84 protein-coding genes, 1 tRNA gene and 1 riboswitch are annotated in these 90,164 nt (G+C 67.3%); of the genes, 45 read left to right on the top strand and 40 right to left on the bottom strand.

Features of this window, described 5'->3' with window-relative positions:
- Positions 1 to 158: 158 nt before the first annotated feature.
- Together ZRA01_RS07005 and ZRA01_RS07000 are read left to right on the top strand one after the other, a co-directional pair.
- Positions 159 to 1,964, top strand: coding sequence for a putative bifunctional diguanylate cyclase/phosphodiesterase (locus ZRA01_RS07005; RefSeq protein ID WP_141350665.1), 1,806 nt, complete (start codon positions 159 to 161; stop codon positions 1,962 to 1,964).
- A gap of 20 nt (positions 1,965 to 1,984) precedes the next feature.
- Entirely contained in the window at positions 1,985 to 2,431 is a 447-nt protein-coding gene (locus tag ZRA01_RS07000) for a bacteriohemerythrin (RefSeq protein WP_141350663.1), read from the top strand.
- Between the two features lies 1 nt (position 2,432).
- Here ZRA01_RS07000 and ZRA01_RS06995 read toward each other — a convergent pair whose 3' ends face one another.
- Positions 2,433 to 3,026, bottom strand: coding sequence for a CHRD domain-containing protein (locus ZRA01_RS06995; protein WP_141350661.1), 594 nt, complete (start codon positions 3,024 to 3,026; stop codon positions 2,433 to 2,435).
- Positions 3,027 to 3,299: 273 nt separating this feature from the next.
- Between ZRA01_RS06995 and ZRA01_RS06990 the strand changes: the two genes are divergently transcribed.
- The 3 genes from ZRA01_RS06990 to ZRA01_RS06980 all read left to right on the top strand — a co-directional run bounded on the left by ZRA01_RS06990 (position 3,300) and on the right by ZRA01_RS06980 (position 5,393).
- On the top strand, positions 3,300 to 3,671 hold the full coding sequence (locus ZRA01_RS06990; RefSeq protein WP_246093369.1) for an amine oxidase: 372 nt from the start codon (positions 3,300 to 3,302) through the stop codon (positions 3,669 to 3,671).
- Positions 3,672 to 3,906: 235 nt separating this feature from the next.
- The gene (locus ZRA01_RS06985; RefSeq protein WP_141350657.1) at positions 3,907 to 4,905 is read left to right on the top strand and encodes a cytochrome-c peroxidase; all 999 of its coding nucleotides are present in this window, start codon (positions 3,907 to 3,909) and stop codon (positions 4,903 to 4,905) included.
- Positions 4,906 to 5,147: 242 nt separating this feature from the next.
- Entirely contained in the window at positions 5,148 to 5,393 is a 246-nt protein-coding gene (locus ZRA01_RS06980; protein ID WP_141350655.1) for a hypothetical protein, read from the top strand.
- Positions 5,394 to 5,604: 211 nt separating this feature from the next.
- Here the strand turns inward: ZRA01_RS06980 and ZRA01_RS06975 are convergent, their stop codons facing one another.
- The 5 genes from ZRA01_RS06975 to ZRA01_RS06955 all read right to left on the bottom strand — a co-directional run bounded on the left by ZRA01_RS06975 (position 5,605) and on the right by ZRA01_RS06955 (position 14,111).
- On the bottom strand, positions 5,605 to 6,843 hold the full coding sequence (locus tag ZRA01_RS06975; protein ID WP_141350653.1) for an MFS transporter: 1,239 nt from the start codon (positions 6,841 to 6,843) through the stop codon (positions 5,605 to 5,607).
- Positions 6,844 to 6,975: 132 nt separating this feature from the next.
- Positions 6,976 to 7,941 carry an NAD(P)H-dependent flavin oxidoreductase gene (locus ZRA01_RS06970; RefSeq protein ID WP_141350651.1) on the bottom strand — a complete coding sequence of 322 codons (966 nt, stop codon included), beginning with the start codon at positions 7,939 to 7,941 and terminating at the stop codon, positions 6,976 to 6,978.
- 72 nt (positions 7,942 to 8,013) lie between these two features.
- Entirely contained in the window at positions 8,014 to 10,179 is a 2,166-nt protein-coding gene (locus ZRA01_RS06965) for an AsmA family protein (protein WP_141350649.1), read from the bottom strand.
- A 33-nt stretch (positions 10,180 to 10,212) separates the two neighbouring features.
- On the bottom strand, positions 10,213 to 12,528 hold the full coding sequence (locus ZRA01_RS06960; protein ID WP_141350647.1) for a CHASE2 domain-containing protein: 2,316 nt from the start codon (positions 12,526 to 12,528) through the stop codon (positions 10,213 to 10,215).
- A 5-nt stretch (positions 12,529 to 12,533) separates the two neighbouring features.
- Complete coding sequence (locus ZRA01_RS06955) at positions 12,534 to 14,111, bottom strand: FecR family protein (RefSeq protein ID WP_141350645.1); 1,578 nt, start codon at positions 14,109 to 14,111, stop codon at positions 12,534 to 12,536.
- A gap of 225 nt (positions 14,112 to 14,336) precedes the next feature.
- On the opposite strand from ZRA01_RS06955, the gene mscL reads away from it, so the two are divergent.
- Entirely contained in the window at positions 14,337 to 14,756 is a 420-nt protein-coding gene (gene mscL / locus ZRA01_RS06950) for a large conductance mechanosensitive channel protein MscL (RefSeq protein ID WP_141350643.1), read from the top strand.
- A gap of 43 nt (positions 14,757 to 14,799) precedes the next feature.
- Here the strand turns inward: mscL and ZRA01_RS06945 are convergent, their stop codons facing one another.
- The 4 genes from ZRA01_RS06945 to pyrE all read right to left on the bottom strand — a co-directional run bounded on the left by ZRA01_RS06945 (position 14,800) and on the right by pyrE (position 18,011).
- Complete coding sequence (locus ZRA01_RS06945; protein WP_218028668.1) at positions 14,800 to 15,528, bottom strand: response regulator transcription factor; 729 nt, start codon at positions 15,526 to 15,528, stop codon at positions 14,800 to 14,802.
- A 74-nt stretch (positions 15,529 to 15,602) separates the two neighbouring features.
- The gene (locus tag ZRA01_RS06940; RefSeq protein WP_141350676.1) at positions 15,603 to 16,244 is read right to left on the bottom strand and encodes an MBL fold metallo-hydrolase; all 642 of its coding nucleotides are present in this window, start codon (positions 16,242 to 16,244) and stop codon (positions 15,603 to 15,605) included.
- Positions 16,245 to 16,726: 482 nt separating this feature from the next.
- Positions 16,727 to 17,359: a hypothetical protein gene (locus ZRA01_RS06935; RefSeq protein ID WP_141350641.1), complete on the bottom strand. Its 633-nt coding sequence runs from the start codon at positions 17,357 to 17,359 to the stop codon at positions 16,727 to 16,729.
- Positions 17,360 to 17,363: 4 nt separating this feature from the next.
- On the bottom strand, positions 17,364 to 18,011 hold the full coding sequence (gene pyrE, locus ZRA01_RS06930) for an orotate phosphoribosyltransferase (protein ID WP_141350639.1): 648 nt from the start codon (positions 18,009 to 18,011) through the stop codon (positions 17,364 to 17,366).
- A gap of 33 nt (positions 18,012 to 18,044) precedes the next feature.
- Between pyrE and ZRA01_RS06925 the strand changes: the two genes are divergently transcribed.
- The 5 genes from ZRA01_RS06925 (at position 18,045) to ZRA01_RS06905 (ending at position 20,626) form a co-directional block, all read left to right on the top strand.
- The gene (locus ZRA01_RS06925) at positions 18,045 to 18,833 is read left to right on the top strand and encodes an exodeoxyribonuclease III (RefSeq protein ID WP_141350637.1); all 789 of its coding nucleotides are present in this window, start codon (positions 18,045 to 18,047) and stop codon (positions 18,831 to 18,833) included.
- A gap of 237 nt (positions 18,834 to 19,070) precedes the next feature.
- Positions 19,071 to 19,379, top strand: coding sequence for an ElaB/YgaM/YqjD family protein (locus tag ZRA01_RS06920; protein ID WP_174851597.1), 309 nt, complete (start codon positions 19,071 to 19,073; stop codon positions 19,377 to 19,379).
- Between the two features lie 7 nt (positions 19,380 to 19,386).
- Positions 19,387 to 19,770: a phage holin family protein gene (locus tag ZRA01_RS06915; protein ID WP_141350635.1), complete on the top strand. Its 384-nt coding sequence runs from the start codon at positions 19,387 to 19,389 to the stop codon at positions 19,768 to 19,770.
- Entirely contained in the window at positions 19,767 to 20,051 is a 285-nt protein-coding gene (locus tag ZRA01_RS06910) for a YqjK-like family protein (protein WP_141350633.1), read from the top strand. Before ZRA01_RS06915 ends, ZRA01_RS06910 begins: the two co-directional genes overlap by 4 nt.
- A 17-nt stretch (positions 20,052 to 20,068) precedes the next feature.
- Positions 20,069 to 20,626 (top strand): hypoxanthine-guanine phosphoribosyltransferase, encoded by a 558-nt coding sequence (locus ZRA01_RS06905; protein ID WP_141350631.1) that lies wholly within the window; start codon positions 20,069 to 20,071, stop codon positions 20,624 to 20,626.
- A 161-nt stretch (positions 20,627 to 20,787) separates the two neighbouring features.
- Here ZRA01_RS06905 and ZRA01_RS06900 read toward each other — a convergent pair whose 3' ends face one another.
- From ZRA01_RS06900 to ZRA01_RS06875, 6 genes are all read right to left on the bottom strand, one after another.
- Positions 20,788 to 22,095 carry a cobyrinic acid a,c-diamide synthase CobB gene (locus tag ZRA01_RS06900; RefSeq protein WP_141350629.1) on the bottom strand — a complete coding sequence of 436 codons (1,308 nt, stop codon included), beginning with the start codon at positions 22,093 to 22,095 and terminating at the stop codon, positions 20,788 to 20,790.
- Entirely contained in the window at positions 22,092 to 22,883 is a 792-nt protein-coding gene (cobA, locus tag ZRA01_RS06895) for a uroporphyrinogen-III C-methyltransferase (protein ID WP_141350627.1), read from the bottom strand. The genes ZRA01_RS06900 and cobA overlap by 4 nt, the downstream gene beginning before the upstream one ends.
- Before the next feature lie 19 nt (positions 22,884 to 22,902).
- Positions 22,903 to 24,714, bottom strand: a complete 1,812-nt coding sequence (locus tag ZRA01_RS06890; protein ID WP_141350625.1) for an SAM-dependent methyltransferase — start codon at positions 24,712 to 24,714, stop codon at positions 22,903 to 22,905.
- Between the two features lie 173 nt (positions 24,715 to 24,887).
- Complete coding sequence (locus tag ZRA01_RS06885; protein WP_141350623.1) at positions 24,888 to 28,766, bottom strand: DUF3683 domain-containing protein; 3,879 nt, start codon at positions 28,764 to 28,766, stop codon at positions 24,888 to 24,890.
- A gap of 222 nt (positions 28,767 to 28,988) precedes the next feature.
- Positions 28,989 to 30,137 (bottom strand): SGNH/GDSL hydrolase family protein, encoded by a 1,149-nt coding sequence (locus ZRA01_RS06880; RefSeq protein ID WP_141350621.1) that lies wholly within the window; start codon positions 30,135 to 30,137, stop codon positions 28,989 to 28,991.
- 289 nt (positions 30,138 to 30,426) lie between these two features.
- Positions 30,427 to 30,783: a RidA family protein gene (locus ZRA01_RS06875; protein WP_141350619.1), complete on the bottom strand. Its 357-nt coding sequence runs from the start codon at positions 30,781 to 30,783 to the stop codon at positions 30,427 to 30,429.
- A gap of 61 nt (positions 30,784 to 30,844) precedes the next feature.
- Between ZRA01_RS06875 and ilvA the strand changes: the two genes are divergently transcribed.
- The gene (ilvA, locus tag ZRA01_RS06870; RefSeq protein WP_141350617.1) at positions 30,845 to 32,398 is read left to right on the top strand and encodes a threonine ammonia-lyase, biosynthetic; all 1,554 of its coding nucleotides are present in this window, start codon (positions 30,845 to 30,847) and stop codon (positions 32,396 to 32,398) included.
- Positions 32,399 to 32,430: 32 nt separating this feature from the next.
- Here ilvA and ZRA01_RS06865 read toward each other — a convergent pair whose 3' ends face one another.
- Positions 32,431 to 33,573 carry an acyltransferase family protein gene (locus ZRA01_RS06865; protein ID WP_170182915.1) on the bottom strand — a complete coding sequence of 381 codons (1,143 nt, stop codon included), beginning with the start codon at positions 33,571 to 33,573 and terminating at the stop codon, positions 32,431 to 32,433.
- Positions 33,574 to 33,830: 257 nt separating this feature from the next.
- Here ZRA01_RS06865 and ZRA01_RS06860 point away from each other — a divergent pair, with 257 nt between their 5' ends.
- Positions 33,831 to 35,195: a sigma-54-dependent transcriptional regulator gene (locus ZRA01_RS06860; protein ID WP_141350613.1), complete on the top strand. Its 1,365-nt coding sequence runs from the start codon at positions 33,831 to 33,833 to the stop codon at positions 35,193 to 35,195.
- Positions 35,180 to 37,303, top strand: coding sequence for a cache domain-containing protein (locus tag ZRA01_RS06855; RefSeq protein WP_141350611.1), 2,124 nt, complete (start codon positions 35,180 to 35,182; stop codon positions 37,301 to 37,303). The genes ZRA01_RS06860 and ZRA01_RS06855 overlap by 16 nt, the downstream gene beginning before the upstream one ends.
- A gap of 18 nt (positions 37,304 to 37,321) precedes the next feature.
- On the opposite strand, the gene ZRA01_RS06850 is transcribed toward ZRA01_RS06855, so the two are convergent.
- Complete coding sequence (locus tag ZRA01_RS06850) at positions 37,322 to 38,986, bottom strand: ABC1 kinase family protein (protein ID WP_141350609.1); 1,665 nt, start codon at positions 38,984 to 38,986, stop codon at positions 37,322 to 37,324.
- Positions 38,987 to 39,443: 457 nt separating this feature from the next.
- Here ZRA01_RS06850 and ZRA01_RS20985 point away from each other — a divergent pair, with 457 nt between their 5' ends.
- Positions 39,444 to 40,025 carry a PEP-CTERM sorting domain-containing protein gene (locus ZRA01_RS20985; RefSeq protein WP_141350607.1) on the top strand — a complete coding sequence of 194 codons (582 nt, stop codon included), beginning with the start codon at positions 39,444 to 39,446 and terminating at the stop codon, positions 40,023 to 40,025.
- A gap of 130 nt (positions 40,026 to 40,155) precedes the next feature.
- Here ZRA01_RS20985 and ZRA01_RS06840 read toward each other — a convergent pair whose 3' ends face one another.
- The 5 genes from ZRA01_RS06840 to ZRA01_RS06820 all read right to left on the bottom strand — a co-directional run bounded on the left by ZRA01_RS06840 (position 40,156) and on the right by ZRA01_RS06820 (position 44,321).
- Complete coding sequence (locus ZRA01_RS06840; RefSeq protein WP_141350605.1) at positions 40,156 to 40,584, bottom strand: hypothetical protein; 429 nt, start codon at positions 40,582 to 40,584, stop codon at positions 40,156 to 40,158.
- Positions 40,585 to 40,717: 133 nt separating this feature from the next.
- Positions 40,718 to 40,806, bottom strand: a riboswitch (cyclic di-GMP riboswitch).
- Between the two features lie 120 nt (positions 40,807 to 40,926).
- Positions 40,927 to 41,706, bottom strand: coding sequence for a phosphonate ABC transporter, permease protein PhnE (gene phnE, locus ZRA01_RS06835; RefSeq protein ID WP_141350603.1), 780 nt, complete (start codon positions 41,704 to 41,706; stop codon positions 40,927 to 40,929).
- Positions 41,703 to 42,524 carry a PhnE/PtxC family ABC transporter permease gene (locus ZRA01_RS06830; RefSeq protein ID WP_141350600.1) on the bottom strand — a complete coding sequence of 274 codons (822 nt, stop codon included), beginning with the start codon at positions 42,522 to 42,524 and terminating at the stop codon, positions 41,703 to 41,705. Before ZRA01_RS06830 ends, phnE begins: the two co-directional genes overlap by 4 nt.
- Positions 42,521 to 43,351 (bottom strand): phosphonate ABC transporter ATP-binding protein, encoded by an 831-nt coding sequence (locus ZRA01_RS06825; RefSeq protein WP_141350598.1) that lies wholly within the window; start codon positions 43,349 to 43,351, stop codon positions 42,521 to 42,523. Before ZRA01_RS06825 ends, ZRA01_RS06830 begins: the two co-directional genes overlap by 4 nt.
- A gap of 76 nt (positions 43,352 to 43,427) precedes the next feature.
- Positions 43,428 to 44,321: a putative selenate ABC transporter substrate-binding protein gene (locus tag ZRA01_RS06820; RefSeq protein ID WP_141350595.1), complete on the bottom strand. Its 894-nt coding sequence runs from the start codon at positions 44,319 to 44,321 to the stop codon at positions 43,428 to 43,430.
- A gap of 342 nt (positions 44,322 to 44,663) precedes the next feature.
- On the opposite strand from ZRA01_RS06820, the gene fdnG reads away from it, so the two are divergent.
- The 9 genes from fdnG (at position 44,664) to ZRA01_RS06775 (ending at position 54,706) form a co-directional block, all read left to right on the top strand.
- Complete coding sequence (fdnG, locus tag ZRA01_RS06815; RefSeq protein ID WP_141350591.1) at positions 44,664 to 47,735, top strand: formate dehydrogenase-N subunit alpha; 3,072 nt, start codon at positions 44,664 to 44,666, stop codon at positions 47,733 to 47,735.
- A gap of 10 nt (positions 47,736 to 47,745) precedes the next feature.
- Positions 47,746 to 48,642, top strand: a complete 897-nt coding sequence (fdxH, locus tag ZRA01_RS06810; protein WP_141350588.1) for a formate dehydrogenase subunit beta — start codon at positions 47,746 to 47,748, stop codon at positions 48,640 to 48,642.
- Positions 48,639 to 49,265 (top strand): formate dehydrogenase subunit gamma, encoded by a 627-nt coding sequence (locus tag ZRA01_RS06805; RefSeq protein ID WP_141350585.1) that lies wholly within the window; start codon positions 48,639 to 48,641, stop codon positions 49,263 to 49,265. The genes fdxH and ZRA01_RS06805 overlap by 4 nt, the downstream gene beginning before the upstream one ends.
- Before the next feature lie 63 nt (positions 49,266 to 49,328).
- Positions 49,329 to 50,258, top strand: coding sequence for a formate dehydrogenase accessory protein FdhE (gene fdhE / locus ZRA01_RS06800; RefSeq protein WP_141350582.1), 930 nt, complete (start codon positions 49,329 to 49,331; stop codon positions 50,256 to 50,258).
- Positions 50,259 to 50,309: 51 nt separating this feature from the next.
- Positions 50,310 to 51,752, top strand: coding sequence for an L-seryl-tRNA(Sec) selenium transferase (selA, locus tag ZRA01_RS06795; RefSeq protein ID WP_170182914.1), 1,443 nt, complete (start codon positions 50,310 to 50,312; stop codon positions 51,750 to 51,752).
- The gene (gene selB / locus ZRA01_RS06790; RefSeq protein WP_141350579.1) at positions 51,746 to 53,680 is read left to right on the top strand and encodes a selenocysteine-specific translation elongation factor; all 1,935 of its coding nucleotides are present in this window, start codon (positions 51,746 to 51,748) and stop codon (positions 53,678 to 53,680) included. Before selA ends, selB begins: the two co-directional genes overlap by 7 nt.
- 12 nt (positions 53,681 to 53,692) lie before the next feature.
- A tRNA-Sec gene (locus ZRA01_RS06785) sits at positions 53,693 to 53,789 on the top strand.
- A gap of 49 nt (positions 53,790 to 53,838) precedes the next feature.
- Positions 53,839 to 54,315, top strand: a complete 477-nt coding sequence (locus ZRA01_RS06780) for a glycine cleavage system protein H (RefSeq protein ID WP_141350576.1) — start codon at positions 53,839 to 53,841, stop codon at positions 54,313 to 54,315.
- Entirely contained in the window at positions 54,305 to 54,706 is a 402-nt protein-coding gene (locus ZRA01_RS06775; protein WP_218028667.1) for a DsrE family protein, read from the top strand. Before ZRA01_RS06780 ends, ZRA01_RS06775 begins: the two co-directional genes overlap by 11 nt.
- A gap of 61 nt (positions 54,707 to 54,767) precedes the next feature.
- Here the strand turns inward: ZRA01_RS06775 and ZRA01_RS06770 are convergent, their stop codons facing one another.
- The 7 genes from ZRA01_RS06770 to ZRA01_RS06740 all read right to left on the bottom strand — a co-directional run bounded on the left by ZRA01_RS06770 (position 54,768) and on the right by ZRA01_RS06740 (position 63,695).
- Positions 54,768 to 56,096, bottom strand: a complete 1,329-nt coding sequence (locus ZRA01_RS06770; protein WP_141350573.1) for an NYN domain-containing protein — start codon at positions 56,094 to 56,096, stop codon at positions 54,768 to 54,770.
- A gap of 42 nt (positions 56,097 to 56,138) precedes the next feature.
- Complete coding sequence (locus tag ZRA01_RS06765) at positions 56,139 to 56,477, bottom strand: zinc ribbon domain-containing protein YjdM (RefSeq protein ID WP_141350570.1); 339 nt, start codon at positions 56,475 to 56,477, stop codon at positions 56,139 to 56,141.
- Positions 56,478 to 56,561: 84 nt separating this feature from the next.
- On the bottom strand, positions 56,562 to 57,470 hold the full coding sequence (locus ZRA01_RS06760; protein ID WP_141350567.1) for a DMT family transporter: 909 nt from the start codon (positions 57,468 to 57,470) through the stop codon (positions 56,562 to 56,564).
- Between the two features lie 36 nt (positions 57,471 to 57,506).
- Positions 57,507 to 60,158, bottom strand: a complete 2,652-nt coding sequence (locus tag ZRA01_RS06755) for an ankyrin repeat domain-containing protein (protein ID WP_141350564.1) — start codon at positions 60,156 to 60,158, stop codon at positions 57,507 to 57,509.
- An 18-nt stretch (positions 60,159 to 60,176) separates the two neighbouring features.
- Positions 60,177 to 61,112 carry an AEC family transporter gene (locus tag ZRA01_RS06750; protein ID WP_141350561.1) on the bottom strand — a complete coding sequence of 312 codons (936 nt, stop codon included), beginning with the start codon at positions 61,110 to 61,112 and terminating at the stop codon, positions 60,177 to 60,179.
- Positions 61,113 to 61,203: 91 nt separating this feature from the next.
- On the bottom strand, positions 61,204 to 63,003 hold the full coding sequence (tfpB, locus tag ZRA01_RS06745; RefSeq protein WP_141350558.1) for a type IV pilus assembly ATPase TfpB: 1,800 nt from the start codon (positions 63,001 to 63,003) through the stop codon (positions 61,204 to 61,206).
- A 110-nt stretch (positions 63,004 to 63,113) separates the two neighbouring features.
- Positions 63,114 to 63,695, bottom strand: a complete 582-nt coding sequence (locus ZRA01_RS06740) for a hypothetical protein (RefSeq protein ID WP_141350555.1) — start codon at positions 63,693 to 63,695, stop codon at positions 63,114 to 63,116.
- A gap of 150 nt (positions 63,696 to 63,845) precedes the next feature.
- Between ZRA01_RS06740 and ZRA01_RS06735 the strand changes: the two genes are divergently transcribed.
- Both ZRA01_RS06735 and ZRA01_RS06730 read left to right on the top strand, forming a co-directional pair.
- The gene (locus ZRA01_RS06735; RefSeq protein ID WP_141350552.1) at positions 63,846 to 64,118 is read left to right on the top strand and encodes a ComEA family DNA-binding protein; all 273 of its coding nucleotides are present in this window, start codon (positions 63,846 to 63,848) and stop codon (positions 64,116 to 64,118) included.
- A gap of 170 nt (positions 64,119 to 64,288) precedes the next feature.
- Complete coding sequence (locus ZRA01_RS06730) at positions 64,289 to 64,528, top strand: hypothetical protein (RefSeq protein ID WP_141350549.1); 240 nt, start codon at positions 64,289 to 64,291, stop codon at positions 64,526 to 64,528.
- A 299-nt stretch (positions 64,529 to 64,827) separates the two neighbouring features.
- Here ZRA01_RS06730 and ZRA01_RS06725 read toward each other — a convergent pair whose 3' ends face one another.
- The 3 genes from ZRA01_RS06725 to ZRA01_RS06715 all read right to left on the bottom strand — a co-directional run bounded on the left by ZRA01_RS06725 (position 64,828) and on the right by ZRA01_RS06715 (position 67,121).
- Positions 64,828 to 65,961, bottom strand: a complete 1,134-nt coding sequence (locus tag ZRA01_RS06725) for a pyridoxal-phosphate-dependent aminotransferase family protein (RefSeq protein ID WP_141350546.1) — start codon at positions 65,959 to 65,961, stop codon at positions 64,828 to 64,830.
- A gap of 39 nt (positions 65,962 to 66,000) precedes the next feature.
- On the bottom strand, positions 66,001 to 66,474 hold the full coding sequence (locus tag ZRA01_RS06720; protein WP_141350543.1) for an SRPBCC family protein: 474 nt from the start codon (positions 66,472 to 66,474) through the stop codon (positions 66,001 to 66,003).
- A gap of 377 nt (positions 66,475 to 66,851) precedes the next feature.
- Entirely contained in the window at positions 66,852 to 67,121 is a 270-nt protein-coding gene (locus ZRA01_RS06715; RefSeq protein ID WP_141350540.1) for a hypothetical protein, read from the bottom strand.
- A 248-nt stretch (positions 67,122 to 67,369) separates the two neighbouring features.
- Between ZRA01_RS06715 and earP the strand changes: the two genes are divergently transcribed.
- The 7 genes from earP to ZRA01_RS06680 all read left to right on the top strand — a co-directional run bounded on the left by earP (position 67,370) and on the right by ZRA01_RS06680 (position 72,883).
- Positions 67,370 to 68,581, top strand: a complete 1,212-nt coding sequence (earP, locus tag ZRA01_RS06710; RefSeq protein WP_371859286.1) for an elongation factor P maturation arginine rhamnosyltransferase EarP — start codon at positions 67,370 to 67,372, stop codon at positions 68,579 to 68,581.
- Positions 68,582 to 68,639: 58 nt separating this feature from the next.
- Positions 68,640 to 69,200, top strand: coding sequence for an elongation factor P (gene efp / locus ZRA01_RS06705; RefSeq protein ID WP_141350537.1), 561 nt, complete (start codon positions 68,640 to 68,642; stop codon positions 69,198 to 69,200).
- Positions 69,201 to 69,419: 219 nt separating this feature from the next.
- On the top strand, positions 69,420 to 69,815 hold the full coding sequence (locus ZRA01_RS06700) for a hypothetical protein (protein WP_141350534.1): 396 nt from the start codon (positions 69,420 to 69,422) through the stop codon (positions 69,813 to 69,815).
- Between the two features lie 70 nt (positions 69,816 to 69,885).
- On the top strand, positions 69,886 to 70,428 hold the full coding sequence (locus ZRA01_RS06695) for a YaeQ family protein (protein ID WP_141350532.1): 543 nt from the start codon (positions 69,886 to 69,888) through the stop codon (positions 70,426 to 70,428).
- Positions 70,429 to 70,707: 279 nt separating this feature from the next.
- Positions 70,708 to 71,301 (top strand): DUF8082 domain-containing protein, encoded by a 594-nt coding sequence (locus ZRA01_RS06690; RefSeq protein WP_141350529.1) that lies wholly within the window; start codon positions 70,708 to 70,710, stop codon positions 71,299 to 71,301.
- Positions 71,302 to 71,312: 11 nt separating this feature from the next.
- Complete coding sequence (locus ZRA01_RS06685; RefSeq protein ID WP_141350526.1) at positions 71,313 to 72,281, top strand: Tll0287-like domain-containing protein; 969 nt, start codon at positions 71,313 to 71,315, stop codon at positions 72,279 to 72,281.
- 8 nt (positions 72,282 to 72,289) lie between these two features.
- A complete protein-coding gene (locus ZRA01_RS06680) occupies positions 72,290 to 72,883 on the top strand; it encodes a hypothetical protein (RefSeq protein ID WP_141350524.1) in 594 nt (197 codons plus the stop codon).
- Between the two features lie 7 nt (positions 72,884 to 72,890).
- Here the strand turns inward: ZRA01_RS06680 and ZRA01_RS06675 are convergent, their stop codons facing one another.
- From ZRA01_RS06675 to ZRA01_RS06650, 6 genes are read right to left on the bottom strand one after another with little or no spacing between them, the layout of a single operon-like run.
- Positions 72,891 to 74,768: an MFS transporter gene (locus ZRA01_RS06675; RefSeq protein WP_141350521.1), complete on the bottom strand. Its 1,878-nt coding sequence runs from the start codon at positions 74,766 to 74,768 to the stop codon at positions 72,891 to 72,893.
- Positions 74,765 to 75,094, bottom strand: a complete 330-nt coding sequence (locus ZRA01_RS06670; RefSeq protein ID WP_141350519.1) for a hypothetical protein — start codon at positions 75,092 to 75,094, stop codon at positions 74,765 to 74,767. The genes ZRA01_RS06675 and ZRA01_RS06670 overlap by 4 nt, the downstream gene beginning before the upstream one ends.
- Positions 75,091 to 75,630, bottom strand: a complete 540-nt coding sequence (gene rrtA, locus ZRA01_RS06665; RefSeq protein WP_141350516.1) for a rhombosortase — start codon at positions 75,628 to 75,630, stop codon at positions 75,091 to 75,093. Before rrtA ends, ZRA01_RS06670 begins: the two co-directional genes overlap by 4 nt.
- Positions 75,620 to 76,447: a rhombotarget lipoprotein gene (rhlP, locus tag ZRA01_RS06660; RefSeq protein WP_141350514.1), complete on the bottom strand. Its 828-nt coding sequence runs from the start codon at positions 76,445 to 76,447 to the stop codon at positions 75,620 to 75,622. Before rhlP ends, rrtA begins: the two co-directional genes overlap by 11 nt.
- 15 nt (positions 76,448 to 76,462) lie before the next feature.
- On the bottom strand, positions 76,463 to 78,604 hold the full coding sequence (gene aas / locus ZRA01_RS06655; RefSeq protein ID WP_307724341.1) for a bifunctional acyl-ACP--phospholipid O-acyltransferase/long-chain-fatty-acid--ACP ligase: 2,142 nt from the start codon (positions 78,602 to 78,604) through the stop codon (positions 76,463 to 76,465).
- Between the two features lie 19 nt (positions 78,605 to 78,623).
- Complete coding sequence (locus ZRA01_RS06650; protein WP_246093335.1) at positions 78,624 to 78,971, bottom strand: ArsR/SmtB family transcription factor; 348 nt, start codon at positions 78,969 to 78,971, stop codon at positions 78,624 to 78,626.
- Between the two features lie 124 nt (positions 78,972 to 79,095).
- On the opposite strand from ZRA01_RS06650, the gene ZRA01_RS06645 reads away from it, so the two are divergent.
- The 9 genes from ZRA01_RS06645 (at position 79,096) to ZRA01_RS06605 (ending at position 85,961) form a co-directional block, all read left to right on the top strand.
- Positions 79,096 to 79,437 carry an ATP synthase subunit I gene (locus ZRA01_RS06645; protein WP_141350508.1) on the top strand — a complete coding sequence of 114 codons (342 nt, stop codon included), beginning with the start codon at positions 79,096 to 79,098 and terminating at the stop codon, positions 79,435 to 79,437.
- Between the two features lie 2 nt (positions 79,438 to 79,439).
- Positions 79,440 to 80,273, top strand: a complete 834-nt coding sequence (atpB, locus tag ZRA01_RS06640) for a F0F1 ATP synthase subunit A (protein WP_141350506.1) — start codon at positions 79,440 to 79,442, stop codon at positions 80,271 to 80,273.
- Positions 80,274 to 80,335: 62 nt separating this feature from the next.
- A complete protein-coding gene (gene atpE / locus ZRA01_RS06635; RefSeq protein WP_079434620.1) occupies positions 80,336 to 80,581 on the top strand; it encodes a F0F1 ATP synthase subunit C in 246 nt (81 codons plus the stop codon).
- Between the two features lie 35 nt (positions 80,582 to 80,616).
- On the top strand, positions 80,617 to 81,090 hold the full coding sequence (locus ZRA01_RS06630) for a F0F1 ATP synthase subunit B (RefSeq protein ID WP_141350503.1): 474 nt from the start codon (positions 80,617 to 80,619) through the stop codon (positions 81,088 to 81,090).
- A 3-nt stretch (positions 81,091 to 81,093) separates the two neighbouring features.
- The gene (locus ZRA01_RS06625; protein ID WP_141350500.1) at positions 81,094 to 81,630 is read left to right on the top strand and encodes a F0F1 ATP synthase subunit delta; all 537 of its coding nucleotides are present in this window, start codon (positions 81,094 to 81,096) and stop codon (positions 81,628 to 81,630) included.
- Positions 81,631 to 81,641: 11 nt separating this feature from the next.
- Positions 81,642 to 83,180 carry a F0F1 ATP synthase subunit alpha gene (atpA, locus tag ZRA01_RS06620; RefSeq protein ID WP_141350498.1) on the top strand — a complete coding sequence of 513 codons (1,539 nt, stop codon included), beginning with the start codon at positions 81,642 to 81,644 and terminating at the stop codon, positions 83,178 to 83,180.
- 21 nt (positions 83,181 to 83,201) lie between these two features.
- A complete protein-coding gene (gene atpG / locus ZRA01_RS06615; RefSeq protein WP_141350495.1) occupies positions 83,202 to 84,071 on the top strand; it encodes a F0F1 ATP synthase subunit gamma in 870 nt (289 codons plus the stop codon).
- A gap of 27 nt (positions 84,072 to 84,098) precedes the next feature.
- On the top strand, positions 84,099 to 85,475 hold the full coding sequence (gene atpD, locus ZRA01_RS06610) for a F0F1 ATP synthase subunit beta (protein WP_141350492.1): 1,377 nt from the start codon (positions 84,099 to 84,101) through the stop codon (positions 85,473 to 85,475).
- Positions 85,476 to 85,535: 60 nt separating this feature from the next.
- Positions 85,536 to 85,961, top strand: a complete 426-nt coding sequence (locus ZRA01_RS06605) for a F0F1 ATP synthase subunit epsilon (RefSeq protein ID WP_141350490.1) — start codon at positions 85,536 to 85,538, stop codon at positions 85,959 to 85,961.
- Between the two features lie 176 nt (positions 85,962 to 86,137).
- On the opposite strand, the gene ZRA01_RS06600 is transcribed toward ZRA01_RS06605, so the two are convergent.
- Positions 86,138 to 86,947, bottom strand: coding sequence for an SIR2 family NAD-dependent protein deacylase (locus tag ZRA01_RS06600; RefSeq protein WP_141350487.1), 810 nt, complete (start codon positions 86,945 to 86,947; stop codon positions 86,138 to 86,140).
- 141 nt (positions 86,948 to 87,088) lie between these two features.
- Between ZRA01_RS06600 and ZRA01_RS06595 the strand changes: the two genes are divergently transcribed.
- From ZRA01_RS06595 to ZRA01_RS06585, 3 genes are all read left to right on the top strand, one after another.
- Positions 87,089 to 87,937, top strand: coding sequence for a class II glutamine amidotransferase (locus ZRA01_RS06595; protein ID WP_141350484.1), 849 nt, complete (start codon positions 87,089 to 87,091; stop codon positions 87,935 to 87,937).
- Positions 87,938 to 88,034: 97 nt separating this feature from the next.
- Positions 88,035 to 88,478, top strand: coding sequence for an HIT family protein (locus ZRA01_RS06590; protein ID WP_141350481.1), 444 nt, complete (start codon positions 88,035 to 88,037; stop codon positions 88,476 to 88,478).
- 17 nt (positions 88,479 to 88,495) lie between these two features.
- Complete coding sequence (locus ZRA01_RS06585) at positions 88,496 to 90,133, top strand: cyclic-di-GMP receptor FimW-related protein (RefSeq protein WP_141350478.1); 1,638 nt, start codon at positions 88,496 to 88,498, stop codon at positions 90,131 to 90,133.
- Positions 90,134 to 90,164 lie beyond the last annotated feature (31 nt).

Genomic DNA, 90,164 nt, shown 5'->3' with positions numbered 1-90,164 from the left:
CTAAGGGACGAAAGCGCGTGTCGATGCGGTTCTCGAGCTTGCAGAAAGGCCGGCAGCAACCATCTCGGGGTTAAATCCGGCTGGCAGCCAGACCGCCGCACCCTTCAGCCGGTGCCTTTGGCAGCCGTTACAAGAGAACATCACTTTCCTACCCAGTCATGCGTGACGTCCCCCACGGCAAGGAGCGCAGCAACGTGGCCAGCCCCAATCCCCTTTCCCGCATGGACCCGGAGCGGATGTGCCAGCGGATCAGCTCCGTTCTGGTGGCCCTCGAAGAAGGCCTTCAGCTGTGGGATGACGCGGGTTGCCTGATCTACGCCAACCCGGCCAGCCACGCCCAGTTTCCCACGCCTGAGGCCCTCGGCGCCGGCCGGCACTGGACAGTCCTGGCCCGCGACTGCCGCACCGAATCCGGAGGCCCCTGCCCGATCGACGACTTTCCGGTGGCCCGCGCCCTGCGCGGCGAACGCCACGCCACGCCACTGCTGATGCAGATCACCCAGGCCGACGGCCAGTTGAGCTGGCTGCGCCTCGCCGCCCACCCCCTTCCCGCGTCCAGCGGCAGCCCCGACAGCGTCGTGAGCGTCTCCGTGGACGTCACCCAGCTCGTCGAACAGGAGCTCCGCCTCAAGCAGCAGGCCCACTTCGACACCCTCACCGGCCTCCCCAATCGCGCCCTGTTCTCCGACCGCATCGAGCGCGTCCTGGCCCACGCCCGCCGTCACGGCGGCCGGCTTGCGGTGTGCCTCCTCGATCTGGACGGCTTCAAGGCCGTCAATGACACCCTCGGCCACCAGGCCGGTGACCTGCTGCTGCGCAAGGTCGCCCGGCGTCTCAAGGACACCCTGCGCACCGAAGACACCGCTGCGCGCATCGGCGGCGACGAGTTCGCCCTGCTGATCGGTGATCTGAACACCAGTGGCCAATGCGAGTACGCACTCAAGCGCGTCCTGGACGCCCTGGCCGCGCCCTACTCCATCGACGACCAGGAGGTGCGCATCACCGCCAGCATCGGCGCAACCCTCTTCCCCGGCGACGCGGTGGATCCGGATCAACTGCTGCGCCACGCCGACCAGGCGATGTACGCAGCAAAGCTGGCCGGGAAGAACCGCTTCAGTCTCTTCGACCCGACCCACGAATCCCGCGTGCGGGCCAACTTCGGCCTGGTCCGCAAGATCGAGGACGCCCTCGCCCGCGGCCAGTTCATCCTCCACTACCAGCCCAAGGTGGATTGCCTGAACGGCCGCGTCGTCGGCCTCGAGGCGCTCATCCGCTGGCAACACCCCGTGCTCGGGCTGCGCATGCCCGGCGAGTTCCTGCCCCTGATCGAACACGAGGACGTCATCATCGGCATCGGCAACTGGGTCATCGCCGAAGCGCTCCGCCAGCAAGCCAGGCTGCGCGCCGCCGGCCACGACCTGAGCATCAGCGTGAACATCGCCGCACGGCAGCTGCTGAAAGGGCAATTCGCCGAGCAGCTCGACGCCATCCTCGCCGGCCATGCCGATGCCGACCCCGGGCGCTTCGAAATCGAGATCCTCGAGACCGCCGCCCTCGAAGACGTCGTGGCCGTGAGCCAGCTGATCGCCGAGTTCCAGGGGCGTGGTGTCCGTTTCGCCCTCGATGACTTCGGCACCGGCTACTCGTCGCTGGTCCACCTGAAACACCTGGGCGCCGACGTGCTGAAGATCGACCAGACCTTCGTGCGCGACATGCTCGACGACCCGGGCGACCTGGCCATCGTGCAGGGCGTCATCGGCCTGGCCGATGCCTTCCACCGGGACGTGGTGGCCGAAGGCGTGGAGGACCTGGCCCACATACGCTCGCTACTCGAATCAGGCTGTCACGTGATGCAGGGCTATGGCATCTCCCGCCCGCTGCCCACCGAACACCTGGACCTGTGGCTCGAGAGCTTCGAGCCCGACCCGGCCTGGCAGCGCGTCAACGCCGCTCCGCTCCACTGAGGCCTGCCGGAGCCGCCACCATGGAAAACCCCGCCCCCCTCGTCTGGAACGACAGCCTGATCACCGGCGTGGCCGAGATCGACGAACAGCATCACATTCTTGTTCACATCCTCAACGAAGCCGGCGAGAAGCTCAGCCGCGGCGCCAACCTCGACGACTACGAGGCCATCACCCACGAGCTCCTAAGCTACGCCCTCTACCACTTCGAAACCGAGGAGGCGCTGATGCAGGAATACGGCTACGCGCAGGACGAGGCCCCCGACGCCCACCGGCACGAGGCCGAACACCGAAGCTTCACCCAGCAGGTGCTTGCCGTGCGCGAACAGCTCAAGGCCGGCATCCTGACGCCGCCGGACAGCCTGATGGCCTTCCTCAACGACTGGCTGCTGCGCCACATCATGCTCACCGACAAACGCCTGGCCGCCTTCATCCTGGCGCGGCGCTGCAAGGCGCCGGGCTCCTCCTGAATCAAGGCCGGCGGCTGCTCGCCAAGGCCGCCACGGCAGCCATGCCGAGCAGCGCCGGGACGGCCGGCTCGGGCACGTCCCGGCTCAGGAAACCACGGATCTCGCCACCCGGGAACTGCGCGGTGTGGATGTTCAGATAGGCCCGCTCTGAATCCAGCCCGGCCAGCAGCGCCGCCTCCGCCGACGCCGGGCTGCCGCCGTTGGCGGTGATGAAGGCCAGGTTCCAGCTCGTCGCCGCGCTGAGATCGAACGTGAAATCATAGGCGCCGGCCGTCACCCCCAGCGGAAAGCCGACGAAGTTCGGCACCTGCGTCGCCACACCGGCGGTGCCTGCCTCGGGCGTGGCCGTGCAGCAATGGATATGCGCCGCGGTGGTGTTTCCCAGCAAGCCCGAGAAGCTCGTCTCCAGTCGCATGGTGTGGGCCGTGGTGTCCAGCCAGAGGGTCGCCCAGCCCGTCCCGGGTGAGGCGTTGGGCGGCGCCTCGACGGCACCGCCCAGCGCGGTCGAATAGCTGATGACTTCTGCCCCTGCTCCCGAGGCCGCCAGCAAGGCCGCCACGGCAACCGCGCGGCGAAAGCTTCCGATGTGATTCATGGTTTTCTCCTGGTCTGCGCCACCCGCCCCATTTCCCTCGACACCACCCGGCCACGAAAGAAAACGCGAGTCATTCTTGTTTTTAGCACGTCAGGGCGCACTGCCAAGTTGACCTCTCCGTCAAGCGAGCGCGTCCACCGGTCCGGTTACAAACCAACATGGGCTTACATCTCCCTTGCCAACCCGCCGCCACGGGGCTGCGTTGTTCGGTGCAAGGGCCGGCAATCATGCCTCCCGAAACGAACAAACCCCGCCCTCTCAAGGAGAATGCAAATGCTGAACAAGATCATCGCCCTCGCCATCGCCGCCGGTTTCGCGTCCGCCTCCTTCGCCCAGGCCCCCGCTGCCGCGCCCATCGCCGCGCCTGCGATCAAGCCGGCCGCCGCCGCCAGCGCCGCGGTCGAGAAGAAGGTTGAGGCGGTGAAAGCCGACGCCATGAAGGCAGCCGAGCCGGCCAAGGTCGCCGAAACCGTGAAGCCTGCCGATGCCGCCAAGCCCGCCGAAGCCGTGAAGGCCGAACCCGCCAAGCTCGACAAGAAGCCGGCGGCCAAGGCCAAGAAGGTCAAGAAAGCCGCCAAACCGGCAGCCCAAGCTGGCGTGAAGCCGGCTGACGCGAAGCCGGCCGAGGCACCTGCCGCCAAGTAAGCCGCCAGACGCAAACCACGCCAGCGGGGCGTGTTCCGGGACACCGGGGCATGCCCCGCTGGCCGTTTACACCTGTGCAGTCATGAAAAATCGTATCGCCGAAAATTTTCCATGATATATGTCAAGATGACAAAAGATTTTTGGATATCTAATAAAGCTATGCCTATAGAGAACAAGTGAAAATCTTTATATGTATATTTATGGCATTTATTAACCTGTCAATGGATGCGACGCGATGAAGATCACTCCCCTTGCAATTGCGATTACCGCCCTCACCGGCAGCCTGAACGCCTGGGCCGCTAAGCCCGCAGCCGAACCCATCAGCCCGATCCAGCCCGCGGTGATCACCAACCCCAAGCTGGTCGAACTGGGCAAGAAGCTCTACTTCGATCCGCGCCTCTCCAAGTCGGGCGCCATCTCCTGCAACTCCTGCCACAACCTGTCGATGGGCGGCACCGACAACCTCAAGACCTCCATCGGCCACAACTGGCAGAAAGGCCCGATCAACTCGCCGACGGTGCTCAACTCCCGCTTCGCCCTCGCCCAGTTCTGGGACGGCCGCGCCAAGGATCTGAAAGAGCAGGCCGGCGGCCCGATCGCCAATCCGGGTGAAATGGCCTTCACCCACGAACTCGCCGTGGACGTGCTGAAGTCCATTCCCCAGTACGTCGCCGAGTTCAAGAGCGCGTTCGGCACCGATGCAGTCGACATCGGCCGGATCACCACCGCCATCGCCGCCTTCGAGGAAACCCTCGTCACCCCCGACTCCCGCTTCGACAAGTGGCTGAAGGGCGACAAGAAGGCCCTCAACGAGAAGGAACTCGCCGGCTACGCGCTCTTCAAGAACAGCGGCTGCGTGGCCTGCCACAACGGCCCGGCCGTCGGCGGCACCTCCTTCCAGAAGATGGGCGTGGTCGAACCGTACAAGGCCACCAGCCCCGCCGAAGGCCGCTCCGCGGTCACCGGCAAGGACGCCGACCGCTTCAACTTCAAGGTCCCGACCCTGCGCAACGTGGAACTCACCTACCCGTACTTCCACGACGGCGAAGCCGCCACCCTCGAAAAGGCCGTCGACGTCATGGGCCGCCTGCAACTCGGCAAGCAGTTCACCACCGACGAGAACGCCAGCATCGTGGCCTTCCTGAAGACACTCACCGGCAAGCAGCCCAATTTCAAGCTGCCCACCCTGCCGCCGTCGTCCAACGCCACACCGCAGCCGAAGCCCTTCGAGTAAGCACCCTCCACAGCGTGCCGGGCCACGCCTGGCGCGTCGCCCGGGGAAGGCGGCCGCAGCGTGGCCTTCCCTCGTCCGCGATACGCATTCTCGACTCTCGTCCAGGCGCACTCCCCGCAGGCGCCTCCGGCGAGGGTCGGCAGCACTTTTTGCTTGCTGACCTTTATTGAGAACTTTTCTCGTTTACAAGTCACCTGGAACGGTTTAAATTGAGATCGATTCTCATTTAAAAGGGTGACCAAATGAACCACCTCACCAGGCCCCGGCTCCTCTCCACGGCCCCTGCCAACCTGTGGGCCGGTGCCTTGAGCCAGCTCCTCAGCTTCAACGAAACCGGCTGCCCCCACTCGGCCCGCCGCGCCGCCGGCCTCCTCTCCCGCCTTGCCGACGACCCTCGGGTTGACCGGGAGATCGCCGAACTCTGCGAACGTGCGATCCAGCGCCTCGACCTGACCGGCCAGCACGCACGGGAGCTGCCTCGCCCCTGAACGCGAGCCGGACCGCGCGCGCAAGCCCTACTGCCAGCGAGACCGTCGAACCCCGTCTACTCGCCCACCTCCAAAGGGAAGACGCGGCGCTCAAGATTGGCCTGCGGAGTGGACTCGCCGCCCTGCCCCGCCAGCTCGCCGGGCGCCGGCATACCAATGTGAAGTTCTGCCGTGACGATGGCCCAGGTGAGCCCCGGCGAGCGGCGCTTGATCAGCCGTCCTGCCAGGGCTTGTAGCGCCCGGCGCGGGCCAGCGGCACGAAGCTCGCCACCTGCGCCGCCAGCAGGATCATGAACGCCACCCGCAGCGACTGCGCCCCGTCCATGCCACTTGCGCGCAGCACGTCGAGCAGCCCGCCCAGCCCCCACTGCACCGCGAAGGCGCCGACGAAGGCCATCAGGTTGATGCAGGTCGTCACCCGCCCCGACAGCTTCATCGGAAACAAGCCGGCCACCACCCCGTACATCTGCGCCCCGGTGGCCGACACATAGCCGAGCACGCACCACAGCAGCAGGGTCGGGCCGACCTCGACGAGAATCAGCCCCAGCACCACCATGCTCAAAAAGAGGCCCACCTGCATCATGTGCAGCGGCGTGAAGCCGCGCCGGGCCAGCGGCGTCGCCCACGCCCCGATGGACAGCTGGCCGGCCAGCATGCCGATGTTGAGCCAGAACAGGTGATCCGCCGCCAGCGCACGGCTGTAGCCATTCACCTCCATCAGCCAGGGCACCGCCCACAGGCCCTGGAGCGCCATGAAGCCGCCGGTGAAGAAGGCCGACTGCCCCGAAAACCCCCAGAACTCCCGCGCCACCAGCACCTCCCGCACGCCGCGCAGGGCTTCCTGCAGGGTTTCGCTTCCGTGGGAGCCTTCCTTGTCCGGCATCGAGAAGAAGATCAGCGCCGCGCTGCCCACGCTCAGTGCCGCCACCGCCCAGAAGGCCCCGCGCCAGCCGATGAAGGGCAGCAGCGCCTCCAGCGGCGCCGACGCCGTCACCGCCCCGAGCGCGCCGCAGGACATGATGTAACCGGTCATCGAAGCCAGCTTCTCCCGCGGGAACCACAGGGTGAAACCTTTCAGCCCACCCATCAGACATGCCGACACCCCCAGGCCGATCAGGCCGCGAGCGCTCGCCAGGGTCGGCAGGCCGTCGCCGGTGGCAAACAGCACCGCCCCCAGCCCGGTGATCAGTAGCAGCACCGCCTCCACCCGCCGAGGGCCGAAACGGTCGAGGGCGATCCCCACCGGAATCTGGGCCAGCCCGAAGGCAAAGAAATAGGTGCTGGTGAGCAAACCCAGGTCGGCAGCGCTCAGGCCCAGCTCGCCGGTGAGGTCCGGCGAGATCACCGCATTCACGGTACGCAGCAGGTATGAAAGGTAATACCCCAGCGCGAAGGGCAGGAAGATCCGGCCGGCGAGAAAGGCGGAAGACGGAGAAGAAGGCGAACTCATGGGCTGGCCGGGGCGCAGTTTGGCAGACCGGGAGTGTAACGGCCGGCTCTCTCCGCGTCTTTTAGCGTCAACCCGCAGGCGCCGGCGCTGCACAGCCGGGCGCCTGCGAGAGCACGGGCCGCAGCTGCCGGATCAGAGCGCCGGGCTTGGCGGAAGCGCGCAGGCGGCCTGGTATTCCGCCGCCAGCCGGTCGCACAGCTCGCGCGCCGAGGGCACGTCGTGGATCGTCGCCACCCCGTGGCCGGCGCTCCACATATCGCGCCAGGCCTTCGCCTCGTCGGTCAGCGGCTTCAACTTGCCCTTGCCGACGCCCTGCACCAGCTCCTCGCGGCGGTAGCCGGCCTTCTCGAGGCTGGGCCACAGAAAGTTGGCGTTGGTGCCCGACACCGCGTCGGTATACACAATGTCCGCGGCGCCCGCGCTCACCAGCATCTGCTTGTAGGCGTCCTGGGCGATCGATTCGCGGGTGGCGATGAAGCGGGTGCCCATGTAGGCCAGGTCGGCCCCTAGCACCTCGGCCGCCCGCACCGCGTAGCCGTCCGAGATCGAGCCGCCGAGCACCAGCATGCCGCTCCAGAACTCGCGGATCTCGCGCACCAGGCTGAAGGCGCTCTGGGTGCCCGCATGGCCGCCGGCGCCGCCGGAGACGGCGATGATCCCATCCACACCTGCCGCGATCGCCTTCTTCGCGTGATAGGCGTGGACCACATCGGAAAACACCAGGCCGCCGTAGGCATGCACCGCCTTCACCACCTCGCCCGGATGGCCGAGGCTGGTGATCACGAAGGGCACCCGATGCTTGCAGATGAGCTCGAGATCCGGCGCCACCCGCGGGTTGGAGGCGTGCAGGATCAGATTGACGCCATACGGGGCGACGCGCGCCGCCGGGTCGGCCGTGCGCGCTGCTGCCAGGGCCCCATCAATCTCACCCAGCCAGGCGTCGAACTCCTCCGGCGTGCGGGCATTGAGGGCCGGGAACGTGCCGGCCACCCCGGCTCGGCAGGTCTCGGTGACGAGGGCCGGGCCGGACACGAGGAACATCGGCGCGGCGATGGCGGGCACCCTCAGGGTGCCGCGAAAAGCGCTGGCAAGGGTCATGCTGTCTCCTGGATTTATCGGTATCGGTGCTGCGCGGGCAATCTACCATGGCCTCCCGAGAGCAGGCGCCGTCTACTCGCCGCCCTCGGCGGAGGGCTCGGGCGCCGCGGCGGGCTTGGTCGCCGGCTTCGCCACCGGCTTGGCGGCCGGCTTGGGTGCCGGGCGCGGCTGCACGGGCAGCACCGGGCGCGCCGGAGCCGGGCTGGTCGCAAGCTGCGCGCCCGGCTCCAGGCGCCATTCGGCCTGCCCGAACGGGCCGCGCACCCGCACCGGCAGCGCCACCCCGCGCAGGCCGGCCAGCAGCGCGGCGTCCGTCCCCGCTGGCGGCACCAGCAGGCTCACCCGCGACAGCAGGTCGAGGCGCCGGCCGGCCAGGTCGACGCTGCCACCACCGGCAATCGCAAACGGGCCGCCCTGGGCCTTCAGATCGGTGCTGCGGGCGACGCCCCGCTCGATCGTGAAGCTGGCGGTGAGCTCGCCGAGGGCGCTCGTCTCACCGCCCCCCGGGCGCCGGGCGGCCGCCTGGCGGGCCTGGATCGCCGGCCGCCACTCTTTAAGCGCAGCCAGCAGGTCAAAGCCCTGCAGCGTGCCGCCGCGCAGACGCACCCGGGCCAGCCCGGCCATGTCTGCCCGCAGTTGCCCGCGGGTGGCCCCGGCGGAGGACAGGTCGACAAAGATGTTGGTCGTGCCGGCAAACGGCGCCGTACCGAACAGGTCGCGGCCGAGGGCCGCCGCATCGGCGTTCTGCAGATAGGCCCGCCAGACCACCTTGTTGCCGTCGGCGGCGAGGCTCAGGCTACCCTCAAATGCTCCGCCGTAGAGGGTCGCGGTCTGGCCGGTGGAAACCAGACGGCCATCATGCACGGCCAACGGCACCCGCAGCTTGTCCAGCTTCAGGCCGCCGGCCTTCAGGCTCCCGAAGCGGATCACCCCATCGATGTCGAGGCCACGCAGGCCCGACAGATCCACCGGGGCCGCATCGTCCGCGGCGGCGGCCTCGCCCTTGCGGTTCTTCTGGGCCTTGCCGTTCGCCATCTGGCGGTCGAGATCGAAACTCTCCACGTCCACATCGACGCCGAGCGCCAGCGGAGCCAGCCGCGGCACGCTCCAGCTGCCCTGCAGGTGGCCCAGCTCGTGGGTCAGCTCGATCTTGCCGACGCCGCTGCCCCGCGCAAAATCGATACGCCCGTCGCCACGCACGGCAATCTTGCGGACCGGGCTGGCGGCCTCCGGCGTGAGGGCGAGCTCGCCGCTGTGGCCGCTGAGGTCCAGCTGCCGGCCTTCTTCACGCCAGCTGGCGCCACCCGCGACGCTGCCGGCGAGGCGGCCGAAGGGTGTCCGCCAGTCCAGCTCGGTGCTCAGCCGCTGGGCGGCCCACACGCCAGCGCCCGCCTTCAGGCCCGCCAGGCGAGCACGGAGCTGCTGGCCCGCCTGCTTGAACGTGACTTCAGCAGAGTCAGCCAGCAGCCCCTCGGCCGTGAAAGTCAGGCGCGGGATGCTGGCGCCGAGCTCGGCATCCGGCTGCCCGGCAAGCTGGCCCCGGAGCACCACACGCACGCCATCCAGCTGCGCAGGCTTGCCCTCCGGGCCGAGGCGGTAGGACGCTTCGAGGGTGAACCGGGCATCCGTGCCCGGGCTGGCCTGGGTCAGCCGCCCGCTCAGTTCGGCGTAGCCTTCGGCCAGGGCCGCGAGGCGGCCGCTGGTCAGCTCGAACTCGCTCAGGGCCAGCGCGCGGCCGGTGGCCTCGTCGTTCCAGGTGAGCGCGCCGTTGCGCACCGCCAGGCTCGCCGCCGCAAATGCCAGCGGTTCGACGCCCTTGCCGTTGTCAGCGGCGGGCGGGTCCAGCAGATCTGCGACGTTGAGCTTGCCGTCCCGGTCTCGCAGCAAGGCCACGCGCAGGCCATCGAGCTCGACCCGGTCGACCACCACCCGGTGGGTCAGCAGGGGCATCAGGCGCACGCCGAGGGCGGCACGTTCGAAAGCCAGGAGCTCGCCCTCGCCCGCCCGCCCCGACAGGCTGCCGCGGGGCACGTGCAGCATCAGCCGCGGGAACATCGAGAGCTCCAGCGGCCCCTCCAGGCGCAGGCTGCGCTGGTGGCGTTGCTTGGCAAAATGGCTCAGCTCGGCCGCCAGCCGGGCACCGTCGAAGGTGGCGTAAAGAAACAGCGCCCCCGCGGCGACCACCGTGCACAGGCCACCGAGCGCAAACGCAAGATACCGCAGATATTTGAAATACATGTCCGGGAATGCCGCGACTCCAAGGCCGCGATCTTACCCCACGGCGCGCAGGGGCAGGCGCAGCGCGAAGGTGCAGCCCTTGCCGGGCTCACTGTCGACAACCACCGTGCCACCGTGACGCTCGGCCACGGTCTTGACAATGAGCAGGCCGAGGCCGACGCCGCTGGGCTGGTCGCGCCCCTCGTCGACGATCCGCGAGAAGCGCCGGAACAGGCGCGACAGCGCCTCGGCCGGGATGCCGGCGCCCTGGTCGCGCACGCGGATGACCCAGTCCGGCCCCTCGGCCGACAGGCTCAGGAAGACGCTGCTGTTGGCCGCGCCATACTTGATGGCGTTGGTCAGCAGGTTGATCACCGCTCGGCGCAGCAGCGAGAAGTCGCCCCGCACGATGGCCTCCTCCTGCTCGGCGTCGCGGGTATCCACCTGGATCCGGATGCCGCGGGCCTGGGCCTGGGGCCACACCTCGTCGGCCGCCGAATCGACCAGGCCGGCCAGGTCGAGCTCGACGAAATCCTTGGGGTCGGAGCCTTCGGCCCGCACCAGGCGGAACAGGCCGTCGGCCAGATCGAGGGCCGAGCGGGCGTAGCGGGCGATCCGCGGGATCTGCTCGACCTGCGCCGCCGGCTCGCCCCGATAGCCCTCGATGAGGGTCAGGATGGAGGCCAGCGGGGCGCGCAGGTCGTGGGACAGGAAGTGCATGGTGTCCTCGCGGCTGCGCTGGGCCTCGTGCATCAGCGTCACGTCGGCCAGGCCGATGACGCGCCCGGAGCGCGCCGCGGCATCGCCGATGAGTTCGGACACCGACACCAGCAAGTGGCGCTTCTTGTCGGGTGACAGCTCGAACTGGCGCGCGCCCTTCGAGCCGCCGAGATCGGGCAGGCCTTCCCGCATCGGCACGTAAGCCGGCCACGGCAAGGCGTGGAGGGCCGCCAGCAGGGCATCACTCCTGAAGGCCTGCAGCAGGTGGCGGGCGCGCTCGTTGTGGAGGATGACCCGGTTGGTCTGGTCGATCACGACGATGCCGATGGGCAGGTGTTCGAGGGTGTCGGCAATGAAGCGGCGCACGTCCCGCTGGTGCTGGGCCACCCGGCGCACGATGCGGATGCGCGCCTCGAGCCCGTCGACGACGGCCTGCTCCTGCTCGCCCGGGCCGTGGCCCGGCGGAGTGCCTTCACGCTCTAGGGCGATCAGCTCGGCGTCCAGGTAACGCTGGGCAAACTCCAGCCGACGCCAGCTCCACAAAGGATAGGCGAGCATGCAGCCGAGCACCGCCGGCGCCGGCCCGAACCACCAGCCGCCGAGATGCAGGCCGACGCCCGACAGCACGATCGCCAGCGCACCGAGCGCGAAGGGCGCGATGAAGCCGGTGCGGGCCTCGGCGTACAGGAGGATCAGCATCAGCGTCAGGACCATCGTCACGGCCAGCGCGGCGGACACCCACGACGGCAGCAGCCCCACCGTCGAGCCGCGGCGCAGCGCATCGAAGATGTTGGCCTGCACCTCGACCCCGGCCATCGGGCGCGACAGGCCGGAGGTGGGCGTCAGCACCGACTCGGCCAGGCCGGCGGCGGTGGCGCCGACGACGAGGATCTTGCCGCGCAACGCATCGGCCGAAACCTTGCCGTTCAGCACGGCCTGGTAGGAATAGTGCGTGTAGGAGCCCGGCGTGCCCGAAAACGGAATGCGTAGCCAGTTGGTACGCATCCACTGGCTGCGGTCGCCGGCGTCATCCACCGGCGCCGGCACCGGCGCATAGGCGCGCTGCAGTGCGGGCACCACCAGCCTCAAGAGGGCGAGGGCCAGCTGCGGATGCCGGGCGGCGCCGAAGCCCTCCCACAGATACACGCTGCGCGCCACGCCGTCGGGGTCGAACTCGACGTGATCATGGCCGATGGCCGCGGCCGCGTCGGCAAAGATCGGCAGCGGGCGGGTCTCGCCCGTCAGGGCCGCGCCGGTGGTGGCCTGGACCACCGGCAGCACGACCTGCCCGTAGCGGCGCATCGCCTCGGCGAGCAGCTGGTCGGCCTCGGGGTCGTCACGGCTGGGCGTGTCGAGGATCAGGTCCATCATCATCGCCCGCGCGCCGGCCTCCCGGGCCCGGTCCACGAGCGCCGCGTGGGTGCGCCGGGACCACGGCCAGCGGCCGAGGCTGGCCAGGCTCGCGTCGTCGATGGCGATGATCACCACGTCGCTGCTCGGCGGCCGCATGAAGGCCGACAGGGTGCTGTCGTAGATGCTCTGGTCGATGCGCCACAGCCAGCCCTCCAGCGCGGCCAGCACCACGATCACCATGCACATCACGGTGACCGCGAACCACTCGAAGGTTGGACGGCGCAGCAGCGGGCTCACGGATCTCACGGGCCAGGCGCGGCCGGAGCCGAGAGGCGCCAGGGCAGCACATAATGGTGTGCCAGCGTGTGCACCGCCGACCACGGGCTGGCGACACCGTCAGGATCGATGGCACGCACACGCAGCGCATACACGCCGGCATCCGGCGCAGGGATCGTCAGCGCCGGCTCACCGATGCGCTGGGCGATGAGGATGTCGCCGAACGCCGCATCGCGGGCCAGCTGGAACTCGTAGATCCGGCCACCCGGCTCGGCCGGCCAGGCGAAACGCAGGCGCTTGTTGTAAACATTCAAGGCCACCGGCCCCGGCGCCCGCCGCACGGCGAGGGGCTGGACGTCGCCCCACGGGCCCCGCTGGCCCTCACCGCGCAGGGTGGCGACCCGCCACCAATAAGCCCCCGGCGGCAGCCCGGTATCGACGGCTGGCGCCGGGCTGTCCCACTCGCCGGCGAGATCCTTGAAGGCTGCGTCCCGGCTCACCTGCAGGCGATAGCCGGCCGCCGCGGGCACCTGCTCCCAGCTCAGGGTGGCGGCACGCGGCGGTGCGGCGCGGGGCGGCTCCGGGCGGGCCCGCAGCGCAAACGCACGGGCCGCGTCATAGCCTTCCAGCCCCGCGTCATCGATGGCCCGCACACGCAGCCAGTAGTCGCCATCGGCCAGCCCGGTGAAGCGCGCCGGCGACGCATCGAACACGCCGTCCATCACCACGTCGTTGAAAGCCTCGTCGCGGGCAAGCTGGGCCCGGTAACGCACCGCCCCCTTCACCGCGGCGAAGGGAAACTGCATGGCGACCCGCTCCATCACCGACGGCATGGCGTCGAGCTGCGGGGCCCGCAGCAGCGCACGCGGCGCCGGGATGGCTGCCCCGGCCCTGGCGACGGCCCCGAACCCCGCCGGCAAGGCCGTCGCCGGCCCCGCGCCGGGTGGGCTCATGCGCACCTCGCCGCCGGTCACCTCGGCCTGGGCCGTGCCGGCAGAAGTGTCCGAGCCGACCCGGAAAGCGGTGCCACGCACGCCCACCACCGCCGTCGGCGTCCGAACCTGATAGCGGGCCGCCGGGCCGCGCTGAGACGTGACGGTGGTCTCGACGCGGCCCCGCTCAAGATAAACCCGGGTGTCCTGGCCCTCGAAACCCCGGAAGCCCTGCACCTTGTCGAGGCGCGCAAGGCTGCCCGGCTGCACAGTGAGGCGCGAATCGTCGGGCATCAGCAAGGTCACGAAAGCCTCGTCACCAGTACGCAGGCGGGAACCACCCGGCAGGGTTTCGTCCACGGCCAGCCGCCGCCCGTCCACCGTCACGTCGCCCTGCACGGCCAGCACGCGGGCGCTACGCGGCTCGACCTGCAGCCAGGCTTCAGGAATCCGCAATTGCGATCCAACAGGCATGCGCGCCGGATTGCTGATGTGATTGCGGGACTGCAAACCCTTCCAACCGAAAGGGGCGGTCAGAAAGCGCTTCTCGAGCCCGATCAGGGTATCACCGGCACGGGTCGAATAAATGACTTCGACATCGGACGCGCCCGCACCAGCAGCCGCCGTCAGGACGACGATGCCGCTCAGCACACGAAAGAGGGTACGGGTCACGGAGATAACCTTTGGTCTGATCGGGGCAACTATATTAGTTTGGGACTTGGGTTGAGGTGCAAAACTTCGCAAACTCGCCCATCGGAACGGGCCACCGTGCTAAATACGCCGCCTAATTCCGTAATTCCCACCTTATGATGGGTATGCAGCTCCTGCGAGCGTATGCCAGATATTTCGCCAGAGCGTTCTTGCAACCTTCCCATTACCTTTGAAAAGGAGTCACCCATGAGCTTTATCCAGGAATTCAAGGAGTTCGCCATGAAAGGCAATGTCGTCGACCTGGCAGTCGGCGTCATCATCGGCGGTGCATTCCAGAAAATCGTCGACTCCCTCGTCAAGGATCTGCTGATGCCGGTTCTCGGCAAGCTGCTCGGCGGGGTGGATTTCAAGCACCTCTACATCAATCTCGGCGACAAGACCTTCGAGACAATGGAAGCCGCCGAAAAAGCCGGTGCGCCGCTGTTCAAATATGGCGTGTTCATCAATTCGATCATTGATTTCGTGATCGTCGCGATGGCCATCTTCGTGGCAATCAAGGCGATGAACAAACTCAAGCGCAATGAGCCGGCACCGGCACCGGAAGCCCCGGTCGATCCGGAAGACATCAAGCTGCTGCGGGAAATCCGCGACGCCCTGAAGAAATAAGGCGCAATGACCAGGGGCTCCCGATTCCGGGAACCCCTGTAGGTCAGCCCTGAGAGACGACCTCGGTGCCGAGGGTCGTTACCTCGGCGGGGTCGATCTTTTCGAGGCGATAGCCAAAGTTGTAGGTCGGGGTCAGCCGGAAACCGTTTTCCGGGCGCAGGTTGAGCTTGCTGCGGACACGGCTGATGTGGGTATCCACCGTCCGCGTTGCGAGGTCGGGGTTACGCCCCCAGACCGCCTCCAGCAGATGCCCACGGGACAGCAGCCGGCCCAGGTTACGGAACAGGAAGGCCGCCAGTTCGAATTCCTTGTCGGTCATCTCGACCACCGCGCCATCAATGCTCAGCACCTTGCGGGCAAGGTCGAATTGATAGGGCGCCACCACCAGGGTCTGGTTGGCATTACGAGGCTGCGAGCGGCGCATCACCGCCTCGATGCGCGACAGCAGCTCGATGCGGCGGGGCGGTTTGATCAGATAATCGTCGGCCCCGGCGCTGAAAGCATTGGCGATATCCTCCTCTGCATCGCGGGAGGTGATGAAGATTGCCGGTGTGTCGTTGCCGCGCTCCACGCGCAGCCAGCGCAGCACCTGCTCGCCGGTGAGGTCCGGCAGGACCCAGTCAACCAGGAACAGATCGAAGCTCTCACGGCTCGCCACCCGCATGAGCTCGCGGGCCAGTCCGAAGCCGTGCACATCGTGCCCGGCTTCCCTCAGCCAGCCCGTCAGAACTTCCATTTGGGCCGGATCGTCTTCGAGAATAGCGAATCGCACGCTGACCTACCTTTTTTTTCGAGAAATTAAGTACGCCAATTCACGACCTCCCATGCGCTCGTAATTGCCGGGCGTCATGCGAAGTCCCCCACGTAGGGATTGCTTTCACGTTCCTCGCCGAAATTCGACATAGGCCCGTGGCCGGGAATAAAGGAAACATCCTTGCCCAGCGGCCAGAGCTTATGACGAATCGAATTCACGAGCGCGGCATGGTTGCCCCGCGGGAAATCGGTGCGACCAATCGAACCGGCAAAAAGCACGTCCCCCACCACCGCCAGGCGCGCGGCAGCGCTGAAAAAAACGACATGTCCGGGCGTATGGCCAGGACAATGCAATACATCCAGACTCTCCTCCCCGATGCTCACCACGTCCCCATCGACCAGCCAGCGGTCGGGGGTGAAAGTTTCCACCTGCGGGAAACCGAACATCTTGCTCTGCTGGGGCAACGCCTCGATCCAGAAGCTGTCCTCCCGCTCGGGGCCCTCGATCGGCAGCGACAGACGGCGCGCCAGCTCTGCCGTGCCTCCGGCGTGATCGATGTGCCCGTGGGTCAACAGGATCTTGTCGACGCTCACCCCCAGCTGCGTGACGCCAGCGAGGATCCGGTCGACGTCGCCGCCCGGGTCCACCACGGCGGCCTTCAGCGTCGCATCGCACCACAGCACGGAGCAGTTCTGTTCGAAGGGGGTGACAGGAATGATCTTGTATCGAAGCATGATTTTCAAAAATGTGCGCAGGCGCCCGGAGAGTCGCCAACACGATCCGGCAACACCTCGTTCAATTCAGGGCACTGATGCATTGCGTAAGCCAAAGTTTAGCACGCACCAAATCGGTGGCCATTAAACCTATCGCCCCACGACCCGCGGCGCCCCCCCAGCGACACTCATGTTTTCATTCCAGATCGATTCGCCCCAATGCAAATGTCAGAATTGCTTGCGCGACCGTCCAGATTGCAAAAAGACGTCCCCTTCGAAAACCCTGATCTGCAAGGGCGGCGAGCGATTGATGCCAAGAATACTAACGTCACCTTTTTTAATTGAATGATTTGTTACCACCACCTTCGGAGCACCGCCGGAGGCCTCCTGCAAGAACCGGACATGGATTAGCCGCCGCGGCGAAACCGGGAGAAAGCAAGGGAGGAGATGGCGCCGCAACAGCCGCGCCGGGAAGACCTGACGACGCGCCTGATGCCCAAGACTCAGCGCTGCGCGCCGGCGCCGGGATGGGTCTCGGTGAGCATGATGTAACGGGCGCGATCCTGCGCGTAGCGGGTCCGGATCGCCTCTATGTCGCGACGCTTCGATTCGACGAGCAGACTCTGGGCGTTCAGCTCACCGTCGGACTCGCGCAGGGAGGCCGCCAGCGCCGGGGGCATCTCGCGCTTCTGGTAGAACTCGGCCTCGCGGTTGAGGCCTTCGCGCTTCTTGAGCATCAGGGCCCGTCGGGCTTCGGCCTGCTTGAGCTCGAGCGCCACCGCCTCGATCGCCCGGTCGCGGCGGGTTTCGATGTCGGCGAGGCTCGAATAGGTCTCGAGGAGGGATTGATTACGGCGGTTTTCGGCTCGCCGGTTGGCGATCTCGGCCCGCCGCGCCCGCTCTTCAGCCTCTCGGCGGGCCAGCTGTTCGGGCGTCAGCGGAGCCTCGACGAGACGCCGCACCGTGCCCTGTGGGCTCACCTCGCGGTAGCCCTTGCCATAGCACTGGAGCGGCAACACGTCGCCGCAGACCTGGTGGCCGTTGTCGGTGCAGCAGAATACGGTGCCCTTGGGCGACGTCTGAGCGCCCACCGGCAGAGCCATCCACAGCACACAGAACAAGGCACCGCGTCGCATCGGCTCAAGCGTCCCCGGACACGCCGTAAGTTTCGCGGTAACGCTGGACGGCGTCCAGGTTGGCAGCGAGGGCGGGGCTGTCATGGAGGAAGGCGATGAGGTCCTTCAGGGTCGCCACCGCCAGCACGGGGATGCCGTAGGTCTGGCCGACTTCCTGGACGGCGGACAGGCTGCCCGTGCCGCGCTCCATGCGATCGAGGGCGATCACCACCGCCGACGGCGTGGCGCCATGGGCGCGGATGATCTCGACGGATTCCCGCACCGACGTCCCGGCGGAGATCACGTCGTCGAGGATCGCCACCCGGCCAGCCAGCGGGGCGCCCACCAGGGTGCCACCCTCGCCGTGGTCCTTGGCTTCCTTGCGGTTGAAGCAGAAAGGCAGGTTGTGGCCATGCTCGGCCAGGCGCATCGCGGTGCCAGCCACCAGGGGAATGCCCTTGTACGCCGGCCCGAACAGCATGTCGCAGGGCAGATCGGCGGCCAGCAGGGTGCGCGCATAAAAGTCGCACAGGCGGCCAAACGAAGCGCCGTCGTTGAACAGGCCCGCATTGAAAAAATACGGAGACAGTCGCCCAGCCTTGGTGACGAACTCCCCGAAACGCAGCACACCCTTGTCGCAGGCGAGCTCGATGAAATCGCGGCTAAAATTCACGTTATTCCTAAAATCCGGACCGAGTTACACAAAATGTTACGCGTCGTCACTGCCAACCTCAACGGAATCCGCTCCGCGAGCGTGAAAGGCTTCCTGTCCTGGCTCAACAATCAGGATGCCGATGTGGTCTGCGTTCAAGAGCTCAAGGCTCAGCTCCCAGACCTTACTTCAGAGATGCAAAAACCAGGCGAGTTCAGCGGGTACTTTCACTGCGCCGCGAAAAAAGGCTACAGCGGCGTCGGAATCTATACCAGAAACACTCCTGACGCCGTCATCGAGGGCATCGGCGACGCCGAGTTCGACGCCGAAGGCCGCTACCTGCAGGCCGACTTCGGCGACCTGTCGGTGATCTCCCTCTACCTGCCGTCAGGCTCCAGCTCCGAGGAGCGCCAGGCCGCCAAATTTCGCTTCATGGACCTCTTCCTGCCCCGCATGGCCGCACTGCGCGCCAGCGGCCGCCACGTGATCGTGTGCGGCGACTGGAACATCGCCCACCGGGAGGCCGACCTCAAGAACTGGAAATCCAACCAGAAAAACTCCGGCTTCCTGCCCGAAGAACGCAACTGGCTCACCCGCCTCTTCGACGAACAGGGCTGGGTGGATACCTACCGCCGGCTCCATCCCGACGCCACCGACGCCTGCTACACCTGGTGGTCGAACCGCGGCCAGGCCTGGGCCAAGAACGTCGGCTGGCGCCTCGACTACCAGATCGCCACCCCCGAACTCGGCGCCCGCGCCGTCCGCAGCGCCGTTTACAAAGACCAGCGCTTCAGCGACCACGCACCCCTCACGGTCGATTACGACCACCCCCACCGGCGCTGAACACGGCACGCAACCCAAAATGGGTTTCAATGATAGTCGGGCGAGCGCAGATTTGAAAGAACTGAGTGCGCCGCCGGCTGTCCACGCAACTTGGGCCTGGCTGCCTTCCCGCCCGGCATCAATTGCCTTCGGGCACGATTGGGATTAGCCTAGGCCTCAAGACATGTGGGAGCGCCCGGCACGCCCCGCGATGGTTTCAGCGCATTCCGACTACCCGCTCATCACCTGGAGAACACCATGAACGACTCCCAAGTTACGAAAGACAAGCTCGTTTCCGACTTCAAGGCCGTCGTCGCCGACACCGAAGAGCTGCTGAAGCTCACCGCCGGCCAAGCCGGTGACAAGGTCGCCGACGTGCGGGTGCGCCTCACCGACAAGCTGACCTCGGCCAAGTACAAGCTGCAGGATCTCGAAGCCGCTGTCGTCCAGAAGACCAAGGCCGCCGCCCGCGCCACCGACGACTACGTCCACGACAACCCCTGGAAGTCCGTTGGCGTCGCCGCCGGTGTCGGCTTCCTGCTGGGCCTGCTGGTCAACCGCCGCTAAGCGCCGCATGAGCGACCCCGCGCCCACGCGCCTCGGCGAGTCCCTGCGGGGGCTCGCCGATTCCGGTCTGGCCACGCTCCAGACGCGGCTCGAGCTGTTCTCCGTCGAGCTCAAGGAAGAAAAGCTGCGGGCCGGCAGCTTCCTCTTCGATACCGTGCTCGCCGCGCTCTTCGTCGGTTTCGGCATCGTTTTCCTGCTGATCTTCCTCACCGTGCTGTTCTGGGACAGCCACCGCCTGCTCGCCCTGGGCCTCGCCACCACCGTGCTGCTGGCCGCCGGCGTATGGGCCGGCACCCGGGCTGCGACCCGCCTGCGCGCAGGCTCGCGCCTCTTTGCCGCCAGCCTGGCCGAGATCGCCCAGGACCGCGAAACCCTGCGCCCCAAGGAATGAGCCCTGAACTCGTCGAGCTGGCCCTGCGCAAGCAGCGCCTGCAGCTGCGCAGCGCCGAGGAGCGTGAAGCCCTTGTCGAACACGCGCGCGCCTTCGCGCCGGTCTTCAGCGGAATCGACCGTATCGCCGACAGCGTGCGCTGGGCGCGGAGCAACGCCCCCATCCTGTCCGGCGTCGCCATCTTCGTGCTCGTCGCCCGCCCCCGCGCAGCCCTGCGCTGGGCGCGCCGCGGCTGGGTCGGGTGGCAGCTGTTCCGGCGTGTCCAGAAGCTGGTTTCCTGACCTCCATCGCCACACCCATGACTGTCGACCTCGACGAAATCCGCCGGGCCCGTGAAGAGGCCGACTGCCTGTGCAGTGCCGAGGATGTTGACCAGGCCCTGGGCCGCCTCGCCTCCGACATCACCGCCAGGCTGCACGACAAAAACCCGCTGATCTACGTCGTCATGAACGGCGGCCTGGTGCTGGCCGGGCGGCTGCTGCCACGCCTGCCCTTTGCCCTGGAGCTGGCCTACCTGCACGCCACCCGTTACGGCCATGCCCTCGAAGGCACCCTGCTCGACTGGCGCGTGCGCCCCACCCAGGATCTGCGCGGGCGCACCGTGCTGGTGCTCGACGACATCCTCGACGAGGGCCACACCCTCGCCGCCATCATCGACTACCTGAAGGGCGAAGGCGCCCGCGAAGTTTTCTCCGCGGTGCTAGTGCACAAGGTGCACGAGCGCAAGGCCTACCCAGGCATGCGCGCCGACTTCACCGGGCTCGACGTGGCCGACCGCTTCCTGTTCGGCGGCGGCATGGACTACAAGGGCTACTGGCGCAACGCCCCGGGCATCTACGCCCTCAAGGGGCACTGAGGGCCCAAGGGCCGGGCTTGGCTCAGCCCACCCCAACGAGGGTCAATGAAACTTTGGGGGGGGACTGTGTTGCCACGCGAGTCTTCCAGGGCCCTGCCTGCCTCGTCGTGCACGGAGACACATGGGTGCGTTACGAGATGCCGACACCCACCCCATGTTTCTCAAGCGCCGCAGGCCACCGCGCCGCGGAAAAGCGCCGCCACCGCCGCCGGGTTCGACGGAAAGTAAAAATGCACGTATGAAGCAGTCGTCCCGCCCAGCCGGTACACCGCTTCGCCCTCCCGCCCGGTGAGCGAGGTGGCCCGGGCCAGGGGCTGCAGCGGTGTCTCGCTCTTCGAGTAATGAAAGGTGTGCCCGGCGAGCCGGCCTTCCGGCAGCTCCACCGCCTGGGTGCCAAGCGCCGCCAGCCGCGCCTGCATGCGGGTGTGGCCGGGCAGCAGCGCTGCGCCGGGGTGGCACGCGCCTTCCTTGTCGGTCAGCGTCTCGAAGAGGCTCATCATCCCGCCACACTCGGCAAGCAGCGGCTTGCCGGCCGCCGCGTGGGCGCGCAGGCCCGCCAGCCAGCGCGGGTTGGTGGCCAGCCGGGCGGCGTGGAGCTCCGGGTAGCCGCCCGGCAGCCACAGCGCGTCGCAGGCCGGCAGCGGCTCGTCGGCCAGGGGCGAGAAGAAGCTCAGCTCGGCGCCGAGGGCCTGCAGCACATCCAGGTTGGCCGGATAGATGAAGCCGAAGGCCGCATCCCGGGCGATGGCGACCCTCCGGCCTGCCAGCCGCGCCTCGAAGGGCGGCTGCGGCACGGCCGGGAAATCCACCGGAGCCGGGAGGTCGGCCGCCCCGGTACGGGCGAGGTGATCGGCCAGCCGGTCGAGCCGCTCGTCCAGGTCGGCGATCTCGGCCGCCTGCAGGATGCCGAGATGACGCTCGGGCAGCGCCGCCGCCTCGTCCCGGGGCAGCGCGCCGTACCAGGCCATGCCGGGAGAAAGGCTGTCCTGCAGCAGCCGGGCGTGGCCCTCACTGCCCACGTGGTTGGCGAGCACCCCGGAAAACGGCAGGTCGGGCTGCCAGGTGGCCAGGCCATGCACGAGGGCGCCGAAGGTCTGGGCCATCGCCTTGGCGTCGATCACCGCCATCACCGGAATGCCGAACCGGCGGGCGATGTCGGCGCCCGAGGGCTTGCCGTCGAAGAGCCCCATCACCCCTTCGACGAGGATCAGATCGGCCTCGCCCGCGGCCTGATGCAGCCGCCAGGCGGCATCGGCCTCGCCGCACATGCCCAGATCGAGGTTGTACACCGGCGCCCCGCTGGCCACCGCGTGGATCTGCGGATCGAGGAAATCCGGCCCGCACTTGAACACCCGCACCCGACGCCCCTGGCGACGATGCAGCCGGGCCAGCGCCGCGGTGACAGTCGTCTTGCCCTGCCCCGAGGCCGGCGCCGCGACGAACAGCGCCGGGCACGCCACCGCGCTCACGACGGCTGCTCCGGCTGGAACCAGGCCAGGCGCTCCTGCAGCCCCACCACCTCGCCGACGATGGTCAGCGCCGGGGGGACGATGCCGGCCTCCTGCACCGCCTGGGCCAGATGCCCGAGGTCGGAGCTGACGACCTTCTGCCCGCGGGTCGTGCCCCGCCGCACCACCGCCGCCGGCGTGGTGGCCGGCAGACCGTGGGCCACCAGCTGCTCGCAGATCGCCGGCAGCTGGGTGACGCCCATGTAGAAAACGACGGTCTGGCGCGGGCGCGCAAGCATCTCCCAGTCGAGGTCGACGGTGCCGTCCTTCAGGTGGCCGGTGACGAAGATGCAGGCCTGGGCGAAGTCGCGGTGGGTCAGGGGAATCCCCGCGTAGGCGCTGATGCCCGAGGCGGCAGTGATGCCGGGCACCACCTCGAAGGGCACCCCGGCCTGCACCAGCTCCTCCACCTCCTCGCCGCCGCGCCCGAAGATGTACGGGTCGCCGCCCTTCAGGCGCACCACCTTGCGCCCCTGCCGGGCCAGGCTGACCAGCAGCTGGTTGATCTCGCCCTGAGGCAGTGCATGGTGGGCGGCTTTCTTGCCCACGTAGATGCGCTCGACGCCTTCCGGAACGCAATCGAGGACTTCCTTGCTCACCAGGTTGTCGAAGACCAGCACATCGGCCGCAGCCAGCAAACGCAGGGCGCGCACGGTGAGCAGCTCTGCGTCGCCCGGGCCTGCGCCCACCAGGTAAACCCAGCCCGGGCGGGCCGGGGAACGTTCGGGGGGAGATTTCGAATCGGGCATGTCAGTGTTCCCAACCAGTTCAGGTTTCGAGCGGCTTGCGCCACAGGGCGAGGCGCACCGGCGCGGCCGGCGCAAAACGCAGGCGGCCGGCCACCGTCTCGCCGCTGGCGAGGGCGAGCTCCTGCCAGGCCTCGGCCGGCACTTCGGCGGCAAAGGCGAGCAGGTCGGCGCGGGCGTTGTCGTCCTCGGCGGTTGCCACCAGGCGCCCACCCGGCGCCAGGCGGGCCCAGGCCGCAGCCAGCCACTCGGACAGGCCCACCCCGCCGCGCACGAAGACGGCCTCCGGGGCCGGCCACTCACGGCAGCGCAGCGGCGACGCGGCGGGGATCGCCGCAAGGTTCTCGCCAATGCCAGCGCGGGGCATCGTGATGCCCAGCAGGCTGGGGTCGACGCCCACCGCGCGCAGGCGTGCCGTCGGCACCGCCCGTGCCCATTCCAGGGCCAGGCTGGCCTCGCCGTCGGAGATCGCCCAGCCGGTTTCCCAGGCCGCGGGTTGCAGCCAGGCCAGCGCCAGCAGGCGCGCCGCCAGCGGCAGCGCAGCGTGGGCCGCGTCGCCCAGGCTCTCCGGGGCGATGCCCGGCAGCTCGGCAAACAGGCCCGCCGACGGGCCGGTGGCGACAATCAACACCGCCCGCGGCTCGAAGCTCTCACGCAGCTCGGCCAGCTCGGTGGCCAGCCAGGCCCGGGCCTGCAGCTCGCCGCCGGCAAACTCGCAGACCCATACGCGGGCGCCGGCAAAGCCGGAGTCCACCAGCAGCCGCGCCACCGCGACGGGCGCAGCGGCATCGGCCAGCGGTACCGCGAACAGGCGATGGGCGCGCAGCTGCCCACGCAGGGCGGCCAGCGGCGAGCGCCGCAGGTCCACCACCGAGACGACGTCCGGCGACAGGCCGAGCGCCGCGCAGGCGGCCTGCACTCGGCCGACGCCGGGCAGCACGCGCACCTGGCCGGGCCCGAGCTCGGCCAGCAACTCGGCTGCCGGGCCGTCACCAGCGGCGTCGCCGACCACCACCAGCACACTGCCGGCGTGGCCGATGCGGCGCAGGTCGAGATGAACGGATTCGGGCGCGCACAGGGCCTGGGGCAGCGCCAGCCCAAGAGCGGCAAGCCGGTCGAGAGCGTCGGCGCTGCCGAGCACGATCTGCGCGCCCTTCAGCACGGCGAGCGCCTCGGCGGAGAGCGCCGGGGGCGTGTCGAGGCCGAGGCTGACCACCGTGAGGGGCGCCAGCGGCGCGGGTTCGACGGATACCTCGGCGGCCTCGACCAGCTCGGCCGGGGCCGCGACGGGTTCGGCGGCCGGCGCTGCGGTGGCGTCGGGCTCGACTTCTGCAAGCGCGGGCGCAGCCGGCGGCGTCTCGTCGAGCGAGGTGGTTTCGGCGGCGGCAGGCCCGGCGCTCCCGGCACGCTCGGTGCGGCCGCGCCGACGCTTGCGCTTGCGCCGGGACGCCGGCAGCACAGCCTCTGCGCTTGCGACCACGGCCGGAGCGGCCTCTTCGGACACCACCGGGCTGGGCTCGGGGGCAAGCAATGCAGGCGCTTCGGGCGCGGGAGCCGGCGTGACGGCGGCTTCGGGGGCGGGCGGCGCATCGAAGAGGTCAGCCGTCACCGGGCTGGCCACCGTTTCGGGCGCGGGCACCGCCTCGGCCGGCTTGGCCTTGGGCTTGCGCGGGGCACGCTTGGGCTTGGGTGTGGCGGGCACGGCTTCGACGGCGGCGGGCTCTGCCGGATCGGCCTTCTTGCGGGATGCCCGCGCCGGCGCCTTACGGCGGGCCGGCTTGGGGGTTTCGTCCGGGGCGTCCGTCAGCAGAACGGGATTCTGGTCTTCACTCATCGTCGGACGCCCGTGCCAGCGGACGCGTCGAAAAACAGGGCTCGCAGAATAGCACGAAGCCTTTTCCAGCCGCCTCAGCGCGCGAGCAGGCCGGCACGAAAGGCCGACACAGGCCGGATGTGACGAGGCCCGCTTGCGCGGGCCCCGGACATTGGCAGCAGCGTGGATGCGCCTTACAGCAGCACGCGCTCGATGCCGCCGCTGTTGGCCTTGGCCACGTAGTCGACCATCCAGTTCTCGCCGAGGATGTGCTTGGCCATCTCGACCACAATGTAGTCGGCATCGACCCCGCCGGCGTCGCCGCTGTAGCGGGACAGGCCCTGCAGGCAGCTCGGGCAGGAGGTGAGGATCTTGACCGGCGTGGCGGCGTCGGCGCCGCGCAGCTTCTCGGCGCCCTTCTCGATCTCCTCCTGCTTGCGGAAGCGCACTTGGGTGGAGATGTCGGGGCGCGACACCGCCAGGGTGCCGGATTCGCCGCAGCAGCGGTCGGAGAGGTCGACCCGCGTGCCCATCAGCTCGTTGGCCACCTTGATGCCCGAATGAACCTTCATCGGGGTGTGGCAGGGCTCGTGGTACATGTAGCGGGTGCCGGTGATGCCCTCGAGCTTGAGGCCCTTCTCCATCAGGTATTCGTGGATGTCGAGCAGCCGGCAGCCGGGGAAGATCTTCTCGAACTGGTACTTCTGCAGCTGATCCATGCAGGTGCCGCAGGAGACGATCACTGTCTTGATGTCGAGATAGTTGAGCGTGTTGGCGACCCGGTGGAAGAGCACCCGGTTGTCGGTGGTGATCTTCTGGCCGGCGTCTTCCTCGCCAGCGGCGGTCTGCGGGTAGCCGCAGCACAGGTAGCCCGGCGGCAGCACGGTGGTGGCGCCGACCTGGTAGAGCATGGCCTGGGTGGCCAGGCCGACCTGGCTGAACAGGCGCTCCGAGCCGCAGCCCGGGAAGTAGAAAACCGCCTCGGATTCGTCGCGCTTGACCTGCGGGTTGCGGATCACCGGGACGACGGTGTCGTCCTCGATGTCGAGCAGCGCGCGGGAGGTGCGCGCCGGCAGCCCGGCCGGCATCGGCTTGTTGATGAAGTGGATCACCTGGGCCTTGATCGGCGCCTTGCCAAGGGTTGCCGGCGGGTGCTGGACCTGGTCCTGGATCAACCCTAGGCTCTTGCCGATGCGGTGGCCGAGGCGCTGGGCCTTGTAACCCCAGCCGATCATGCCGGCCCGGATCAGCTTGATGGTGGCCGGGTCCTTGGCGGTGAGGAAGGCCATCGCCGCGGCCTTGCCCGGGTTGAAGGATTTCTTGCCCTGCTCGCGCAGCAAGTTGCGCATCTTGATCGACACGTCGCCGAAGTCGATGTCGACCGGGCAGGGCTTCTCGCACTTGTGGCACACCGTGCAGTGGTCGGCCACGTCCTCGAACTCGGCCCAGTGGGCCAGCGACACGCCGCGGCGGGTCTGCTCCTCATAAAGGAAGGCCTCGATCAGCAGCGAGGTGCTGAGGATCTTGTTGCGCGGGCTGTACAGCAGGTTGGCGCGCGGCACGTGGGTCGAGCACACCGGCTTGCACTTGCCGCAGCGCAGGCAGTCCTTGATGTCGTGGGAGATCTCGCCGATGGCGGTCTGCTCCATGATCAGCGACTCGTGGCCCATCAGGTTGAAGCTGGGGGTGTAGGCGTTGTCGAGGTTGCCGCCCTTCATCAGCTTGCCGCGGTTGAAGCGGCCTTCCGGGTCTACCTTTTGCTTGTAGGCCCAGTAGTTGGCCATCTCGGCGTCGGTGAGATAGTCGAGCTTGGTGATGCCGATGCCGTGCTCGCCGGAGATCACGCCGTCTAGCGAGCGCGCCAGCGCCATGATGCGATCGACCGCGTGGTTGGCGGTCTGCAGCATCTCGTAGTTGTCGGAGTTGACCGGGATGTTGGTGTGCACGTTGCCGTCGCCGGCGTGCATGTGCAGGGCCACGAAGACGCGGCCGCGCAGCACCTGCTTGTGCAGCTTTTTAAGCTCGTCGCGCACCGGGCCGAACAGCTGGCCGTCGAAGATCTTGTCGAGGCGGGCCTTGAGTTCGGTCTTCCAGGAGGTGCGGACGGAGTAGTCTTGCAGGCGGTGGAACAGCCGCGGGTTGGCCGCGCGGTTGGACAGCTCGCCGGCCTGCACGCCGTATTCGGCAAACTGCGGCTCGGCCTCGGCCAGCGGCAGGTCGAGGTTGTCGAGCAGCCACTGCCAGCGGCGGCGCACCGAGGCGACGTAGTCGAGGGCGTCCTTGCGCTTCTCGCCGATCAGCTCGTCGCGGGAGATGGTGGCGTCGCCGGTATCCAGCGGCAACTCGCCCTGCAGGAACTCGGCCAGGGCGTCGCACAGGGCCAGCTTGTTGTGGGTGGACAGCTCGATGTTGATGCGCTCGATGCCGTCGCAGTAGTCGCCCATCCGCGGCAGCGGAATCACCACGTCTTCGTTCACCTTGAAGGCGTTGGTGTGGCGCGAGATGGCGGCGGTGCGCGAGCGGTCGAGCCAGAACTTCTTGCGCTGCTCGGGGCTGACCGCGATGAAGCCCTCGGCGCCGCGGGTGTTGGTCATGCGCACCACATCCGACACGGCGCCCATCACGGCGGTCTCGTCGTAGCCGACCACGTCGCCGATCAGCACCATCTTGGGCCGACCGTGGCGCTTGGCCTTGGTGGTGTAGCCCACCGCTTTCACGTAGCGCTCGTCGAGGTGCTCGAGGCCGGCCAGCAGCACGCCGGCGGCATTGCCGGCGCCGCCCGGCTTGAAGTAATCGGTGATCTCGACGATCGCCGGCACCGCCTCGCGGACCTGGCCGAAAAATTCAAGGCACACCGTGCGGGTGACCGGCGGCATTTTGTGGAGCACCCAGCGGGCGGCCACGATCAGGCCGTCGGTGCCTTCCTTCTGCACGCCCGGCACGCCGCCGAGAAACTTGTCGGTGACGTCCTTGCCCAGGCCGTCCTTACGGCAGGCCGCGCCCGGCATGGTGAGGATCTCCTCGCCCAGCGGCTTATAGCTCTTGGCGTCGAAGCGCTTGAGGCGGAAACGCACGGTTTCCTGCTCGTGGATCTTGCCGAAGTTGTGGTCGAGGCGCTCGACCTCCAGCCAGTTGCCATCCGGCGTGACCATTTTCCACCAGGCCAGGTTGTCGAGCGCGGTGCCCCACAGCACGGCCTTCTTGCCGCCGGCGTTCATCGCGATGTTGCCGCCGATGCACGAGGCGCTGGCCGAGGTCGGGTCGACCGCAAACACGCGGCCGGCCGCCGAGGCGGCTTCGGAGACACGGTCGGTGACCACGCCGGCGCCGGTGCGGATGGTGGCGTAGGGCTTGTCGTGGCCGGGCAGCACGACCTCCTCGACCGGGCCGAGGGTGATCAGCTTCTCGGTGTTGATCACCACCGAGCGGGCGTCCAGCGGGACCGCGCCGCCGGTGTAGCCGGTGCCGCCCCCGCGCGGGATGATGGTCAGGCCGAGCTCGATGCAGCTCTTCACGAGCGGCGCCATCTCGTCCTCGGTGTCCGGGTAGAGCACCACGAAGGGGTATTCGACGCGCCAGTCGGTGGCGTCGGTGACGTGCGCGACGCGGGCGTGGCCGTCGAAGCAGATGTTGTCCTTGCGGGTGTGGCGGGCCAGCTCGTGCTGCACACGCTTGCGCAGGTCGTAGGTGTCTTCGAAGAAGGCCTTGAAACGATCTACCGCTCCCTTGGCCGCCGCCACCAGGCTGGCCACCTTGGCGCTGCGCTCCGGGTCTTCGGCGCTGGCCTCGTTACGGCGCTTCTCGACCTCGTCGAGGCGGTGGCGCAGGGCCTCGACCAGCGCCCCGCGGCGGTCGCGGTTGGCCAGCAGGTCGTCCTGCAGGTAGGGGTTGCGCTGGACGACCCACACGTCCCCCAGCACCTCGTAGAGCATCCGCGCAGACCGACCGGTCACCCGCTCGCTGCGCAGGGCGTCGAGGGTTTGCCAGGCTTCGGCGCCGAGCAGGCGGATGACGATCTCGCGGTCGGAGAACGAGGTGTAGTTGTATGGGATTTCGCGCAGGCGTTGGGTCATTGCGGTACGTGTGTCTTTAGCGGCGAAGAACCTGCCATTTTAGCCGAGGGTGCAAAGCTGTCCAGAAATACAAGCCCTTACTGACGACACGGGCTTGGGAAAGAACCAAGTTACTCCGCTCAGACAAGCCGGCCCCAGGAAAGTTGTGCCCCGTCGCCAGTGAAGTCCGAAAATGAAAAAACCCGCCGGGAAGGGCGGGTTTCGCAGAGGCGGCAGGACGACTCAGGCGCGGCTGCGACGGCGGCCGAAGAAGCCCATCAGGCCAAGGGCGGTGAGGCTCAGGGCCAGCTCGCCCGGCTCCGGCACCACCAGCTGAGCGTACATGGTGCGGGCAGCCCAGTCGTGCAGCACGGCGCTGGGGTGCTCCAGGTCGTAGTAGAGATATTCGCTCTCGTTGGGACACTCGCTCACAGCGGAAGTGCCGGGGGTCGGCGAGCCATCCACCTGGCCGTCGTAACAGGCGCTCGTGACATTGGTGAGACCGTAGGCCGCCGGGTTGGCGGTCATGGCCGTCTGCAGTGCAAAGGCGTCGAAGTAGGTTACGGAGGTGGTGGGGGCAGCGTAGCCCGGCAACGTCGCGGCGAGGGCCGTGTTGAAGCCGACGCTGGCACCCTGGAACACATTCAGGATCGACTGCGCGATAAACGGTTCGTTCGCCGGGTCGCCAGCGGTGGCCGCGATGACGTTGGCTGCGACCATGGCGGCCGTCTCACGGGCCAGCGGCGTCAGGCTGAGGTCGGGGGAATTACCGATCAGGAAGTTCTTCGCGCCGAGGGTCTGGAGCGTGACGAAGGCGGTGACGATGTCACGCACGGTCTGCTCAGCCTCGTCGGAGATGATATTCAGGCTGGCAGCCGTCCCGCCATTCAGGAGCCATAAACCAAGGGCATCGGCCATGTCGTTGGCGCCGATCCACAACACGTACAGGGCGTTGGGGTCCGCCACGCCGCCAGACCTGGTCAGGTAGCTGTCGATCTGCTGGTTGAAGCTGAGCGCGCCATAGAGAGCCACATCGCCCCGGACGTATTGGCTGCGGGCACCGCCGTGGGCGTAGTTGTTACCGCCGATCGGCGGCGTCGACGGCGTCAGCGTCAGCCCGAAGCTGTCGGCCAGACGGTCGGCGTAGTTGAGGCCATTGGTGAAGCGTCCGGTGTTGGTGCCGTCGGTGTAGTAGCTGGAGGCCGGCAGATCCGCAGCCTGGAGGGACTTCGCGGGGTCGGGCGCGGCAAAGAGCTGAAGGTCGTTGCCCGAATCGGAAAGGCTGTCGCCGAACACGTACATGTTCGAATATGGCCCGGCGTAGGCGCCAAGGGCGGTGAAACTCAAAGCCAGGGCGGCGGCGCCGCGGCTCAAACGGGTGGTCCAGGACATGGGTCTCTCCTAAGGGCGTGTCTTGATGATCTGGCGGAAGCGATCGCCGCAAGCCCCGGGAGGATGCCGGCGCACCGACTGCGTTCCATTCGAAGAATGCGGCCCGGGAACGCCTTGCTGAACGCATGATTGTTCGCCGGAAACGCTTCGGGACGGCCCATGCAAAAAGAATGCCCATTATGGCCAAGCCCATCGCATCAAGCAGTTAGGCGTCGACAAAGTCACACAGGCAAAAAATTTGTAAAAATTTTCGACGTCAGCCGGAACAATTTGCTTGTGCCCGAGCCCCTCACGGCTCCACCGCGGCCTGCACGGCGATCTCGACCCGCCAGCCGGGGCTGGCCAGGCGCCCCACCTGCACGCAGGCCCGGGCCGGCGCGGAGCCCGCCGGCACCCAGGCGTCCCACACCGCGTTCACCGTGTCGTAGTCGGCCATGTCCACCAGATACAAGGTGGCCAGCAGCAGGCGGCCCTTGCCGCTGCCGGCGCGCTCGAGCAGCACGGCCAGGCTGGCCAGCATCTGCGCCGTCTGGGTGGCGATGTCGGCGGTCTCGTCGGGCGGCACCTCGACGCAATACACGACGCCCTGATGCACGGTGAAATCGGAATAGCGCGGTGTGGTGCCGGCCCGCTGGATGTCGCTCATGGAGGCCTCCCCGGATCAAAAGCCCCTATGTTGCAGTGCGGCCGCTCCGGCTGCTACCCTCATGCGCTTCCCCAGCCGACACACAGGTCAAGCCATGAGCGCGCAGCACCCCGACTACCTGCAGAAGATCCTCACCGCCCAGGTGTACGACGTGGCCATCGAGACGCCCCTCGACCCTGCACCCAACCTGTCGGCGCGCATCCACAACCCGATCTTCCTGAAGCGCGAGGACATGCAGCCGGTGTTCAGCTTCAAGCTGCGCGGGGCCTACAACAAGATGGCCCACCTCAGCCCGGCGGTGCTCAAGCGCGGGGTCATCTGCGCCTCCGCCGGCAACCACGCCCAGGGCGTCGCGCTGTCGGCCAAGCGGCTCGGCACCCGCGCCGTGATCGTCATGCCCACCACCACCCCGGCGATCAAGATCGACGCCGTCAAGCGCCACGGCGGCGAAGTGGTGCTGGCCGGCGAGAGCTACTCCGACGCCTACGCCCACGCCGTCGAGCTCGAAAAAACCGAGAAGCTCACCTTCGTCCACCCCTACGACGACCCCGACGTGATCGCCGGCCAGGGCACCATCGGCATGGAGATCCTGCGCCAGCACCCCAAGCCGATCCACGCCATCTTCTGCTGCGTCGGCGGCGGCGGCCTGCTGGCCGGCGTGGCGGCCTACGTCAAGCGGGTGCGCCCCGACATCAAGGTGATCGGCGTGCAGACCGTCGACTCCGACGCCATGGTCCAGTCGCTGGCGGCCGGCAAGCGCGTCGAGCTCGACACCGTCGGCCTCTTCGCCGACGGCGCGGCGGTCAAGCTGGTCGGCGCCGAAACCTTCCGCCTGTGCCAGGAATACGTGGACGAGATGATCGTGGTCGACAACGACGCCATCTGCGCCGCCATCAAGGACGTCTTCGAGGACACCCGCTCGATCCTCGAGCCCGCCGGCGCGCTGTCGCTGGCCGGCGCCAAGGAATACGCCAAGCGCCACCACCTGAAGGACAAGACCCTGGTGGCCATCGCCTCCGGCGCCAACATGAACTTCGACCGCCTGCGCTTCGTCGCCGAGCGGGCCGAGGTGGGCGAGAAGCGCGAGGCCGTGCTGGCCGTCACCATCCCCGAGAAACCCGGCTCCTTCAAGAAGTTCTGCAAGCTGCTGGGCAACCGCAACATCACCGAGTTCAACTACCGCTACGCCGACGCGGCCCAGGCCCACATCTTCGCCGGCGTCGGCGTGCACAACCGCGACGAGGGCATCCGCCTCGCCGAGATGCTCCAGCGCCACGAGCTGCCCTGCCTCGACCTCACCGACGACGAGATGGCCAAGAGCCACATCCGCTACATGGTCGGCGGCCACGCGCCCCAGGCCGAAAACGAGGTGCTGTACCGCTTCGAGTTCCCCGAGCGCCCGGGCGCCCTGCTCAACTTCCTGGAAACCCTGCGTTCCGACTGGAACATCAGCCTGTTCCACTACCGCAACCACGGCGCCGACTTCGGCCGGGTGCTGGTGGGCATGCAGGTGCCGCCGGCCGACCGCAGTGCCTTCGACGAATTCCTGGCCCGCCTCGGTTACGAATACGTCGACGAAACCGCCAACCCGGCCTACCGGATGTTCCTCGGCTGAAGCCCCGCGCCGCCAGCCCCGGCGGCGCGGCCTCAGCTTTCCAGCACCTTCTCGTTGATGGCCCGCTGGCGCTTGCTCATGAAGGGCTTCTCCGCCCAGAGGTGGAAAAGCCCGCACAGGGCCAGGGTCAGCAGCACGCAGGTCAGCGGGTTGAGCGGGTTCGACGGCGCGAACACCTGGCGCACCACCATCGCCGGCAGCTGCACCAGCTTGCCGTGCAGCAGATACACCGAATACGAGATCACGCCCAGGTAGGCCGCCGGCTTGAGCAGCCAGCGCAGCACCGGATGGCCCCGGTCACGATGGGCTTCCAGCGCGCTTCCCGACGGCGCCGCGAGCCACAGCAGCAGCGCGCAGACCACCGCAAAACCCAGCTCGATCGACGGGAACACCCCCCGCAGCACCTGCCCCAGCGTGCCCCGGTAAGCCAGCACCAGCACCCCCAGGAACACCCCACCGGCCACCGCCGCCGCAAGCCCCCGCGCCCGCCAGGGCACCCAGCGCTCGACCCCCCAGCCCGCCGCGAGCAGGTACTGCAGCGCGATACCCACCGCGAACATCGGCCAGTAGTGGATGAACCAGCCCGCATCCAGCGGCAGCGGCCGGGCGATCAGCAGCAGGCTGGCCCCGGTGACCAGCCCGATCAGCAGGTGAAAATACCGCCGCGCCAGCAGCGCCAAATACATGCACAGGTAGAACTGGAACTCGATCGCCAGCGTCCAGTACACAGAATTCACCGGGCTGAAGGCCGCCTGCAGGTCACCGTCGGGCGTCCCGAACACCTTCGCCAGGGTCACCAGGCCCAGCCAGTCGCCGCCGGTCAGGGCGAGAAAGCGCGGGTCGGGCATCTCGAACACGCCGCTCTTCAGGGACGACACGGCCGCGACCAGGTAAGGCACCGCGACGACGACGACGATGGACAGCCAGAAGGGCGGGAAAATCCGCATGAAACGCCGCTTCAGGAAGGAACCCGCGGTTTCCGACCGGCGCAGCGTGGCCTCCGCCGAGGCCGAGATCACGTAGCCCGAGATCACGAAGAACATCGGCACCCCCAGGCTCCCGAAGCTCACCATCGCAGCAAGCACGGGCAGCGGCTCGACGAGGGCGTCGCGGATGTGGAACAGGAAGACCAGCAGCGCGGCCGCACCACGTGCAATGTCCAGGAGCAGGTTCATCGAAAAGCCTTTCATGCACACCCCGTCGGGGCGGCGCTGGCGGAGATTGTCGCACGGGCCTGCCGCCGCACCGGGTGCCGCCGCCGACTCAAGAGCCCGGAGTGTGGCATTGCACACGCGGGCCCCTCATCATTTCCGATGACATGGGGTTTCCAGCGGCGCGGCCGGTTTGTGTCTTCCGGCGGCGGGCGGCGCTGATGGCCGTGCTGATTTCCACGTACAGCCTCACCGCCCGGCCTCGTGGTTAAATCCACCCCATGACTTCGCCCCTCGCCGAATCCGCCCCCTCCTCCCGGGAACCCGCCTGGGCCGACTACGCCGTGCTGGTCGTCGACGACGAAGCCGGCGTGCGCAACTTCCTGCAGCGCGCGCTGCAGGCCCGCGGCTGCCGGGTGGACATCGCCGGCTCCGCCGAGGAGGGCGCCGAGCGCCTCGTCGAGCACCACTTCGACGCCATCGTGCTCGACATCGCCCTGCCCGGCCGCTCCGGCATGGACTGGCTGCGCAGCCTGAAGAACGGCGGTTTCGCCGGCGACGTGATCCTGATCACCGCCTTCGCCGACATCGAGACCGCCATCGACGCGCTACGGGCCGGCGCCTCCGACTTCGTCCTCAAGCCCTTCCGGGTGGACCAGATCGTCAATTCACTGCAGCGCTGCTTCGAGCGGGCCCGCCTCGACCGGGAAAACTTCGTGCTGCAGCGCCAGGTGGCCGGGCTCGGCGGGCAGGTGGAAGGCCTGGTCGGCCATTCCGGGCCGATGTGCCGCCTGTCCGACCTGATCCGCCGCGTCGCGCCGACGCCCTCCACGGTGCTGATCCTCGGCGAATCGGGCGTCGGCAAGGAGGTCGCCGCCCGCGCGCTGCACGAGGTCAGCCCCCGCGCCGAGCGCTCCTTCGTGCCCCTCAACTGCGCCACGGTGTCGGCCGAGCTGATGGAGAGCGAGCTCTTCGGCCACGTCCGCGGCGCCTTCACCGGCGCCCGCGAGGCGCGCCGTGGCCTGTTCCACTACGCCAACGGCGGCACCCTGTTCCTCGACGAGATCGGCGAACTCCCGCTCCCGCTGCAGACCAAGCTGCTGCGGGCGCTCGAGGAGCGGCGCATCCGCCCGGTCGGCAGCGAGGCCGAGGTGCCCGTCGACGTGCGCGTCATCGCCGCCACCAACCGCGACCTGCGCGCCGAGGTGGCCGCCGGGCGCTTCCGCCAGGACCTGTTCTACCGCCTCGAAGTCGTCACCCTGGCGATCCCGCCGCTGCGCGAACGCCGCGAGGACATCGCCGAGCTGGCGCTGCACTTCAACGCCCAGCTGTCGGCCCGCCTCGGCCTGCCGCCCCTCGCCTTCACCCCGGCCGACCTGGCGCGCCTGTCGGCCTACGCCTGGCCCGGCAACGTGCGCGAGCTGCGCAACCTGGTCGAGCGCTCGCTGATCCTCGGCGGCCTGCCCGCCGCCGGCGAGGCGCCCGGCTTTGCCGAACCGCTGCCGCTGTCGCTGGCCGAGGTCGAGAAACGCCACATCCTCGCCGTGCTCGACCAATGTGGCGGCAACCACGCCCGCGCCGCCGCGCTGCTCGGCGTCTCCCGCAAGACCATCGACCGCAAGGCCGCTGAATGGGGCCTGGCCTGATCCGCCAAAGCCTGGGCACCCTCGCCGGGCGCCTGCGCCGCTCGGTGCGCGCCAAGCTGCTGGCGATGGTGCTGGCGCCGCTCTTCCTCGGCGTGCCGATCCTGCTCGGGCTGGTGTGGCTGTGGGGCAACGAGGGCTACCACCGGCTGGTGAACTACAAGGTCGGCTCCGACCTGGTCACCGCCCACGAATACTTCGGCCGGATGCGCCAGACCGTCGCCGTCGACCTCGCCGCCCTCGCCGGCAGCCAGCGCCTCGCCAAGGCCATGGCCGACGGCAGGCCGGAGCACCTCGCCGCCTACGTCGAAGACGCCCGCCGGCAGGCCGGGCTGGATTTCCTGTTCCTCCTCGGCCCCGACGGCCGCATCCTCGCCAGCCCGCCCAGCCACGCGCTGCCGGCTGCTGGCCCCCACGCGGCGCGCAGCCGCTGGCCGGTGGTCGACGCCGCGCTGGCGGGCGAAGGCAGCACCGCCATCGACGTGTTCGACGCCGACCATCTGGCCGCCATCGACCCGCGCCTGGCCGAGCGCGCCCGGCTGGCCCTGGTGCCCACCCCCAACGCCACGCCCGACCCGCGCAACGAGGAAACCCGCGGCCTCCTGATCCACTCCGCCACGCCGGTGCACAACGACGCCCGGCGCCCGCTGGCGGTGCTCGAAGGCGGCGTGCTGCTCAACGGCAACAGCGAGCTGGTGGACCGCCTCAACGCCATCATCTACCGCGACGGCACCCTGCCGCTGGGCAGCAAGGGCACCGCCACCCTGTTCCTCGGCGACACCCGCATCGCCACCAACGTGCGCCTGTTCGCCGGCGAGCGCGCCCTCGGCACCCGCGCCTCCCAGGTGGTGCGCGAGCACGTGCTGGACGAAGGCAAGGTGTGGCTCGACACCGCCTTCGTGGTGAACGACTACTACGTGTCCGGCTACGAGCCGGTGCTGGACAGCCACGGCGAACGGGTCGGGATGCTCTACGTCGGCTTTCTCGAGGCGCCCTTCAGCGACGCCATGCAGGGCGCGCTGCTGACCCTCTTCGCCATCTTCGTCACCGTCAGCGTGGCCGGCTGCGTGCTGTCGCTGGCGTGGGCGCGCAGCGTCTTCAAGCCGCTCGAGAAGCTCAGCGCGACGATCCGCCGGGTCGGCACCGGCGATCACGACGCGCGGGTCGGGCAGGTCGCCAGCCGCGACGAGATCGGCCAGCTCGCCGCCGCCTTCGACGAGCTCCTCGACAACCTGGCCGCCCGCCGCATGGAGCTCCAGCGCTGGGGCGACGAGCTCGACCGCAAGGTGGCCGAGCGCACCCACGAGCTCGAAGAAGCCAACGCCACCCTCGACCAGGCCCGCCGCCACCTGGCGATGACCGAAAAACTCGCCGCCATCGGCGAGCTCACCGCCGGCGTCGCCCACGAGATCAACAACCCGGTGGCCGTCATCCAGGGCAACCTCGACGTGCTGCAGGAAATCCTCGGCCCCGCCGCCGCCCCGGTACGCGAGGAGATTCGCCTGATCCACGAGCAGACCCACCGCATCTGGCTGATCGTCACCAAGCTGCTGCAGTTTGCGCGGCCGGGCGAGTTCGCCGGCTACACCGAGGGCGTCGACCCCGCCCAGGCCCTCGCCGACTGCCTGGTGCTGACGCGCCACAACCTCGAGCGCCGCCAGATCGAGGTGCGCGTCGACAACAGCGCCGGCTGCCGCGTCGAGGTGAACCTCAGCGAGCTCCAGCAGGTGCTCATCAACCTCATCGTGAATGCCCTCCAGGCCATGCCCGACGGCGGCCGGCTCACCCTGACGAGCCGCGACTGGCTGGAGGAAGGCCGCCGCATCGGCGCCGAGATCGCCGTCTGCGACACCGGGCAGGGCATCGCCGCCGAAGACCTGTCGCGCATCTTCGATCCCTTCTTCACCACCAAAAAGGGCTCCGGCACCGGCCTCGGCCTGTCGATCAGCTACGCCATCGTCGAGCGCTACGGCGGCCACATCAGCGTCACCAGCCAGCCCGGCCAGGGCGCCTGCTTCACGGTGCACCTGCGCAGCGAAGCCCGCTACGCGGACGCCCCCACCGCGCCGGGGTTTGCGGCGCGCTGGAGCACCCCGCCGGCACAGGCGTGACACCGGGCAGGCGCTACCTCAGCGCCCCCCGCGCCACACCGAGATCAACACCCACAGCCCGCCGAGCATCGCCGCGATGAAACCGAGCAGGCCCAGCGTGGCCACGCCGCCGCCCCGGTCGACGGTCATCACGATCGACGAGCCGACGATCAGCGCCGCGGTGACGATGGCCATCGTCAGCCGGCTGGCGGCCCGGTCGAGCTGATCGCCGAAGGACTTGAGGGCCGGCACGTCCACCTCGAGCTGCAGCTTGCCGCGACGGGCCGCGCGGAGCAGGCGGCCGAGGTCCTGGGGCAGGCCGGCGAGCATCTGCACGCCGCCGAGCAGCGCCTCCCAGCCCCGCCGGGCGATCGCCCGCGGCGCCAGGTGGGCCAGCAGCACCTCGCGCAGGAAGGGCGCCGCCTCGCCGGCGATGTCGAAATCCGGGTCGAGCTGGCGGCCCATGCCCTCGAGGGTGATGAAGGCCTTGATCATCAGCGCCAGATCAGGCGGCAGCGCCAGGCCGTGCTCCCGCAGGATCGCCACCACGTCGGCCAGCAGCGCGCCCAGGTCGAGCTTCTTGAGCGGCACCCCGTGGTAGTCGTCGACGAAGGCCTCGATCTCGCTGCGCAGGGCGTCCGCGTCGCCGTTGGAGTCGGCGCTCCAGTCGAGCAGCACGTCGGCCACCTTGCCGGCGTCACGGCCCACCAGGCCGTGCATCAGCGTCGCCACCTCGAAGCGGCGCGCCTCGGAGAGCCGCCCGACCATGCCGAAATCGATGAAGGCGATACGGTTGCCGGGCAGGTAGAACACATTGCCCTGGTGCGGGTCGGCGTGGAAGAACCCGGCCTCCAGCATCATCCGCAGCACCGCGTCGGCGCCGCGCCGGGCCAGCAGGCGGCGGTCGAAACCTTCGGGCAGCGCGGCCGCCTGACGGCCCGGGATGCCCTCGATGAAGTCCTGCACGTTGAGCCGCTCGCCGGTCCATTGCCAGTGGATGCGCGGCACCACGATCTCGGGGCTGCCCACGAACAACGCGGCGATGCGCTCGGCGTGGCGCCCCTCGGCCGAGAAATCCAGCTCGCGGCGCAGGGAATGGGCGAACTGGCGGATCACCTCCCGCGGGCGGTAGCGGACGAGCTCCGGCGCCTCCTTCTCGATGATCTCGGCGAGCCGGTCGAGCAGGCGCAGGTCGGCCTCGATCACCGGCCGGATGCCTGGCCGCCGCACCTTGAGCACCACCGCCGTACCGTCGGCCAGCCGCGCCCGGTGCACCTGGGCCAGGCTGGCTGCCGCCAGCGGCACCGGGTCGAGCTCGGCGAACACCGCCTCGGGTGCCTCGCCCAAGTCTTCGATCAGCTGCCCGCGCAGGTCTTCGAAGGGTAGCGCCGGGGCGGCGTCCTGCAGCTTGCCGAACTCGACGATCCACTCGGGCGGAAAGAGATCACCCCGGGTCGCCAGGATCTGCCCCAGCTTGACGAAGGTCGGCCCCAGCTCCTCGAGCGCCCGGCGCACCCGGGCGGCCGGCTCGAGCCGGGCCAGATCTTCGGGCTCACGCCAGTGCAAGGCCTTGCCGGCCCGCTCCAGCGCGCCCGCCATCCCGACCCGCCGCACCAGGCCGCCGAAGCCGTAGCGCACCAGCACCGCGGCAATCTGCTGCACACGCCCCAGATCACGGGCGGCACCGAGGGCTTCCCATAGCATCAGCAAGGCCTCCCGGAGGGCTCGCGGGGCATGTCGGGGTGGAGAACGGCGAGTTCGAGGGTGGCCATGTCAGGTGTCATTCCAGTCCCCGATGAGGGTAACCCGGACACGCCCGGACGGAAAGCGCGCCCGCGATGGAAAAAGCTCGCCGGTGCTAACGGCACTACCACCACGACTTGAAAAAAGCGCCTGCGTGCAAAACCACACAGCCCAAAAACCGGAAACGTGCCTCACAAATTAATGTAAGTGACTGTTTTGTCGACAAATTTTACAGACACTTGAGCTTTGTTAAATTTTTCACAGTACCCACCGTCATGGCAATTTCGGCCAAGCAGCTGATTATTTATGAAATTTTAACAAATAAGTCGATTTTATGTGTTTTTGGCACTTATTTTGCTTTGTCTGCTGAGAGCAGCACTTGCACGCAAGTAACGACAACGGAAAAGAGAGAATCATCATGAAAAAGATCAACAAGCTCCTGTCCGGCACCGCCCTGGCGCTGGCCCTTTCCGCGGGCTTCGGCGCCGCCCACGCCGACATCTCCGCCGCTGGCAACTTCAACGCGGCCGGCTATGCGGTCCTCGGCTTCAACACCGTCGGCGGCGTGGTCGACATGCAGTTCACCGGCGGCTACGGCGACGCGACCTTCTCGCTGTTCAACGCTGCGGGCGCCCACCTGATGTCGAACGACGACAGCAACAGCCTGAACCCGCACCTCACCCAGTTCCTGTCGGCGGGCAACTACTCGCTGCTGGTGAGCTATTGCTGCCAGTCCATCTATGGCTACGCCCAAGCCAACGGCGGCGCGTTCGTCAACACCGACGGCTACAACTCCGGCAGCTACGTGACCGGCGGCAGTGGCACCCTCGCCGGCATGGAAGCTTACCTGGACGCCCAGACCCCGTACGCCGCCAACGCCAGCTATACGCTGACCATCAGCAACGCAACCCCTGGCACCGCAGTGCCCGAGCCCACCTCGCTGGCCCTCGCCGCGCTGGGCCTCGCCGGCCTCGGCATCGCCCGCCGCAAGCGCGCCTAAGCACGCTGCAGTCACAAAAAAAACCCGCCGTAGCGCTCTACGGCGGGGTTTTTTGTGACTTTCCGGATTTTACTTCTTCATCTGCATCACCGCTTCCGGGTGCAGCAAATCGGCACGGGCACCGCACCGGCTAGCGGCTGGCCATCTTGCGCTTGACCTCCTGCGCCGCCAGCTCGAAATCCAGCCCCGCCACCGCATCGTTTATGGCCCGGACCAGCAGCTCGCCGGCCACTTCGCTGCTGCCGGCAAACCTGTTCACATAGGTCGAAGTCTGCACCTGGGACGACACCACGTTGCCGCTGCTGATCAGGCGGACCGTCGCCCAGCCGATCGACACATCCGACAGCACCGCGGCCTCGCCGGTCACCGCCAGGCGCAGGTTGTGCCGGTTGAGCAACTCGCACTTGGCCGTGGAGATCTCATAGCCGCCATGCTGCACGACCACCTCGCGGATGTCGGGCGAGGCGTGCTCTGACACGCTGCAGCCGGCCCGCGCCAAGGTGGCGGCGCACAGCAGGCCGCCGAGAAGCACGGCGCGTCTGGCGGAATGGTTGAACATGGTCTTGCTCCTTCTGGCTTTCGGAAGGCAAACCCACGCCGCCACGGGTGCAGCAGACTCCTTGCACAGGGCGGCGTCCATCGGGGTGACACCGCCGCCGGATGCCAGGGGAGCACAAGCGCAACGCGCCCCAACGTGCAACCCGGCCACCTGTCCCTTGCCGGGAGTGAGGTCCGATGGCTTTGCGTCCCGCCGTTTCCGAGCGGTTTGCCTTTTTACATTGATCGATGATGGGATTTTTACGGACCGCCATCGGCAAACTGAAGGCCGCCCGGGCCGCTCATGAGGAACTCCGTCACGGTCGCCGTGCACCGCAGCAGTCGCCCGGCGCCAGTGCCTGGCTCAAGCCCCGGCGCGGCGCCTCAGCCAGGCGCTGGCCCCATCCACCGCCACGGCCATCGCCAGCATCGCGATGATCACGGTGCTCGCCTGGGCTTCCTGGAACAGCGACAGGCTGTAGTAAAGCAGCGCCCCGAGCCCTCCGGCGCCGACGAAACCCAGGATCGCCGCCATGCGGATGTTCATCTCCCAGCGATACAGGGCGTAGGCCAGCCACTGGGGCGCCACCAGCGGCAGCGTGCCATACAAGAAGGTGACGAGGGCCGGCGCACCACCGCCCGCCAGCGCCTCGGCCGGCGTGGGCGGGCTGTTCTCCAGCGCCTCGGCAAACAGGCGGCCGAGCACCCCGGTGGTGTGCAGCGCCAGCGCCAGGGTGCCGGCGAAGGGGCCGAGGCCGGCGGCCAGCACCATCAGGGTCGCCCACACCAGCTCGGGCACCGAACGCAACAAATTGAGCACGAAGCGCGCCGCGTGGCGTCCGGCGAGCCCGTGGCGCCCCGCCGCCGGCAACGCCAGCACGGCGCCACCGAGGGCCGCCAGAAGAGTGCTGAGCAGCGAGATCGCCAGCGTCTCCAGGCCCGCCCAGGCCACCTTGGCCAGAAAACCGGCCGACAGATCGGGCGGGAAGAAGCGCGCCACGAAGCCGCCCGCCTCCTCCACCGCCGTCGCGGTGAACAGGGCCGCGAGGGGCATGTCCAGCCACGCGAAGCTGCCCGCCACCGCCGCCAGCAGCAGGCCCACGGCAAGCACCGCGCCGCCCGAAACCCCGGCCCGGCGGCTCATGCCATCCTCCGCCGCAGGGCTTCGCTCGCGCCGTCGGCGGCCAGCACCAGCACCAGGAAGGTGGCCAGGATGGTCGCCGCCTCGCCGCCGTTGAGCATCTTCATCGACTGGTCCATGAGCTGCCCGAGGCCGCCGGCACCGACGAAGCCCATCACCACCGAGGCCCGCACCGCGCATTCCCAGCGATACACGGTGTAGGAGAGCAGCTCCTGGCCCGCGTTGGGCAGCAGCCCGTAGGCCAGCGCCGCCAGCCGCCCGCTGCCGGCCTCGAGCAGGCTGCGGGCGGGCCGCGCGTCGGTGGATTCGAGGATCTCGCCATACACCTTGCCGAGCATCCCGCCGTAGGTGATGCCCAGCGCCAGCACCCCGGCCGCCGGGCCAAGGCCGAAGACCCGCACGAAGAGCAGCGCCCACACCAGCTCCGGTACGCCCCGCAGCACCGCCAGCAGCATCCGCGCCGCACCACGCACGGCTTGGCCGACCCAGCCTCCGCGCCCCGGCCCGATGGCCGAGACCGACAGGCTGCGGGTGAGCACCACGCCCAGTGGCACCGCCAGCAGCACCGCCAGCGCGATGCCGGCGGTGGCCATCGCCAGCGTATCCACGGTGGCGCGGCCGAGCAGCGCGAGGAAGTCCGGCGAGGTCTCGAGGGGCAGGAAGCCGGCCAGAAAGTGGCCCATCGCCGCCAGGTTACCCGGCTCGAACAGCGCTGCCGGGCGGAAATCGGCGAGCTGCAGCAGCGGCCACAGCAGCATCAGCGCCGTGAGCGTCCAGCCCAGGCGCGGCAGCGCGGCGGGATCGCGGAGGGTGGCGCTCATGCGCAGCGCAGCGGCGGCAGGGTGCCGGCCGCCGGGCCGGCTTCGGGCGAGGGAGAAGGCAGCGGCGAGCCGGCCAGCGGCAGCCCGCCCTCGGCGGCGTAAAGCTCGCGCAGCAGAGCTTCGCTCACCTGGCCCGCCGGCAGGTCGAAGAGAATGGCCCCGTCCTTCACGCCCACCACCCGCGGGAAATGGCGCAGCGCCAGATCCACTGCGTGCAGGCTCGCCACCAGGGTCACGCCGCGGCGGCGGGCTTCGTCGTTGAGCAGCGCCACGGTGAGTTCGGAGAGGGCCGGGTCCATCGCCGAGACAGGCTCGTCGGCGAGCAGCAGATCGGGCTGCTGGTAAAGCACCCGGGCCAGCGCGACCCGCTGCAGCTGGCCACCGGAGAGGCAGTCGCAGCGGTCATACAGGCGCTCGGCCAGGTCGAGCCGGGCCAGCTCGCGGCGGGCGCCTTCGGGGTCGACGGGCAGCACCAGCGAGGCGAGGGATTTCCACAGCGGCCACTGGCCCAGCCGCCCGGCCAGCACCGCGGTGACGACCCGCTGCCGCGGCGGGATCGGCGGCGCCTGGTGGACCACTCCGATGCGCGCCCGCAGCCGGCGCAGATCCCGCGGAGCAGCATCCCACGGCGCGCTGCCGAGCAGCTCGACCCGCCCGCTGCCCGGCCGCAGGCTGGCCGCCAGCACGCGCAGCAGGGTGGTCTTGCCGGCCCCCGAGGCACCGATCAGGGCCACCCGCTCGCCCGCCGCCACCCGCAGGTCGACGCCGGCGAGCGCACGGTGGCCATTGGCGTGGGTGAAGCCAACGCCTTCGAGCGTGAAGCTCATTGTATGAATTCCTTACCGCAAGGCCGGGAAGGGAACGCAGCCGGCGCGGAACACTCCGCCCCGGCCGCCGCCCCCCTTACCTCAGCAAGCCCGCCGCGTGGGCCGCCGACTCGATGCCCTTGTAGTTCTCGGCCTTGGTCGGGATGAACTTGCTGGCCCGCTGCAGCGCCATGATCTCCTTGTGGGCCGGGTTGGCCGCGTCGAGCTTCAGGAAGGCGTCGCGCAGCCTGGCCTGGATCTTCGGGTCGAGGTCGCCGCGCACCGTCCAGTTGTAGTCGAAGTAGGGCGGCGTGGTGGCAAGGACGCGAACCTTGGCGGTATCCACCTTCTTCTGCTCGACCAGCTTGTCCCACACCGAGGCGTTGAGCACCCCGGCGTCCACCTTGCCGGCCTGCACGAAGGCCACGGTGGCGTCGTGGGCGCCCGAGAAGGCGGTGTTCTTGAAATCCTTGTCGGGGTTGATGCCTTCCTGGCCGAGGAAGTAGCGCGGCATCAGGTGGCCCGACGTCGACGACGGCGCGCCGAAGGCGAAGGTCTTGCCCTTCAGGTCGGCAAAGCCCTTGATGCCCTCGCTGGCGGTGATGAACTTCGAGGTGAACTTCGCGTCCTCGGCCCGCTGCACCAGCGGCACCGCGGTGCCCTTGGTGCGGAGGCTGGCCTGCACGAAGGTGAAGCCGCCCAGCCAGGCCATGTCGATCTTGCGCGTCGCCAGCGCCTCGACCACCGCCGCGTAGTCGGTGACCGGCACAAAGCTGACCTTCATCCCGGTCTCGGCTTCCAGGTAGGCGCCGAGCGGGGCGAACTTGCGCTGCAGCTCGGTGGGCGCCTCGTCGGGGATCGCCGACACCCGCAGCACCTCCTCGGCCTGGGCGGCGAGGGGCAGGGCACCGATGGCGGCAAGGGCGGAGACGGCGGAAAGGCGGGCGCAGGCACGCAGCAGCGCGCGCCTCGAAGTGGGCACGGAAGTCATCGACTACTCCTCAAAACGGCGTCGCAGCGCGACACCAGCCGCCGGGACGAGGGAGAGCGGCCCCGGCTTAATGGAAAAGACTCAAGCGGTGCACAGACCGCGAAGCGGACTATAACGACGGAAGGGGTCGGAGTGAACAGGCGCGGCAGGGCCTCCCCGCCTGGCGAGGGAGCTTGCTGCACCGCAGATGGACATTCTGTCGTCGAGATGGACAAAATGTCCCGAAAAAACACCCGGCAGCGCCGCCAAACCACTGTTTTGGAAGGCGCGCAAGGCTGGCGCGAGGCTTGCAAGGCTCACCTACGCACGTTTGTCACAACAACCGGAGGAGGAAGACGAAACATGCAACTCTCACGGCGCCAGTTCTTCAAGGTGGCCGCCGGGGGCTTGACCGGATCGAGTCTCGTCGCGATGGGCTTCTCGCCCACCGCCGCGCTGGCCGAGGTCCGCACTTTCAAGCTCGCCCGCAGCACCGAAACCCGCAACACCTGCCCGTATTGTTCGGTCGGGTGCGGCATCATCATGTATAGCCTGGGCGACAAGGCCAAGAACGCCCACGCCGAGATCTTCCACATCGAGGGCGACCCGGACCACCCGGTCAACCGCGGCAGCCTGTGCCCGAAGGGCGCCGGTCTGCTCGACTTCGTGCATAGCAAGAACCGGCTCAAGTACCCGGAAGTGCGCGAACCCGGCACCAAGGAATGGAAGCGCATCAGCTGGGACGAGGCCTTCACCCGCATCGCCAAGCTGGTCAAGGAAGACCGCGACGCCAACTTCATCGCCAAGAACGCCGACGGCGTGACGGTGAACCGCTGGCTCACCACCGGCTTCCTCGCCGCCTCCGCCTCCAGCAACGAAGCAGGCTACATCACCCACAAGGTGGTGCGCAGCCTGGGAATGCTCGCTTTCGACAACCAAGCGCGTGTCTGACACGGCCCGACGGTGGCAAGTCTTGCCCCGACGTACGGCCGCGGCGCCATGACCAACCACTGGTCCGACATCAAGAATGCGGACGTGGTGCTGATCATGGGCGGCAACGCTGCCGAAGCCCATCCCTGTGGCTTCAAATGGGTGACCGAAGCAAAGGCGAAAAACAAGGCCCGGCTGATTGTCGTCGACCCGCGCTTCACGCGCTCTGCCGCGCTGGCCGACCTCTACGCGCCCATCCGCACCGGCACCGACATCGCCTTCCTGGGCGGGGTGATCAACTACCTGATCGCCGGCAACAAGGTGCACATGGACTACATCAAGTCCTACACCGACATGAGCTACCTCGTGAAGGATGAATTCGCCTTCGCCGATGGCTTCTTCTCGGGCTACGACGCCGAAAAGCGCAAGTACGACAAGGCCGGCTGGGAATACCAGACGGGTGAGGACGGTTACGTTAAAACCGACCCGACCCTCGAAAACCCCCGCTGCGTCTGGAACCTGCTGAAGGCCCACTTCGCCCGCTATACGCCCGAGATGGTCGAGAAGATCTGCGGCACGCCCAGGGACAAGTTCCTGCAGGTAGCCGAGATGCTCGCCTCGACGCACACCCCCGACCGGGTGATGACCATCCTCTACGCCCTCGGCTGGACCCAGCACAGCACCGGCTCGCAGATCATCCGCACCGCGGCGATGGTGCAGCTGCTGCTCGGCAACATCGGGCGCGCCGGCGGCGGCGTGAATGCCCTGCGCGGCCACTCCAACATCCAGGGCCTCACCGACCTCGGGCTGCTGTCCAACCTGCTGCCCGGCTACATGACGCTGCCCGGCGAGAAGGAGACCGACTACGACGCCTACATCGCCAAGCGCGCGCCCAAGCCCATGCGGCCGGGGCAGCTGTCGTACTGGCAGAACTACGGCAAGTTCCACGTCAGCCTGATGAAGGCCTGGTACGGCGCCGCCGCCACCAAGGACAACAACTGGGCCTTCGACTACCTGCCAAAGCTCGATAAAACCTACGACGTGCTGCAGGTTTTCGAGCTGATGCACCAGGGCAAGATGACCGGCTATTTCGCCCAGGGCTTCAACCCGCTCAACTCCTTCCCCAACAAGGCCAAGGTGAGCGCGGCGCTGTCCAAACTGAAGTTCCTCGTCATCATGGACCCGCTGGCCACCGAAACCTCCGAGTTCTGGCAGAACCACGGCGAGTTCAACGACGTGGACCCGGCCAAGATCCAGACCACGGTGTTCCGCCTGCCGACCACCTGCTTCGCCGAAGAAGACGGCGCGATCGTCAACTCCGGCCGCTGGCTGCAGTGGCACTGGAAGGGCGCCGACGCGCCGGGCGAGGCCAAGACCGACCCCGAGATCATGGCCGGCCTGTTCCTGCGCCTGCGCGAGATGTACAAGAAGGACGGCGGTGCCTTCCCCGACCCCATCCTCAACCTCGCCTGGGCCTACAAGCTCCCCCACGAACCCTCGCCCGAGGAGCTCGCCAAGGAGTACAACGGCAAGGCCCTGGCCGACCAGTTCGACGCCAAGGACCCGACCAAGCTCGTCAAGAAGGCCGGCGAGCTGCTCGACGGTTTCGCCCAGCTCAAGGACGACGGCAGCACCGCCTGCGGTTGCTGGATCTTCTCCGGCGCCTGGACCGAAAAGGGCAACATGATGGCGCGGCGCGACACCGCCGACCCCTGGCACAACGGCCAGACCCTCGGCTGGGCCTTCGCCTGGCCGGCCAACCGGCGCATCCTCTACAACCGCGCCGCCGCCGACCCGTCCGGCAAGCCCTGGGACGCCAAGCGCAAGCAGGTCTGGTGGGACGCCGCCCAGAGCAAGTGGGTGGGCTCCGACGTGCCCGACTTCAAGGCGGACTCCGCCCCCGAAGACGGCATGGGCCCCTTCATCATGAACCCCGAGGGCGTCGCGCGTTTCTTTGCCCGCGGCATGATGAACGAAGGCCCCTTCCCCGAGCACTACGAGCCCTTCGAGACGCCGATCGGCACCAACCCCATGCACCCCAACAACCCCAAGGCCATCTCCAACCCGGCCGCGCGGGTCTTCAAGGGCGACATGGAAGCCTTCGGCACCGCCAAGGATTTCCCCTACGCGGCCACCACCTACCGGCTCACCGAGCACTTCCACTACTGGACCAAGCACGTCGAGTCCAACGCCATCACCCAGCCCGAGCAGTTCGTCGAGATCGGCGAGGCGCTGGCGGCCGAGAAGGGCATCAAGGCCGGCGACAAGGTCAAGGTGAGCTCCAACCGCGGCTACATCAAGGCGGTGGCGGTGGTCACCAAGCGCATCAAGCCGCTGCAGGTGGACGGGAAAACGGTGCACCACGTCGGGATTCCGCTCCACTGGGGCTTCAAGGGTGTGGCCAAGAACGGCTTCATCACCAACACCCTGACACCCTTCGTCGGAGACGCGAACACCCAGACGCCGGAGTTCAAGTCCTTCCTCGTCAACGTCGAGAAAGCCTGAGGAGACCGCCATGGCATTGCAATCACTGGACATCGCCAAGCGCTCGGCCACCACCACCGAATCGCCCCAGGCGCGCAAGACCCTCGAGGTCGCCAAACTCATCGACGTCTCCAAGTGCATCGGCTGCAAGGCCTGCCAGGTGGCGTGCATGCAGTGGAACGACCTGCGTGACGAGGTCGGCACCTGCGCCGGCACCTACGACAACCCGCGGGACATGACCGACCAGAGCTGGACGGTGATGCGCTACGCGGAGGTCGAGACCGAAGAGCGCGGCCTCGAGTGGCTGATCCGCAAGGACGGCTGCATGCACTGCGAGGACCCGGGCTGCCTCAAGGCCTGCCCGGCACCGGGCGCCATCATCAAGTACGCCAACGGGATCGTGGATTTCCACCAGGAAAACTGCATCGGCTGCGGCTACTGCGTGAGCGGCTGCCCGTTCAACGTCCCGCGCATCTCGCAGAAGGACAGCAAGGCCTACAAATGCACGCTGTGCTCCGATCGCGTCGCGGTCGGGCTCGAGCCGGCGTGCGTCAAGGTCTGCCCGACCGGCAGCATCAGCTTCGGCTCCAAGGTCGACATGCAGGAGCTCGCCGCGGAGCGCGTCACCGAGCTCAAGGAGCGCGGCTTCAAGAACGCCGGCCTCTACGACCCGGCCGGCGTGGGTGGCACCCACGTCATGTACGTGCTCAACCACGCCGACAAGCCCGCGCTGTACAGCGGCCTTCCGGCCGACCCGACGATCGCGCCCACCGTCACCCTCTGGAAGAGCGTCGCCAAACCCCTCGCGATGGCCGGCATGGCCGCCGCGGCGCTGGGCGGCCTGTTCCACTACGTGATGAAGGGCCCGAACGAAGTGTCCAAGGAGATCGAGGCCGAAGTCGAGCGCGAACTGGAGGGCGAAAAATGATCCGCGATCCGCATGATCTGCAACGCTACACCGCCTCGGAGCGGGCCAACCACTGGGTCACGGGCATCTGCTTCATCCTGCTCGCGCTCTCGGGGCTGTCCCTGTTCCACCCGGCGCTGTTCCCACTCACCATGCTCTTCGGCGGCGGCACCTGGACGCGCATCCTGCACCCCTTCATCGGGGTCGTGATGATGCTGTTCTTCGTGGTGATGTTCTTCCGCTTCCAGGGCCTCAACCGCATGCGCGAGGCCGACTGGGAATGGGTGAAGCGGGCCAAGGAGATGGTCAACGGCGACGACCACAACATGCCGGAGATGGGCAAGTACAACGGGGGGCAGAAGCTGCTGTTCTGGTTCCTCGGCGTCGCCATGCTGGTGTTGTTCGTGTCGGGCATCGTGATCTGGCGGGCTTACTTCTCGGCCAGCTTCCCGATCGGCGTGGTCCGCCTGGGCGCCCTGCTCCACGCGGTGTTCGCCGCGCTGATGATCGCCGCGATCATCGTCCATGTGTACGCCGCCATCTGGGTGCGCGGCACCATCCGGGCGATGCTCTACGGCACCGTCACCCGCGCCTGGGCCAAGCAGCACCACCGAGCCTGGTACAAGCAGATGACCGGTAAGTAAGCACCACGAGGGGCGGATTCGTCCGCCCCTCGAAACCCCGCCCCCACAGGAAACCCAGCAAACATGCCCACCCTCCTCAGCCCCGAAGAGATCGCCACCCAGGGTGCCCCCGACGCCAGCCCCAACCGGCTGCCCTCGCCCCACGTCTTCGCCGGGCGGGCCGAGCGCCTGCGCAAACTTGCGGAAGGCCACGCGATGGCCGACTTCCTCGCCTTCGCGGCCCGCCTCGCCGACGCCCAGCAAACCCTGCTCGACCGCCTCGGCCCCACCGCCCCGCCGGATGAAGCCCAGCTCCGCCGCTGCCGCCAGCACGGCATGCCGCCCCTCGACGCCCACGGCGCACAGCTCCCGGCCGACTGGACGAGCGTGCTCCACGACCTCGCCACCGCCGTCGTGCCCCACGCCCCGGCCGGTCTCCAGAACGCCATCGCGGCCCTCCCCGACTTCCCTCAAGAGCGCCTCGCCGCCCTCGCCCGCGCCATCCTGCGCGGCGACGAAGACCTCTCCAACCCCATCGAACTCGCCCTCGCCCCGCTCATCGGCGCCAGCCTGCAGGTCTTGTGGGCCTCCCGCGCCCTCGGGCTCGCCACCAGCGACATCCCGGCCGGCTTCGAAGGCGGCCAGTGCCCCGCCTGTGGCGCACCGCCGGTGGCCAGCATCGTGCGCATCGGCGACGCCGGCCATGGCGTGCGCTACGCCACCTGCAGCCTGTGCGCCTGCGAATGGCACGTCACCCGCATCAAGTGCGTGCCCTGCCAGAACACCCGCGGCATCGCCTACCAGGGCCTCGAAGGCGCCGCCGGCCCGGCCCACCCCGGCGTCAAGGCCGAAACCTGCCCCGAGTGCCAGGCCAGCCTCAAGATCGTCTCGATGGAAACCGACCCCGCCGTCGACGCCTTCGCCGACGACCTCGCCACCCTCGCCCTCGACATGCTCGTCGACGAGGCCGGCTTCCACCGCGCCGGCCGCAACCTCTTCCTGTTCCTCCCGTAAGTCTGGCCCCAGCCCGACACCCACCACGAAAAACCCAGGAGATCCCCCACGATGGCGTCCATGGTCCATGGCACCACGTCCGACAGCAGCTCGCCGGCCCCCGCAAGCCCCGCCTACCGCGCCCTGCCGAGCCTCGACCGCCTGCTCGGCGCCGCCCCCGCCCTCGTCGACCGCCACGGGCGCGTCGAGGTCACCCAGGTGCTCCGCGAAACCCTGGCCGACGCCCGCCAGGCGATAGGCCTCGGCCAGCCGGCGCCCAGCTCCGCCGCCCTGCTCGCCAGCGCCGAAGCCCGCCTCGCCGCCCGCGCCGCGCCGCGGCTCAAGCCCGTTTTCAACCTCAGCGGCACCGTGCTACACACCAACCTCGGCCGCGCCGTGCTGCCCGAAGAAGCCATCGCCGCGATGGTCGAAGCCGCCCGCGCGCCCTGCGCCCTCGAATACGACGTGGAGAGCGGCGGCCGCGGCGATCGGGACGACGTGGTCAATGAACTGCTGCAGGAGCTCACCGGCGCCGAAGCCGCCACCGTCGTCAACAACAACGCCGCGGCGGTCTTTTTGCTCCTCAACACCCTCGCCCAGCGCAAGGAGGTCATCGTCTCGCGGGGCGAGCTGGTCGAGATCGGCGGCGCCTTCCGGGTGCCCGACATCATGCAGCGCGCGGGCGCCCGGCTCGTCGAAGTGGGCTGCACCAACCGCAGCCACGCACGGGATTTCGAAGCCGCCATCGGCCCGCGCACCGGCCTGTTGATGAAGGTACACACCAGCAACTACGCCATCGAAGGCTTCACCGCCAGCGTCGACCAGGCCGAACTCGCCCGCATCGCCCACGCCCACGGCCTGCCCTTTGTCGAAGACCTCGGCAGCGGCACCCTCACCGACCTCGCCCGCTGGGGGCTGCCCCACGAACCCACGCCGGCCGAAGCCATCGCCAACGGCGCCGACCTCGTCACCTTCTCCGGCGACAAGCTGCTCGGCGGCCCCCAGGCCGGCATCCTGGTCGGCCGCGCCGACCTCATCGGCAAGATCAAGAAGAACCCCCTCAAGCGCGCCCTGCGGGTCGGCAAGATCACCCTCGCCGCCCTCGAGGCCGTGCTACGCCTCTACCGCGACCCCGACCGTCTGCCCGAACGCCTCGCCACGCTGCAGCTCCTCACCCGCCCCCGCGACGCCATGCTCGCCCAGGCCGAGCGCCTGCGCACCCCCATCGCCCAGGCCCTGGCCGGCTGGCCCCTCACGGTCACGATAGAACCCATGCTGTCGCAGATCGGCTCCGGCAGCCTGCCCGTCGATCGCCTGCCCTCGGCCGGGCTGGTGTTCCGCCCGGTCGGGCGCGGCAGCGGCGTGCTCGGCAAGCTCGAAGCCGCCCTGCGCGGCCTACCGGTGCCGGTCATCGGGCGCATCGCCGACAAGGCCCTGCACCTCGACCTGCGCTGCCTGCCGCCCGCCGACGAGGCGCGCTTCCTGGCCCAGCTCGCGGAGTTCGCCCCATGCTGATCGGCACCGCCGGCCACATCGACCACGGCAAGACGACCCTGGTGCACGCCCTCACCGGCATCGACACCGACCGCCTGCCCGAAGAAAAACGCCGCGGCATCACCATCGAGCTCGGCTACGCCTACCTGCCGCTGCCCGGCGGCGACGCCTCGCCGGCCCGGGTGATCGGCTTCGTCGATGTGCCCGGCCACGAGAAATTCGTCCCCACCATGCTCGCCGGCGCCAGCGGCATCGACTTCGCGCTGCTCATCGTCGCCGCCGACGACGGCCCGATGCCGCAAACCCGCGAACACCTGCAGATCCTCAATCTGCTCGGCATCCGCCGCGGCGCCGTCGCCCTCACCAAGGCCGACCGCGCCAGCCCGGAGCGCCTCGCCGACGTGAGCGCACAGATCCACGCCCTGCTGGCTGGCGGCTGCCTCGCCGGCGCGCCGATCTTCCCGGTGTCCGCCCTCACCGGTGCAGGCGTCGACGCCCTGCGCAGCCACCTCGTCGAGGCCGCCCGCAGCCTGCCCGCCCGCGCCGCGGAGGGCGATTTCCGCCTCGCCGTCGACCGCGTGTTCACCCTCGCCGGCGCCGGCACCATCGTCGCCGGCACCGTCCACGCAGGCCAGGTCGCGGTGGGCGACAGCCTGCGCCTCGCCCCAAGCGGCCCCGCCGCCCGCGTGCGCAGCCTGCACGTGCAGAACCGCAAGGCCGACCGCGGCCAGGCCGGCCAGCGCTGCGCCCTCAACCTCGCCGGGCTGGCGGTGGATGACATCCGCCGCGGCGACTGGCTCACCGGCCAATCCACGCCGCTGCCCGCCCAGCGCCTCGACATCGCGCTCACCCTCGCCGCCGACGCGCCCCGCGCCCTCGCCCATGGCGCCGTCGTGCAGATCCACCACGGCACCCGCCAGCTCGGCGGCCGCGTTGCGCTGCTCGACGCCGCACTCGAAAAATCCGGCCTCGCCCCCGGCAGCCACGGCCTCGCCCAGCTCGTCGCCGACGCACCGCTGCACGCCTGCCGCGGCGACCTCGTCGTGCTGCGGGACGCCCACGGCCGCAATACCCTCGGCGGCGGCCGCATCCTCGACCCCTTCGGCCCGCCGCGGCACCGCCGCCACCCGGACCGGCTCGCCGTGCTCGCCGCCCTGGCCGTCGCCGACCCGACGGAGCGCCTGCAGGCCCTGCTCACCTGCTCGCCCCTGGGCGTCGACCTCGCCCAGCTCGCCGCCGCCGAAAACCGCCGGCCAGATGCCCTCCTCGCGCTGCTGCCCGAAGCTGCGGCCCGTTTCAACGACAAGGCCTGCTGGCTGATCGGCCTCGCCGCCCTCGACGCCCTCGGCCGTCGCGTCGAAGAGCGCCTCGCCCGCCACCACGCCGAACACCCCGACGAGCTCGGCCTCGAGCGCGACCGCCTGCGCCGCATGATCGCCCCGCTGCTGCCCGCGCCGGCCTTCGCCGAATGGCTGGAGCACTGGCTCGCCGAAGGCCGCCTGGCCCGCAGCGGCGCCGCCTGGCACCTGCCCGGCCACCGCCTCGAGCTCGACCCCCGCGACCGCCGCCGCGCCGACACGCTGCTGCCGTGGCTCCTCGACAAACCCTTCGACCCGCCCTGGGTGCGCGACATTGCGCTGCGCCTCGGCGAGCCCGAAGCCGCCACCCGCGAACTCCTCAAGCGGCTCGCCGCCAGCGGCGAAGCCTGCCAGGTGGTGCGCGACCTGTTCTACGCCCCCGCCGCAGTGCGCCAGCTCGGGGCGATCGCCGCCGAGCTGATGGAGGCCGACGGCTGCATCCGTGCCGCCGCCTTCCGCGACCAGACCGGCCTCGGCCGTAAACGGGCGATCCAGGTGCTCGAATACTTCGACCGGGTCGGCTACACTCGCAAGCTCGGCCGCGGCCACGACGAACAGCACCGCATCCGCGGCGATCTGGCGGTGAATTGAATTGATTTCAAAGGAAGGGATGCGTCCCCCGGTGGGGCGACTGGTCTTCAAAACCAGGAGGGGCCGTCAAGCGGTCCCTGGTGGGTTCGACTCCCATTCTCTTCCGCCACGCTTTCCGGAACCCCAGCTTCCGGCACACACATCCCGGCAACTCCACGATGGCCCTGCTGCGCGGCTGTGACTTTCCCGACGCCCTGCTCTACCACCCCGACAGCCACCTGTGGTTCGTGCCCGCGGGCGATAGCCTCTACCGCGTCGGCGTGACGCAGCTCGGTATCGCGCTGTCGGGCGAGATCCTGCTGTTCACGCCCAAGCCCGTCGGCGCCCACTGCGACGCCGGCCGTAGCTTCGGCCTGCTGGAGGCCGGCAAGACGGTGTTTCCGGTCAAGACGCCCTTCGCGGCGCGGCTGATCGAGGCCAACCCGGCCCTCGACCCCTCCGCCCGCCGCATGAACCGCGAACCCTTCGGCGCCTGGCTGGTGGTGCTGCAACCCAGCGGCGAGATCCCCCCGGGCGTGCTGCTGCCGTGGCCCGAAGCCCGGCCGGAGATCGAAAAGATCATGGACCGCTACGCCTTCCGGGATCTGGCCGACTTCTCGGCGCCGCTGTTCCACGAGGACAACCGTGATTTCTGAGGCGCCGGCACCCCCTGCCGACAAGCTGGCCATTCTGGTGTGGGCTGCCGACCCGGGCCGGCCGGAGCTCTGCGCGACGCCCTTCTACTTCGCCGCGGCGGCAGCGGCGATGGACGTGGAGGTGGAGATGTATTTCACCGCCCGCTCGGTCGAGCTGCTCCGCCGGGGCGTCGCCGAAACCCTGCAGGCCGCTGCGGGCAGCGGCAAGTCGGTGGCCGACTTCCGCCGCGAGGCCGTCGGCTTTGGCGCAAAGCTGTTTGTCTGCCCGACGGCCCTGGCGAGCCACGGCGTGGGCGAGGATGAATTGATCCCCGGCCTGGCCGGCCACGCGGGCGCTGCGGCCTTCATCGGGCGAACCCTCGACCCGGCCTGGCGGACCCTCAGCTTCTAGACCCGCCCACCGGATCAAGCTGAAAAAAGTCCGTTGGACGCGCCCGATGGCGCGTCCGGGTTCAGCCTTCGGTCTTCTCTTCGGTCTTCTTCGTGCGCCGGCTGCGGGGCTTTTTGGGCGCAGCGTCGGCAGGCGCCTCGGCCGCCACAACGGGAGCCTCGGCCGCTTCCGGCTTCTTGTCGGCCTTCTTCCGGCTGCTGCGGGCCTTCTTGGGTGCGGCAGCGGGGGCTTCGGCGGGCGGCGCTTCAAACACCGGCTCGGCAGCGGGCGCGGCGATGTCGGCAGCCGGCGTCTCCTCGACCTTGGCGGAGCGCCGCCCCTTGCGGCGCCTGTCCTGCTTGGTGGGCTCAGCCTTGGCTTCAGCTTCGGGCTCAGGCTCGGGCGCCGGGGCAGCTTCGACGACCGGCTCGGTGGGGACCTCGGCAACAAGTTCGGGGGCCGGGGCGGCCTTGCGCCCACCGCGACCGTTCCGCCGCGACGGGCGACGGCCCTCCGCCGGCAGTGCCTCGACAGACGGCTCTTCGGTGGCAACCGGCTCGATGGCCACCGGCTCGGCCTTCAGCTGGCCGCCTGCGCGGGTCACGAAGGTGCCGGACTTCTCGTCTCGCCCCACCTCCAGCAGCCCGCGGGCCTGGGCTTCGTCGAGCAGGTTGCCGAAGGCCTTGAAGCCGAAGTACGACTCGTTGAAGCCCGGCTGACGGCGCTTGATGGCGTCCTTCAGCATCGAGGCCCAGATCTTGCCGGTGTCGCCCCGCTCGGCGATCAGCGCGTCGCAGGTCTCGACGGCCATCGTGACGGCGCGGGTGCGGCGGCTGTCGAGCTCCTCGCGGCGGCGGCGTTCTTCTTCGGGGCTGCGGCGCGGCGCCGGGGCCTGGGCCTCACGGGGCTCGGGGCGGGCCGACGAGTGGCGGGTCTCGCGCACCAGGTCGTCGTAGAAGATGAACTCGTCGCAGTTGGCGATGAGCAGGTCGGAGGTGGATTGCTTCACCCCGACGCCGATCACCTGCTTGGCGTTTTCGCGCAGCTTGGAGACCAGCGGCGAAAAGTCGGAGTCGCCGCTGATGATCACGAAGGTGTCCACGTGGCTCTTGGTGTAGCAGAGGTCGAGCGCGTCGACGACCAGCCGGATGTCGGCCGAGTTCTTGCCGGACTGGCGCACGTGGGGGATTTCGATCAGCTCGAAGTTGGCCTCGTGCATCGCCGCCTTGAAGCCCTTGTAGCGATCCCAGTCGCAGTAGGCTTTCTTGACCACGATGCTGCCCTTCAGCAGCAGGCGTTCGAGCACCAGCTTGATGTCGAATTTTTCGTACTTGGCGTCGCGCACGCCGAGGGCGACGTTCTCGAAGTCGCAGAACAGGGCCATGCTGATGCTGTCGGGGCTAGAGGCCATGGGCTTCTCCGGTTGGGGACGAGGACTTGAGTTTACGCCGGCTCAGACCTTCTTGACGAACTCGGACTTCAGCCCCATCGAGCCGAAACCGTCGATCTTGCAGTCGATGTCGTGGTCGCCATCGACGAGGCGGATGTTCTTGACCTTGGTGCCGACCTTCACCACCGACGACGAACCCTTCACCTTCAGGTCCTTGACCACGGTGACGGTGTCGCCGTCCTGCAGCACGTTGCCGACCGCATCGCGGATCACCTTGACGTCCTCGGCCGCAGCCGCCGCCACCTTGGGCCACTCGTGGGCGCACTCGGGGCAGACGTAGTTGTCGCCGTCCTCGTAGGTGAATTCGGACGAACACTGGGGGCACTTGGGCAGGCTGCTCATGGGGGTTCCTTTGGCGATGATTCGGTTACGGGCGCGACGATAACCCACAAGCGGCGTGGGGACATAATTTTGCCGGTAGAAAGTTCAGCCCCCGGCCCCGCTGCGGCGGCTCGCCAGCCAGCCGAACAGCGACAACAGCGCCAGCCCGCCGCCGATCAGCACGATGCCGGCCACCTCGCTCGGCTTGAAGGCCTCGCCCAGCGTGAGGCGCGACGACAGGATCGCCACCACCGGCGTGCCGAGCACCGACAGGCTGGCCTCCCAGGCCGGCACGCGGTTGAGGATCCAGCCCCACAGCCACCAGCACAGGGCGATGCTGGCGACCGACAGAAAGGTGAGCATCAGCAGGTAATCGGGCGTCCAGTTGGTGGCCCGGCCCGGCGCCAGCTCCATCATCAGCAAGAGCGGCAGCGCGCCGAAGATCATCTGCCACATGGTGAGCACCAGCAGGTCGACCCGGTGGGCCTGGCGCAGGCGCTTGGTGAGGATCGTCCCGACCGCCCAGCACAGCGCCGCCGACAGGCCGAGCAGCTTGCTGGCCAGGCTGGTCTGCATGTTCCACGGCTCGATGATCAGCAGCAGCCCGCCGAGGGTGCTGACCGCCGCCAGCCACTGGCGGCCCTGGACGCGCTCACCGAGCAGCGGCCACGACATCAGCAGGGTCCAGATCGGCATCGTGAAGATCAGCACCGAGGTCTTGCCCGGCCCGCCCTCGACCAGCGCCGAGGTCTGCAGGATCGTGAAGCCGGACACCTGGATCAAGCCCAGCAGCAGCGTCATCCGCGGCGCCACCAGGGCCATCGACCGCCCCGTAAGGCGCACCGCCAGCACCAGCGCCAGCGCGCCGCCCACCGCCCGCTGGGCCGCCAGCGAAAACGGCGAGGCGTACTCCAGCGCCTGCTTGACCATCACCCAGGTGTAACCCCAGGTGCACGACAGCACGACGAGGGCCAACGCGGGCAGCCAGCGCTTCAGGCCTGGGAGATTGCTCATGGGTGGGGTCTCACGGGTGGAGTGGTGAAGGGGCGCTCACTGCGGGGCCTCGCAGCCCGGCGCCCGGGCACGCTGCAGGCGGCGCTCCAGATCAGCACGCTGCAGCTCGTGGGCCCGGGCCAGGGCCGCATCGAGGGCATCCGGCCGGCTGCAGCGCAGGGCCTCGACCAACGGCCCCCAGTCTTCGGCCGGCAGCCAGGGCACCAGGCTCGCCACCGTGTCGGCCGAATAGGCCGGGCGAGGGCTGCGCCGAGCCTGCAACCAGGCCATCCGGCGGCGGCGTTCCGGCAGGCTCAGCCCCGGCGCAGCGGCAAGACCGCGGACCGCCTCGTCGAGCCAGTGGGGAAACAGCCCCAGGCGTTCGGCTTCGGCCAGCGCCTCACGGTCGAGGCGGGCCAGCGCATCGAAAAATGCAGCCTTGCCGGCCGCCCAGTGGCGATCGGCAAAGACGGCCACCTCCAGCGCGCCGGACGGGCTCGGCTGGCCCCCAGCCAGCGCCGGGCACTCCGCCAGGTTCCTGAAGCTGCACTGCAGCGCCAGCGCATCGAACAGCGCATCGCCGGGGCCGGCGGGCTTGAACGCCAGGCCGCCGTCCGCGTTGAATTGGGGGATGAAGACCTCGATGGCCCGCTGGCCGCAGGTGCCGTAATCGACCTCCAGCGCGGCAAAGCCCGCCAGCCCGGCGCCGGCGAGGCGAATGAGCTGCAGCGGGCCGACCGGCACCTCGCCAGCGACCAGCCGCCAGCCGCCGCCCTCCTGCCCCAGCGCGGCAACACGCTGGGCGTCGGCGCAGGGGGTCAGCCGGTTCACGCCCTGGCTGAAGCTCTCGTCGTCGATGTACTGCCGCCCACCGCCGCTGCCACCGCTCGCCAGCCATTCACAGGCTGCGGCCCCCGGCCGGGCGACGGGCTGGATGGCGTCGATGGCGAACTCACCTCCCTCCGCGTCCTTCAGCTGCCCGGACACGGCCAGCGCCCGGCGCAGCCCGGGGCCAGGCCGGGCGCTGCAGGCCAGCGGGGCCGGCTCCACCTGGCGGCGCAGTGCCGCAGGCGCCGGCTTGACCCAGCCCTGGGCGAGGGCCAGCGCGACGCCGGGCGCGGGGTTTTCCAGCGCAAACTCGGCGGCCAGCCAGCGGGGCTGCCCGACCCGGCCCGCGTGGGCGGCGAGGAGGCGCGCCTTGGCGAGAAAATCCGGGTCGTGGTGATACAGGCCGCGATAACTCAGGCGCCGGGCCTCGGGATCTTCGATCGGGCCCACCGACAGGGGCGCCACCAACCATGTCGGCGCACGTCGGGCGATCTCGGGCTGGTGGCGGGCGATCAGCGGCCAGACCCGTTCCAGGTTGGCCGGCTCCAGGCCGTTCAGCCAGTCGGCCCAATGGCGGTCGGCCGGGCGGTAGCCCAGCGCGAACCAACGCGGCCAGAGTTCGGACGGCACCACATACAGGAAGGCCACGTCGCCGGCCGGCGGCAAGGGCGCGACGAGACGGTCGGTGAGGGCCGTCCAGCGGGCCAGACGACCGGCGCGATCCCTGGCGTCCCGGCCGGCGAGGCGGGAATATCCCCAGCGCTCGAACACGCTCTCCAGTTTCCCCGCCAGCTGCGCTGGCGCCATCTGGGCGAGGGCCCAGTCGAGGTCGGCCTGCGGCCAGTCGGCGCTGGCCGTCAGCCATTCGACGAGGATCGCGTCATCGTGGAGCGCAGACCGCAAGGCGCCGGGCGGCACCGCCCGCAGCAGCGCAACGCCCGCCGGCGCCCGCAGCGCATGGCGCAGGTACAGGCGGAGGGCCGCCGGCTCGCCCCACGGGCTGCGCAGCCCGGCCGCCAGCAGGCCTGCCGCCCGGCCCGGCGTGGTGGCCTGGATCGCCAGCCACGGCAGCACCGGCTGGCCGAGGCGCTGCTCGATGTCCTGCCAGTGGCGTGCCGGGAGCTTGTCCGGCGAAACACTGCCTTCGATCCGCAGGCAGCCGGCCGCGGACGGGCCAAACGTACCCGCCGCCAGCCGGCCTTCGTCGCCGGCCAGCAAGGCCCCGGCCAGCGCTGCCTGCCCGGAGCACAGGGCATGCTGCAACAGGGCACCGGCCAAGTCGGGATCGTTGCCGAAGGACGGCAAGGCGACCCGCCGGCCGAACAGCCCGGCCGTCCGGCTGGCGGAAGCGAGGGCGTAGGGCCAGATCGCGCGGGCCTTTTCCTGCGGCGACAGCGCAGCGTAGGCGGGCAGGTGCAGAAGGGTGTCGACCAGCTTCCAGGCACCCGCGGCCACGGCCACCCCCAGCGCATCGGGAGGCGGAAAGCCCGTGGGCGCCTCCGCGGCGTCGCGCACCCGCAGGCGGGGATCGGCGCCGTTGGCAAGCAGCCAGCGGGCGGTGACGTGCATACCGGCCCGGATCGAGTGGTGCAGCGGCGTGCCCAGCTGGCGATAGGCGTCGAGGCTGGCGCCGCGGCGCTTCTGGCGGGCCAGGAAGGCGATCAGCGCCGCCTCGTCCGCGTCGTCCGTGAAACCCGGCGGCGGCGTGGGGGCTGCGCCTTCGGGCACCAGGGCGTCCATCGAGAACAAGGCGTCCAGCGCCGCGCGGGTGGCCAGGGAGCGATCCTCGATCGTCAGGGCCGGCGCCGCGGCAAAGGCGGATTCAAGCGGTGCCAGCAGCAGCAATCCGGCAAGGCAAGCGGGCAGGAGGCGCTGGCGCATCGCTGATTCGCTCAGGAGTCAGCCCAGCAGGCTGACGATCAGCGGCGTGGTGAGCGCCGACAGCATGGTGGACAAAATCAGGCTGCCCGCCACCGGGCCTTCGAGCACCTTGAAGTGGCGCGCCATCAGATACACGTTGGCTCCCACCGCCAGCGAGGCCAGCAACACCACCACCTGGGTCTCGAGGGGTGGCAGCCCGAGCAGCCGGGCCAGCAGCCACACCACCAGCGGCTGCACCAGCAGCTTGACCGCGGTGATCGCGGTGCTGATCTGCCAGCCCTCGCGGATGCCATATTCGGCCAGGCCCATGCCGAGCACGATCATCGCCAGCGGCGCCGCGGCGGTGGCCACCATCGCCAGCGGCTGGTCGATAAGCTCGGGCACCGGCAGCCCGGACAGGCCGAACAGGGTACCCGACAGGATGCTCGCGACGATGGGCGTCGTCAGCACCGCCTTGAGCGTCTTGACGAAACCATGGGCGGTGAAGCTGCCGTGCCGCGCCCATTCCACCGACACGGTGACCAGCGTCCACAGGGTGAGCGAGTTGAACACCAGCACCAGCGCCACCGACGGCAGCGCCGCCTCGCCCAGCGCCACTTTGGCCAGCGGGATGCCCAGCAGCACGTTGTTGGAAAACACCCCGCCCAGCCCGAACAGCGACTGCCCCGCTCCGTCCAGCCCAAAAAACTTCCAGGCCAGCAGGCGGCCGAGGACGAAGACGATCAGGCAGCTGCCGAAAAAAGCCGCCAACAGGCGCGCATCCACCGGCGGCAGGCGCGACAGGTCGCTCATCATGCGGAACAGCATCGCCGGCATCGCCACCGAGAAGACGAAGCGCGACAGGTTGTCCGACATCGCCGTTGGCCAACCGGAAAAACGCATCAGCCCGTAGCCGACAAAAACCAGCGCGAACAGCGGTGCAGCCAGGGAAAGCTGGTGGAGAAATGCGGACATCGAAGGAAATCAGGGGCTTGCGATCAGCAGGAGGCTGCAGGATAGCCGAAGCACCGCCCGGGCGCTGTCCGCATTAGCCCTGACCCTGGCGCTAGTCGGCCACCTCGGCGGGCGGGGCGACCTTCACCACTTCCGCCAGGGTCGTGATGCCGGCGGCCACCTTCAAGGCCCCCGACAGGCGCAGCGGCTTCATGCCCTCGCGGATCGCCTGCTCGCGAATCCGGGCCAGGTCGATCTGGCCGCTGGTCGTTTTTTTGAGCTCGGGCGACATCAGCAGGATCTCGTACAGCCCGATCCGCCCCATGTAGCCGGTCATGCGGCACTCGATGCAGCCCACGGCGCGGTGGAAAACCTTGGGCCGCGGCGCCTTCCAGGGGGTTACAAGGTGATCCCAGATCGCCTCCTCATCAGCGGTCGGCGGGTGGGCCTCCTTGCAATGGGGGCACAGGATGCGCACCAGGCGCTGGGCCATGATGCCGAGCACGGTGGCGTTAAGCAGATAGGCCGGCACGCCCAGGTCGAGCATCCGGGTGAGCGCCGCCGGAGCGTCGTTGGTGTGCAGCGTGGACAGCACCAGGTGCCCGGTGAGCGCCGCCTGGATCGCCATCTCGGCGGTCTGCAGGTCGCGGATCTCGCCCACCATGATGATGTCCGGGTCCTGCCGCATCAGCGCCCGCACGCCTTCGGCGAAGCCCAGGTCGATGGCCTGGTGCACCTGCATCTGGTTGAAGGCCGGCTCGACCATCTCGATCGGGTCTTCGATGGTGCACACGTTCACCTCGGGGGTGGCGAGCTGCTTGAGGGTCGAGTAAAGCGTGGTCGTCTTGCCCGAACCGGTCGGCCCGGTGACCAGGATGATGCCATTGGGCTGCCCGGCGATCGAATGCCAGCGAGCTTCGTCCTGCTCCGAGAAGCCCAGCTCGGCCATGTTGCGCACCAGCACCTCGGGGTCGAAGATGCGCATCACCAGCTTCTCGCCGAAGGCGGTGGGCAGCGTGGACAACCGTAGCTCGACCTCCTTGCCGCTGGCCACGCGGGTCTTGATGCGGCCGTCCTGGGGGCGGCGCTTCTCGACCACATCCATCCGGCCGAGGATCTTGATGCGGCTGGTCATCGCCGACAGCACGCTCATCGGCATCTGGTAAACCTGATGCAGCAGCCCGTCGATGCGGAAGCGCACCAGGCCCATGTCGCGCCTCGGCTCGATGTGGATGTCGCTGGCGCGCTGCTCGAAGGCGTACTGCCACAGCCAGTCGACGATGTTGACGATGTGCCGGTCGTTGGCGTCGAACTGGCGATTGCCCTGGCCCAGATCCACCAGCTGCTCGAAGGACGTCGCCCCGATGCCGTGGGCGCCGCTCGTCTGGGCCGCCTTCTTGACCGAGCGGGCCAGGTTGTAGAACTCGACCAGGTAGCGCGCCACGTCGGCCGGGCTGGCCACCACGCGGCGGATTTCCTTTTTCAGGATGCCGGCGACCTCCTTCTCCCACTCCCGCAGGAAGGGCTGGGTCGTGGCCACCACCACCTCGCGCAGGCCCACCTGGATCGGCAGCACCCCGAAACGGGTCGCGTAGGCCGACGACATCACCCCGGTCACCGCGGCGAAGTCGATCTTCAGCGGATCGATACGCAAATAATCCAGCTCGACCCGCCCGGCCAGCCATTCGGTCAGCTCCTCGAGCCCCAGCAGGCGATGGGGCGGGTTGAGCGAAGGCCACTTCTGGCCGGCGATCACCACCAACGGATGGGCTTCGCCGGCCTTTCGGCGCTGGGCGGCCAGCAGGGCATCGGCGTCGGCCCGCGCCACCAGCCCGTCGGCGACCAGCACATCGAGAATCTCGGCAAGGCTCAGCCGGTGTTCGTGGGTGGCAAAGGTGGCGTGGCTGGACATGGAGAGCACCGGCTGGGCAAGACGGGCAAGGCCGGAAAGGCGCCGCCCGCCCGAATACTACCCAGTCCACCGGGTTTTATCCCGGCTTTGACGACGCCGGAGCGCGCTTACTACCGCGTTTCGCCCGACTGGTTGCGGTTGGTGCCAAAACCATGCCACTTGTCCGGGCCCCGCTGGAGCTCCCGGCCCGGCCCCCGCTCCGGACCACGATTGTCGGGACGGACCTCCGGGCCACGGTTCGGGGGCATCCCGCCCCCCGGCCCCAGCGGAGCCAGGGTGCGCGGCGGCGGCGCAACGCCCGGCGCCACCTGCGGGCCACTGCCCTGCCCCGGGCCGAAGGACGGCCCACGCTCGAAGCCCCGCTCCGGCCGGCGCTCGGGCTGGCGTTCGCGCCACTGCTCGTGGCCGGGTTCGAAACCGTGGCGCGGCGGTGGAGGACGCTGGATGATCACCGGGGGCGGCGAGCGCTGGATGATGACCGGCGGCGGCGTATAGCCGCGCTGGATGATCACCGTCCCCGAGCCCGGATAGCCGTAGCCCGGATAGGGCGTGGGATATGGGGCCGGATATGGTGCGGGGTAGGAATTCGGATAACGGCCATCCGGCATCGGGTAAGGGCCCGGGTCGACGGGCGCAAGCACGCAACCTGAGAGGGAGGTGGCGGCGAGCAGGACGGCAAACAGGCGTTTCATGACGCACTCCGGGGCAGACGTTGCCCATTTAACGCCGGACACTTCGTTTGGTCGCAAAAAAAATCTCTCGAAATGTTGCCGACCCCCTTGGCATTCATGTATGGACATACACTATAATGACATCGTCACTCAACCAGCGGAGCCCACACCATGAAGACCATCCTGTCCTTCCTCGCCCTCGGCCTCTTCGGCATCAACATGGCTTTTGCCGCCGTCAACCTCAACACCGCCACCGCCAGTGACCTGGACGGCATCAAGGGCATCGGCCCGTCCAAGGCCAAGGCGATCATCGATTACCGCAGCAAGAACGGCTCCTTCAAGAGCGTCGAAGACCTCAAGAACGTCAAGGGTTTCGGCGAAAAGAGCATCGCCAAGCTGAAGGGCGAACTGACCGTCAGTGGCGGGGAAAGCGTCAAGAAGTAAGCCGCCGGATCAAGCGTCTCGCCCATCCCCCCACAGCGCACGGCCACGCGGGGGCACCTGACGAGAAACGCAAACGGCGCTAAGGTTGCATTGCCAGCAGGCCCGCCTCCGAGCCTCTCACTCAGGCTCTGGCGGGCCCCATCCCGTTAACCAGCCTGACGGAGTAGACCATGACGCGCCATCACCATCGCATTTCCGTACTGCCCACGGCCTTGCTGCTCGCCCTGCTCTTGTCCCTGTCGGCCTGCGGCCTCGGCGACAGCGGCGGCGCAGCTGTCACCGCCGCCAAGCTCAAGGCCCACGAGGCCGAGGGCGCCCGGGCGACGAAGGAACAACTGGAACGACAGCTGGCCGACAGCCAGGAACAGGCCGCCCAGCGCCAGAAGGAAATCGAGGCCGCCACCCGCTGAAAGCAGCTCAAGCCGGGCCGGCTCGCCTTGCCTGCAGGGCCCCCGCAACGATGCAGGCGGATCGACGTCCCGGCTTCATCAGCCTTTTTTAACCATAAAAAACAAAGGCTTGCCAAAAAAAGCGGTTTTTCTGGCAGCAAGGCACTCGATCTTCTGCGTCAATGCGGAAGACCAAGGGCTGGCAGAAATTCCTTCAAGCTGGAAACGTCCGGTGCCCGCGCACCGATGGTTCCTCCGGGCGGAGACTGACGCAGGGCAGCAACGCCAGCCCTGCGACCCGCAAAACCGATACGGCGGTTTCAGCCCTTGATCACCGTCTCGAGGGCCGACAGGCACAGCGCGACGTTGGCCGGGCGGCTCGAATGCCCCATCAGGCCGATCCGCCACACCTTGCCAGCCAAGGCCCCGAGGCCGGCACCGATCTCCAGGCCGAATTCCTGCAGCAGACGCGTCCGCGCCGCCGCTTCATCGACACCTTCAGGCACCCACACCGAATTCAGCTGCGGCAGGCGGGCTTCCTCGCTCACCACAAAACGCATCCCCAGCGCTTCCAGGCCGGCGCGCAGGCGCAGATGGTTGTCCCGGTGGCGCGCCCAGGCGGCCTCCAGGCCCTCCTCCGCAAGAATCACCAGGGATTCGTGGAGGCCATACAGCGGATTCACCGGCGCCGTGTGGTGGTATGTGCGCTTCGCGCCGCTCCAGTAGCCCAGCACCAGGCCGAGATCCTGGAACCAGCTCGGGCAGGCACCCTGACGGCCCTTGATGCGCGCCACTGCAGCCTCCGAAAAACTCACCGGGGACAGGCCAGGGGTACACGACAGACATTTCTGGCTGCCCGAGTAGGCCGCATCGATCCCCCACTCGTCCAGCAGAACCGGCACACCGCCGAGGGACGTCACGCAGTCCATGATGGTCAGGGCACCGTGGCGCCGGGCGATCGCCGCCAGCGCCGCGGCGTCGGACAGCGCGCCGGTGGAGGTTTCTGCGTGCACGAAGGCCAGCAGTGCCGCGTCGGGGTTCGCTGCAAACGCCTCTTCGACCTTGGCCGGATCAACCGGCGCCCCCCACGGGTCTTCCACGACGACCGCCACGCCACCGAGGCGGCGGACGTTTTCGGCCATCCGTCCGCCGAAGACGCCGTTCACGCAGACGATGACCTTGTCGCCCGGGCTCACCAGATTGACGAAGCAGGTCTCCATGCCCAGGGAGCCAGGGCCCGAAACCGGAAAAGTCAGCTCGTTGCGGGTCTGGAAAGCGTAGCGGAGAAGGGTCTTGAGCTCATCCATCATCCCGACGAAAGCCGGATCCAGGTGGCCGACGGTGGGCCGGGCCAGCGCCGACAGCACCCGCGGCGGCACATCGGAAGGCCCGGGCCCCATCAGGGTTCGCACAGGCGGCTGAAAGGATCGGATCTCGGGTCTGTCGATGCTCATGAATTCTCCTGATTATCTGTTTTGCCCCTGCGACGGGCGCTATTGCGGCCGGCCAGTGGTGGCGATCATGCGGATGACGCGCACGGTATCCAGGTCCGAGGCACGGTAGGCCGATTTGACGAACTCGGACACCTGGACGCCTTCTTCCTCCGCCATGCCTTCGGACAGCGTAGTTTCGTAGGTGAAACGCAGGAACAGCCGTTCACCGTCGGGCTGTTCGAGGCTGATCTTCAGGCGCCCTCCTGCATGCTCGGGCGTCGCCGCGGATTCGAAGCACACCCACTCCTTGTGCCTGAAGGTCACGTTGTCGAGGATGCGCGCGTTGCCGAAGTGAAGTTCACGGCTCACCCGGTTCGGCGATTCTTCCCTCACCACGCAGCGGTCAAGACCGGGCAGGAACACCGTCGGTTCGTGCACCCGGTACATCAGGCCTGTCCAGACTTGTTCGAGGCCCAGGGTCTCGGCAAGGGGATCGGCGGGGTCGTTGATCTCGACGAGATGTTCGAAATACAAGGCTTGCTCCGGAAGTAAGCAGCGCAGTGTATCGGTTCTTGCTGCCCGCCGTCAGCCCTTGCTTCGTCGGATGTCACGGGAGCACTTGAAAACAAGTCTGCCGACCGGCCCTGGCCGGGGAAACCAAAGAGCTGCACTACGGTTTGTTGTTCTTGTTTTTCTTTAAATATATAAGACAACGTTAACTATGTTCCCCACTTTTCTGTGGATAACAATGTAAACGTCTTTTAAATCAAAAAGATGAGATATGTAGAAAGCTCTGGAAAGATGGCTCTGGAAGACCGGGACAAATTGGGGACGAAATTTTCAGTTTGGCGGTATCGGCCGCTTGTCCACATTTTGTGCCCGGTCAACCTGACAGTTTGTGCACAGCTCGATCACTGCATGTGGGGTATCGGGTATTTCCGCGAAAAGTAGGCATAGGTCTTGCGGAGACTGCGTTCACGGGAGATTTCGTACGCGGCGGCGGCCTCGGCGATCTGATCCTTGAACATTTCATGGAGCAGGTAGATGCCGCGGTGAGTTCGCAGAAGCTCCGAGGCCATCGCTGTGGCTTCAGCCTCTGGCAGCTGAGTCGCGTCGTTGACGATCTGGACGGTTTCCCTGTCCAGGTCGATGAAATCCAGCAGGTCGGTGATCGATAGCATCGCTGTTTCCTCGGGCTCAGGTGGGCAGGTGAGAGTGGGCGAACCGGTTTCAGGTTTGCAGAGGTTTGTTACTGGTTTTTTTATTTATATAAATAATGTTTACGTTTACGCTCTCGAAGTTTCTGTGGATAACACATAAAAACTCATATTTATCATTGGCTTGATTGATTCAAAAAGCTGTCGACAAGCGACGGGAGGGCGTGTGTGGCGATTGTTGATGAAATTCCGCCTCGCCTTGAAAGAGCGCTTTGTGCACAATCTGTGCAGGTTTTCTTCCGTATTTGTCCCCAAACTTGACGTCGAGTTCGCATCGCCCGAGCCCTGCCCTGCCCCCGCCGGCGCACTGGGACCTGTTCTGCTCCGTGGTGGACAACTTCGGTGACATCGGCGTGTGCTGGCGGTTGGCGCGCCAACTGGCAGCCGAGCACGCGATCTCCGTGCGTCTGTGGGTGGACGATCTGCGCAGCGCCGAGCGTCTGGTGCCCGCGCTGGATGCCGGACAGGCTTCCCAGCGGGTCGATGGCGTGGAGATCCGTCGCTGGGAAGCGCCATTTTTGGCGCTGGAGCCGGGGCAGGTCGTGGTGGCAGCCTTTGCCTGCCGGCTTCCCGAGGTCTTTGTCGAGGCCATGGCACGCCGCCAGCCGAGGCCGGTGTGGATAAATCTCGAGTACCTCAGCGCCGAGGGCTGGGTGGCGGACTGCCACGCACTGCCATCTCCCCACCCGCGGCTGCCCCTTGTGGAACACTTTTTCTTCCCGGGTTTCGATGGACGGACCGGTGGTGTCCTGCGCGAGGCCGATTACGCGGTGCGTCGGGCGGCCTTTTCAGAGGAGGGCTTCCGGGCCTCCGTCGGGCTCCCGGCGCGTACACCGGGTGAGTTGTGCGTTTCGCTGTTTTCCTATGAAAACGCCGGGCTTGCCGACTTGCTCGACTGCTGGAGCCGTGCAGAGCATCCCGTCACCTGCCTGGTTCCGGAAGGTAGGGTGCTGGCCAGCCTGGGCAAGGCTTTCGGTGTCGGGCACCTGGAGGCGGGCGGGCGGCTGCGCCGTGGTGCGCTGTCGGTGCAGGTGCTGCCCTTCGTCGAACAGCGCCGTTACGACGCGCTGTTGTGGGCTTGCGACCTGAACTTCGTGCGGGGGGAGGATTCCTTCGTGCGGGCCCAGTGGGCCGAGCGGCCCTTCGTCTGGCACATTTACCCCCAGGACGAGGATGCCCATCTGGTGAAGCTGGATGCCTTTCTGGAGCGCTTCGGCGCGGGTCTGGACGCTGGATCGGGCTCTGCCCTCGCCGATTTCTGGCACGCCTGGAACCGGGAGCAAGGGGTGGCTGAAGCGTGGCCGGCGTTCGAGGCCGCGCTGCCGGCATTGTCGGAACACGCTGAACGCTGGGCAGCGCAGTTGGAGGCGGCCGGGGAGCTTGCCTCAAAGCTGGTGCAATTCTGCAAACTTAAGATAGAATAATAGGTTACGTATTCTCCGTGGCACGTGCCGCGCAAACTTCAGCTCAGCAGGAAACAGCATGAAAACCGCAATGGAACTTCGCTCTGGCAACGTGATCATGGTGGGCAGCGACGCCCTCGTGGTGCAGAAGGCCGAGTACAACAAGTCTGGTCGCAATGCCGCCGTCGTCAAGATGAAGCTCAAGAACCTGCTGACGGGCGCCCCGTCGGAGTCGGTTTACAAGGCTGACGACAAGTTCGAGATCGTCGTCCTCGATCGCAAGGAAGTGACCTACTCCTACTTTGCCGACCCGATGTACGTGTTCATGGATGCCGACTACGAGCAGTACGAAGTCGAAGCCGAGAACATGACCGACGCCCTCAAGTATCTGGTCGACGGCATGCCCTGCGAAGTGGTTTTCTACAACGGCAAGGCGATCTCCGTGGAGCTCCCCACCACCGTCGTCCGTGAAGTCGAATACACCGAACCCGCTGTCAAGGGCGATACCTCCGGCAAGGTGCTGAAGCCTGCCCGCATCGCACCGAGCGGCTTCGAGCTGTCCGTCCCGGCCTTCGTGGAAATCGGCGACAAGATCGAAATCGACACCCGCAGCGACGAGTACCGCAACCGGGTCAAGTAAGCCCGCGCTGCACAAAACCCCGGAAGATCCCCGCCCAGGCTGCTTTGCCGGGTGGGGATTTTTCTTTTAAAGGGGGATCTCAGAACATGGGTGTGGCTTTTTTTGATCGCCGAGTCATCTTGCGGCCGTCCTGCTGCGTTAGGATGGTACGCACATGCTTCACGGACGCTTCCGGTCCGCCAGAAAACCCGTTTTCACTTTCCTGCTGGAGATCTTCCGATGAATACCCGTTCCCTGCTTCTCGCCACCCTGATTGCCGTTGGTCTCGCCGCCTGTTCCAAGAAGGAAGAGCCGGCGCCCGCTCCTGCGCCCGCGCCGGTCGTCGATGCTGCCAAGGAAGCCGCCCAGAAGGCTGAAGAGGCTGCCAAGCAGGCCGCCGATGCCGCCAAGGATGCAGCGGGTGCCGCCAAGGAAGCGGGCAAGGAAGCTGTCGACGCCACCAAGGAAGCCGGTAAAGAGGCTGTCGATGCAACCAAGGACGCTGCCAAGGATGCCGTGGCTGCCGCCAAGGAGGCTGCTGGCGCCGCCAAGGAGGCGGGCAAGGAGGCTGTTGCGGCAACCGCCGATGCCACCAAGGAAGCCGCCGACAAGGCCAAGGCTGCGGTCGGCAAGTAAGCCCTTCCGGTATTTGCTGCAAACCGGGCCCTGTGTGGCCCGGTTTTTCTTTTTGCGTTCCGTTGCTGCCATGGCCCTCAAATCCACAATCTTCCGAGCCACCCTCAACGTCTCCGACTTGGATCGTGGTTACTTTGCCGAACATGCCCTGACCCTGGCCCGGCATCCGTCCGAGACCGACGAGCGGATGATGGTCCGCATCCTTGCCTTTGCCCTCCACGGTGATGAACGCCTGCAGTTCGGGCGGGGCATCTCCACCGACGACGAACCGGCCCTGTGGCTCAAGGACGACGCCGGTCAGATCGTCCGCTGGATCGAGGTGGGTCTGCCCGATGAGCGCCTGCTTCGCCGTGCCTGCGGCAAGGCCGACGAAGTGATCGTGCTGGCCTACGGTGGCCGCGCCGTTGATGTGTGGTGGCAGAAGGACGCGGCGACCCTGTCGCGCCTGCCGAAACTCCGCGTGCTCGCCCTGGCCCAGGAAGATTCCCGCGCCCTCGCCGGGCTGGCTGAACGCAACATGGAACTCAGCTGCACGGTCCAGGATGGGCAGATCTGGTTTTCGTCTGGCGACACTACTCTCAGTATCATGCTGCGCTCCGTCTTTCCCGTCTGACGGACTTTTAGCTTCATTCAACGCCCATTCCGGGCGCTTTGATGCCCACTCCGGGTACTCAATTGCCCATTCCGGGCGGTTGGAAATTCATCACTCTCATATTGTGAAGTGCGTCACAAGAGGAGCCGCTTTGAATAGCGGCTTTTCCCCGGGTATTTAGCATAATCTGACAATCTATTTGTCAGATTATATTTCTAAGGTCTGACCCAAAACGGGTATGCGCGGTTTGTGTATTCACGCGCCTATGTCGACCGATTGAAATGTGCACCGGGATTTAAGATGACGACAGCAATTCTGTTCGTTACCAATGATGCCGCCATCGTTCCGCCAGGTCTGGCCAAGGTGGCCAAGGTGACCAATTCGGCGGACGAGGCCCTGAGCCTGTGTGCCGCGTTCAGGTACGGCGCGGTGTTTTGCGACGCGGCGCCGCTGGCCAACGGTGGCAGCGGGTTCCGGCTGGGGCGCCAGATGCGCCGGCACGGGATCTCCACTCCCTTGTTCCTGATGACCAGCTCGATCATGTCGGGCATGGAGGGGGTGGCGACGGCCTCCGGCGCAACGGCATCGATCAGCCGCACGGCGACGGCCATTCTGGATGCGCTCAAATCGGTCGGCAATGCGGTGACGAGTTCAGGGCCGGCGGGGTCGCTGGATCGGCCTCTTCCCGAAATAGACATCGTCATAGAGCGGGCCCGGGTGATCCTGAAGAAATACGCCGGGCCGGTGGCCAGCATGATGGTCGATGACGTGCTGGACGATCTCTATCCTCAATACCCTTCTGGAATTGAAGTGGAGGTATTTGCCCACGCCGTTGCCGCCCACGTGAGTGGCGACAAGGCCCGCGACGATTTCCTTTCCGAACTGCTGGTTTGATTCCTATTCATATGACCGCCTTCAAGAAGCTTTCCCTGTCATTTCAGTTCATCGTTCTTCTTATCGGCCTGGCTTGTATTGCAGCCGTCGCCAGCTATTTGGTCGGATCGTCCGTCTATGTGAGCGAGACCCGTAATCAGGCGCGCACCGTGGCCGACATGGTGGATAACTTCGGGCAGTGGGCGACCCGCTACCGGGGCGTGTGGGTGAAGGACGACCCCCGCGATCCGAAACTCGAGGTCGGCAGCTTCCTCGAGCGGGAGCTCTCGACGGCCTCGGGGGCAAACGACTCCACCACTGCGCCGAACGCGGCGGCTTTCCACCGCAAGAATCCGGCGCTGGTGCAGCGGGAGCTGTCGGACATCACCATCGCCTCGCCGGCGAGGGCGAAGTTCCGCATGACCTCCGACCGCTACATGAACCCCAACAACGCGCCGAGTGATTTCGACAAGGTGGCGATGAACGCGATCCGGGAATCGGGCGCCTCCGAATACAGCGAAGTGCGCGGCGGTCAGCTGCTGTATGCCCGCCGGCTGGTTGCCGACAAGGGCTGCATGCGCTGCCACGGTACCCCCGCAGCGGCCCCGGCGGCCGTCACCGCGCTGTATCCCGGGCCCCAGGGCTATGGCTACGAGGAAGGCAAGCTGGCCGGCGTGATCAGCGTGGCGATCCCGCTGGAGTTCAGCCTGGCCGATTTCGTGCAGCGCTTCGACAACCAGGTGTGGCTGGCCCTCGCGGCGATGGGCGTGGGTGTCGCCGGCCTGCTGGTGTTCATCCGCCAGCAGGTGATCGTTCCGGTACGTCGGGTGCGCGAGTTTGCGCTGGCCGCGGCAAACGCCGAACCGGGTGCGCGCGTCGATCAAGTGGATTTCATCGAGGGCGAGCATGCCTCGCGCAACGAAATCCATGAGCTCAACACCGCCGTGAAGGCGATGCATACCTCCATCGACTATCTCTACCGCCGTCTGAACAAACGCTGAGGACCATCATGGAAAACCCCGACTTTCTCACCATTGCCAGGATGCTGGCCATCTATCTGCATGTGCTGGCCCTGGCCATTGCGGCTGTGGCGGTGGCCTTTGGTGACTTCGCCATCTTTGCGCGGGATCGCATCGACATGAAAATGCTGGGCAAGGCCGCCTCGGTGGCCACCCTGGCCCTGGTTGTGCTGTGGATCACCGGACTGGGGGTGATTGCCATGGACACGGGTTTCGATACCGAACTGCTGGCCACCAAGCCCAAGCTGCTGGCCAAGCTGAGCGTGGTGGCCGTCCTGACGGTCAATAGCCTGGCGCTCCATATGCTTGCCTTTCCGCGCATGGCGGTGCCCCAGGCCGATCCCCGGCAGGCGGCCATGCTGCCGGTTGTCTTCGGTGCGATCAGCGCCACCTCGTGGCTCTACGCCGCGTTCGTCGGTGTTTCCAAGCCGGTTGCCGCGATGTTGGGCTACACGGGCTACATGGGTTTGTTCGCCGGGCTGACGCTGGCCGGTATAGGCTTTGCGATGCTGACGGTCCGCCCCCGGCTCGCCGCACGGCTCGAGCGGGCCGACGCATCGCTGGGGGCCTTCAGCCCGGGCTGAACAGGGCTTACTTCCAGTCGCCCCGCAGCTGGGCCACCTGCAGCTGCAGGCCGGGCAGGCAGACGCGTTCCGGCGGCAGGGCTGGGCCGGCGACCAGCTCGATGCGGCTGAACAGTCCGCGTCGCAGCGGGCGGCTCAGCGCCGGGCCGTCCTTGCGCGAGAACATGCTGCCCCACATCCCGCGCAGCGCCATGGGTATGACAGGGACCGGGTTGGCTTCCAGGATGCGCGTGATGCCCGGCCGGAACGGCGAAATCTCGCCGTCGAAGGTGATCCGCCCTTCCGGGAACAGGCCGACCAGCTCACCGGCAGCCAGCGCCCTGGAGACTTCGGCGAAGGCCGCCTCCATCATCGCCGCGTCCTCCCTGGCGGGGGCGATGGGGATGGCGCCGCTGTGGCGGAACACGAAGGACAGCACCGGCCAGCGGAAGATCCGGTGGTCCATCACGAAGCGGATCGGCCGCCGGCACGCGGCCGAGATCACCAGGGCGTCGACGAAACTCACGTGGTTGCAGACCAGCACCGCCGGGCCGTCCTCGGGGATGTGCTCGAGGCCGCGGGCGCGCAGGCGATACACCGTGTGGATCAGCATCCAGACGATGAAGCGCAGCAGGAACTCCGGCACCAGCCGGTAGATATACACCGCCACTGCCGCGTTCATCACCGCCGCCACACCGAACAGGGCCGGGATCGACAGCCCGGCGCCGAGCAGACTGCCCGCAGCCAGGGCGCCGGCCACCATGAACAGGGCGTTCATGATGTTGTTGGCAGCGATCACCCGGGCCCGGTGGGCCGCCGCCGAGCGGCTCTGCATCATTGCGTAGAGCGGCACGATGAAGAGGCCGCCGAACACCCCCAGCATCAGCAGCGCAAACAGCACGCGGAGGGTGCCCGGCTGGCCCAGCACCTCGGCGACGGCCAGAGGTGCGCCCACCGGCAGGCCGGCCGGCGACGCAAGGGCCAGGTCCAGCCCGAAAATGGTCAGGCCGATGGAGCCGAACGGCACGAGGCCGATCTCGATGTGCCCGCCCGAGAGCTTCTCGCACAACAGCGAGCCGATGCCGATGCCCACCGTGAAAGTGGCGAGCAGCAGTGTCACCGTGCCTTCGTTGCCTCCGAGAACGCTCTTGGCATAGGCCGGAAACTGGGCCAGGAACAGCGCGCCGTAGAGCCAGAACCACGAGATGCCGAGGATCGCCAGAAACACTGGCTGGTTCTCCCGGGCGAAGCCGATGTTGCGCCAGGTTTCGGTGAGCGGGTTGGGATTGACCGCGAGGCCGGGCTCCGGCGCGGGGGCCGACGGCACGCCGCGGCTCGTGAGATAGCCGGCGATGGCCACCACCAGGCCGGCGGCGGCGATCCACCGCTCGCCGTGTTCGACGGCTGCGAGCATTCCGCCGGCCAGCGTGCCGAGCAGGATCGCCACGAAGGTGCCGGCTTCCACCAGCGCGTTGCCGCCCACCAGTTCGTCCTCGTGGAGATGCTGGGGCAGCAGCGCGTACTTGACCGGCCCGAACAGGGTCGAGTGGCAGCCCAGCAGGAACAGCGCCCCCAGCAGCACCGCCAGGCTGTGGAGCACGAAGCCCGCCAGCGCGACCAGCATGATGGCCACCTCCAGCACCTTCACTAGGCGGGTCAGGCGCGCCTTGTCGTATTTGTCTGCGAGCTGGCCCGCGGTGGCCGAGAACAGAAAGAAGGGCAGGATGAAGATGCCCGCCGCCAGGTTGGCCAGCAGCGCCGGCGCGATCGTCGTCCAGCTCGCCGCCTGGAAGGTGAGCAGCACGACCAGCGCGTTCTTGAACAGGTTGTCGTTGAAGGCGCCGAGGAACTGGGTCAGGAAGAAGGGCCGGAAGCGTTGTTCGCGGAGGAGGCGGAATTGGCTCATGCGGGTTTCCGATCGGAGAAGCGGCGGGTCTCGAAGAGGCTCGAGGCGTGGAGCTGGCGCCTGCGCACGCGCTCTGAGAGCTGGGGATTGTGTTCGCGCAATGTTTCGAGCACCGGTACTGCGGCCTCGGGGAGCATTTTTCTGGTGGCCAGCCGGCGGAGCGAAACCCGGGGCAGGCTGCCGGGGAGCGGGCGATCGGTGCCGAACAGGCGGCCCTCGTCGCGTGCCTTGCCCATCCGCTGGCCGAACAGGGCTGGGCTGCGCGGATTCCCGAGCGGCTGGCAGGCGCACATGCTGCCGCCGAAGGCGAGACGACGGCGCTTCATTGTGTTGATCGCCTCTGCAGCCTGAAGGCAACGGCCAGCGCGATGCCGATCAGCAGGCCGCCGAGGTGGGCCGCCCAGGTGACCTCGATGCCCGCCGGCAACAGCGCCGACGTGCTGCCGGTGGCAGCGTCGAAAACCAGCTTGCCGAGATAGGCGACACCGAGCAGCCGGCCCGGCGTGCCACCTTCGAGCACCGCGCCGGCCACCAGCACGCCGACCAGCCCCGACAGCCCGCGGTAGCTGTCCAGCCCGGGCACCGCGACCAGCAGAAAGACCGACAGCAGCGGGGCCGCCATCGGCAGTGCGGCCAGCCAGCGGCGGATCGGCCTGCCGGCGATCACACCGATGGCCACCACGGCCGCCAGGTTGCCGGCGAGATGTGGCAGCGACCAGTGGCAAAACTGGCCTGTCCATAGCCGCCAGAGTTCAAAGTGGGCGATGGCCTCACGGCGCCATTCGACGGCTTCGCCGGGCAGCAGGTTGGCTGCGGTGACGAGCATGGCGAGCACGCCCAGCAGCAAACGTTCAGCCGACACGGCGCCTGCGCACGGCGGCCAGCGCCGCCAGTGCGCCGAACAGGCCGAGGCCGGCGAGATCCGCCGCGCCGCCGCCGCTGTAGCCAGGCTTGCTCACCACGCGGGCGACCTTTTCCTCCTTCACCCGCAGCTTGAAGCTCTCGAGCTGGGCGTCGAGCTGCGGGATCAGCGTGTCGATGGCCTGCCGGTAGCCCTCGCCGCGCGCTTCGCGGGAGGCTTCGCCGAACTTTACCAGCGGTGAGCTGCCCTTGATCTGGCTGGTGCCGGGGGCACGGAACAGCAGCTGGCGGCTCTTCACGTCGAACACCGAGGCGTCGACGAGGGTGTTCACGTCGTACTGGCTGCCATTCACGAAGTAGCCGCCGACGACGGTCCAGTAGAAGATGGACAACCGGTTGCTGTCGCTGAACTGCACCTGATCGTAGGACAGCAGCGTCACCACATCCACGTTGTGCATCCGCGCCGCCTGCTGGAGGTTGTCGAAGCCGCCGCCGGCGCGCAGGTAGGTGGTGGGGATCACCTCGATGGCGGCGATGTAGGGCCGGCTGGCGAAGGCGTCCTTCACCTTGCGCAGCAGGCGCTCGCGTTCGGCTTCGGGCAGGCCGGCGTAGCGCTCGCCGGGCACGAAGGCGATGCCGACCCGCAGCGGCAACTGCAGCTCGGGGATGCTCGGAGTGAGGGCTGGCTGCTCGCCCTTTGGATAAAGGTAGTCGACGACGGTGGCGCGCTGGGCCTGCCGGCCCTGGTCGAACCAGGTGGCGCAGCCGGTGGTGGCGAGCGTTGCGAGCAGCAGCGCGGCGAGGATTTTTCGGTTCATGGCGTGCTTCCGGGCTCAGGCCTTCTCGGCCATCTGTTTGAGGGTGACGTAGTCGATCTTGCCGGTGCCGAGCAGGGGCAGGGCGTCGACCTGGATGATCCGCCGCGGCACCGCGATCTCGGGCCAGCCGCCGTCGCGGGCGGCGGTTTGCAGGCGGTCGCGGGTGAGCTGCGGGTCGGTCGAGAACAGCAGGATGGTTTCGCCGCGGCTGGCGTCGGGCTGGGTCGACGCTGCGTGGGCTGCGCCGGGCGAGGCGGCGGCGGCGAGCTTCTCGACGGCCTCGAGCGACACCATCTCGCCGGCCACCTTGGCAAAGCGCTTCACCCGGCCGACGATCTTCACGAAGCCGTCGGCGTCCACGTCGACCACGTCGCCGGTTTCGTACCAACCCTCGCCGGCTGCCGACGCGGGGGCCTGCAGCACACCGGGGTTCTCGAAGCGCAGGTAGCCGGACATCAGGTTCGGGCCCTTCACGTGGAGCATGCCGCCCGTTGCGATGCCCGGCACCGGCAGCAACTGGTGCTGCAGGCCCGGAAGAAACTGCCCCACCGTGCCGCTGCGGAAGGCCATCGGGGTGTTCACCGCCAGCACCGGCGCCGTTTCGGTGGCACCGTAACCTTCGAAGATGCGGATCCCGAACTTCTCGAACCACAGCTCGCGCACCGGGGCTGCCAGCTTCTCGGCGCCGGCGATCACGTAGCGCAGGCGGTAGAAATCGTAGGGGTGAGCAAACTTGGCGTAATTGCCGAGGAAGGTGCTGGTGCCCAGCAGCACCGTGCAGTTGCGGTCGTAGGCCAGCTCCGGAATCACCCGGTAATGCAGCGGCGATGGATACAGGAAGACCTTGGCGCCGGTGAGCACCGGCAGCAGCCCACCGGCCGTGAGGCCGAAGGAGTGGAACAACGGCAGCGCGTTGAGGATCTTGTCGTCGATCGAAAAATCGACCACCGCGCGGATCTGCGCCACGTTGGACAACAGCGCCCGGTGCGACAGCACGACCCCCTTCGGTTTGCCCTCGGAGCCGGAGGTGAACAGCACCACCGCGGGGTCTTCCGGCGAGCCGGGCGGCAGCGCGGCGCGGGGGAAGGGCAGCGCCCAGGCCATCAGCCACAACTTGTCGAGGAGGTCGATCTCGTCGCGCAGGTCCTCGAGCCACAGAATGCGCACCCCGTCGAGGGCGGCCAGCTTGTCGCCCAGCTTGGCCTGTTCGACGAAGGCGCGGGAACTGATGACGGTGCCGATCTGCGCCGCCGTGCAGGCCGCCTGCATGCCGTCGACGCCGGCGGTGTAGTTGAGCATCGCCACCGTGCGGCGGTGCGCGGTGAGCCCGAAGATGAGCGCCAGCGTGGGCGCCACGTTGGGCAGCAGCAGCCCGATGGGCCTGTCGCGCCGGCTGTCGTGGCGGGCCGCCACCCGCCCCAGCACAAGGGACATCTTGATGAGGTCGCGGTAGCTGTATTCGATCTGCTTCATGTCCTCGACCAGCGCGCGGCCGGGGCCCTGGATGGCGGCGGCGTCGAGGAGGGCCGCGAAGAGGGTCTGCGTGGGGCGGCTGGCGAAGATCATCTCCTGCATCAGCCGCCGCATCGATTCGCCGGCCTTGCGGCGGCGCTCCCGCGCCGAGCCGGTCTCCGGCATCGCGATGCGGGTGGTCGGCCGCAGGAACAGGCCGATCTGCGGGAACAGCTTGCGTGGCACGTGGGCCGCGAGCCGGGAGAAATAGGTGCGCGCCGCGCCGTCGATGCGCACCGGCAGGATCGTGGCGCCGGTCTTGGCGGCTACGAAGGCCGGGCCGTCATAGGTCTTCATGAGGCTGCCGGTGAGTGTGATGCGGCCCTCGGGAAAGATCACTACCGGGCGCCCGCCCTCAATCAGTCGGATCACCTTCTTCATCGCCATCGGGCTGGTCGGGTCCACCGCCAGGTAATCCACCAGCCCGAGCAGCAGCCGGAACACCGGATTGCGGACAACCCCCGTATGCACCACAAACACGGGGTCGAGGGGCAGGAACAAGCCGAGCAGCAGGCCGTCCAGGAAAGATTCATGATTCGCGACCACCAGGAGCCGCGGCGTCTCGGCAGGCAGGCCGCCTTTGACCCGGACACGAAACATCAGCGCGGCCAAGGCCCTGAGTATGGTTTTCAGCAGGTTTCTCACGATTGAAGTCGCACCAGGCCTAGAGCCAGGTGTCCAGGTAGTTGCTGACTTTGCCGAAGGCCTGCTGCAGGGAGGCCTTGTCGACATGGAAATAGATCTCCTTGCCCTCGCGCTCCGCCACCAGCACACCGGCTTCCCGCAGAACCTTGAGGTGGTGGGAGACCGTGGAGCGGGCGAGCGTGGAAACCTCGGCGATCTGCCCCACATTGAGCCGTTCGCCCGGCTCGAAGGTGAGGAGGATACGCTGCCGGTGTTCGTCACCTAGGGCTGCAAAGATCAGTGAAATGTCTTGCCACGCTTCCGGGATAGCGCGGGAGTAATCCTTATTCATGTCGATCATCATCGATATGTCGGAAGAGAGTGTCAAGCAGAATGCTTCGATACGATCGCTGCTGCGCAGCAACAATTGACTTTGTCACGGTTAACCCCTACCATCCGCATGTTTTTCGTACGGCGAACGGCGCAACACCCGGCGTGCCACGCAGAGAACCATGTTTAAAGCGGTATTCCTGCAGATAGGTGCGACGATCCTGGCGACATTGATCGCGGGGGCGATCACAGGGGTGCGCGGTGCGTTGTCGGCGGCGTTGGGAGGCGCAGCCTGTGTTCTTCCCAATTTGTTGTTCGCCCTGCGCCTGCACGCGGTATCCAAGCGTCCGGCGGCGTCGTACCCGCTTGCTTTTTTTGTTGGCGAGTTCTTAAAGATCGCGTCAACCGTAGGATTGTTGGCGACCGTCAGACTCGTGTATCCGGACGTCCATTGGCTGGCGTTGTTTCTCGGGTTTGTCGTGGCGCTGAAGGCGAATTTGTTTGCATTTTTGGTGAAGACCTGACCATGAGCACTGGTACCGAAGCACACGCCCCGACAGCGGGTGAATACATCGTCCACCACTTGACGCACCTTAACTCCACCGGTCACGCGCAAACCGCGATCATCGACTGGAGTGTGTGGAACCTGGACACCCTCTTCTTCTCGATCGGCCTTGGCGTCGTCACGCTGCTGTTGCTGATGAAGGCCGCCAGCAAGGCCACCTCGGGCGTCCCGGGACGCTTTCAGGCCGCCGTCGAAATTCTCGTCGAGATGGTCGCCGATCAGGCCAAGGGCATCGTCCATAGCGCCGAATCCCGCAAGTTCGTTGCTCCTGTCGCCCTCACGGTGTTCTTCTGGATCTTCCTGATGAACTCCATGGACTTCCTGCCTGTCGATCTGCTGCCCCGCATCGGTGAAATGTTCGGCCTGCATTACATGCGCGTCGTCCCGACCGCCGACCTCAACGGCACTCTGGGCATGTCCATTGGCGTCCTGCTGATCTGCCTCTACTACAACATCAAGATCAAGGGCTTCGGCGGCTGGGTGCATGAGCTCTTCACCGCCCCCTTCGGTTCCCACCCGCTTCTGTACCCGATCAACTTCCTGATGCAGATGATCGAGTTCCTGGCCAAGACCGTGTCCCACGGCATGCGACTTTTCGGCAACATGTACGCTGGTGAGCTGGTGTTCATGCTGATCGCGCTGATGGGCGGTACCGCCACCGTCTTCGGTTTCCTGGGTCATGTGGTCGCCGGTTCCATCTGGGCTGTCTTCCACATCCTGATCGTCGCACTGCAGGCCTTCATCTTCATGATGCTGACCCTGGTGTATATCGGTCAGGCTCACGAAAGCCACTAAGTTTCAAAGTTTTAGCAGTCGTTTCGGTTTTAATTTAAATCATCTCAACTAAAGGAGTCGTCATGGAACACGTTCTTGGTTTTGTTGCTCTGGCCGCCGGTCTGATCATTGGTCTGGGTGCTATCGGTGCCTGTATCGGTATCGGCATCATGGGTAGCAAGTACCTCGAAGCTTCTGCCCGTCAGCCCGAACTGATGAACGCCCTGCAGACCAAGATGTTCCTGCTGGCCGGTCTGATCGACGCTGCGTTCCTGATCGGTGTCGGTATCGCCATGATGTTCGCGTTCGCCAACCCGTTCAAGATCTGAGTTTCGCGGTCCAACCTGACTAAAGGAAGACAACCGTGAATCTGAACGCAACCCTGGTAGCCCAGCTCGTTGTGTTCTTCATTCTGGCGTGGGTCACGATGAAGTTCGTGTGGCCCCCCATTGTGAAGGCACTCGACGAGCGTGCGAAGAAGATCGCCGACGGGCTGGCGGCTGCGGACAAGGCGAAGAGTGATCTCGCGCATGCCGAGAAAAAGGTCGTCGAAGAACTGCGCAAAGCACGTGAGTCCGCTACGGACGTGCGTGCCGCTGCTGAAAAGCAGTCTGCCGTTTTCCTCGATGAAGCGCGCGCCGAAGCCGCCCGAATCATTGCCCAGGCCCGTGAAGCCGCTGAAGCCGAAGCTGGCGTCGCTGCTCAACGCGCCAAGGAAGCCCTGCGCGATCAGGTCGCCCACCTGGCAGTCGCCGGTGCCGAGAAGATTCTCCGCAAGGAAATCAACGCTCAGGCCCACGCCGATCTGCTGGCCAACCTGAAACAGGAACTTCGTTAAGCCATGGCCGAGAACGTCACCATCGCTCGCCCCTATGCTGAAGCAGCCTTTCAGCTCGCTTCTGCGGGCAATGCGCTGGGGCCTTGGTCGGAAGCACTTGATCGGCTGGCGGTCGTCGCCGCCGATCCGCAAATGCGGGATTGCATCGCCGATCCCAAGCTCCAGCCGCAACAGCTGGCTGGGCTTTTCTTCGATGTAGCCGGGGCTGGACTGTCTGCCGAACAGCAGAACTACGTCCGCGTCCTGGTCGACAACGAGCGTCTGCAGGTGCTTCCCGAGATCCGTGACCTGTTCGTTGCCCTTAAGAACGAACACGAAGGTGTCAAGGAGGCGAACATCACCTCCGCCTTCCCCATGGACGATGTCACGCTGAAAGCCCTGGTCGCTGACTTGGAAACCCGTTTCAAGGCCAAGCTCAACGTGACCGTCAGCGTCGACCCCGAATTGATCGGTGGGGTCAAGATCGCCGTCGGGGATGAAGTCATCGATGCCTCGGTCCGCGGCAAGCTCGCGAACATGGCCGCCGCGCTAAAGAACTAGGAGCATAAGCAATGCAACTTAACCCCTCTGAAATCAGTGACCTGATCAAGAGTCGGATTCAGAACCTGCAGCTGTCCGCGAATGCCCGCACCGAGGGTACCGTGGTGTCAGTGACCGACGGTATCTGCCGTATTCACGGCCTCTCCGATGCCATGCAGGGCGAAATGCTGGAATTCCCCGGCAACGTGTTCGGCCTCGCCATGAACCTCGAGCGCGACTCCGTCGGCGCCGTGGTGCTGGGTGAGTACGAAGGCATTTCCGAAGGCGACACCGTCAAGTGCACCGGTCGCATTCTGGAAGTTCCGGTCGGCCCCGAGCTGATCGGTCGCGTCGTCAATTCGCTGGGCCAGCCGATCGACGGCAAGGGTCCGATCAACGCCAAGCTGTCCGAGCCGATCGAAAAGGTCGCTCCGGGCGTCATCTGGCGTAAGTCGGTTTCCCAGCCGGTGCAGACCGGCCTGAAGTCGGTTGATGCGATGGTTCCTGTCGGTCGTGGCCAGCGTGAGCTGATCATCGGCGACCGCCAGACCGGTAAGACTGCCGTTGCGGTTGATGCGATCATCAACCAAAAGGGTCAGAACATGTTCTGCATCTACGTTGCGGTTGGTCAGAAGGCTTCGACCATTGCCAACGTGGTGCGCAAACTCGAAGAGCACGGCGCGATGGAATACACCATCGTCGTCGCAGCCACCGCTTCCGAATCCGCCGCGATGCAGTACATCGCGCCGTACTCCGGTTGCACGATGGGCGAGTACTTCCGCGATCGTGGTCAAGACGCCCTGATCGTCTATGACGATCTGACCAAGCAAGCCTGGGCCTACCGTCAGGTTTCCCTGCTGCTGCGTCGTCCCCCCGGCCGTGAAGCCTACCCGGGCGACGTGTTCTACCTGCACTCCCGTCTGCTTGAGCGTGCAGCCCGCGTCTCCGAAGACTACGTCGAGCAATACACGAAGGGCGAAGTCAAGGGCAAGACCGGTTCGCTGACCGCTCTCCCCGTGATCGAAACCCAGGCCGGCGACGTTTCCGCGTTCGTTCCGACCAACGTGATCTCGATTACCGACGGCCAGATCTTCCTGGAAACCGACCTCTTCAACGCTGGTATCCGTCCCGCCATCAACGCGGGTATCTCGGTGTCCCGCGTCGGTGGCGCAGCCCAGACCAAAGTCATCAAGAAGCTCGGCGGCGGTGTCCGTCTGGCACTCGCCCAGTACCGTGAGCTGGCTGCCTTCGCGCAGTTCGCTTCCGACCTGGACGAAGCCACCCGCAAGCAGCTCGAGCGCGGTCGTCTTGTTACCGAACTGATGAAGCAGCAGCAGTACGCTCCGCTGTCGGTTTCGGAAATGGCGATCACTCTCTTCGCGGTCGAAAAGGGCGCTTTCGACGATGTCGAAGTCAAGCGTGCCCTGGCCTGCGAAACCGCGCTGCACCAGTTCGTGAAGACCAAGGCGGCCGATCTTGTCGCCAAGATCGAATCCTCCAAGGACCTCGACGCCGAAGGCAACAAGCAGCTCGCCGCCGTCATCGAAGAGTTCAAGAAGAGCTGGGCTTAACGCGGGCATACGGAGAGCAATATGGCTAGCGGCAAAGAGATCCGTACCAAGATCAAGAGTGTCCAGAACACTAAAAAGATCACCAAGGCCATGGAGATGGTCGCAGCGTCCAAGATGCGTAAGGCTCAGGAACGCATGCGCGCTGCCCGTCCCTATGCCGAGAAGATCCGCCGTCTCGCCGCGAATCTGTCTGCTGCCAACATCACCGACTACAAGCATCCGTTCCTCATCAAGAAGGACGATGTCAAGCGTGTGGGGCTGATCGTCGTAACGACCGACAAGGGTCTTTGCGGCGGCCTCAACACCAACACCTTGCGTGTCGCGTTGAACTCGCTCAAGGATTGGGAAAGCAAGGGCGTCACCGAAATTCGTGTGACCGCGATCGGCAACAAGGGGCTGGGTTTCATGCAGCGCCTTGGTGCCAAGGTCGTTTCGCACGTCACCCAGCTCGGGGATACCCCCCATCTGGAGAAGCTCATCGGGCCTGTCAAGGTCATGATCGATGCGTTCCAGAATGGTGAGCTGGACGAGGTGTATCTTGTCTATTCCCGCTTCATCAACACGATGAAGCAGGAACCCCAGCTTGAGCAGCTTCTCCCGCTGACCGGCGAGCGTCTCGGAACCCCGGAAGGGAACTGGGACTACCTCTACGAGCCGGACGCGCAGGTGGTGATCGACGAACTCCTGGTGCGCTATGTCGAAGCGCTGGTGTATCAGGGTGTCGCCGAGAACATGGCGTCCGAACAGAGTGCCCGGATGGTGGCGATGAAGGCAGCCTCCGACAACGCAGGGAACGTGATTGGCGAACTGCAACTGGTCTACAACAAGACCCGTCAGGCAGCGATCACGAAAGAACTGTCCGAAATTGTCGGCGGCGCAGCCGCGGTGTAACGGTTTAACAAGTTTGGGGAAACGACGATGAGTCAAGGAACGATCGTTCAATGCATCGGCGCCGTGGTGGATGTGCAGTTCCCGCGCGACGCGATGCCCAAGATTTACGACGCCCTCGAGTTGGCTGGTTCTGAACTGGTTCTTGAAGTTCAGCAACAACTCGGTGACGGTGTTGTGCGTACCATTGCGCTGGGGTCTTCGGACGGCCTGCGTCGTGGCATGCAAGTTTCGAATACCGGCAAGGGCATTGCTGTGCCGGTCGGTCACGGCACGCTGGGCCGGATCATGGATGTGCTGGGTCGTCCGATCGACGAAGCCGGCCCGATCCAGTGCGACGAGCGTCGGGTCATTCACCAGAAGGCCCCGAAGTTCGACGAGCTCTCCCCGTCTGTAGATCTGCTCGAGACCGGCATCAAGGTTATCGATCTGATCTGCCCGTTCGCAAAGGGCGGCAAGGTCGGTCTGTTCGGTGGCGCCGGTGTGGGCAAGACCGTCAACATGATGGAGCTCATCAACAACATCGCCAAGCAGCACAGCGGTCTGTCGGTGTTCGCCGGCGTGGGCGAGCGTACCCGTGAAGGGAACGACTTCTACCACGAAATGAAGGACTCCAACGTTCTCGACAAGGTTGCGATGGTGTTCGGTCAGATGAACGAGCCCCCCGGCAACCGTCTGCGTGTGGCGCTGACCGGCCTGACCATGGCCGAGCGTTTCCGCGACGAAGGTCGTGACATCCTGTTCTTCGTGGATAACATCTACCGCTACACCCTGGCCGGTACCGAAGTGTCCGCGCTGCTGGGTCGTATGCCGTCCGCGGTGGGTTACCAGCCGACGCTGGCCGAAGAAATGGGCCGTCTGCAGGAGCGTATCACCTCCACCAAGGTGGGCTCGATCACCTCCATCCAGGCCGTGTATGTGCCTGCGGATGACTTGACCGACCCGTCGCCTGCCACCACCTTCCTGCACCTCGACTCGACCGTCGTGCTGTCCCGTGACATTGCTGCCCTGGGTATCTACCCGGCCGTCGATCCGCTGGACTCCACCTCCCGTCAGCTCGATCCGCTGGTTGTTGGCGAAGAGCACTACAACACCGCTCGCGGCGTTCAGCAGACCCTTCAGCGTTACAAGGAACTGCGCGACATCATCGCGATTCTGGGTATGGACGAACTGGCTCCGGAAGACAAGCTGCTTGTCGCCCGCGCCCGTAAGATCCAGCGTTTCCTGTCCCAGCCGTTCTTCGTGGCGGAAGTGTTTACCGGCTCGCCCGGCAAATACGTCCCCCTGAAGGAGACGATCAAGGGCTTCAAGACGATTCTCAGCGGTGAAGTGGATCACCTGCCCGAGCAGGCCTTCTACATGGTCGGCCCGATCGAAGAAGTCTTCGAAAAAGCGAAGACCCTCTGATCAATCCGACCATCGCCCGGCGGTGCTCCATGAGCCCGCCGGTTTGAGGAGGAATTAGCTATGGCAATGACCATTCACGTCGATATCGTCAGCGCGGAAGAAAAGATCTTCTCGGGTCTGGCCGAGTTCGTGGCGCTGCCCGGTGAGTCCGGCGAGCTGGGGATTCTGCCCGGCCACATGCCGCTGATGACCCGTATCAAGCCGGGTGCCGTGCGCGTCAAGGTTCAGAACCAGGCCGAGGAAGAGCTGGTCTTCGTGGCGGGTGGCTTGCTGGAAGTTCAGCCGAGCCTCGTCACGGTTCTCGCCGACACCGCGATCCGCGGTCATGATCTGGACGAAGCGAAGGCCCTCGAAGCCAAGCGTCGTGCCGAAGAAGCGCTGCAGAACCAAGGCTCTGCCCTGGAGTACGCCAAGGCTCAGTCCGAGCTGGCGTCTGCTCTGGCGCAGATCGCTGCGATCAGCAAGCTGAAGAAGCGCGGCCACTGAGTTCGACAAGTCGTCGTAAAGCGAAAAGGGCGGTCCGAAAGGGCTGCCCTTTTTGTTTTGAGTACGGCCAGCATGGGCGAACCGCTGCGGGTAGGATTCTGGTTGTGGCTTGGCACGGTGACAGCGTCCGAGACGGCGAACCGCTGCAGGCGGGGCAAATCATGCACTCTTCCCGCTCAGCCCCGGGCGTCCCGTCCGCTGTCCAGGGAATAGCCGGCAGCGTCGAGGATGGCCGGCAGGGCTTCGGCAGCGCGCATGCGCAGACGGACGGTCACGATGTCGCTCAGATGGGTTCCACCCGGGTTGATCTCGATCGTCCCGGCACCCCGCGCGGCGGCGGCAAACACCGGCCCGGCAATATAAGGGAAAGCGCTGCCGGTGCCGACCGAGAGGACGAGATCGGGCTCGCTGGCGAGAACAGCCTCGAAGCGATGCAGGGCCTGGCTGGGCAGATGCTCGCCGAACAGCACCACGTCGGGCCGCAGGATGCCTCCGCAGTGCGGGCAGGCGGGCGGGATCGACAAGCCGGCGTAACTTTCCACCCGTCGCACGCGGCCGCAGTCGACGCACAGCAGGCGTCGCAGGGTGCCATGCATCTCGATGACGTCCCGGGACCCGGCGAGCAGATGAAAGCCGTCGACGTTCTGCGTGACCACCGTGACCTGCCCGTGCATGGCCTCGAGGCGGGCGATGGCGTAGTGGCCGGCGTTGGGGTGCGCGCCGCGGCAGCTCGCTTCGATCTGGGACAGATAGTGCCAGGCGATGTCGGGTCGTTTCTCGAACATGGCGCCGGAGAGTGCCTGCTCGATCGGCAGGCCGATATCGGTGAGGGCGCCCTCGTACAATCCACCAACCCCCCGGTAGGTCGGAAGCCCCGAGTCGGCCGACAGCCCGGCACCGGTGATGACGAGGATGCGCCGTGCGGTCGATAGGAGACGACCCGCGGCTTCGATGGGCCCTGTGGGATGGTTTAGGGTAGTGTTCATCGTTCGATAGCCCCGCTGGGCGCATTCGGTCAGAACACGCACCTCAAGCCGAGATTGTGCGGTCTAACGACCGTCGATGCGAGGGTTTTAGCCACGTGGCCGCAAGCGCCTGCAGCCATACGGAAGATGAGAATCAGGATCATGTGCCAGCTTTTGGGAATGAATTGCAACACCCCCACCGACATCTGCTTTTCCTTTGCCTGTTTCCAGGCGCGGGGCGGGTTGACCGATATCCATGGGGATGGCTGGGGGATCGCCTTTTTCGAAGGTCGGGGCGTGCGTGTGTTTCTTGATCCGCAGGCCAGCAGCACCTCCCGGGTGGCTGATCTGGTCCGCCATTACCCGATCCATTCCCTCAATGTCATTTCACATATCCGCAAAGCGACCCAGGGCCTGGTGAGCCTCGAGAATACTCACCCCTTCCAGCGCGAGCTGTGGGGCCGTTACTGGGTATTTGCCCACAATGGGAACTTGCATGGTTTCAGCCCGGAACTTTTCGGTCAGTTTACGCCGGTTGGCCAGACCGACTCCGAGCGCGCGTTCTGTTACATCCTGGAGGCCCTGCGCCGCCGCTTCCCTGCCGGTGAGCCGGGGCGGCCGGAACTCTTCGCCGCCGTTCGCGATCTGGCGGCCGAGATCGGTGCCCACGGAGAGTTCAATTTCCTGCTCTCGAACGGCAGTTTCCTGTTCGCCCATTGTGCTTCGCGGCTCGTGTACATCGTGCGGCAGGCACCTTTTGCGCGGGCACATTTGAAGGATCAGGATGTTTCAGTGGATTTCAGCGAACTCACTTCACCCGACGACCGGGTGGCCGTCGTGGCGACCACCCCGTTGACGGACGACGAGAGCTGGACGGTGATGGAGCCGGGCAGCCTGAAGATGTTTGTGGATGGCGCGCCCGTCGACATGGGGCCGGCCGCCACCTGCGCCTTCATCCGGCAAGCCGACGCACCCCGCTGCGGCGATGTGGCGGCAGCTTCCGGGTGCTGAATTTTTATGAATTACGTCACACCAAGTCACCAACGAGAATTTGTGATCCAACCGGGCTAGAATCCCCGGTTATACCGAGATCCAGGGCGAGACCCCCATGCCGACGAGCGCTCCCAAAGATTGCCCCCTGTGTTTTCCTGTTGGCGAGACGGTGCTCTGGCACGACGCAAGCTGCCGGGTGATTCGTGTCGACGATGCGGATTACCCCGGCTACTGCCGCCTGATCTGGAACGAGCACGTCGCCGAGATGAGTGACCTGACGCCGACCGAACAACGCCACTGCTTCAACATCCTGATGGCGATCGAGGTTGCGCTGCGCGAATGCTACCGCCCCGAGAAGATCAACCTGGCCAGCTTCGGCAACGTGGTCCCGCACCTGCACTGGCATCTCATCCCCCGTTACCTCGATGACCGCCACTTTCCCCAGCCGGTCTGGGGCCAGGCGCAGCGCAAGGGCGGTGGTTCGCCGGCGCCGGAGGTGGACGACGCACGTCTCGCGCTGGCGATCCGCAACGCGATTGCCGAGCATCTTGCCGGTTGAAACCTGAGGATTCATCGATGCCGGACAGCGCTCAAACCTATACCGATCTGCGCAGCGTGGAGCAGTACCGCAAGCTCCTGCGCAATCTGCACACGCTCAACGCTTCCGAGAGCCATGCGACCCTCGTGCGGATGCTCGAAGGCCTCCTCGCCAGCCCCCTGGGGCCCGAGGAGCAGCTCGAAGTGCTGGAGTCGGCCCGTCAGACGATCACTTTCGTCCAGCACGAGATGTCGTCCCGCTACGCGGCCCACCCGCTCCCGCCGGACAGCCAGGAAGACGCCACCCTGCGCCAGGTGGTGCGCCTGTGGACAGCCCTCAGCACCGCCTACGCGCGTCTTGCCGAGGGGGGCAGCGGCAGCGACGAGTTCCGCGCCCAGTGGCCGCTGCTCGCCCAGCGCCGCATCCAGTACCTCGGTCAGGTCATCATCGAATATTTCCGTGCCCACCGGGCCGAGCCGCCGGGCGCCTGGAAGGCCGTCCATGCGGCTTTCCTCGAGGCGGAGCGGGCCGGGGTCACCCACAGCCGGGTCATCGACCCCCTCAACAACACCTGGAAGGCCCAGAGCCCGGACGAGGCCTACATTGCCCTGCTGCTGGTCGACCTCACCAACCCCTACGGCCGCAACCAGCGCGAGCTCAACTGGATCTGCCGCTGGGCCCAGCGTTTTGCGCCCTACTGCATCATGCAGACCAACTGGGAGAAGGACGACGCCCGCGCCTACGGGCTCGACCTCACCGAAGACCACGGCCTGCGCCCGGTAGCGTTGATCGGCTCGCGCCCGGGCATGCGGCGTTTCGACGGCCACCGCCTGGCCGCCCAGATCAAGGCCATGCTGGCCGAGTTCAAGCAAGGCACCACTCCGGCCTCCCTGGGCCTGGGCGACGACTGCTCCCAGCCCGCCTGCGCACGCCTGCTGGTCTCGCTGTATCGCCCCTGGGGCATGTCGGCGGCGGGGCGGCGTTTCCCGCGGCGCAGCAAGAAGGGGAGCAACAAGATCTGCACCGACTGGGAGGCCATCAGCCTGCTCGTCTCCGGCCGGGATTTCGTGCCGCCCAACCGCCGCCAGGCATTGGGCAGCCGCTACGACATCAACATGATCACCTTCGGTGCCCGCGCCGATGACGACATCCCGGACTTCATCGATCCCGAGGTCGAGGTGCAGAAGCGCGGCTTCGCCCTCGATGAATGGCAGACGGTGGATCACTCCGTGTCGGGCTTCCGTGTGCAACGCAAGCACCCGGGGCAGCGCATCGAGCACCACCAGATGGTCGGCATCAAGCCGAGCGACGGCAGCCAGTACCTGCTGGGCCAGGTCAGCTGGCTGATGTACGAGCCCGACGGCACCCTGATGGCTGGCATCCACCTGCTGGCAGGCCTGCCGACGGCGGTGGCGGTGCGCACCACGGGCGTCAACGTCAGCTCCCAGGACCCCTACGCTCAAGGCTTTCTGTTACCGGAGATCGCCGCGATGCGGGCGCCTGCCACCATCGTGCTGCCTGGTGGCTGGTTTCATGCCGACCGGGTGGTCGAGCTCCACGACGGCGAGCCGCGCCAGATTCGCCTGACCAGCCTGGTGGCCCGTGGCACCAACTTCGACCAGGCCACCTACGAGCACGTCTCGACGACCTCCCGGGCTGCGTCCAGCGCCGCCTGAGCGCCCCCAGGGCCGGGCTCCGCCCAGCCCG

This window comes from Zoogloea ramigera, from assembly GCF_006539865.1.
Classification (GTDB): Bacteria; Pseudomonadota; Gammaproteobacteria; order Burkholderiales; family Rhodocyclaceae; genus Zoogloea; species Zoogloea ramigera.
This window is presented reverse-complemented; position numbering and strand designations above follow the sequence as displayed.

What these genes read in the sequence shown, in the direction of transcription:
- ZRA01_RS07005 (WP_141350665.1), top strand. Translation starts at nt 159, where the DNA reads ATGCGTGACGTCCCCCACGGCAAGGAGCGCAGCAACGTGGCCAGCCCC.
- ZRA01_RS07000 (WP_141350663.1), top strand. Translation starts at nt 1,985, where the DNA reads ATGGAAAACCCCGCCCCCCTCGTCTGGAACGACAGCCTGATCACCGGC.
- ZRA01_RS06995 (WP_141350661.1), bottom strand. Translation starts at nt 3,026, where the DNA reads ATGAATCACATCGGAAGCTTTCGCCGCGCGGTTGCCGTGGCGGCCTTG.
- ZRA01_RS06990 (WP_246093369.1), top strand. Translation starts at nt 3,300, where the DNA reads ATGCTGAACAAGATCATCGCCCTCGCCATCGCCGCCGGTTTCGCGTCC.
- ZRA01_RS06985 (WP_141350657.1), top strand. Translation starts at nt 3,907, where the DNA reads ATGAAGATCACTCCCCTTGCAATTGCGATTACCGCCCTCACCGGCAGC.
- ZRA01_RS06980 (WP_141350655.1), top strand. Translation starts at nt 5,148, where the DNA reads ATGAACCACCTCACCAGGCCCCGGCTCCTCTCCACGGCCCCTGCCAAC.
- ZRA01_RS06975 (WP_141350653.1), bottom strand. Translation starts at nt 6,843, where the DNA reads ATGAGTTCGCCTTCTTCTCCGTCTTCCGCCTTTCTCGCCGGCCGGATC.
- ZRA01_RS06970 (WP_141350651.1), bottom strand. Translation starts at nt 7,941, where the DNA reads ATGACCCTTGCCAGCGCTTTTCGCGGCACCCTGAGGGTGCCCGCCATC.
- ZRA01_RS06965 (WP_141350649.1), bottom strand. Translation starts at nt 10,179, where the DNA reads ATGTATTTCAAATATCTGCGGTATCTTGCGTTTGCGCTCGGTGGCCTG.
- mscL (WP_141350643.1), top strand. Translation starts at nt 14,337, where the DNA reads ATGAGCTTTATCCAGGAATTCAAGGAGTTCGCCATGAAAGGCAATGTC.
- ZRA01_RS06940 (WP_141350676.1), bottom strand. Translation starts at nt 16,244, where the DNA reads ATGCTTCGATACAAGATCATTCCTGTCACCCCCTTCGAACAGAACTGC.
- ZRA01_RS06935 (WP_141350641.1), bottom strand. Translation starts at nt 17,359, where the DNA reads ATGCGACGCGGTGCCTTGTTCTGTGTGCTGTGGATGGCTCTGCCGGTG.
- ZRA01_RS06925 (WP_141350637.1), top strand. Translation starts at nt 18,045, where the DNA reads ATGTTACGCGTCGTCACTGCCAACCTCAACGGAATCCGCTCCGCGAGC.
- ZRA01_RS06920 (WP_174851597.1), top strand. Translation starts at nt 19,071, where the DNA reads ATGAACGACTCCCAAGTTACGAAAGACAAGCTCGTTTCCGACTTCAAG.
- ZRA01_RS06915 (WP_141350635.1), top strand. Translation starts at nt 19,387, where the DNA reads ATGAGCGACCCCGCGCCCACGCGCCTCGGCGAGTCCCTGCGGGGGCTC.
- ZRA01_RS06910 (WP_141350633.1), top strand. Translation starts at nt 19,767, where the DNA reads ATGAGCCCTGAACTCGTCGAGCTGGCCCTGCGCAAGCAGCGCCTGCAG.
- ZRA01_RS06905 (WP_141350631.1), top strand. Translation starts at nt 20,069, where the DNA reads ATGACTGTCGACCTCGACGAAATCCGCCGGGCCCGTGAAGAGGCCGAC.
- cobA (WP_141350627.1), bottom strand. Translation starts at nt 22,883, where the DNA reads ATGCCCGATTCGAAATCTCCCCCCGAACGTTCCCCGGCCCGCCCGGGC.
- ZRA01_RS06890 (WP_141350625.1), bottom strand. Translation starts at nt 24,714, where the DNA reads ATGAGTGAAGACCAGAATCCCGTTCTGCTGACGGACGCCCCGGACGAA.
- ZRA01_RS06885 (WP_141350623.1), bottom strand. Translation starts at nt 28,766, where the DNA reads ATGACCCAACGCCTGCGCGAAATCCCATACAACTACACCTCGTTCTCC.
- ZRA01_RS06880 (WP_141350621.1), bottom strand. Translation starts at nt 30,137, where the DNA reads ATGTCCTGGACCACCCGTTTGAGCCGCGGCGCCGCCGCCCTGGCTTTG.
- ZRA01_RS06875 (WP_141350619.1), bottom strand. Translation starts at nt 30,783, where the DNA reads ATGAGCGACATCCAGCGGGCCGGCACCACACCGCGCTATTCCGATTTC.
- ilvA (WP_141350617.1), top strand. Translation starts at nt 30,845, where the DNA reads ATGCGCTTCCCCAGCCGACACACAGGTCAAGCCATGAGCGCGCAGCAC.
- ZRA01_RS06865 (WP_170182915.1), bottom strand. Translation starts at nt 33,573, where the DNA reads ATGAACCTGCTCCTGGACATTGCACGTGGTGCGGCCGCGCTGCTGGTC.
- ZRA01_RS06860 (WP_141350613.1), top strand. Translation starts at nt 33,831, where the DNA reads ATGACTTCGCCCCTCGCCGAATCCGCCCCCTCCTCCCGGGAACCCGCC.
- ZRA01_RS06855 (WP_141350611.1), top strand. Translation starts at nt 35,180, where the DNA reads ATGGGGCCTGGCCTGATCCGCCAAAGCCTGGGCACCCTCGCCGGGCGC.
- ZRA01_RS06850 (WP_141350609.1), bottom strand. Translation starts at nt 38,986, where the DNA reads ATGCTATGGGAAGCCCTCGGTGCCGCCCGTGATCTGGGGCGTGTGCAG.
- ZRA01_RS20985 (WP_141350607.1), top strand. Translation starts at nt 39,444, where the DNA reads ATGAAAAAGATCAACAAGCTCCTGTCCGGCACCGCCCTGGCGCTGGCC.
- ZRA01_RS06840 (WP_141350605.1), bottom strand. Translation starts at nt 40,584, where the DNA reads ATGTTCAACCATTCCGCCAGACGCGCCGTGCTTCTCGGCGGCCTGCTG.
- phnE (WP_141350603.1), bottom strand. Translation starts at nt 41,706, where the DNA reads ATGAGCCGCCGGGCCGGGGTTTCGGGCGGCGCGGTGCTTGCCGTGGGC.
- ZRA01_RS06830 (WP_141350600.1), bottom strand. Translation starts at nt 42,524, where the DNA reads ATGAGCGCCACCCTCCGCGATCCCGCCGCGCTGCCGCGCCTGGGCTGG.
- ZRA01_RS06825 (WP_141350598.1), bottom strand. Translation starts at nt 43,351, where the DNA reads ATGAGCTTCACGCTCGAAGGCGTTGGCTTCACCCACGCCAATGGCCAC.
- ZRA01_RS06820 (WP_141350595.1), bottom strand. Translation starts at nt 44,321, where the DNA reads ATGACTTCCGTGCCCACTTCGAGGCGCGCGCTGCTGCGTGCCTGCGCC.
- fdxH (WP_141350588.1), top strand. Translation starts at nt 47,746, where the DNA reads ATGGCATTGCAATCACTGGACATCGCCAAGCGCTCGGCCACCACCACC.
- ZRA01_RS06805 (WP_141350585.1), top strand. Translation starts at nt 48,639, where the DNA reads ATGATCCGCGATCCGCATGATCTGCAACGCTACACCGCCTCGGAGCGG.
- fdhE (WP_141350582.1), top strand. Translation starts at nt 49,329, where the DNA reads ATGCCCACCCTCCTCAGCCCCGAAGAGATCGCCACCCAGGGTGCCCCC.
- selA (WP_170182914.1), top strand. Translation starts at nt 50,310, where the DNA reads ATGGCGTCCATGGTCCATGGCACCACGTCCGACAGCAGCTCGCCGGCC.
- selB (WP_141350579.1), top strand. Translation starts at nt 51,746, where the DNA reads ATGCTGATCGGCACCGCCGGCCACATCGACCACGGCAAGACGACCCTG.
- ZRA01_RS06780 (WP_141350576.1), top strand. Translation starts at nt 53,839, where the DNA reads ATGGCCCTGCTGCGCGGCTGTGACTTTCCCGACGCCCTGCTCTACCAC.
- ZRA01_RS06770 (WP_141350573.1), bottom strand. Translation starts at nt 56,096, where the DNA reads ATGGCCTCTAGCCCCGACAGCATCAGCATGGCCCTGTTCTGCGACTTC.
- ZRA01_RS06765 (WP_141350570.1), bottom strand. Translation starts at nt 56,477, where the DNA reads ATGAGCAGCCTGCCCAAGTGCCCCCAGTGTTCGTCCGAATTCACCTAC.
- ZRA01_RS06760 (WP_141350567.1), bottom strand. Translation starts at nt 57,470, where the DNA reads ATGAGCAATCTCCCAGGCCTGAAGCGCTGGCTGCCCGCGTTGGCCCTC.
- ZRA01_RS06755 (WP_141350564.1), bottom strand. Translation starts at nt 60,158, where the DNA reads ATGCGCCAGCGCCTCCTGCCCGCTTGCCTTGCCGGATTGCTGCTGCTG.
- ZRA01_RS06750 (WP_141350561.1), bottom strand. Translation starts at nt 61,112, where the DNA reads ATGTCCGCATTTCTCCACCAGCTTTCCCTGGCTGCACCGCTGTTCGCG.
- tfpB (WP_141350558.1), bottom strand. Translation starts at nt 63,003, where the DNA reads ATGTCCAGCCACGCCACCTTTGCCACCCACGAACACCGGCTGAGCCTT.
- ZRA01_RS06740 (WP_141350555.1), bottom strand. Translation starts at nt 63,695, where the DNA reads ATGAAACGCCTGTTTGCCGTCCTGCTCGCCGCCACCTCCCTCTCAGGT.
- ZRA01_RS06735 (WP_141350552.1), top strand. Translation starts at nt 63,846, where the DNA reads ATGAAGACCATCCTGTCCTTCCTCGCCCTCGGCCTCTTCGGCATCAAC.
- ZRA01_RS06730 (WP_141350549.1), top strand. Translation starts at nt 64,289, where the DNA reads ATGACGCGCCATCACCATCGCATTTCCGTACTGCCCACGGCCTTGCTG.
- ZRA01_RS06725 (WP_141350546.1), bottom strand. Translation starts at nt 65,961, where the DNA reads ATGAGCATCGACAGACCCGAGATCCGATCCTTTCAGCCGCCTGTGCGA.
- ZRA01_RS06715 (WP_141350540.1), bottom strand. Translation starts at nt 67,121, where the DNA reads ATGCTATCGATCACCGACCTGCTGGATTTCATCGACCTGGACAGGGAA.
- efp (WP_141350537.1), top strand. Translation starts at nt 68,640, where the DNA reads ATGAAAACCGCAATGGAACTTCGCTCTGGCAACGTGATCATGGTGGGC.
- ZRA01_RS06700 (WP_141350534.1), top strand. Translation starts at nt 69,420, where the DNA reads ATGAATACCCGTTCCCTGCTTCTCGCCACCCTGATTGCCGTTGGTCTC.
- ZRA01_RS06695 (WP_141350532.1), top strand. Translation starts at nt 69,886, where the DNA reads ATGGCCCTCAAATCCACAATCTTCCGAGCCACCCTCAACGTCTCCGAC.
- ZRA01_RS06690 (WP_141350529.1), top strand. Translation starts at nt 70,708, where the DNA reads ATGACGACAGCAATTCTGTTCGTTACCAATGATGCCGCCATCGTTCCG.
- ZRA01_RS06685 (WP_141350526.1), top strand. Translation starts at nt 71,313, where the DNA reads ATGACCGCCTTCAAGAAGCTTTCCCTGTCATTTCAGTTCATCGTTCTT.
- ZRA01_RS06680 (WP_141350524.1), top strand. Translation starts at nt 72,290, where the DNA reads ATGGAAAACCCCGACTTTCTCACCATTGCCAGGATGCTGGCCATCTAT.
- ZRA01_RS06675 (WP_141350521.1), bottom strand. Translation starts at nt 74,768, where the DNA reads ATGAGCCAATTCCGCCTCCTCCGCGAACAACGCTTCCGGCCCTTCTTC.
- ZRA01_RS06670 (WP_141350519.1), bottom strand. Translation starts at nt 75,094, where the DNA reads ATGAAGCGCCGTCGTCTCGCCTTCGGCGGCAGCATGTGCGCCTGCCAG.
- rhlP (WP_141350514.1), bottom strand. Translation starts at nt 76,447, where the DNA reads ATGAACCGAAAAATCCTCGCCGCGCTGCTGCTCGCAACGCTCGCCACC.
- ZRA01_RS06645 (WP_141350508.1), top strand. Translation starts at nt 79,096, where the DNA reads ATGTTTAAAGCGGTATTCCTGCAGATAGGTGCGACGATCCTGGCGACA.
- atpB (WP_141350506.1), top strand. Translation starts at nt 79,440, where the DNA reads ATGAGCACTGGTACCGAAGCACACGCCCCGACAGCGGGTGAATACATC.
- atpE (WP_079434620.1), top strand. Translation starts at nt 80,336, where the DNA reads ATGGAACACGTTCTTGGTTTTGTTGCTCTGGCCGCCGGTCTGATCATT.
- ZRA01_RS06625 (WP_141350500.1), top strand. Translation starts at nt 81,094, where the DNA reads ATGGCCGAGAACGTCACCATCGCTCGCCCCTATGCTGAAGCAGCCTTT.
- atpA (WP_141350498.1), top strand. Translation starts at nt 81,642, where the DNA reads ATGCAACTTAACCCCTCTGAAATCAGTGACCTGATCAAGAGTCGGATT.
- atpG (WP_141350495.1), top strand. Translation starts at nt 83,202, where the DNA reads ATGGCTAGCGGCAAAGAGATCCGTACCAAGATCAAGAGTGTCCAGAAC.
- atpD (WP_141350492.1), top strand. Translation starts at nt 84,099, where the DNA reads ATGAGTCAAGGAACGATCGTTCAATGCATCGGCGCCGTGGTGGATGTG.
- ZRA01_RS06605 (WP_141350490.1), top strand. Translation starts at nt 85,536, where the DNA reads ATGGCAATGACCATTCACGTCGATATCGTCAGCGCGGAAGAAAAGATC.
- ZRA01_RS06600 (WP_141350487.1), bottom strand. Translation starts at nt 86,947, where the DNA reads ATGAACACTACCCTAAACCATCCCACAGGGCCCATCGAAGCCGCGGGT.
- ZRA01_RS06595 (WP_141350484.1), top strand. Translation starts at nt 87,089, where the DNA reads ATGTGCCAGCTTTTGGGAATGAATTGCAACACCCCCACCGACATCTGC.
- ZRA01_RS06590 (WP_141350481.1), top strand. Translation starts at nt 88,035, where the DNA reads ATGCCGACGAGCGCTCCCAAAGATTGCCCCCTGTGTTTTCCTGTTGGC.
- ZRA01_RS06585 (WP_141350478.1), top strand. Translation starts at nt 88,496, where the DNA reads ATGCCGGACAGCGCTCAAACCTATACCGATCTGCGCAGCGTGGAGCAG.